Source organism: Chitinibacter sp. FCG-7 (genome assembly GCF_040047665.1).
GTDB lineage: Bacteria > Pseudomonadota > Gammaproteobacteria > Burkholderiales > Chitinibacteraceae > Chitinibacter > Chitinibacter mangrovi.
Map to the genome: position 1 here is coordinate 2975407 of NZ_CP157355.1, position 115343 is coordinate 3090749.

A 115343-nucleotide genomic window follows, 5' to 3' on the forward strand; every position below is an offset into this window, starting at 1 on the left:
CGGTGAGCTGGCCGGTTTTCCATTGCTCGATGTCGCGCTGCATGTTCACTTCTTGCGGCATCCAGTGGTTGGCACACTGGGCGAGGTATTTTTCCCAGGCCCATTTGTGCTTGAACGGCACCAGCTGGTTCACGTCGGTGGTGCCGTTGATCACGCGTTTGTCGTCGGCGGTGACGCGGGCAGGTACGGCGCTGGCTGCGGCAGTGCTGTGCTGTGGCACGGCTTGCGGTGCTGCTGGCGCTGGGCGGTTGATTACGTCTTCGTCAAAACTGAGCATGGTGGGTAGTCCTTTATTGGCTTTATTTAACACTGTTGTTACTGGCCCGCAGGCTGGCTGGCCAGCGGGCGAATTTGGATATTGCGGGTGTCGGTGACACCGCTACGCACGTGCAGATCGTAAAAATCGCGCGGCGTGTTCTGGCTCAGGCTCAGGTCGGGGCGCAGATTGATATTGACCTGCACTTGCCCCAGATAGACCACTTCGCCTGCGCCGAGCGTGAAGCTGCGCTGCAGTGGCAGATTGAAAAATTCCCGCTCGTCATACCAGCTATTGCTTTGGCGCTGCCAGGAGCCGCTAACGCGCTCGGCCTGATAGCGGCCTGCGGGCAGCTGCAACACCAATAAGCGACCTTCACTATTAGGGGTATTGCCCTCTGCGCGAATAGAATCGCTGGCTAGATGGCTATACCCGGTATATTTCTTGCCATCGCCTTGAATATGTAGCTGTAGCTGTACCGTATCTCTGATGTGCGGCGCTGCGCTGGCGGTGAGCGCGACAATGGCGATGCCCTGCCCGGCAGGCGGGCTCAGGCGGCCTTCGGCCAGCGGCGGCTTGACGCTGGCGCAAGCGCCAAGCAGCAATAGCGTGAACAGTGGGGCGAGCAAAGTAGCAAGGCGGCGTAGCATGATTTACTCCTGCGTGGCACTCACAAGCTGGCTGATTTGCGCTTGCCAATGCGCTTGTTGCTCGGCGCTCAGCCAGCTGGCGGTAAAGCTATTGCGGATCAGCTGGATAATTTCGTCCTGCGATAAATCCAGCGCGGCGCGACAGGCCAGCAGATTGGTATTCAGATAACCCCCAAAGTACGCCGGATCGTCCGAATTGACCATCGCGCACAGACCTGCGGCCAGGAGCTCGCGCAGATTGTGCTGCGCCAGATCGCTCACCACGCACAGCTTCAAATTCGACAGCGGGCAAACGGTAAGCGGAATTTGCTCGGCGGCGAGGCGCTGCACCAGCGCGGGGTCTTCGGTACAGCGCACACCGTGATCAATGCGGCGCGATTTGAGCAGATCAAGCGCTTCCCAGATATAGCTGGCCGGGCCTTCTTCGCCCGCGTGCGCCACGGCGGGCAAGCCCAGCTCGGCGCAACGCGCAAACAGCCGCGCAAACTTGCTCGGCGGGTGGCCCAGCTCGCTGGAATCCAGCCCCACGCCATCGATTTGATCGAGGTAGGGCTCGGCTTGCGCCAGCGTGGCAAAGCCGTCTTCTTCGGATAGATGGCGCAGGAAACACATGATCAGCTTGAACGAAATGCCTAGCTTGGCTTCGCCGTCGAGCAAAGCGCGGCGGATGCCAGAGAGCGGCACGGCAAAATCAATCCCGCGCGCGGTGTGCGTTTGCGGATCGAAAAAAATCTCGGTGTGAACGATGTTGTCGGCGTGGGCTTTTTCCAGATATGCCCAGGTCAGATCGTAAAAATCCTGCTCGGTGAGCAGCACCGACGCACCGGCGTAGTAGAGATCAAGAAAGGACTGCAAGCTGTCAAACTGATACGCCGCCCGTACCGCCGCCACATCGGCATACGGCAAAGCCACGCCATTGCGCTGCGCTAATGCAAACATCATCTCCGGCTCGAGCGAGCCTTCAATATGCAAATGCAGTTCTGCTTTGGGCAGGCGGGTAATCAGTACATCGAGCGGGTGTTGGGTCACAATCATTCCTTAAAAGTTCTCGCAAAAACACGCTGGCCGCGTGCTTTTGCATTCTGTATTTAATCGGGATCACCGATATTTAAAACGGCTCGCAAAACCGTCTTAAATATCGGCACCGCATGGCGGAGCCGGGGTATATTAATACAAGGCAATACAAATCTAACTTGGAGCCATATACCTATTCATCTGCAAGATGGCGGGTTACGGCCTTCGGCCTAACCCTCCCTACGGCAGCACCGCGATGATTGAGCTGGGGCTTAAATCCCCTGTCGCCCATCGCCGAGGGAGTGGAGCGAGACAAACAGCTTTAACGTTTGGCTCGCGACCGACCGAGGGTAGCCCGGAGGGCCGCAGGCGGGGGTCGCCTTTCTTTGGGTACTTTCTTTGGTGATGCAAAGAAAGTACCCCCCGCCGCGGGTAGCGGCACCTAAACGCAGGTGCCGCAGGCACTGCAATCTATAAAACCGCTTGCAAGCAAGCGGTTTGGCTGATTACTGGCACGCCTCGCAATCCGGATTATCAATCGAGCAGAACTTCGCATCGGTCGCTGGCGTGTTGTCAGCGGCAGCAGCGGCCACAATTGCGGCTTGTGCCTGCGCTGCGGCGTAGCCACCATCGACCGGTACGGCGTTCAGCTCACCACCACGGCCCGTTGATTTCTCGGCGGCTGTGGCTGCCAAGGTACGCAGGTAGTAGGTGGTTTTCAGGCCGCGCAACCAGGCGTGCTTGTACAGCTCATCCAGTTTCTTGCCCGATGCTCCGGCCATATAGATATTCAGCGATTGCGCCTGATCGATCCATTTCTGGCGACGGCTTGCCGCTTCAACCAGCCATTTCGGGTCCATCTCGAAGGCGGTGGCGTACAGGGCTTTCAGATCGGCCGGAATACGGTCGATGCGCTGTACCGAGCCATCGAAGTATTTCAGATCGGAAATCATCACTTCGTCCCACAGGCCACGCGCTTTCAGATCGCGCACCAGGTGCTCGTTGATCACGGTAAATTCGCCGGACAGATTCGATTTCACAAACAGATTCTGGTAGGTCGGCTCGATACACGCATCCACGCCAATGATGTTGGAGATGGTTGCCGTTGGTGCAATCGCCAGGCAGTTCGAGTTACGCATGCCGTAGGCGGCGATGCGGTCGCGCAACATCGTCCAATCAAGGCGCGAGCTGCGATCGACATCGAGGTAACCGCCGCGCTCTTCTTCCAAGAGGCGCAATGAGTCTTGCGGCAAAATACCACGATCCCACAAGCTGCCTTTGTAGCTGGCGTAAATGCCGCGCTCTTGCGCCAATTCGGTTGAAGCCCAGTAGGCGTGGTAGGCCACGGTTTCCATCGACACATCGGCAAATTCAACCGCAGCGTCTGAAGCGTACGGAATGCGCAATGCGTGCAAGCAATCCTGGAAGCCCATAATGCCCAAGCCCACCGGACGGTGTTTCAGGTTGGACGTGCGCGCTTTGCGAACTGGGTAGAAGTTAATGTCGATCACGTTATCGAGCATACGCATCGCCACTTTCACCGTGCGCGACAGTTTCTCGGCGTCCAGCTCGCCATTTTTCAAATGGTTGTACAGATTGATCGAGCCCAGATTACATACGGCGATTTCTTCGTCGTTGGTATTGAGCGTGATCTCGGTACATAGATTCGATGAGTGAACCACGCCAACGTGTTGCTGCGGGCTGCGGATATTGCATGGGTCTTTAAATGTGATCCATGGGTGGCCAGTTTCAAACAGCATCGTCAGCATTTTGCGCCACAGGCTCAGTGCGGGGATGGTTTTGGCCACGCGCATTTCGCCACGCGCCGCTTTGGCTTCGTAGTTGGTGTAGGCAATTTCAAAGGCTTTGCCCACTTTATCGTGCAGATCAGGTACTTCGGATGGGCTGAACAAAGTCCACTCGCCACCTTCCATTACGCGCTTCATAAACAGGTCAGGAATCCAGTTGGCCGAATTCATATCGTGCGTGCGGCGACGGTCATCACCGGTGTTTTTACGCAATTCAAGGAATTCTTCGATGTCGGCGTGCCAGGTTTCCAGATACGCGCACACCGCGCCTTTGCGTTTGCCACCTTGATTCACAGCTACGGCCGTGTCATTGACCACCTTCAGGAAAGGCACGACACCTTGTGATTTCCCATTGGTGCCCTTGATATGGCTGCCCATGGCGCGCACAGGCGTCCAGTCATTGCCCAGACCACCGGCAAATTTGGATAGCAGCGCGTTTTCTTTCAGCGCTTCAAAAATGCCATCCAGATCATCCGGTACGGTGGTCAGGTAGCAGCTCGACATCTGGCTGTGACGGGTGCCGGAGTTAAATAGCGTGGGTGTTGAGCTCATAAAGTCAAAGCTCGACAACACATTGTAAAACTCGATCGCACGCTCTTCGCGATTGGTTTCGTTCAGTGCCAGGCCCATGGCCACGCGCATGAAAAACACCTGCGGCAGCTCGATGCGGCGCTCGTTGATATGCAGGAAATAGCGGTCGTACAGCGTTTGCAGACCTAGGTAGCCAAACTGGTAATCACGGTTGTGATCCAGCGCAGCGGCCAGCTTGGTCAGATCGAACTGACCCAGTTTTTCGTCCAGCAGCTCGGCTTCGATGCCTTTTTTCACATAACGCGGGAAGTAGCTGGCGTAAATATCGGCCATCTCTTCGTGGCTGGTTTCTTCGCCCAGCACTTCGCGGCGCAGGCTATGCAGCACCAGACGGGCGGTCACCAGACCGTAGGCCGGATCGGTTTCCAGATAGGTCCGCGCGGCCAGTACAGCCGATTTGCGCAGCTCTTCGGCCGGTACGCCGTCGTAAACGTTTTTCAGCGTTTCGGCCAGAATCAGGTTCTGGTCAGTGTTTTGCTCCAGACCAGTACACGCCGAGGCAATCAGCGCTTTGAGCTTGGCCAGATCGAGCGGGCGGCTGCTGCCGTCTTCAAACAGCACATTGATCGGGTGTGGCTCGGCAGGCGCGGCATCATGGCGTGCCGCAGCGCGCTCACGCTGGCGCTCGCTGCGATACAGCACGTAGGCGCGAGCGACATCGTGTTCGCCAGAACGCATCAGCGCCAGCTCAACCTGATCCTGAATGTCTTCAATGTGAATCGCACCGCCATCGGGCTTGCGGCGCATCAGCGCGTTCACCACCGATTCGGTCAGGTTGATCACCTGCTCGCGCACCGCAGTGCTGGAAGCCGCATGGCTGCCTTGAACTGCAATAAACGCCTTGGTCACCGCTACCGAAATTTTGGATGGTTCAAACGGCACTACCGAGCCATCACGGCGAATTGTTTTGTAATTGGCGTAATGCGCAATATCGTGTGATGGCGTGTGGATTTCAGCGCTATCAGAGCGGCTAGTCTGGGTACTATCTAGCGTGGCGTACATGCACGGTCCCTCAAAGCTTTGTGTATAAGTTTGTGAATGGTTTGTGAAGAAACACTATATCTTGTGTCTCAACGAGTCAGTTGGCACAAATACTAGGGGAAAGTGGGGTACTGGTGCAACAGGCATTGCCTGTGCTAGCAGACGGACGGACAGGGCTGATGTCGCGTCCGCATGCAGAATTTGTCGGGCTATTGATGAAAATGACAGGATTGGAAGCGGAGGTTGGTCCGGCGCAGTTATCGGGTTTCATGTCGCAAAATGGCAACAACAGAAAGTGAATTAAGATTGTTTGTAAGTTTTGACAAGCCGACTCAAGCACTCAAGCCCAGATCCTGCACCGTCAGGTGCAGGCGCAGATCGAATTCGTATTGCAGGTAGTTCGGTTCCATATGTTGGCACAATTGATAAAAGGCCTTGTTATGGTCTTTTTCTTTGAGGTGTGCCAGCTCGTGGACGACGATCATTTTCAGAAATTCGGGCGGCGTGTTTTTGAATAGTGTGGCGATGCGGATTTCATTTTTGCTTTTTAACTTGCCGCCTTGCACGCGCGAGATTTGCGTGTGCAGCCCCAGCGCGTGATTGATCACGCTGATTTTGCTGTCAAACCCCACCTTGGCCAGCGCTGGCGCATTGCGGAAAAATTCGGACTTTAATTCGCTGACGTAGTCGTACAGCGCCTTGTCGGTTTGCACCTGATGGCGGGTCGGGTATTTTTTGGTTAGATGCGGCACGAGCCGGTTGGTAGTGATCAGTGCCTGCACCTGTTCGATCAGCGGCGCGGGGTAATGCGCGATGTATTTAAGCGAATTCATTCTTGATCAAGCTGTGATTTAAGTAGCAGTAAATCCTGCCAGGCTTTGGCCTTGTCGGGCATATTGCGCAACAGGTAGGCGGGGTGGTAGCTCACCACCACCGGCAATTTGCGATACTGGTGGATTTTGCCGCGCAGCGCCGAGATGGGCGCGTCGTCGTTCAGCAGGCTGCTAATGGCAAAGCGTCCGCTGGCAAACAGCACTTTGGGCGCGATCAGCTCGATCTGGCGTTGCAGGAAGGGCGCGCATTGCGCCACTTCATCGGGCTGCGGGTTGCGGTTGCCCGGCGGGCGGCATTTGAGCACATTGGCGATAAACACCTGCTCGCCGCGCTTGTGGCCGATGCTGGCGAGCATATTGTCGAGCAGCTTACCCGCCTTACCGACAAAGGGCTCGCCTTGCGCATCCTCGTCGGCACCCGGCGCTTCGCCGACCACCAGCAATGATGCAGCCGGATTGCCGACGCCAAATACGGCCTGCTTGCGCGTTTCGCACAGCTTGCACGCGGTGCAGCTGCTGACGGCTTGCTGCAGCTGATCCCAGTCCATTTGCATAATCTGCTGGCTGCGAGCGTCCTGCTCCGCTGGTGTGGTGCTCAGTGCTGGGGCTGGCTGGGCGGCGTTTTGCCGTGCAGCTGGGCTATTTCGCGCTTTGAGTACCTGATGAATGGCGGCTGCTTCCTGCGATGGGCCTTTGGCCGCTTTGCCCGCTTCCGGTGTGGCCGAGGCGCTGATGGTGGCTTCCATGCGCTGGTGTGCAGCTTGCGCGATGGGGCTAAAGTGCGCGTTCGCGTGGGCCACGCTGCCAGATGATGGGATGGCATTGGCGGTTGCGCCGACTGGCGCTGTTGCCTGAACGCTTGGCTGCGCGGGCAGCGATGGTTCGGCCAGCTGTTCATATTGCGCCAGTACCTCGTGGCGTACCCACACCGGATTGAGCCCCAGCTCGTTCAAGATCAGTGCCCGGCGGTTCATGCGCTGGCTCCGTTCAGGGTGGTGGCGCACAGACTTTTGGCGCACAGAATGGCATCTTCGCGGCTGAGCTGCGCGCTGTTCTCCTGCTTGATGTCACGTGGGGCGCAGGGGTAATAGTTCTTGCGGCGGCCGTTTTCGTGCCAGCCGTGCCGCTGATAAAAAGCGCGTGCGCCTTGATTGCTCTCGCGCACTTCCAGAAATAGCTGAGCGATGCCTTCGCTGGCTAATGTGGATTCGGTGTAGTGCAGCAATTGCGTACCCCAGCCTTGCCCCTGCCATTGCGGGGCAATGGCAATCAGCAGCAGCTCGGCTTCGTCCAGCGTGGCCATGCTCACGCTAAAACCGGCGAGCGTGTCGCCCATCCAGAGGCCCAGACAAGTGTGTTGCTCCAGCGAATCAAGCCATTGCTTGCCATTCCATGGGTGCGGGTTGGTGCTCTCGTCCAGATCGGCCAGCTCGGCCACATGCCGGGTTTCCAGTCGCGCAAAACGGGGCAGGGTGGCGCTGTGGGGCTGGGTGTCGATCTTGGGCAGGCTCATTTGGCGGCTCTTTCGTGCGTTTTCAGCGCTACTTTATCGCGCAGATACACCAGATTTGCTTCTTCGGCGGGCAAACCTTGGCCAGCAGCAAATCGCGGCAAGGCCAGCTGCAGCATCTCTCGCGCATGCGGCTGGCGCTCGGCGTCGATCTGGCTGAGCTGCGCGCCCAGCCGTGTTTGCAGTGCGTCGGTGTAGGCTTTAAAGCCGGTACCAATACCAAACCAGTCATTGCCTGCGGGCAGCGGCACATCTTCGGGGTTGCACACGCGTGCTTCATGGATGGTTTTCCACGCTGAGCCACTCTCGCGCTCGAACGCGGCGCAATACACCTGATTCATCCGGGCATCGATGCATACATAGGCACGTATTGCCCCAGAGGCCTCAGCCAGTGCTTCCAGTGTGGATATACCCACCACGGGGATATTTTGCGCATACGCCAGACCTTGCGTAATACCGCAGCCAATGCGCAAGCCGGTAAACGAGCCGGGGCCGCTGGGGTAGGCGATGCCGGCAATGTCGCTCATGGTGAGTTGATGCTCGCTCAACAGCGCGCGCAAATAGGGCAGCGTCAGCTCGGCGTGTTTTTGCCCCACCGGCCATTCGCGTGCCACGATGGAGTCGGCGCTGTGACCCGTGCACAGGGCCAGTGACAGCTGTTCGCTGGAAGTATCGATGGCTAAATAAGGCATGTGGACGGCAATCTGTACGCAAAACGCTATTCTAACACGCCCGGCAGGCGTGGCTTAGCGGCTTGCGCTGGCGAGATACTGACTGCGGATTTTCTCCAGCTCGCCGCTGTTTTTCAGCTGCTGGAATGCGTCTTTGAAGCGGTTGAACGTGTCAGGGTTGACCTTGGGGTTAAAGCCGTAATAGCAGCCGCCACCCTTGGCAATGGTCTGCACCGCGGTGAGCTGGCTAGCGTCCAGTTTAAGTTTGCGCGCGCTGTAGATATGCGGCAGCAGCATGCCGGCGGATAAATCAAAGCGCTTGGCGTACAGCATTTTGACCGTACGGATTTCCTCGGGCGAGCTGGTATCAACCCGGCTCATATCATAGCCCTGGCCTTGCAAAATTTGCGCCGCCGCAGCGCCGCGTGCAGCGCCGGAATAGTATTTTTCAGCTTCCTTGATGCTGCCAAGCTGAATATCGCTGCGCGATTTGAGCTTCATAAACACTACATCGCAATCATCGTAGGGGCCCACCCACAGATATTGGCTTTCGCGTTGCGGCGTGCGCACGATGGTGTAAATCAGGCTGGCCGGATTATTCTGGTTTTGTTGCACGGCACGCAGCCACGGCACGCTTTCGCGCCGGATGTTCAGCTGGCTCAGCACCATGATCCGATCCAGAATCTGGTTGGCCATGCCTTTGAATTGGCGATTTTCGGTGTAATTGTACGGCGCAAATTCTTCGGTATAGGCGTCAAGATCGGCGGCCTGCAGCGGCAGGGCGCACAAACCCAGAACAATCAGTGTGGCAATAGCGCGCATGGCTTGACCCCTTGATGAAATGGCCGCCGTGCTGCGGCAGCTGGCGTGCCCTTGCAGTGTAGTGGTTTTTTCCGGCCTGCTGCGGCCTGGCCGCACACTCTGTTGGCCGGATGGCACGAATGCCGTCTGCGCCATGAGGATTTGTGCGGCTTGATTTATGATGGGGCATGCAAAAAATACTCCTACTCTGCTGCCTGCTATACCAGAGCCCAGTATGGGCTGCCCATGCAATCACACTGGGCGATGCAGCCAAATACCCTGCCGGTTTTACCTCGTTTGCCTACGCTGACCCGCTGGCGGTGAAAGGCGGCGAGTTGACCTTGCCCAACCCGGATCGGCGTAGCAGTTTTGATTCATTCAACCCCTTCATCATCAAAGGCCTGCCCGCTGCGGGCTTGGGCGCGCTGATGTTTGAATCGCTGGGGGTGATGAGCATGGACGAGACCGCCACCATGTATGGGCTGCTTGCCAGTGATATTGCCGTGGCTGCGGATGGCAAATCGGTAACGTTTACGCTCAACCCCAAGGCCAAATTTAATAATGGCGATGCGGTGACGGCAGCGGACGTTAAGCACAGCTTTGACACGCTGCGCAGCAAGCTGGCCGCGCCACAATTTGCTTCGCAATTGAGCGATGTGAGCGGCATTGACGTGCTCGATGCGCGCACCGTGCGCTACCGCTTCAGCACGGCCAATCGAGAGCTGCCGCAAATTGTGGGCAGCCTGCCGGTGTTTTCGCGCAAGTGGGGCCAAGAGAAAAATGGCGTGACAAAGGCGCTGGACAAAATCGCGCTCGACGCGCCGATCACCAGTGGCCCTTACCGGATTGCCGACTACAAACTCGGCCGCAGTATCAGTTATCAGCGGCGCGCAGATTATTGGGGCGTGCAGCAGCCGACGCGGTTGGGGCAATATAATTTTGACCGCGTAACGTATCGCTACTATCAGGATGAAGTGGCGCGGCTGGAGGCCTTCAAAGCCGGTGAATTTGATTTCATCACCGAATACAGCGCGCGCAACTGGGCGCGCCAGTATCAGGGGCCGAAATTTCGCAGCGGCGACATCCTCAAGCGTGAGCTGCGCCACCATAACAGCAGCGGCATGCAAGGCTATGTATTGAATATCCGCAAGCCGCAATTTGCCGATATTCGCGTGCGGCAGGCCTTGGGGTTGGCGCTCGATTTTGAATGGCTCAACCGCCAATTGTTTTACAGCCAGTACGTGCGCCTCAATAGCTTTTACGCCAACGGCGAACTCGCCGCCAGTGGCAAGCCGTCTGAAGCCGAGCTGGCCTTATTAAAACCACTGGCTAAACACCTGCCCTCGGCCGTATTCGGCGAACTGCCCGCGCCACCGTCAACGAATCCACCCGGCTCACTGCGCGATAATCTGCGCCAAGCCCGCGAGCTGCTCAAACAGGCGGGCTGGGAATACCGCGACGGTGCGCTGCGTAATGCTAAGGGCGAAGCGTTTACTTTCGAGATTTTGGATGACGGCGGCGCGATGGCGCGCGTCTTCCCGCCGCTAGCACGCAATCTGGCCAAGCTCGGCATCACGGCCACGCTGCGCAATATCGACTTCGCCTTGTACCAGCGCAGGCTCGATGGCTTTGATTTTGACGTCACCGTACTGCGCTTCCCCGACGTGCAAAGCCCGGGGCAAGAGCTGCTCGATTATTACGGCAGCAAGGCGGCCGATGTGAAGGGCAGCAGCAATGTGATCGGCATTAAAAATCCGGCGATTGATGCGCTAATCAATCATGTGCTCACCGCACCGAATCGCGCCGCCCAAATCACCGCCGTCCACGCCCTCGATCGCGCCTTGCTGGCCGGGCACTACATCATCCCGCACTGGTACAGCGCCACGCATCGCGTGGCATGGCGGGATCGGTTTGCGATGCCGAAAACGATGCCGCGGTATTATCAGGCGGGGGATTGGATGTTGGCGACGTGGTGGGTGAAGTGATCCCGATGAAAATTATCAGCTGGAATTGCAATGGCGGCCTACGCAATAAAACCTATTTTCTTGATCAGTTTGATGCCGATATTTTGGTCGTTCAGGAGTGCGAAAATCCTGTGTACTCAACGCATGCGTTTCGCGACTGGGCTGGGCAATACTTATGGCATGGGGATAATAAGAATAAAGGAGTCGGCATTTTTGCCCGCAAAGGGCATCACATCGCGGCTTTGGATTGGTCGTCCGCCGAGTACGAAATTCGATCTCCATCGCCAGTGCAAAAGTCACTCAAGTGGCAGGCCAATCAATTAGAGTTGTTTTTACCTTGCCTGATTAATCAGGAACTCACTTTGATTGGCGCATGGACTAAACAGGCCAATTCGCCCAATTTTTGCTACATCGGCCAATTGTGGCTTTATTTGCAAATGCAGCGTGACAAAATTGCCGCGCGAGCCGATTCGCTGATTCTGTGTGGCGATCTAAATAGCAATCCGATTTGGGATGAAGCGGATCGTTTTTGGAATCACAGTGATGTCGTGGCTGAATTGCAGGCGCTGGGTTTGCAAAGTGCATACCATTGTTTGAAGGCTGAAGTGGCAGGGCAAGAAACAGATCCGACGTTTTATTTACATCGAAAAGAAAGCAAGGCTTATCACATTGATTATTTTTTTGTACCAGAGAGGATGTTGCCTACGTCGAAGCTAATGTTGTCATCGGTGACTGAAAGTTTGCACGTGAGCGATCATCGAGCGCTGATTTTGGATATTGGCAGCGCGTCGAATGAGACGATGGCGTTATCCGACGGGTTGTGAAGGTTTGAGCGGGATTGGCGGCTGTGCGCCGCGGCACTTACTTCTCTTGCTTCGCCAAGAGAAGTAAGCAAGAGAAGGCGACCCGGGCGAAAAGCGCTCCGCGCTGCCCTTGCCGCGTCGAGAGCCAAACAAAAGGCCGTTTGTCTCTCTCCTTGCTGCGGTTTTCGCTACACGGGAATTCAAGCCCAAGACCAAACATCAAGACCTATACCTGCCATGGTGTAGCTCTAAAGCTTATTTGTGTATTGTCTTTGGTTGATATACCCCTTCGTAAAGTGAGGACGGCTTGCCCGTGGAGACGCGCCAGTTTTTAGCCTGCAGCAGGCATTTAACGATAAGGTAAATCCAATGCTGGAAGCAGTATTTTCCTACTTCACCACGATGATCAAGCTAACCCAGGCCGGTGACTTGCAAGGCATTGCTTTTTGGGCGGTGATTTATTGTTGGGTGATTGGCTGGGCGACGGTGCTGATTTACTGGCGGGTGCGGCACTGGCCAACTGTCTGGGGGCATTTGCTCGATTGCTCGGTGCGACCGTTGGGCGGGCCCGAGCCGGTGTTGAGCGAGCAGAATTATATGGCCAAGGTGCTGTATCGCTATGCGGTCGCAGGGCATGAGTATCAAAGCCAACGAATTGCGCCGTGGCAGATCAGTGCCTCGCACAATTTGCGTGGCCTGCTGCATGGGCAATTGCGTGGCATCACGCAGCAGAGTGGTCGGGTGCGAGTGTATTACTCGCCAACCTGTCCTGAAAAAAGTTATCTGGTGCGCCCAGGTTGGCTCAGTTTGAGCATTGCGCATCTGATCTACATATTGCCGACATGGTGGTTCGTGATGCGCTTCTATCTGTGATAATCAGTTACGGTTTGCGTGAAGTGACTGGCGCTCCGAGTGCAGCCGGTGGTACTGCTTAGTCTTTGTTTATTAGTCTTTGTTTTATGTATTGAAGGCCATTAGATTACATGTCAAAAATCAGCCGAAATGACCCTTGTCCCTGTGGTAGTGGCAAAAAATACAAGCAATGTTGTTTAGCCAGGGAGCAGCAGAGCGGAGCTTTTGATCAGCTGGAGCGCGAATCTCGGCAAAAAAGCCTGCCGGGATTGATTGAGCAGGGTATTGCCTGCTATCACCATGGCGATGTAGCGCAATCGCGGCAGATTTTTGAGGCAGTGTTGCAGATCAATCCTGATGATCCCGATGCCTTGCATTTGCTAGGGGTGATCGCCAGAGATGAGGGGCAGTATCAGCAAGGCATTCTCCTTATCTCACGGGCGATTAAAGTGCTGCCCAAAGAAGCCAATTTTTATAACAATCTGGGCATTTGTTATCGTCAATCGGGTGATTTGGCCAAGGCTTGTGAGAGTTATGAAAAGGCGGTAGCGCTCAAGCCCGATCATGTGCAGGCGCTGAATAATTTGGGCAATCTGTACTCGGATCGCCGCATGTTTAGCAAGGCTAGGCAGAGCCTCAAGCGTGCGATTGCGTTGAATCCTGCATTTGCCGATGCGCACTTTAATCTGGGCTCGGTATTGCAAAGCGAAGAGGCATTGGAGGAGGCGCTGCAAAGTTATCAGCAGGCATTGGCGATCCGCCCCGATTATGTTGAGGCCCTGAGTAATTGCGGGATGGTGCTGCATCAACTTGATCGGGAAGATGAGGCCTTGGCTTGCTTTGAAATGGCCATCCGGTATCAAGCCGATTTTGCCCCAGCGTACGCCAATCTGGGTGCACTGGCGATGAAAAAAGACCTGAGCGCGGAGGCTTTGCCATTTTTATTGCACGCCAATCAGCTTGAGCCTGACAATCCGAACACTTTGAATAATCTGGCGCAGGCAGAAAAAAACCTGGGTCTGTTTGCCGATGCGGTAGAGCACTCGGCACAGGCTTTCAATCTTGCCCCCACAGCGCTGGCGGGGCTGGAGTCTGCAATCCGGCTGGCTATTCTTTGCTATTTGCAAGACGATAAAGCCGGAGCACGTCATTGGCTAATGCGGTCATCAGCGATTACCCGATCCGGTGATCGCCCGGCGCATGCCTACTGGACACTGATCGGCTTGTTGCTGTCCTGGCAGGAGCGTCACGCTGATCTGTACACATCACGCCCCAAGACCGATGAAGATGTGTTGTATGTAATTGGTGAAAGCCATGCTTTGTCGCTGCATGGCCTGCAATTTGCGTATCGTGGCCAAAACCGACGTGGACATACGCTGTGGGTTGAAGGATGCAAACAATGGCATCTGGGGCAGCTTGAAACGAATGGCTATCAACAGCAGTTTGAACGCTATTTGTCTGGTGTTGGCCCACAGCATGCCGTATTGGTCTGTGTTGGCGAAATTGATTGCCGAATCAATGAAGGTATTTTCAAAGTGTGGCAGGCCGACCCGAGCCGCAAGCTATCTGAGCTAATCGCCGAAACTGTGGGTGGTTTTGTTGCATACCTCACCCGATTGCAAACGCAATATCAGCGGCAGATCAGCATTTGCGGTGTTCCAGCTTCTAATAATATGCAGCTGGGCGAGCTTGATGTTGAAACACAGGCCAGCTTCTTGGGCATGATTCACCAATTCAATCAGCAGTTGCAAGCCGCAGCACAACAAGCAGGCTTGGGGTTTCTTGATGTGTTTGCGCTCACTGACATCTCAGCGACGGGCAAGGCTAATGGAGATTGGCACCTTGACAGGATACATTTGCGCCCGGACGCCTATGTCGAGGCTTTTGCCCAATATCACCGTCATCCAGGTTGACCGCGAAGTATTGTGATTAACGAACAATCAGCGGGCTCGTAATCAGCGCGCATTCAAATGCCTGAAACCAAGGAGCGATCAATTCAATGCTGCAATACATTCTCAAACGTCTGCTATTAATGCTCCCGACGCTCTTTGGCGTGCTGCTCGTCAGCTTTGTCGTCATCCAGTTTGTTCCCGGCGGGCCGGTCGAGCAGATGGTGTATCAGCTTAAAGGGCGCGGGGCTGCTGAATCTGCAGGGACTGCTAATGGTGCCTCGGCAGGTACTGGCGCGTACCAAGCTGCTCGGGGTTTGAGTGAGGAGCAGCTGGCGCAAATTAAGACCCAGTATGGTTTTGATAAACCCGCGCCCGAGCGTTTCTGGCTGATGCTCAAAAGCTATGCGAGCTTTGATCTGGGGGCAAGCTGGTTTCGCCATGCCAGCGTGACGCAATTGATTTGGGAAAAGCTGCCGGTGTCGATGAGCCTGGGGATTTCCAGCTTGCTGCTCACCTACCTGATTGCTGTGCCGCTGGGCGTGGCCAAAGCGGTGCGGCACGGTTCGCGTTTTGATGGCGCGACGACTTTGCTGTTGATGGTCGGCTATGCGATTCCGTCTTTCGTGCTCGGCGTTTTGCTGCTGGTGCTGTTTGGCGGCGGCTCGTTCTGGCAACTGTTTCCCTTGCGTGGGCTGATGAGTGACGATTGGGAGGCGCTGTCCATGCTGGGCAAGATGATGGATTTGCTCTGGCATCTGGCTTTGCCGGTTACGGCGATGGTGGTGGGGGGCTTTGCCAGCCTGACCATACTGACCAAAAACGCCTTTCTGGAGGAAATTCATAAGCAGTATGTGATAACAGCGCGCGCCAAGGGCGCTTCCGAGCGGCGGATTTTCTGGCGGCATATTTTGCGCAATGCATCATTGCCGCTGATGGTGGGCTTGCCGGGCGCGATAATCGGCGCGTTTTTCACCGGCAGCCTGCTGATTGAAACGCTGTTTTCGCTCGATGGTCTCGGGCTTTTGGCCTACGAGTCGGTGTTGCGCCGTGATTATCCGGTGGTGCTGGGTACTTTGTATTTCTTTACGCTGCTGGGGCTGATCGGGCGGCTGTTGTCTGACATAGGCTATGTGCTGCTTGATCCGCGCGTGCAGTTTGGCTCAGTTGGCGAAGCGGGAGGGGCGGCGTGATGGCAGATATTAAAACCACTGAGATTACCAACATCCCTAGCCGTGCAGAAATCCCCGATATTGCAGAAATCCCCCCTAGCCCCCCTTCGACGAAGGGGGGGACTCAGGCGCAGGGGTACTGGTCGCGGGCTTGGGCTCGATTCAAGGCGCAGCGCAGGGCGTATGTCTGCCTGTGGCTGTTTGCGATCTGCTTTGTGTTGAGTTTGGGTGCCGAGTTGCTGTCGAACGACAAGCCCTATGTGGCGCACTATCAGGGGCAGACTTATTTCCCGCTGTTCAAAGATTATCCCGAGACCACCTTTGGCGGCGATTTTCCAACGCCGACCGATTATCTCGACCCCTTTATCCAGCAGCAACTGGCGCAAGCGGGCAATTGGGCGATTTTTCCGCCTAATCGCTACGGGGTGAATACGCTCAATTACTTTGCCAGCCAGCCCAATCCCGCGCCGCCCTCCAGCGCGAACTGGCTGGGGACAGATGACAAAGGGCGCGATCTGCTGGCGCGGCTACTGTATGGCTTTCGCACCAGCGCGCTGTTTGCGCTGGCGCTGACAATCACTGGCTCGCTGCTGGGCATGCTGATCGGCGGTGTGCAGGGCTATTTTGGCGGACGGGTGGATTTATTCGGGCAGCGTATCTCCGAGATTTGGGCGTCTTTGCCCGAGCTGTATCTGCTGATTATTTTCACGGCGATTTTCGAGCCCAGCCTCACCTTGTTGCTGGTGTTGATGACTTTGTTTGGCTGGATGGGGCTGGCCGATTACACGCGGGCGGAGTTTTTGCGCAACCGGAGTATGGAGTACGTACTGGCCGCAAGGTCGATGGGGCTGAGCAACTGGCAAATTATTCGTCGCCATGTGTTGCCAAACAGCCTGACGCCGGTGCTGGCTTTCTTGCCATTCAGGATGGGCGCGGCGATTCTGGCGCTGACTAGTCTGGATTTTTTGGGCCTCGGTGTCGGCATGCAAACGGCGTCGCTGGGCGAGCTGCTCGCGCAAGGCAAGGCCAATCTGGATGCGTGGTGGATTTCGATTTCGACTTTTGCCGTGCTATTGGGCTTGATGCTGATGCTGGTGCTGATTGGCGAAGGGCTGAGAGCGGCGCTGGATCCACGAGCGAAGTAATTGTGGGTGGGTTAGCCCTTTAGGGCGTGCCCGATTAAGCCCCTTGGGGGGGTAACCCGCCGTGACGCAATATAGAGAAAAGCAGCATAACGGTGGGTTACGGCTTTGCCTAACCCACCCTACGAATGTCGTTTTTCACAGTCGAATCAATATATTTTTCCATATCAAAACAAAATCCGAATTTTATCGGATTACACTGGGTATATTGATGGGAGCTATATTAGTATTGACTTTTATGGCTATACCTTGCTCAGTATCTTGCGAATCGGCGTCGGAATTCCGGCTGCCAGCGCGTCTTTGATGCTAAACCACTGCGCCCCTGATTCCTGTGCGGCGATGCCCGCCATGGCGTACGCCGGTTGTGGCGTGATCGTGAGTTTGTAGTGCGTAAACACATGCACAAAGTCGGGCAGGGCGGGGTCTAGCTCGATGTTCAGGCCGAGTTTTTGCGCGACAAGATCGGTGGCGGTCAGTGTGCTCTCGACTTCCGGCAAACTCCATAGCCCGCCCCAGATGCCGCTCGGCGGGCGTTTTTCGAGCAGAATTTGCCCGGCATCGTTGCGGATAATCAGCATGACGGTGGATTTTTCGGGCACGGCGCGTTTGGGCTTGGGCGTTGGTAGCTCAGTCTGGCGATTACTCAGTCGTGCCTGGCAATCGGTATTCATTGGGCAGGTTAAGCAAGTGGGTTTTTTCGGCGTACAGACCGTCGCGCCCAAATCCATCAGCCCCTGCGTGTACGCTTCGATGCCGCCGGTTGGATCGGTCGGGGGGAGTAGCGCATTGGCCAAATCCCATAGCTTGTTTTCAACGGCTTTGACGCCCGGATAGCCTTCAATGCCCGCCCAGCGCGTTAGCACGCGTTTGACATTGCCGTCCAGAATCGCTGCGCGCGTGCCGTAGCTAAATGCCGTAATCGCCGCTGCGGTGCTGCGCCCGATCCCCGGCAGCTCGGCAACCAGTGCCGGATCGGCAGGAAATTGCCCATCGTACTGGCTCACCACCGCTTGCGCGCATTTGTGCAGATTGCGTGCGCGGGTGTAATAGCCCAGCCCGCTCCACAGCGCGAGCACATCGTCGAGCGGCGCGGCGGCCAGATCAAATATCGTCGGAAATTTGGTCAGAAAGCGCGGGTAGTAATCAAGCACCGTGGTGACCTGCGTTTGCTGCAGCATGATTTCGGATAGCCATACTTTATAGCCATCGGCGATTTGCCACGGCAGGCCGTGGCGGCCGTGCTGCTGCTGCCAGGCGATCAGTCTTGCGGAGAAAGTGCTCATTATCTAGTTGCTTTGGCAGGCTTGGCAGTGGGTTTAGCGGTGGATTTGGTCGTGGATTTTGTGCCGGGTTTCACGATGGGCTTGGGGCTTTTTTTTGGCGGCTTTGGCTGCACGGCGCTCGGCAGCTGCTTTTTGCTCGGCTTCGGCTTTTTTCGCTGCCGCCTGGCGCTCGGCCTCGCGCTCTTTGGCTTCCTGCTCGGCCTGCTGCTTGGCCAGGATTTGCTCTTTCAGGCTGGTGTAGTCGGCTTTGTATTCAGGCGCGTTCAGCGGGCCGCTAAACGAGATGGGCAGCGTGAGCCCTTTGAGCCCAGAGAGCTCGGGCACATTCGGGTTGGCGCTCGCTTTCATATTGTAATCAAGCCGCCCCTGACCCAGATCGATTTTGCCCGCCCCGGTGAGGCGCAAGACGCCAGCGCTGACGTCCAGGTCCTGATTGCTGGCAATGCCGTGTTTGAGCAGCCAGGTGGCGCGCAGCGCGGAGAACTGTGTGCGCGCGTCCTGATTGCTTTCCTGTCCGGTCTGGCCATTCATTAATTTGATTTGCTGGCTGGCGGTGCGCAGCAAGGCTGGAATATCAATGCCGCGAATTGCGCCTTTTTTCAGGCTGACCCGGATATTGCCGCCCGCAGTGTGGCGCAGATCGGATAGCTTGTTGCCCACTGCCGCCACGTCAATATTGATATCGCTGCGGCCTTCAAAACGGCTGGTGTCGAGCACGTCGGTGAGCAGGGTATTGATATTCATATTGCTCAGCGTCTGTTCCAGACGGAAATACGCCGGTTTTTTACGCGCGTCGATTTCGGCGCGGCCATTGAGCCGCCCTTCGTACAGCGTGGCTGAGAGCGGATCGAGCACCAGACGCTGATTGCGCGCAATCAGCTTCATCGCCAGATCGTCAATATGCATGTTTTGCAGAACCAGCTCACCAATCTTGATTGAACCAATCGCGTTCAGGTTTTCCAGCCACCAGAAATCCAGCGGTGCGGTGTGATTCACCGATTTTGCCCCCGCGCTGACCACCGGCAGATAGGGGGTTAAATCAAGTTTGGCCAGATCAAAGTTGATCCGAAATTGCGGTGCCAGAAAATTATCCAGATTAAATTGCGCCGTCAGTACCTCGCCATCGAGCTGCCCCTTGCTTTCCAGACTGAGGATTTCATTGCGCAAATCCAGATCACCGTGGCCGGTAAGGGCCAGGCTGATTGCGCCGCGTGGCAACTGGCGATTGGTGTAGCTGCCGGTCAGATTGTAATTGGCAATGCGCGCCAGATGCCCGCGATACAGCTCCAGCGGGCTTTGCAGCTGCACCGATAGATTTTGCTCCGGGCTATTGTATTTAACGTCAATCTGCGCCTGATCGGCGCGCAGAAAGCTGCCATGGGCGCCACCTAGGCTGGCCATGCTGGCTTTGGCCGAGAAGGTACTGCTTTTATCCTTCATGCCAATATTGAATTTAAGCCGGTTCAGGCTCAGCGCTGTTTCAGTAAAGCTGATTTCCGGCACGTCCAGCGTGCTGGTCCAGAGCTGGCCGGCCCGATTGGCCTGCGTGGTGATTTTCATATCACCGCCGCTCAGTCGTAGCGGCTGCCAGTGGTAATTCAGATTACCGGTGGCGCTTAAAGTGGCGTCGCTCACCTGCAGCTGCGGCGAGCTGGCGCCCACTTGCTGCAGATTGATGGCAATATCAGCCACGCGCAAAGTGCGCTCTTTTTCCAGGTAGCGCATCGCCGCCGAGCCGCTAAGCTGGCCTTGCCACTGTGCGGGGAAGTTTTTTTGCCCGATTGAAGCCTGGGCGTCGATGGTCAACTTGCCGTTTTTGGGGTTGGTCAGCTGGTCCAGCGTTAAATCCATCGCCGACAAATGCAGTGTTTCACCCAGAAACTCGTCTTTCCAGCTGAGATTGGCTTGCGAGAAACTCAGCCTGTCGAGAGCAAACTGGGTTTTTTCATTGTGCGGGCGCAGCAGGTCTTCAAAATTGTAAGTGCCATCCTGGTTGCGCACCACGCTGAGCTCAGGCTGTTTGATTTCAATCGCGTGAACCACCACGCGGCCACCCGTGAGCAAGGGCCAGAGGCGGAATACGATTTTTACCCGGTCGGCATGGGCAAAGACGGTGGGGCTTTGTGGTTCGGTCAGGGTGGCATCGTTGATCAGTATTGCCGGTTTGGGCAGCAGCACCAGATGGGCGGTGCCACGGATATTCATGGTACGTTGCGTATCGGCCTGTATCTGGCTGATGATCTGCTCGCGCAGGGTGTCGAACGATAGAAAATACGGCAAAACACCCAGCAAAGTGATTAGCGTAAAGAGAAGTAAAATGAAGATCCGTACCGGACGGGAATGTCGCCAATCCATAAATAACAGTCTGTACCTTGCGAATCGGTCGATTATCCACAAGAACGCGGTGAAACAAAAGCCGCGGATGAAATTTGTCAGCTTTTACCAGCGCGCTGGCAGTAAAATGGCGTGATGTTCCGGCCAAGGCCGTTAATTGCAAAAGTGCGAAAACAGCGATGACACATGAAACAGTAATTAAAGTACGCGGCTACCATCTGGATTTGTACGGGCATGTCAATAACGCTCGTTATCTGGAGTTTCTGGAGGAAGCCCGCTGGGCGATGATCGAAGACTGCGGCGGCGTCGAATGGTTTAGCGAGCGCCGTCTGGCGCTGGTGGTCAGCCGCATTGATATCCGCTACAAACGCGCCGCGACCATGGGCGATGTGCTGGTGATTCGCAGCACTTTAAGCCAGCTGCGCGAACGCGAAGGGCAAATTACGCAGGAAGTGGTGCGCCAGGATAATGGCAAGCTGGTCGCGCAAGCGGACGTGACTTTCGCCGCCATCCACCCCGAGCAGCCCGGCGCGCAGCTGATTGTCGGCGAGCTGGCCGAACGCTTTGCGTTGATGCGCTCGCCACTGGCCGCGCAGACAGGAGCCTGATGATGAGCTTATCCATGCATTCAATCCGGCATCCGCTGCGGGCGGTGCTGCTGTTATTGCTAGGCTTGCTGCTCTTGCTGGCGGGCTGCACCAGCATCCCTAGCAAAGTGGAAAAACCGAACATCACGCTGGCAGGCATTGCAGTGGCCAAGCTGGGTTTGCTGGAGCAGCAGTTTGTGCTCAGTTTGCGGGTCACTAATCCAAACGATTTTGATATTGCGCTCAATGGCTTGACGGTGAATGTTGAGTTGAACAAACAGGCTTTTGCGCAGGGCGTGAGCAATGAAAAAGTCACCTTGCCCCGGCTGGGCGAGAAAATCGTCAAACTGAAAGTTAGCACCAGTCTGGCTCAGGCTTTAAAGCAATTTTCGTCGCTGCAGGGCGGCGCAGTGCCATACCGGATTTATGGCAAGGTCTACGCGCCCTTATTACCTGCCGGCATGCCATTCGAGCGGCAGGGGCAATTAAGCGGTCTGGATGATCTACTTAAAAGCACTAAAGAGAAATTCTAGGGGTATATGCCTGTAGAATTTGTTAAATATGGGCTGCATTGATATACCTTGATTGAAATGGATGTATTCAGATTGTGCGTTGATGATTATAAGTGCCTACGGCACGATGGTTTTACAGTCGCAATCCGCGACGGGGACTTACTTTTCTTGGGATTTTATATATTCAGTACCCAAGAAAAGTAAGCAAAAGAAGGCGGCCCCGCCTGCGGCCCTCCGGGCTACCCTCGGTCGGTCGTGAGCCAAACGATAAAACTGTTTGTCTCGCTCCACTCCCTCGGCGATGGGCGACAGGGGGTTTTAAACCCCATCTCAATCATCGCGGCATACCATCAACGCATACTCCAAACATTAGCAATACAATCGGCTAGATTGACCGCCAAACCATCACACAGAAGACCAAGACAATGATACTGAACCAGCGTCAGCAAGAATTGCTTGAATGGGTGCAACGCGCCGGGCATGTGAGCGTCGATGAAATGGCGCATCATTTTGGCGTTGCGCCGCAAACCATTCGCCGCGACATCAACCAGCTGGCCGACGAGCGCAAATTGCATCGCGTTCACGGTGGCGCCAGCGCGCATTCCAGCGTGGAAAACGTCGAATATTCAACGCGCAAAGATATGCGCAGCGATGAAAAAGAGCGCATCGCCAAGCTCGTTGCCGAGCATATTCCCAACCATGCTTCGGTGTTCATGAATCTGGGCACCACCAGCGAAGCCGTCGCGCGCGCCTTGCACAATCACATTGGCCTGCGGGTGATTACCAATAATCCGCATATCGCGATGACGATGTGCCACTACCGCGATAGCGAAGTGGTGCTCGCGGGCGGCGTGATGCGGCCGAAAGATTACGGCATTTGCGGCGAGGCGACGATTGAGTTTATCCGCCAGTTTCGCGTCGATTACGCCGTGCTCGGTGTCGCGTGCATCGAAATGGACGGCACGCTGCGCGACTTTGAAATGCGCGAAACGCGCACCTCCGAGGCCATCATCGCGCAAGCGCGCAATGTGTTTCTGGTCGCCGACCATTCCAAATTCGGCCGCCCATCGCTGGTGCAAATGGGGCATTTGCGGCAAGTGACGGCGCTGTTTACTGATAGCGCCGTGCCGGAAGCCTTGCTGCCGGTGCTGCAGGAGGCAGGCACCGAGCTGTATATCGCCAGCGAATGATGTGTTGAGTATTGTGAGCATTCAGGTGTTGTGAGCATTCAAAAAGAGAGCACTTCGGTGCTCTCAGGCTGCAGACAAAGTGAGTGACGGCATTTTTCAAGTCTCGGCAAAGCCGAGCCTAGGCAATAACGCTGTGACTTCGCAGCCTTTATGTTTTATTCCCACCCCTCCCGTCCCCTCCTTGAGGGGAGCCTCGCTTCGCGAGCGGGGTTTGTCATCTATCTGAGAGCACTTCGGGGCTCTTTTTTTTTGCCTTCCGTTTTCAAAAACGAACAATTTGTTCGATTTGTGTTTTTAATTCGAAAAAATGCGCGCATAATGTTCGTATGTGAACGTTTTTTTGTGCGACTTGTTCGTTTTTGGGGTGCGAAAATGAATGCAGCAATACCAAGGCAGTTGTTGAATGCTTATCCCTATGCTCAGGTTGACGATGTTGCTGAGCGGCAGAAGCTGGTCATCGGCAACTGGAAAATGCATGGCAGTCTGGCGCTGTGCCGTGAGGCGATTCCACGGCTGGCGCGTTCAGTGAATCCAGAAGTGCAGCTGGTGCTGTGCCCGCCTGCGCCTTTTCTGGGTGAAGTGGCTCGCCTCGCGCAAGGCACCGCAGTGCAATACAGCGGGCAGGATGTGGCCGAGCAGCAAAGCGGCGCGCGCACTGGCGAATGGTCGGCGGGTATGCTGGCCGAGCTGGGCTGCCGTTATTCGCTGGTCGGGCATTCCGAGCGCCGCCAGCATCATTATGAAGACGATGCGCTTATTGCCGCCAAAGCCCGCTCTTGCCAGCAATCCGGCCTGATTCCGATTGTTTGCATTGGCGAAAGCCAGGCCGAGCGCGAACGCGGCGAAACTGCGCAGGTGCTGTACAACCAGCTCGACTGGCTGATGACGACACCCTTGTGGCGACAGGCGATTGTGGCGTACGAGCCACGCTGGGCGATAGGTAATAATCATCCGGCGACGCCTGAGCTGGCGCAACAAACGCACGCGCTGATCCGCGCCTATCTGGCGCAAACCGACGCTGTGGCGGCGGCAAAAATTCCGCTGCTCTACGGTGGTAGTGTCAAAGCCGATAACGCCGCCGGTTTTATGGCCATGCCTGATATTGATGGCGTGCTGGTGGGCGGCGCTTCGCTCGATACCGCGTCTTTTCTCGAAATTTATGCCAGCGCCGTGCTTTGTGGTTCCGAGCATCGTCCTGTTCAACAGTTGGCTCAACTGGCAAGAATGGTGGCCTAATTATGAAACTATCGTTAAACGAATTTATCTGGCAGCAACGCAGCGATGAGCGCTTGCAGCGCGTTGCGCCACTCTTGCTGGCGCTGGCGCAAAGCTGCCGCCTGATTGCGCAAGCCGTGCGCGATGCGGCGCTGAACAATGCCACCGGCGCGGCGGGTAGCAGCAATATTCAGGGCGAAGCGCAGCAAAAACTCGATGTCATTAGCAATGAGCTGATGATGGCCGAAACGCGCGAGCTGGTGCGTGCGCTGGCGTCCGAAGAAATGGACGATATCGTGCCGTGCAACCCCGATTCCGAACTGCTGCTGGTTTTTGATCCACTCGATGGCTCGAGCAATCTGGACGTGAATATTTCGGTTGGCAGTATTTTCTCGATTCTGGCCACGCCAAAAAACCCTGCGGGCGATATTTCTGCCGAAGCATTTCTACAAAATGGCCGGTCACAGTTGTGCGCAGGCTACGCCCTGTATGGCCCGGCGACGATGCTGGTGATCACCACCGGCAACGAGGTCAACGGTTTTACTTTTGACGAGCACAGCGGGCTGTTCATGCTGACGCATCCAAAACTGCGCATTGCCGCAGAAGCCAAAGAATTCGCCATCAATACGTCGAATGCCCGCCACTGGCCTGCACCCATCCAGCGCTATATCGCCGAATGCCAAGCGGGCAGCAGCGGCGTGCGCGGACGCGATTTCAATATGCGCTGGGTCGCGTCGATGGTGGCCGAAGTGCATCGCATTTTGCTGCGCGGTGGCGTGTTTTTATACCCGCAGGATGCTCGCACAAACGCTAAAAATGGCAAATTGCGCCTGCTCTACGAAGCCAGCCCGATGGCAATGCTCGTTGAAGCGGCCGGTGGTGCGGCGTCAACCGGATGCGAGCGGCTGCTGGATGTGCAGCCCGAACGCCTGCATCAGCGCGTGCCGGTGATACTCGGAGCCAAATCCGAGGTGGAGTTGATTGCGGGGTATTGCCGTGAAGATATTGATAGTAATTCCCTACAGAGCAATACCCAGCAATCAATACCGCTGAGTCGCCATCAGACTTTGTTCGAAACCCTGTTTAATTAAATTACCCAAGCCGCCCAGCCACCCAACCGGAGCAATGCCATGTCACTTGTTTCAATGCGCCAACTTCTCGATCACGCCGCCGAATATCAATACGGCCTGCCTGCGTTTAATGTGAACAATCTGGAGCAGGTGCGCGCGATTATGCTCGCTGCGGACCGCACCAATAGTCCGGTGATCATGCAGGCCTCGGCTGGTGCACGCAAATACGCCGGTTCGCAATTTTTGCGCCATTTGATACTGGCCGCGATTGAAGAATTTCCGCATATTCCGGTCGCGATGCATCAGGATCACGGCACCAGCCCGAAAATCTGCGAAGAGGCAATCCGGCTGGGTTTTTCATCGGTGATGATGGATGGCTCGCTGCTCGAAGATGGCAAAACCCCGGCCGATTATAATTACAACGTCAGCGTAACGCGGCAGGTGGTTGAGCTCGCGCATGCGCGCGGCGTATCGGTTGAAGGCGAGATTGGTTGCCTCGGCAGTCTGGAAACCGGCAAGGCTGGTGAAGAAGACGGCGTGGGCGCTGCAGGCACGCTCGACCACACGCAACTGCTGACCGATGTCGAAGAAGCCTACGCCTTTGTGATGGCGACAGGCGTTGATGCGCTGGCGATTGCCATTGGCACCAGCCACGGCGCGTACAAATTTTCTCGCCCGCCCAGTGGCGAAACGCTGGCGATTGAGCGCATCCGCGAAATTCACGAACGGCTGCCGAATGTACATCTGGTGATGCACGGCAGCTCGTCGGTGCCGCAGGAATGGCTGGAAATCATCAACGAGTACGGCGGCGACATTGCGCCAACGTGGGGAGTTCCGGTTGAGGAAATCGTACGCGGTATCCGCTATGGCGTGCGCAAAATCAATATCGACACCGATTTGCGCCTCGCCGCCACCGGCGCAATCCGCCGCTTTATGGCGCAAAACCCAGCCGAATTCGATCCGCGCAAATACTTGCAGGTTTCAACCGATGCGATGCGCGATATTTGCATCGCCCGCTACGAAGCTTTCGGCAGCGCAGGGCAGGCGGCCAAAATCAAACCGCTGGGGCTGGACGTGATGGCCGAACGCTACGCACGCAATCTGATTTCTCCTATCCCCAGCCGCCGTGGCGGCGTGGGCGCGGGAATCAGCGCCTTGAATATTAATCAAGCGCACGATCTGGACCGCTTTCTGCTAACGCGCGATTGCTACTAATCGGCTATTGATGGGTATATTGCTGCAGGTGATATTTATATTAGTTTTCAGTCATATACCCAGGCGAGAATCGCTAGGCAGCTTGCCGTGAGCCTGCTGCCAGACGCGGCGGAAATCGCGTGCCGAGCCAAAGCCTGCTTCCTGTGCGACTTCTTCAATCGTTAGCGCCGGATTGGCGAGTAATTGTTGCGCTAAAGCCAGCCGGATGCTCTGTTGATACTCGTGCGGTGTGAGTCCGGCATGCTGCTGAAATAGCCGGGTCAATGTGCGTGGCGTGCTGTGTACCGCCTTGGCCAGCTCGTCTAAAGTCCAGCGGTGTTTCATATTCTGGTGCTGCTGAGATGGCTGGGAAAGCAAGTCCTGCGCCTTATGCACCACAGGATGAATGTGGTTGCGGTGCGCCAGCCAGGCCGATAATTGCGGGTCTTGCCCGCTGCGCCGCAGCCAGACGACCATTTCGCGTGCAATCGCTTGCGCCAGACTAGGGCCAAATTCACGCGCCACCAGATGCAAGGCCAGATCAATACCGGCGGTAATTCCGGCGCTGGTGGCAATCGGGCCATCTTCGACAAACAGCCGGTTTTCTTCGATCAGCGCTGTGGGGGCCGTGTGCCGTAGGCGCTCGATCAGCTCGTGATGTGTGGTGCAACGCTTGCCATTGAGCAAACCCGCTTGCGCGGCGATCATCGTTCCAGAGCAAATACAGGCCAACTGATGACGCGCTGAGTCAAATTCACGCCGCAACCAGTCCACAATGGCTTGTGCTTCGGGGCGCTGCAGATTGTGTCTGGAATTTTGTACGCCAATCAGCATGACCAATGCCCCATCGGGAAGCGGCGCAGGTAAGGGCGCGAGCTGGTGCTGGCGCAGCCCGACTGATGAAGTCAGCTCGGGCACGGCGGCGGCCATGTGTAAATTCAGCCCCGCGCCATGCTCGCTGGCAATTTGAAATACTTCGGCTGGGCCCGCCAGATCGAGCAGCATAAACTGCGGGCAGAGGATGAAATAGACCTCACGCATGCTTTACCTGCCATGGCCAGCGCAAGCGTGCGCCAAAAATATTGAGCAATAATCCCAGCATCAAAATCAGCGCGCCCAGCCATTGCTGCACGCTCAGCTTTTCATGCAGAAACAGCGCCGCTGAGGCGAGCCCAAACCACGGCACCAGCAGGCTAAATGGCGCAACCAAATTAGCCGAATGCCGCTGCAGCAGATCATTCCAGATCGAGGTGGCCAATATTGTCGCAATCAAGGCCAGATATAGCACCGCCAGCACCGATTGCAATGATAGATGGCGAAGGGCAGCGCCCACTACGGCCGGGCCATCGACAAGCAGCGTTAACAGGCTGAAGATAGCCAGTGGGGGTAATGCTGCCCAGACAATAAGGCTACTGGGCTTGACGGCTATACCCTGCTTGGCAGTGTGGCGAATTAGAATATTTCCCAGCGCCCAGCCCGCCGCGCCGCACAGTGTGAGGCTAAATCCGAGCAGCGTCATCGTCTGGCCACTCAGACTTTGCCCGTGCGATAGGCCAATCAGCGTCAAGCCGCCTGCCGCCACCAGCAAACCCGCCAGCTGATACCAGCGCCAGCGTTCATTGAGCAGTAGCAGCGCGAAAATCAGCGTGAAAAACGCCTGTGATTGCAATACCACCGACGCGAGGCCTGCGGGCATGCCCAGTTTCATCGCGGTGAATAGGCAACCAAATTGCCCCACGCCCCAGACCACGCCATAGCCCAGCCAGTATTTTGCAGGAATCGCCGGGCGTGGAATAAAGAAAATCGCCGGCAGCGCCACCAGCAAAAAACGCAGCGCCCCCAGCAGCAGCGGCGGCAAACCCTGCAAGCCCCACTGGATCACGACAAAGTTAAAGCCCCAAGTGCTCACCACCACCAGCGCAAGCAATAAATCACGCCACGGCATGATTGGGTTCCTGCGGGCGGCGGCGCGGGCGCAGCACCAGCTCGCCCTGGCAATTGGGGCAGACATGGCGAAAAATCTGCGTGCTGCAAGTGGGGCAGAAAGTGCATTCAAACGAGCAGATATAGGCCTGCGAGCTAGCTGGCAGTGCGCGGCCGCAGCGTTCACAGTGAGGTTTCATTTCAAGCATATTGGCGCTCCTGCAGTGCAAATTGGCCCGACAATTCGGCCTCCAGCTCAGTAACCGTCACGATACGGGCAAAGCGCCCGGCCAGTACCAGCTCGGTGCGCGCTTTGATTTCGGCGGCGCTGTACATCCGGCCATTGGCGTGGGTCATCGCAAAGGTGAGCGTCGCCTCCGACACAAAATCAACGTCGAAACCCAGATCGGACGCCACGCGCGCCGTGGTCTCGCAACATTGCTCGGTGCGGATGCCGCTGATGATGAGTCGGCTAATCTGCCGTTCACGCAGCCAGTGTAGCAAGCCGGATTCGGTGAGCGCATTGTGGACGTGCTTTTCAAAGGTCGCGCTGGGTGTGTGCTGCAAAAAAGCCATCGGCTTGACCCAGCCGCTGTCGGCGTGAAAAGCCGCGTCTTGATCGACGTGCAGAATATTCACCACCGGAATCGCCCTGGACTGACAAATGCCAATCAGGCGATTGAGCTGGCGCTGAAACTGCGGCAGATCGTGCGTATTCCAATACGGAGCATGTTCAAACGATTGTTGTACATCAATGACTAATAGCGCTAAGGACATTTTTGGCGGCATCCTGTGAAAATGTATAGCCAGTATCTACCTTATTAAATATTGATTTAAGACCGGGTTAAGACATTATTCAGGACAAATATAGCCAAATTTATGCTGAAACGGTCATTTTGCACTGTTCAGCTGAGAGTCAGGCTGGGCGCACTATAATCAGCCTCAATCCCTATCCACTGCGGCGAGTCATATTATGAAAATCATCCGAAGTTTAATCATGCTGATTGCCTGCGCAGTCCTCGCGGGTTGTGCCGCAATGAATGAATCCGAATGCCGCGTGGGCGATTGGTATGGTGCAGGTTTGCGCGATGGTCAGCAGGGCGAGCAAAGCCGAATTGCCGAATACGCCGATGCCTGCGGCAAGCTGGGCATTGCACCGATACTGGCCGACTATCAGGCTGGTCGTCAGCAAGGTCTGCGTAGTTACTGCCAGCCGGAAAACGCCTATCTGCTGGGCCGTCGCGGTGCCAGCTATGGCAATGTCTGCGCCCCCGAATTGCAACGGGCATTTTTGCGCGAGTACGAACGTGGCTATCAACGCTACAGCCTGGAGCGCGATATCCAGACCCAGGAAAATAAAATCGCAGCGGCCAAGCGAGAGCGCAAAAAACTCGAAGAGCAAATTGCCAAATCCGAATCGACGGAAGAGCGCCGCAAATTGCTACGCCAGCTCAACCAGCTCGGGCACGAACAAAGCAGCGCCTATCGCGAGCTGAACCGCCTGCAATTGCAGCTGGCGGAATGAGCCAAATTAAGTAAGCAGATTGTTAATGGGCGGATCATTCGGTTTTCTTGCCTAATCCTCCGCCGTCGCAGAGCCCATTCCGCCCAAACCCGTTACAATACCACTCATCTAGTATTCTTAATTTGGTTGAACCCAAATGAGTGAAGTCACTGATAAGTTCGACTATCTTTGTGAGCTGGCTGAACAAGCCTACGGTGAGGAACGGGGTGTTTCTTACGAGTCAACCTTAGTTAATATCTTAGAGTTCGTGAGAAACAACCAAGCATCAAGGACTGAATTTGTTGAAAAATTCAAAGATTTACTTTTGTCCGGGAATGGACCAATTGAAGCCGTATCTTTTTGTTGTGGTTCAATGATTTCGGACACCAACTTAGGTGGTAATCTCGCCACCATTAACGAGGTGTTTCATGAGCAAAGTTCGCAGGACATTTACCCCGGAATTTAAAGCCGAAGCCGCCAGTCTGGTCGTCGATCAAGGCCACACGGTGTCACAAGCCAGTAAGGCGATGAACGTCGGCGAGAACATACTGCGTCGCTGGATTAAGCAGCTGAAACAGGAAAGACAGGGTATCACGCCGCAGGCCAAAGCACTCACGCCAGACCAACGTCGCATTCAGGAGCTCGAAGCGCGCATTGATCGGCTGGAACGGGAGAAAGCCCTGTTAAAAAAAGCCACAGCTCTCTTAATGGCGGACGAACTCAATCGTACGCGCTGGTAGACCAATTAAGTGAGCATGAACCCGTAGAAATGGTCTGCAGCACCTTCGGTATTTGCCGTTCCAGTTATTACCATTACCGGCATCGACGCCAGCATATTGATCGTGAACGAATCGAGTTGCGCGCCAAAGTACGCAATCTGTTTAAGCAAAGCCGAAATGCGGTAGGCAGCCGCAGTCTAGTCTGGATGCTGGCGGTACGAAGGCATTACGGCTGGCCGATATAAAGTGCGCCAGCTCATGCGAGAAGCCGATTTGCAGTGCAAACAGCCAGGCGCGCATCGCTACAAAGTCCACAAAGATGAACGTCCAGACATTCCGCACTTATTGCAGAGGGCGTTTAATCCGGAGCAACCGAATCAGGTCTGGTGTGGCGATGTCACCTATATTTGGGCGGGCAATCGTTGGATTTATCTGGCCGTGGTGCTGGATTTGTTTGCCCGTTGCGTGGTGGGCTGGGCGCTCAGTGAGCACCCGGATGCCGAGCTAGTCAGCCGTGCGTTAGATCATGCCTGGCAACAGCGTGGCCAGCCACTGGGGGTGATGTTTCACTCGGATCAGGGTAGCCAATATGGCAGTCGGTTGTTTAGGCAACGGATATGGCGCTACCGGATGCAGCAAAGCATGAGCCGGCGCGGGTGCTGTTGGGATAATGCGCCGATGGAGCGGCTATTTCGCAGTCTTAAAACAGAATGGATACCAAACCTGGGTATGAATCCGCAGAAGAAGCCAGGCGGGATATTGGCGTTTACCTGATGGCGTATTACAACTGGCAGCGGCCACACACCGCCAATGGAGGACTTGCCCCTGCCATCAAGGAAAAACAACTTAATTTACTGTCCGAGAATTGTTGACCACAACAAGGGCAGCCCAACCTCAAAGGCGCGGTGATTGCGGGTAGCAGCGATCCGGGCAAAAACACCCTGAGCACTACCGCACTGACCACTCGCGACCTAGACAACCATGCCAATTACTCCGCCAGCAGTCTCGGGCTGGGCAGTAGCCTTGGCGTCAAGGACCCGAATGCCAGCGAGAACACCGCGCTGCTCAAAGTCGAAAACGGCCTCAAAGCCAGCATGTCAGTAGCACCTATGCAAATGGCAATCCAATTTTTTGGTGAGAAATGATTTTTCCTGAGTATTGGTTTTGGAGGTGATTGTTGGTATCGGAAATAGGGTTGATACCAACAACAAAATTACAAAAATGGCGCGGACTAGGTGAGGTGCCGTTTGTCAGTTGTTGTTGTGAGCGAAGAAGTTAGATATGGTGCTTTTGAGTGGATTTGGCGAAAATATACCAACAATGGATATTGGATTTACTTAGATAGGTTTGGATCGCGTTTGATACAAAAAACCCCGAAAACCTAAGTTTTTCGGGGCTAATTGGACTTCTTCATTCTACTTTGTATAACAAAATGGTGCCCAAGAGAAGACTCGAACTTCCACACCCTTGCGGGCGCTAGGACCTGAACCTAGTGCGTCTACCAATTCCGCCACCTGGGCACGTCTGATGCTATGATGCTGATTGAAGAGTTGGTGCCCAAGAGAAGACTCGAACTTCCACACCCTTGCGGGCGCTAGGACCTGAACCTAGTGCGTCTACCAATTCCGCCACCTGGGCTCTTTCAATCACCACTTTTGCAACCTTGCCACTATTTCGTAGCGCCGTCGCATCAGAGAGGCGCTATAATATGCAATCAGGCGAAGACCGTCAATCCTTAAAATGAAAAAAACTGGCCCAATGGAAAAAAAACTGGAAAAAAATCCCGTCCCAAAGAAAAAACCGACCCGAAAAATTACCGGCTTGCGTGCCCAAGACCCCTATTTAGAGCGCGAAAAAGGGCGCTATGAGTTCCCTTTGCCCTCGCGTGAATTCATGCTGCAAATCCTTGCCGAGCGCGGTGCGCCGATGATGGCTGAGGAATTGGCCCAATTACTTGATATTCGTGAAGATGAAATGGTGGCGTTCGAGCGCCGCATGCAGGCGATGGGCCGCGAAGGGCAATTGCTGCTCAATCGCAAAGGCGCTTTGTGCTTGCCTGAAAAACTCGATCTGATTCCCGGCAAAGTGCAAGGCCATCCGGATGGTTTTGGCTTTTTGCTGCGCGATGATGGCGGCGATGATTTATTCCTTGGCCCCAAGGAAATGGACAAAGTCCTGCACGGCGACCGTGTGCTGGCGCGGCTGATCGGTGTTGATCGACGTGGTCGCCCTGAAGGCGCGATTGCCGAGGTGCTGGAGCATGTGAATCAGCGTCTGGTGGGGCGTCTGCATAATGAGCGCGGCGTATTTTTTGTGACTGCAGAAGACAAGCGCATTAGCCGCGATATTTTGCTCGAAGCCAAAAATACCGGTGGCGCTAAAGCTGGGCAGGTGGTGATGGTTGAATTGCTGGTACAGCCATCGCGCTATTCACAGCCAGTCGGCCGCGTGATCGAATTGCTCGGTAATTACGATGATCCGGGCATGGAAATCGAGATTGCGCTGCGCAAGCACAATCTGCCGCATGTGTTCTCACCTGAGGCGCAAGCGCAGGCTGATGCCACACCACAAAAAGTGAAGAAAAAAGACTGGAAGCCGGTACAGGGCGTTGAGCGCGTCGATTTGCGCGATTTGCCGCTGGTGACCATTGATGGCGAAACCGCGCGCGATTTTGATGACGCCGTTTTTGCCGAGAAGAAAGGCAAAGGTTGGCGACTGGTCGTGGCGATTGCCGACGTGAGCCATTATGTGACGCCGAATGATGCGCTCGATTTAACGGCCATTGAGCGCGGCAACTCGGTGTATTTCCCGCGTCGCGTGATCCCGATGCTGCCTGAAGCGCTGTCCAATGGCGTGTGCTCGCTCAATCCTGACGTTGAGCGGCTGTGCATGGTCTGCGATATGCGCGTGACGCAAACGGGTGAAATCAAGAAGTATCAATTCTATCCGGCTGTGATGCTGTCAAAGGCACGCCTGACCTATACCCGGGTGTGGGATATGCTGCAAAACCCCAAGGGTGAAGACGCACAGGCCAATACCCATCTCATGCCGCATTTAAAAACCCTGTATGCACTGTTCAAGGTCTTTGTTGCTGCCCGCCATGAACGTGGCGCGATTGATTTTGAAACGCAGGAAACCGAAATGCATTTTGATGACTTTGGCAAAATCAAAGCGATTGTTCCGGTAGTACGCAATGACGCGCATAAATTGATCGAGGAATGCATGCTGGCGGCCAATGTCTGCGCTGCTAATTTTCTGATTAAAAATGAGCATGCCGCTTTGTACCGCGTCCACGAAGGCCCCACGCCAGAGAAATTGAAAAATCTACGTGAATACTTGCGCACAATGGGGCTGAGTTTGGGCGGTGCGGAAGACCCGGGCGCGAAAGACTATGCAGTATTGCTTGAGAGCATTAAAGAGCGTCCTGACGCGCCTTTGCTGCAAACCATGCTGCTGCGCAGTCTGTCGCAAGCGGTGTACACACCCGATAACGAAGGCCATTTTGGCTTGAGTTATGAAGCGTATGCGCATTTCACGTCGCCAATTCGCCGGTATCCCGATTTGCTGGTTCATCGCGCGATCAAGGCGATTCTGGCGGGTAAAAAATACAAGCCAGCGACCAAGTGGGAGCAGCTCGGCGTGCAATGCTCGATGACCGAACGCCGCGCCGACGAAGCGAGCCGAGATGTGCAGAACTGGCTCAAGTGCTACTACATGCAGGACAAGATCGGCGAAGAGTTTATGGGCTCGGTGTCGGCAGTGACCGGCTTTGGCATGTTTGTATTGCTGGACGATCTGTACGTGGAAGGGCTGGTGCATGTTTCCGAGCTGGGCACTGACTATTTCCATTACGATGAAAAGCGCAAAGAGCTTAAAGGCGAGCGCAGTGGCCAGGTGTACCGGATTACTGATCGTGTGAAAGTACGCGTCGTTCGGGTTGATCTGGAAACCAGCAAAATCGACTTTGCGCTGGTTGATGATTTTGGTCGGCTGCTTGGCGCGAAAAGCGCAGCCGCAGATAAAAACACTGCTAAAACAGCCCCGGCAGCCCGTTCTGGCCGCACAAGTCGGGCCAGTGAGGCCAGACCTGCGGTAGGGACCGCGGCGAAACCTGCGGGTGCTAGCACTCGTTCCGCTAGTGCCAAGCCTGTGGTGGTCTTAAGCGACGAACCTAAACTTGTGCGCAAAAAGCCCGGCACCGCCACGCAGCGCCGCCGTGCGCAAGCCGCACAGAATGATGAGGGCGCACCGGCAGCGGGAACGCGCCGTCGCCGTCGTCGTTAGACAAGATGAGGGCGGTTGCGCTTTGCGTGATCGCCCCCATTTCAAGTTTGTTCAAATCTGTTCTGTTTGCAATCCATTGAAAAAATGAAACCTGAAGGAAACCGGATGTTTATTGTTGATCGTTCTGCTGCCATTATTCGCCCCAAGCAGCCTTTTCTGGATTGGCTCAATGCCTTGCCGGGTAACGATGTCACGCTCACGCTGGCGGAAATCCGCTCCGATTGCACGGTGATTCTGGTGCCAGAGGCGGCTGAACCGGAAGATTCGATTGCTTTTATTGACGATATTGCCGATAAATTATTTGATCAGGAATTGGCTTCCTGGGTGGCCGATGATGCTTTGTGGCCGCCGAAACGATCGTTAAAACTGTTCTGGGAATGGTTTGATGTCGAAGTGCATCTGGGCGTGATGGATGCGGTTTCGGATGATATTCACAATACGCCGACCGATCACAACTATCACTGATCACGAATCACCCACGCTGAATACAAGCTGAATAGTCGCCATTTTTGATGGCGACTTTTTTACGCTGCATCTATCGTGCTGCTGTGCTTAAATGAGCCTCATTCAGCCTGATGTCGGGCGTAACGCAAGGAATCATTTGATGAAAAGAAAAGCAATCTTGGTCGCTCTGCTGGCGATGCCGTGTCTGGCGCTGGCCGATACTGCGCCGCAATACAATGTGGTGAATCTGGACGCCAGTGTAAGCCGGCAAATTGACAATGATATGGCGCAGGCGACTTTGTTTGTAGAGCTAAGCGATAGTGATTCGAGCAAGCTGGCTGAAAAAATCAACCAGACCATTGCTGCGGCTCAAAAAACATTAAAGCAGTTTCCAACTGTGCAATCGGCTGGCACAGGCTATAGCAGCTATCCGGTTTACAGTAATAAAAACAATCAGTTGCAAGCCTGGCGCAGCCGTGGCGAGTTGCGGATTAATTCAAAAGATTTTGCCGCCTTGTCCCAATTGATTGCCCAGCTGCAAAAGCCTCAAAGCAATGGCATCGCGCTGCAATTGGCCGATATTCGCTATGAAGTCTCCGAGCAAAGCCGCAAGGCTGCTGAAGATGTGCTGATTGAAGAGGGCATCAAGGCTTTCCGTGCGCGGGCGAATATTATCCAGCGCAGCATGGGTGGTGCAGCGTGGAAAACCATGCAGATGAATGTGCAGACACAAGCCAATTATCCGCAGCCGCGCATGTATAAGGCTGCTCTGATGGCGGCCGAGGCTGCGCCCGCTCCGGTCGACGCTGGCGAAAGCCGCCTGGTGGTCAATGTCAATGGCAGCATTCAGGTCGGCAATTAATGCTGCCTGCGGTTCTGCAGATCAACCCCGCGTCGAAATGGCAGCGGGGTTTTTTGTGTCTAACGCACGCTCTGGCGCTGCTGAATGCCTGGTGGCTGGCCTGGCCATGGGCCTTGATGCTGAGCGCGCTGCTCTTGCTGTCTTTGCGTTTTTATTGGCTTAAAGCTCAAGTGGTTAACCAGATCCAGTGTTTGCCGGATGGATTGTTGGATGTTCACACTCGTGCAGGGCAGCGATACAGCATGCAACTACTGGCTTCCAGCGTATTGACTGCGCATGTGCTGGTGCTGCATTTGCGTGGCGATGGGCAGAAATTCCAGGTGGTGATTTGGCCAGATAGCGCGCCAGCCGAGGTGCTGCGCCAATGGCGCGTGTATCTGCGCTGGATCTGGCCAAATTTGCATCGCAAATAAGCGATGGAACCTCTGCACGAATCAAAATAGCAAAATCACCCCCTGATCAAATCAATGGCTTGCGCTTGAAAATCTACTCCGAGATCGATTCGTTCAGCGGTTTTTTTTGGGTATGTGTCTGTAGGCCTTTCTGTGTTTGGTCTGCAGGCATATACCTCTATTTTTTACTTTCCGGTTTCAGTAGAGTGGGTTTGGATTCCAGATCAATCCCGGGGTAATCGCGGCTGTAGTGCAGGCCGCGGCTTTCTTTGCGCGCCATCGCGCAGCGCACGATGAGTTCGGCGGTAATCACCAGATTGCGCAGCTCCAGCAAATCGTTGGAAACCCGGAAATTGCGGTAAAACTCGTGAATTTCACTCTTGAGTAGTTCAATGCGGTGCAGCGCACGCTCCAGCCGTTTATTGGTGCGCACAATCCCGACGTAGTCCCACATAAAGCGACGCAGCTCATCCCAGTTGTGCGAAATCACCACTTCCTCATCCGGGTCGGTCACGCGGCTTTCGTCCCATTCGGCGATGTCGGGCAGTGTTTGCGGTGCCTGCTGCAGAATATCGTGCGCGGCGGCTTTGCCCAGCACCATGCATTCAAGTAGCGAGTTGGACGCGAGGCGATTTGCGCCATGCAAACCGGTACACGCGACTTCGCCAACCGCGTAGAGACTGGCCAGATCGGTACGGCCATCCAGATCGGTGATCAGGCCGCCGCAAGTGTAGTGCGCCGCCGGTACCACCGGGATCGGCTCTTTGGTGATGTCGATGCCCAGCTCAAGGCAGCGCTGGTAGATATTCGGGAAATGCTCTTTCACAAAAGCGGCGGGTTTGTACGAAATATCAAGGTAGACGCAATCGTAACCGCCACGCTTCATTTCAAAGTCAATCGCGCGTGCAACGACATCGCGCGGGGCGAGTTCGGCACGTTCGTCATGGCTAGGCATAAAACGCGTACCATCGGGCAGGCGCAAAATACCGCCTTCGCCGCGCACCGCTTCGGTAATCAGGAAGGATTTGGCGTGAGGGTGATACAGGCAAGTCGGATGGAACTGGATAAATTCCATATTCGACACACGGCAACCGGCGCGCCAGCCCATCGCGATACCGTCGCCGGTCGCGACGTCGGGATTGGTGGTGTACAGATATACTTTGCCCGCACCGCCAGTGGCCAGCACGGTAAACGGCGCCAGAATGGTTTCAACCCGATCGGCGGTTTTGTCATACACATAAGCGCCAACACAACGGCTGCTCTCGCCGCTGCGCTCGGTGATCAAATCAACGGCGATGTGTTCTTCCAAAAGGGTGATGTTCGGGTGCGCCGCGACTTTGATCGCCAGCGTGTCAATCACCGCCGCGCCGGTCGCATCGGCCGCATGAATAATCCGCCGATGGCTGTGCCCGCCTTCACGGGTGAGGTGGTAGCCCTGATAGCTGGTGTCACCTGACTCATCTTTGGTGAAGGGCACGCCCATCTTGATCAGCCAGTCGATGGCGTCTTTGGAGTTTTCGATGATAAAGCGGGTGGCTTCGGTATCGCACAGCCCGGCCCCTGCTACGTGCGTGTCCTTAATATGCAGCTCGATACTGTCCGAGTCATCCAGTACGGCAGCAATGCCGCCTTGCGCCCAGCCGCTGCCGCCATCGCGCAGCTCGCGCTTGGTGATCAGGCCAACTTTTAATTTTTCTGCCAACTGCAAGGCGATGGTCATCCCGCCGAGCCCACTACCTAAAATCAGCACATCGAATTTGCGCATGCGAGTTAGTCCTTTAATTACCGCCGTGTTTCGCCCAGATGCCATATTATCAGAGCTGGCGCTTGCTGGTTGCCTGTAGCGGGTTTGGCGGAGTGGGCAAAGGGGCTTGTATTTTTGCCGAATGCCCCGATTTGATGTTCGTAAAATGCCATTCAACGATTTGATAGGAAGACAGGTTTGACACAGGTCACTGAGCGTGATTTAGACCAGGAGTTAGTGCGGCGAGCCCAAGCTGGTGATCAGCGTGCGTTCGAGTTGCTGGTGGTGAAATACCAGCGCCGGATTGCACGCCTGCTCTCGCGCATGATTCGTGATCCGGCCGAGCTGGAAGATGTGAGCCAGGAAGCCTTCATCAAGGCTTATCGGGCCTTGCCTTCGTTCCGTGGTGAAAGCGCTTTCTATACATGGCTCTACCGGATTGCCATCAATACGGCCAAAAACTACCTGTCATCGCTCGGCCGTCGCCCAATGATGGCGACCGAATACGAGGATGAAGACGGCGAAACGCTGGACGCGGTGGCCCAGGTGCCGGATTTTCACACGCCTGAAACTGAACTATCAAATCGGCAAATTGTCTCTACGGTAAATGAGGCCGTTGAGGCGCTTCCAGCTGATTTGCGCGAGGCAATTACCTTGCGGGAAATGGAGGGCCTCAGTTATGAAGACATCGCACTGGCGATGGACTGCCCGATTGGCACGGTACGCAGCCGGATTTTCCGGGCGCGCGAGGCGATTGCCAACCGCTTGCGGCCTTTACTCAGCGAAGTGGGTAAGGACAAACGATGGTAGCCAATGCTGCGGTGTCGAGTGAGGAAAGACAATGAACGAAAAAGTATCAGCTTTGATGGACAATGAGCTGCCTGCCGAGCAGTGGCCTGAAGTGCTTGATGCCTTAAAGCGCGAACCATTGCTGCAGCAGCAATGGCATGACTGGCATGTCAGTCGCGACGCCTTGCAGGGGCAAGCAGGCTGCTCGGCCGATTTTATGCGCAGATTCTCAGCTCGCTTGGCTGCCGAGCCAGTCGTGATTGCGCCACAGCGCAAGCAGGCTTTTGGAGCCAAGCGCTGGTTGGTACCGATGACGGCGGCGGCATCAGTCGCTTTTGTGGGGCTTGCGGTCTGGCAATTTAATTTTGTACCAAGCAGCTCAACGCAGCCTCAGCAGCTCGCTGCGGTGGTGACCCCGGCTGCACAGCATAAGCAGGTGGATGCCGCGGAAGTGAGGGCTTATCTGGCTGCGCATCGCGATGGCGTAGCCAATCCGATGGGCGCAGATCATCTGGCACGGGTTTCGTTTGAAGTGGGAGAGCAGCGCTAGATGTTGAAGGGATGTTCCGGCTCGTATTGGATGAGTGCCTGCGCGGCACTATTGATGGCGCTGCCCGCCAGCCACGCCGCTGAAATGCTCGACAAGGACGATGCCAGCAAATTGCTGGAGCGCACTGCGGCAGCGGCAAAAACTGCGACTTACGCGGGCACCTATGTTTACCAGCACGGCGAGGAAATATCGAGCTATCGAATGATTCATGTGCTTGATGGCAGCAATGACGCCGAGCGGCGCGAAACACTGGATGGCCCGCCGCGTGAATACTACCGGCATGGCAATCAGGTGAGTATCTATCCAGCCGATCCGCAGCAAAAAGCCCTTGATCGCCGTTACACCGCCAAACTCTTTCCCCGGCAATTGCCTGATCCGGCGAGTAAATTGCTCAGCGCCTACGGTGTCGTCAGATTGGGGCATGAGCGCGTGGCCGGACGCGATGCGACGGTGTACCAATTGCAGCCGCTTGATCAATACCGCTACCCGCACCGCTTCTGGGTTGATGAAGCATCCAGCCTGCTGCTGAAGTGGGTTGTAATGGGTATGCGCAAGGAAGCAACGCAAATATTTGCCTTCACGAATATACAGATGGGAGGTAATGTTGATCGCAAATTGCTTAAACCCACGCGCCAGCTGCAGGCTGTAGAGATTGAAGCGGGTAATGGCCTGGCGCAGATGCCGCAAGAGGCGCATTGGGACATCAAAGCCTTGCCAGCCGGTTTCAAGCTGCTCAAACAAACCAGCAAAACGCTGCCGGGCAAACACCGCTCGGTGATTCATCACCTCTACAGTGATGGGGCGGCGACCGTTTCGGTATTTATTGAGCCATTCCATCAGCGTCTGCCGCTGGGGCTGGCGCACCAAGGCGCGATGCATATGTATGTGCGCCAGAGTGGCACACATCTGGTCATGGCGCTGGGCGAGGTGCCGGGCGTGACGGTTGAAGCGTTCGCGAATGCGTATAATGCGCGCTGATTAATGACCGTAAATGATTTCTCATGATTGAAACGCAAGCCCAAGTGATTCGTACCGAAGGTACTTATGCCTGGATCCGGATCCGGCCGCATAGCCCGTGCGGCAATTGCGACCCTGAAACCGGTTGCAAATCGGTTGCGATCACCCGCATGTTCGGGCAGGCGCAGGATAGTTACCGCGTCAGCAACCCGATTGCGGCGCAAAACAATGATCTGGTCATGGTTGCGATTGCCGAAGACGCTTTGCTCAAAACAGCCCTGTGGGCTTATGGTCTGCCGATGTTGCTGCTATTGCTGGGGGCGGGCATTGCCAGTTACTGGTTTCAACACGATGAATTGGCGACTTTGCTTGGCGCCGGGCTGGGGCTTTTTATCGGCTTTCTGGTCTTGCGCCATCTGCCCGCCAGCAATGCCGCCGAGCCCACGATTATTGCCAAAGTGCAAACTGGACAGGTTGTTAAAACCTGTGAACTAAAACGTACTCATTGACCCAGAGGAAGGGACTATGCTGAATCGATTTTTGCTCACAACCATTTTGTTAGGTAGCACAGTGGCTGCAAGCGCCACTTCGGCCGCATTGCCTGATTTCACGACCGTGGTTGAAAAAGAAGGCAAAGCTGTCGTTAATATTTCAACGACTGCGTCGGTGCGCGACGATGATGCGGCTGCGCCAGGGATGGACGCCGATACGCTTGAATTACTGCGCCGCTTTGGTTTTCCCATGCCACCTGGCGCACGCGGCGGCCAGCCACGGCAACATCAGGCCCAGTCGCTAGGCTCCGGATTCATCATCGACAGCAATGGCTATATTCTGACCAACGCGCATGTGGTCGCTAAGGCGGACGAAATTACCGTCAAAATGGTCGACAAACGCACTTTCAAAGCCAAGGTGGTCGGCTCTGACGCGCGCACCGATGTGGCTTTGCTGAAAGTGGATGCCAGTAATCTGCCCAAGGTCGCTCTGGGTGATGTCAATAAGCTCAAGCAAGGCGAGTGGGTGTTGGCGATTGGCCAGCCTTTTGGTCTGGATAATACAGTCACCGCCGGTATTGTTTCTGCCAAGGGGCGCAGCCTGCCGGATGAGAATTTTGTCCCCTTCATCCAGACTGACGTGGCCATTAATCCCGGTAACTCTGGCGGCCCGCTATTTAATATGAATGGCGAGGTCGTCGGCATTAACTCGCAAATTTATAGCCGTTCGGGTGGTTATATGGGCTTATCGTTTTCGATACCGATTGATGTCGCCATGAAAGTGGCGGATGAGCTCAAATCAAGCGGCAAAGTGACGCGCGGGCGGATTGGTGTTTCGATTCAGGATGTCAGCGAAGATCTAGCGAAAAGCTTTGGTCTGAATAAAGCCAGTGGGGCGCTGTTAAGTTCGGTAGAAAAAGATGGCCCGGCTGATAAAGCTGGACTGAAAGCTGGCGATATCCTGCTGAAATTTAATGGCCAAAGTATTGCCAATTCGGGTGAACTGCCTCGCGTAGTGAGCGCGGCCAAGCCAGGCAGCAAGGCGACGGTGCAAGTGTGGCGTGATAAAGCGGCGCGAGAATTTCAGGTGACCGTGGGTCAGCTGGAGGAGAGCGACAAAAATACCGAAGGCCGTGAATACAAAGGCAGCAGTGATGACGCCGGCAAATTCGGTCTAGTGGTGCAGGAGTTGAACGCTCGTCAGCTCAAACAACTAGGTATTCCGTTCGGCTTGCTAGTGCGCGATGCAGACGCAGCAGCGGCTAAGGCCGGTTTGCAGGCCGGCGATGTGATTGTGGGGCTTGGCGGTCTGGATTTGAGCAGTATGGCGCAGCTAAGAAAAGCGCTAAACGATCTGAAAGCAGGTGAATCATTGCCATTGCGCGTGTTACGTAACGGCAATCCAGCTTTTATCGTGTTAAAGGCGCCCAGTAAATGATGCAATTGAAGTTATACGGCCGTGAGTATTGCAGTTTGTGCGTGGTGATGCGTGAGCAGTTGCTGGTGCAAGCTGCAGGCCGCTTTGAGCTGGAATGGATTGATATCGAAGATATTGACGCGCTGGAGGCCTTATACGGTGAGCTGGTGCCGGTGTTGACCGATGCTGGCGGCAAGGAAATCTGTCACTACCATCTGGATCTTGCAGCATTGGATGCTAGGCTGGCCGATTTAGGCTAAAATCGCGGATTAACGCAATTCTAGGGCACGCGTGGCGTGCCCCTTTTTTATCTTGAGTTGCCCTTGACAAGACTTGGCTGGACACATGGATCATATTCGTAATTTCTCAATTATTGCCCACATCGACCACGGTAAAAGTACGCTGGCGGATCGGTTTATCCAGTTTTGTGGCGGCTTGGAAATGCGTGAAATGAGCGAGCAGGTGCTCGACTCGATGGATATTGAAAAAGAACGCGGCATCACGATTAAAGCTCAGACTGCCGCGCTGCAATACAAAGCGCGTGATGGCAAGACTTACAATCTGAATCTGATCGACACGCCAGGACACGTTGACTTCAGCTATGAAGTGAGCCGCTCGCTGGCTGCATGCGAAGGTGCGTTGCTCGTCGTTGATGCGTCACAAGGCGTAGAAGCGCAGACCGTGGCGAACTGCTACACGGCGATCGAACAGGGTGTTGAAGTTCGCCCGGTGCTCAATAAAATCGACTTGCCAGCAGCCGACCCGGACCGGGTCGCGCAGGAAATCGAAGACATTATCGGCATTGAAGCGGGCGGTGCGGTTCATGCTTCTGCCAAGTCGGGTATAGGCATAGAAGACATTCTGGAAGAGGTTGTCAACAAGATACCCCCCCCAAAAGGCGATATAGACGCACCACTGAAAGCGCTGATTATCGACTCATGGTTTGATAATTACGTCGGCGTGATCATGCTGGTGCGCGTCGTTGATGGCGTGCTGCGCCCGAAAGACAAAGTGCTGTTCATGTCGTCCAAAGCCCAGCATTTGTGCGAACAGGTTGGTGTGTTCACGCCTAAATCGGTACAGCGAACCGAATTGAAAGCGGGCGAAGTAGGCTTTGTGATTGCCGGTATTAAAGAGCTGGCCAGCGCCAAAGTCGGCGATACGATCACGACGGTGAAAACACCAGCGGCCGAGCCATTGCCTGGTTTTAAAGACGTTAAATCGCAGGTCTTTGCTGGTCTGTATCCGGTTGAAAGCCACGATTACGAAAAACTGCGCGATAGCCTGGAAAAGCTGCAGCTGAACGACGCCTCGCTCAATTACGAGCCGGAAGTCTCAAGTGCGCTGGGCTTTGGTTTCCGTTGTGGTTTCTTGGGCCTCTTGCATCTGGAGATCGTGCAGGAACGTCTCGAGCGTGAATTTGATATGGATCTGATCACGACGGCGCCGACGGTGAAATACGAGCTGGTGCTGCGTGGTGGTGAAACAGTCCAGATTGAAAACCCGTCCAAACTGCCCGATCCAAGCAAATACGATGAAGTGCGCGAGCCGATTATCACGGCGACGATTCTGGTGCCGCAAGATTATGTCGGCCCGGTGATGACGCTGTGTAATCAAAAACGCGGCCAGCAAGTGAATATGCAGTATCTAGGTCGTCAGGTGATGCTGACTTATGATCTGCCGATGGCTGAAGTGGTGATGGATTTCTTCGATAAATTGAAATCGGTTTCGCGCGGCTATGCTTCGCTTGATTACGATTTCAAAGAATTCCGTGTTGGCGATCTGGTCAAACTGGATGTACTGGTTAATAGCGAACGCGTTGATGCCTTGAGCTTGATTGTTCACCGTTCAATGAGTCAATATCGTGGTCGGGAGCTAGTGGCTAAAATGCGCGAGCTGATTCCACGCCAGATGTTTGATATTGCCGTGCAAGCGGCGATTGGTAGTCAAATCGTGGCACGTGAGACCGTTAAAGCGGTACGTAAAGACGTTTTGGCCAAATGTTATGGTGGTGACGTTTCGCGTAAACGCAAACTGCTGGACAAACAGAAAGCCGGTAAAAAGCGCATGAAGCAAGTGGGTAATGTCGAGATTCCACAAGAAGCTTTCCTCGCCATTTTGCAAGTGTCAGACAAATAAGCACATTAGGGAAACAGCATGAACTGGTTGTTGATTGGCGTTGTGTTACTTATCCTGGGCCCGGTGCTGATTGGCGCAGGTGCCAAGCATGAACGCAAAGGGACAGAGCCGCCGCAATTGGTTCAATATGGCTATCTGTCTGTCGTTGTCGCGATCTTTATTCTGATGGTGCAATTTTTGTCCATCAGTACGGCGATGCTGCTCTTTGTCGTGATTACCGGGATTATCTGGGCGCTCGACAAATTCATGTGGCAAAAGAAACGCGGACAGAATCCAGTGGCTGACTGGGTTGAGTATGGCCGCGGTTTTTTTCCTGTGATTCTGATTGTCTTTGTCTTGCGTTCTTTTTTGATCGAACCTTTTCAGATTCCGTCGTCTTCAATGCGCCCTGGCTTGATCGTCGGTGATTTTATTCTGGTCAATAAATTTGCTTATGGCTTGCGCTTGCCAGTGAGCAATTCGGTCGTGATACCCGTTGGTGCACCAAAGCATGGCGATGTCATGGTATTTAATTACCCGGTAAATCCTGCAATCAACTACATCAAACGTGTTGTTGCCTTGCCGGGTGATACAGTTGAATACCGCAATAAAAAGCTGAGTGTCAATGGCCAGCCAGTCAACACCCAGCCTGATGGCGAGCACAGCTATATCGAGCAAGGGGTTTATGAAGTTCGCAATCAGCAATTTATTGAAAAGATGGGCGAGCATCAGTTTAAGACACTCAATATGGCCGATACACCAACTCTTAGTCTTTCCGAAGTGGCAGACTTTCCTGGCCGTGAAAATTGTCGCTATGATGATACTGGCTTTATCTGCAAAGTACCGGCAAACCAGTATTTTGCAATGGGCGACAATCGTGATCACAGTGCCGATAGTCGCTACTGGGGTTTTGTTGACGATAAATATGTCGTTGGTAAAGCATTCTTGATCTGGATGAACTTCAAATATCTTGACCGGATTGGTTCGGCAATCAAATAAACACACAAACTATCTACAGGGGTGAATGATGAAAAAACAAGCCGGAATGTCATTTTTTGGTTTTATCATTGTGGCGATATTGGTGGGTCTTACTGCAATTACCGCACTGACAGTGCTTCCTGCATACATTGAATATTTTAGTATCAAGCAGGCTGTTGCCACTGTGGTCAATCAAAATAGCGGTGCAACCCCAGCAGTGATTCGCGAGTCATATTCTAAGCATGCCATCATTAGTGACATCAAATCGGTTACGCCACAAGACCTTTTGGTTAGTCAAGCTGGCGGTATTACTACAGTACGCGTTGACTATGAAAAAGTTGTCCCGCTAGTTGGTAATATTAGTTTCCTACTGCAATTTGAAGTCGAAAGTAGCTCAGGGGCATCAAATTAATGAAGTAGTAAGATGCTGGTGGCGTAGTGAAATACTGTATCGCTTCCTGGAGAAATTGTTGTTCAGCTACTTATTGTGCATTACTTTTTGAATTAGGAATTTATTTTGTCAGTAGTGTTACCTGCCGAGCGCTTGCAAAAGGCGCTCGGTTATATTTTTTCTGAGCCCAAGCTTTTAAAGCAGGCATTAACCCATCGCTCTTTTTCTTCAACGCATAATGAGCGATTGGAATTTGTCGGTGATGGAATTTTGAATGCACTCGTGGCGCGGCGGCTCTATCAAGTCTTTCCGCAATTTAGCGAGGGCGACTTGTCCCGTTTGCGCGCACATTTTGTTCGCCAGGACTCGTTGGCTGTGATTGCTACCGAATTGCAGCTAGGCGACTACTTGGCCTTGGGTGAAGGTGAGCTAAAAAGCGGTGGGCATCGCCGCCCCAGTATTTTGGCTGATGCGCTAGAGGCGGTTTTAGGCGCCATCTGGCTGGATGGCGGGTTTGACGAGGCAGCCAAAGTGGTTGAAAAACTGTTTGCGGCCAGAATTGCCGAAGTCAATCCGCTGGATGCCATGAAAGATGCCAAGACCTCCTTGCAGGAGTGGCTACAGGCTCGCAAACTGGCCCTGCCGCAGTACGAAGTTTTGCGCCAGATCGGTGAATCACCAGACCAGATTTTTGAAGTTTCATGCACCTGTGTTGAGCTTAAAGTCGCAACCAAAGCAGAGGGTACAAGCCGCCGCGCAGCTGAACAGGAAGCTGCAGGTCGCTTATTGCATCAATTACGCCTTCAACACCCCGGCAAAAAGGTAGTCAGAAAATGAATGAAGAACTCTTGAATGCACCGAGTGCAGATGGCTATCGCTGTGGTTTTGTTGCGATTGTAGGCCAACCCAATGTTGGTAAGTCCACGATGATGAATCATCTGATTGGTCAAAAGCTGAGTATTACTTCGCGCAAAGCGCAAACCACGCGTCACCGCATTACCGGTGTCCTCACTTCGGATACCGCACAGTTTGTCTTTGTCGATACGCCGGGTTTTCAAACCAAATACCGCAATGCGCTTAATCAGGCGATGAACCGTAGTGTAACGACGACACTGGCTGATGTTGATGCAATTTTGTTTGTCGTTGAAGCCGGACGCTTTGGCCCGGCTGACGAAGCAGTGCTGAAACTGCTGCCGCGTGATCGGCCAGTGATTCTGGTCATTAATAAAGTCGATTTGCTCGATAATGTCGGCACGATGTTGCCTTTTATTGAGAAAGTATCAGGCCAATTCAATTTCGCCGCGATTGTGCCGATTTCGGCGCAAAAATCACAAAAACTCGACGTGCTGCTTGAAGCGGTTGAGCCACTGCTGCCTGAATCAGTGCCACTATTTGCGCCGGATCATTTGACTGATCGCAATGAGCGGTTCTTGGCTTCCGAAATCATTCGCGAGAAAATTTTCCGCATGATGGGCGAAGAATTGCCCTATGTGATGGCCGTTGAAATCGAAAAATTCGAAGAAGAAACGATGGCCAATGGCAAGGAATTGCGCCGGATTTATGCTGCGATTCTGGTCGAGCGCGAAAATCAGAAAGCCATTTTGATCGGTAAAAAAGGCGAAAAGCTGAAAAAAATCGCGACGGATGCCCGGCTGGACATGGAAACCATGTTTGATGCCAAAGTGTTTCTTGAAGTCTTTGTCAAAGTGAAAAGCGGCTGGGCGGATGACACGCGTCTGATTCGCCAGTTTGGCTACGAGTAATTACTTATGGCGCGCGGTGCAGCAAAAAATCGGATCAACGATCATCCGGCCTTTGTGCTGCACCAGTATGCTTACCGTGAAACCAGTCGCTTGCTCGATGTATTTACCCGAGATTATGGTCGGCAAACGATTTATGCGCGCGGCGTGCAGCGCCCAGGCTCTCAGGTTCGCAGTGTCTTGCTCAGCTTTCAGCCCTTACTGCTTTCATGGTTTGGAGCGGGTGAGGTCAAAACGCTGCATGCAGCCAACTGGCAACCCGGTCTGCCACAACTCAGCGGCTTGCCATTATTGTGTGCCTTTTATATTAATGAGCTATTGCAAAACCTGTTGATCAAGGACGAGCCACACCCTGATCTGTTTGTCGCCTATTTTGATGCCATGAAAGCGTTGGCACTGTGTTCAGCCGATGCACGCGAGGTTGAACCCATTTTGCGCCTGTTTGAAAAAGCCCTGCTGCTGGAGCTGGGGCTGGGCCTGGATTGGCAATCTGAAGCCGGTGGTTTGGCCGCGATTAATCCCATGCTGCGCTACCAGTTTGTCGCTCAACATGGTTTTGTACCTAGCGAGGCAATTGATGCTTGCAGTGGGCATCTGATTTTGCAGTTTGCTGGCAATGATATGCGTGATGAGGCTTTGTGGCCGTGGGCTAAAACCTGGATGCGTCAATCTCTGGCCTTGTTGTTAGGAGATCGAGTGTTATATACCCGGCAGTTATTGCTCGATTTGCAGCGTATATAGGGTATGTTGCTGTAAGCATTCTCTGTGTTGGTCTGCCGATGGATACTCTGGCTGAGTATGTAAAGTCGTTGAATATGCTTTATCTATCGTTTTATTTGTTTCAATCGTATTGCACTTGTTTGGCCTTGAGTTGATACAATCTCAACCCTCAGTACATCGCTGGCATTATTACATGATGCTTAGGTAAGGCAATAAAAGCTTATGCAGCCCGCCGATTTGGCGCTATCTTAAAAGCAGGCTGCGGATATTTCTCCTTGGCATAATTCGGGGGTGGCATATGATCAGTATTTCGCACGAAACGGGCTATATTCATGTTGTGATCTTTGGGCAATTTACTTTGCAAGATTACAAAGAGTTCGAAGATAACGTATTGTACGACATCAGCTTTCATGGCCCGACCCGACTGCTGTTTGATCTAAGCGAGATGACGGGTTACACCCTCGACATGGCCTTGGAAGAAATAGATTTTACCCGCAAACACAAGCAGGACTTTGCTCAGGTGGCGGTTGTCAGCGATGATCAGTGGGTAGTCTGGTCGGTCTGGATCAACCGGGCGATTGCCGATGCAAATATCATGGTTTTTGAATCGGTGGCCGATGCGTTACTGTGGTTTGCAGAAACCGAAGTTGTACCTACATAATCGAATGAATTGCTTATTCACACTAGGCTGGACTGCGCATGCTTGATCGTTTCTCTGCTCTATTTTCAAAAGATAAATCGCCTTTGGCCAGCCTGAAAGCGGCAACCCAATGGTGTAAAAATCTTGATCTGGCTGACCCGGCAACGCGTAGTGCCAAAGTGCACGGAATCGTGACTGATTTCATTGCGGGCAACCAGAATGCATCATTCGAGAGCCTGCAAGCGCTAATGCTGATTGATGAGCATGTCCAAGAAGCATTTGATGCGGTGTGTTACCAATACGTGTCCAATCCGCGCATGTCCAAAGAGATAGAGCAAAAGCTCTGGAAGGACATCGTTGCCTACGCACACGATATGGTCGACGCTTACCAGCGTTTTGTGCAGGCAGAGTCGAATGAAGCCCTGCAAAAGCAGTTCGCTCCGTTGATGCCGATGGTTTTGGCGCGCAGCTTGCGTTATTTGGCTATTCAAGCCAAATGGCATTACTTCCGTTTTGAAAAAGTCCCGCCAAAAATCTGGACAGTCGCGCATCAGCTGTATCGTTTATCTGAAATCGGTGGCTTTGATAGCAATCCATTCTCGATTTATCCCCAGGCATCAACCGAGATTTCATCCTGCGCCGATGAATATATCCAGATGCTGATGCTCAATACGCTGGCGAATAACAATCTGTCTGTTCGCCAGATTGACCTAGTGGATTCGTGGCTGGAGAAATGGTCCAAGCTGATCCAGATTTCCCGCAAATACATGGACGACAGGCATCATTTCTGTGTGAATTTGCAAGAGTCCCAGGGCGCACAAAAAATCAATACTGACTTGATGGGTGAACCCTATCGCTACTGGAGCCTGAATGAAATTGTGAATCAGGTACAGGAGATTCTTGGCCGATTGCTTACAGGCGCAAGCTATGCCTCGCTTGACCTTGGTCCCGATGCCCGTGGACCTGCTGTGACCGAGTTGCTTAAGCATCTGGACGTGTTCTGGACCATGAGCATGCGCAATAGCCAGGTCAAACGTAGCGAAAGAACCAAAGTCACTAAAGCGGTTGACGTCATTTATGGTCTGGACCGCATTTGCGGGTATATCAAGGAAGATAACGACAAATTCATGCGCCAGGGGCGTGATGTCAAAGATCAGATTGATTACGATGAAATCATGGATATGCGTCTCTATGGTTTTGTTTCATCACGAACCAAGCAGAAAAGTACCGTTTCCAACCCTTATGTGGTCAATAAAAAGCTGAATGACTGGCATACGTGGGCCATTGATAATGAAAGCAACGGCGGCTATGGGGCTGTGCTGCGCTTTTCGGAAAATGAATGGATACGTCCCAATTTATTGCTTGGCTTGCGGTTAAATGCTGGCGATAACTGGCAAATCGGGGTGTTGCGCCGTATCGCCAGAATTAGTGATGATGAAATCTCTGCTGGCATTCAGGTGTTGACGACTACACCGGTGATGGTCGGCATGCATTCGGAGCAAAATGACCGGCTCGAAAACATGACGGTGACCGAGCTGGGCTTTACTGGTGGTTTGGAGTTGCCCAATGTGCGCACCGCGCTCTATGTGCCACACCAGATCGAAGGCAAAAGCGTGAATACCCTGATTATGCATTCTGCTGATTATGGGCTGGACAAGATTTATCAGGTCAGAGCGCGCGATAAGCGTTTTTCTGTCAGTTTGGGTCTCGTGCTGGAAAAAGGCATTGACTGGATTTGGGTATCGGTTAATGTTTTAAGGCAGGAAAACTAAACATAGACTCGGACATGACATAAAAAACGGCGCTTTAAGCGCCGTTTTTTATGTCTCATGCTGATACAACTATCAGGCCAGATTTTTCTGGATAAATTGGCCAATCCATTGAATTTCAGGCAGGCAAACTGAATGCTGGATGGGGTAAGTCTGCCAACTCACATTAACGCCAAGCTGGCTAGCATAATCTTTTGCTTTTTCACCCAATGTAATTCCAACAACCGGATCGTGGCTTCCATGTGCGGCCAGCAGTGGCGTATTCATATTGCCATGAATAGTTTCACGGCTAATGAGCTCTTCCGCTGGTAAATAGGTCGATAAACACACAATACCCGCCAATGCTTCCGGGTGAGTTAAGCCGGCAGTATAGGCAATTGCGCCGCCTTGGGAAAAGCCTGCCAGAATGATACGGTGGGTGGGTATACCTTTTGCATTCTGGTCAGCGATTAAATCGCGAACAGATTGCACACTGGTTTTTACGCCTTCAATATCGGCCTGACGGCTGATCTGATCAAAGTGCACGATGTCGTACCAGGCGCGCATGACATAGCCGTTATTGCACGTAATCGGCATCTGCGGTGCATGCGGGAAGACAAAGCGCACCGCCAGATCTGCAGGCAAGCCCAGTTCGGGCACGATGGGGGCAAAATCATGACCATCGGCGCCCAAACCATGCAGCCAGATCACCGCAGCGCTAGGATTGTCACCAGTTTCGATTTCAACACAAGGTAGTAGATTGCTCATCTTTAATCTCTATTGATTGGGCGAATTACTGCGGGGCGCGAATTGCGGCTTTCGGGCGAAATGCCGCCACGACTGCATTATGCGTTTCGACGTAAGGGCCTTCTAGTAGCTGAATGCAATACGGCACCGAAGCAAAAATGCCGTGTACCAGCACTTTGCCATCCGCGTCTTTCACGCCTTCCAGTGTTTCTTTGATTGATTTGGGCTGGCCGGGCAGGTTTAAAATCAGGCTGCTGCCGCGAATCACACCCACTTGGCGCGATAAAATCGCCGTCGGTACATAGTGCAGGCTAATCTGGCGCATTTGCTCGCCAAAGCCGGGCATCTCGCGATCAGCAATCGCCAAGGTTGCATCAGGCGTGACGTCACGCTTGGCCGGGCCCGTCCCCCCGGTGGTGAGTACCAGATGGCATTGCTCTACATCGACCAATTCAATCAGCGTGGCTTCAATGATTGGCTGCTCGTCGGCAATCAGGCGGCTAACGATTTCAATGGGGCTGGCTAGCGCAAGGCTTAGCCATTCTTGCAGTGCTGGAATGCCTTTGTCTTCGTATACACCGCTGCTGGCGCGATCGGAAATCGACACCAGACCAATTTTCAACACATCATTCATTGGATTTAAAGCTCACATTGATCGAGTCTGGGCTGCTTTCAACATTGAGCTGTGCATAGTGCTCAACTTGCCACTGTGCCAAACCGCTGTCATCGTGTCCGCCTGCGCTGGTCACTAGGCAAACCGCTGCGCCTGCGGCATGGGCCGAGCGTATGCCCGCGCTGGCGTCTTCAAACGCCAGACATTGATCAGCGCTCAAACCCAGCTTGGCGGCCCCCATCTGGAATGGGGCAGGGTGGGGCTTGCCGTCTTTGACATCGTCAGCGCCCACAATATGTTGTGGCAATGGCAGGCCAGCAAAAGCCAATTTAGCCAGAGCCAGATCGCGGGGGGCTGACGTCACCACTGCCCATTGGTGGGGTGCCAGGCTACTTAGCAATTCATGCGCGCCAGCAATTGCGACAATGCCTTCCAGCATCAGCGCTTCTTCGGCCAGCAGTAATTCAACTTCGCTTTGCGCATCCAGATGGGGGGCCACAATCTGGATGGTTTCAATGCCACGACGGCCATGCATCACGGCCTGGATGTCGGCAAAGTCCAGTTTGTGCCGTAAGGCCCAGTTGCGCCATAACAGCTCGATACATGATCGTGAATCAACCAAAGTACCATCCATGTCAAACAACAGGCCCTTTACGGCAATGCTCATTCTTCGTCTTCCTCTGTGTTGTCGCTCAAACTCGGCAGTGCCGGCTCTTTAATGTGCGATTTGATCAATTGGAATAATTCACGGAACGCTTTGGGCGGCGTATGTTTGCCACTTTCCTGCGCCTGGCGCTCTTTGATCGCGTTGCGAATCAGCTGGCGCAAATGCTGAATATCTACTTCGGGGAAATCCGCAATAAATTGCTCGACCGCTTTGCTGTCGACCAATAATTTCTCGCGCAGGCGTTCCACCTGATGCAGCCAGGCGGTGTGTTTATCCGAGTCGCCATTGAGCGCATCTAAAAATGCATAAATCGGCGCAGCATCAACATCGCGCATCAATTTACCGATGTATTGTTTATGACGAGCCGTTGCGCCATTGGCGGTAATCCGTCGGCCTTCGTTCAGGGCATCGACGAGTTTTTCGGGCAAATTGAGCGGTGCCAGTTGTTTGGCGCTGTAAGTCATCAGCGTAGCGCCCAGCTCCTGCAATGCAATCGCTTCGCGCTTTAATTGGGATTTACTGACGCCTTCAATTTCATCGTCGTGTTGTGGTTTGGCCATATAGGGTATCTAACGCCGGTGCAAAAGCAGTATGATAACAAACTTGGGCTTAAGCTTGCTGCCCGCCGCTGCAATTAGCGTGTCAATACAAGCAATTACTTTTCCAATTTATCCAACGGAACATAAATACGTGTCTGAATTCAGTTTTAGCGAAAGCACTTTGCGTCAATTGGCCAGTCAGGTGTTAGATATTGCCAAGCAGCAAGGCGCCACCGCCTGCGATGTGGAAGTTTCCGAAGGCTCTGGACAAAACGTTTCGGTACGACTGGATGAAGTCGAAACCATTGAATACAACCAGGATAAAGGCGTTAGTGTCACCGTTTATCTGGGGCAACAAAAAGGCCACGCTAGCAGCAGCGATTTCTCGCCGCAAGCGCTCTCTGACACCGTGAAAGCGGCGTTGGCGATTGCCAAATACACCGCTGCGGATGAATTTGCCGGGCAAGCTGATCCCAAACGCCTGTGTACCGTGTTCCCCGATCTGGATTTGTATCATCCGTGGGATTTGTCGGTGGAAAACGCGATTGAACTGGCGCGTCAGTGTGAGCAGGCGGCTTTGGCCGTGGATGAGCGGATTGATAATTCCGATGGCGCAACGGTATCAACGTCGGCCTCGCGCTGGGTGTATGGCAATTCGCAAGGTTTTATCGGCGCAGGCACCAGCACGCGCTATAGCGTATCGGCCGCGGTGATCGCCGAAGACGATAGCGGCATGCAGCGTGATTACTGGTATACCGCCGCGCGCGCCGCCAGCGATCTGGAAGCCGCTGCTGCCGTGGGACGCAAAGCGGGGGAGCGCACCGTGCGCCGCCTTGGCGCGCGCCGCCTGAAAACCGGTGAATATCCGGTGTTGTTTGAAGCCAGTGTTGCCAGCTCGCTGATTGGGCATTGGGTGAGCGCGGTATCGGGCAGCAGCTTGTACCGCAAATCGAGTTTCCTCGTTGATAGTTTGGGTCAACCGGTGTTTGCGCCGTGTGTGACGATTACCGAAGATCCATTCACGCCGCGCGGATTTGCCAGCGGTGCGTTTGACGCCGAAGGCGTGGCAACGTCGGCGCGTACCGTGGTTGATCGTGGTGTTCAGCAGGGGTATTTCCTTGGAAGCTATTCTGCACGCAAGCTAGGGATGGATACCACCGGTAATGCTGGCGGCCCGCATAATCTATTTGTCGCGCCGACTGATGTTGCATCGAGCTTGCTGGCCAAAATGGGTACGGGTTTGCTGGTCACTGAATTGCTCGGCCACGGCATCAATATGGTAACGGGCGACTATTCGCGTGGTGCGGCTGGTTTCTGGGTGGAAAACGGCGTGATTCAATATCCGGTTGAAGAAATCACCATCGCCGGCAATTTGCGTGAGATGTACCAGCGCATTGTAGCGGTCGGCGATGATGCGCTCGCGTCAAGCAGCCGCAAAGTTGGCGCGATCTTGATCGAGCGCATGACCGTCGCTGGCGATTAACAGGCACTTAATCGATGACTCCACCACTTGATAAACCCGATTACTGGTCGCAGGCCACGCAGGAATTGGCGGTGGCCGATGCAGTGATGGCGCAACTGATCGCGCAATACCCGGATGTCAGCTTACGCACGCGCGGCGATGCGTTTCATACGCTGGCGCGCTCGGTTGTTGGCCAGCAAATTTCGGTCAAAGCCGCCGATTCGGTCTGGAATCGGCTGGCGCTCTTTCTGGGTGACGTCACGAGTCATGCAGTGCTGGCTGCTACTGTGGAAGAGCTGCGTGCTTGTGGTCTTTCGCAACGCAAAGTGGAGTACCTCAGCGATTTGGCGCGCCATCATGTTGAAGGCCGGCTTGACCCCAGCGCCTGGCATGATTGGGATGACGAAGCGGTGATCAAAGAGCTGGTGTCAATCCGCGGCATCGGCCGCTGGACTGCCGAGATGTTCCTGATTTTTTATCTTGCGCGCCCGAATGTACTGCCGCTCGATGATATCGGCCTGATTCGCGGCATCGCCGAGCATTATCACGATGGCGAGCGTAAGCCTCGCGCCGAGCTAAAACAGCTCGCCGAGCTGTGGCAGCCATGGTGCTCGGTGGCGACGTGGTATCTTTGGCGTAGCCTTGATCCTGTTCCCGTTGAATATTAAATAAAAAGCCGTCAATAAATATGACGGCTTTTTTAATACTTCAGACCACTTTTTGAATTAAGCAATGGTTTTGAGCTTGCCACGGAAATCAGCGATAGTTTTATAGCCTTTATCGTCCATAATCGCAGCCAATTCGTCGAGCACGCGTGGGAAAATCCCCGGGCCTTCTTCGTACAAACTGGTGCCAATTTGCACCAGCGTCGCGCCAGCCAGTAGATGCAGGAAGGCTTCGGTGCCCGATTTCACACCGCCGCAGCCGATGATGGTTTTTTCCGAGCAACGGCGATAGAACGCATTCACATTGGCCAGCGCGGTGGGCAAGACATAATCGCCGCCCAAACCGCCAAAGCCGTCTTTGGGTTTGATCAGCGTGGTTTCACTCTCCAGATCGATCACTAGCGCGTTGCCAATCGAGTTAATGCAGGTGACAAATGCCACTAATGGATAGCGGTTGAGAATTTCAGCTGCCTCGTCAAAGTGCGCCATATCAAAATACGGTGGCAATTTGACGCCGAATGGCCGCTGATAGCCCGATGACACTTCGGCCAGCAAGGTATCCATGGCGTCAAAATCGTAGCCAATTTGCGATTTGCCCGGCACATTAGGGCAGGACAAATTCACTTCCAGAATCGCGGGTGTAACGGCATCTTTCAGGCTGTCGACCATGGTGAGATTGTCGTCCAGCGTCAGGCCGGAAATCGACACAAACAGGGGCTTGTTTTCGTGGTCGTGCCGCTGGGCATAGCGCAGATAATAGGCAAACCCTTCGTTGGGTAAGCCCATTGAATTGATGCTGCAGACCTTATTTTCCTTTGGCCCGCCATGCCCAAAGACGCGATAGCGCGGTTCCGGGTTGCCATCACGCGGGTGCAGCGTGCAGCTTTTGCTCACCATCGCGCCTGCGGCGGATTCGGCAAGCGCTTCAAGTTGCGATGCCACGCTGCACCAGACCCCGGATGCATTCATCAAGGGGTTTTTGACTGGCAATTCCAGAAATTGTGTGGTCAAGTCCGCCATGACCTTCTCCTTAAACTCACGATTAGTGTCGATTGTAGGCAATCGTGCCGCACTGCAATGTGAGTCAGGTCAAACAATTGGGCAAAAGACTTCAATTGGACAGGATGCAGATCAATCCCGAGCTGGTACGAGCAGTTACAATAGGCCTATTCACTATGAGTTGGCCGCGAAGCGTTGATGTATCGTTTGTAAATTGTCTGCAAATTGGTTACGGATGGTTTGCATTTTTATTTGTTGCTAAGCGGGCCAACTGCGCTATTGCCGAGGATGGATTGATGACGACCCCGATTTCAGAATTTCCGTTTAGCCTGTTAGCCGACGAGCTGCAGCGCGTACGAGCTAATACCCCACTGGTGCATGTGCTCACCAATGAGGTAGTGCAATGCTTTACAGCCAATACCCTGCTGGCGCTTGGTGCATCCCCCGCGATGGTGGTGGCCAAGGAGGAAGTGGCCGGTTTTGCCGCCTTGGCCGATGCGCTGCTGATTAATGTGGGTACGCTGTATGCCGAACGCCTGGAGGCTATGAAGTTGGCCATTGCCGCGGCCAATGCAGCAGGCACGCCTTGGGTGCTCGATCCGGTGGCGGTGGGCGTGTTGAGCTATCGCACCGAGGCCGCCAAGGCGATGCTGGCACTCAAACCGGCGGCGATTCGTGGCAATGGCTCGGAAATTATGGCGCTGGCTGCTGGCATGGGCTTGGCGCAAAACAGTCATGTTGGCAAAGGCGTCGATAGCACCGCCAGCTCCAATGCGGCACTTGGCGCAGCACAAGTGCTGGCCAAGGCCACTGGCGCGATTGTGGCGGTGACGGGCGCGATTGATTACATCACCGATGGTGAGCAAACCTGGTCGGTTGAGTTAGGCCACCCGCTGATGACCAAGGTGGTTGGCACTGGTTGTGCCTTGTCAGCCGTGGTGGCGGCCTTTGTGGCGGATGCGCCCAATCGGCTGGATGCCGTGGCTGCGGCTTGCGCGCTGATGGCGCTGGCGGGCGAGCGCGCCGTTGAATGCGCCGATGGCCCGGGGACGTTTGTGGCGCCGTTCTTGGATGCGCTGCATATTATTCACCCGAATCAATTGCGGCAGGTGGGCGTATGAGTGCTGAGGTGAGCAAAGCCAAAATTGATGTCAGCCTGTATCTGGTGCTTGATCCCGACTTGTGCGGTGGCATGACGGCCATGGTGGAAACGGCCAAAATCGCCGCGCAAAATGGCGCCACGGTGGTGCAACTGCGCGCGCCCAATTGGAAAAAAGGCCTGTGGCTGCAATGTGCCCAGCAACTCAAAGCGGTGCTTGCGCCATTGAATGTGCCGCTGATTATCAACGATCACGTTGATATTGCGCTGGCGGTCGATGCCGATGGCGTGCACGTTGGGCAAAGTGATATTCCGGTGCAAGTGGTGCGCCAGCTGATTGGCCCGAATAAAATTGTGGGCTTATCGACCAATAATCTGGCCAATGTCGAGCAACTGCTCACGCCAGAGATTGCCAATTGCATTGATTACATCGGCGTTGGCCCGGTTTATCCAACGAGTACCAAAAAAGACGCCTCGCCGGTGATTAGCACCGCTGAAATGGCGGCGATGTTTGCCTGCACCGGATCGCTACCCGCAGTAGCGATTGGCGGCATTGGCCGCGGCAAAATCGCGCCGCTAATAGCCGCAGGGGCCGATGGCGTAGCGGTGGTGTCGGCAATTTGCGGGCAGGCCGATGTGGCGCTGGCGACTCGCAATCTGGGCGCTGAATTAAAAGCTGCACGCGAACAATGATCAATTAACTGCGAATTGAACTTCAGGAAATCAAAGATGACTTCAAGTAACACCGAAACTATTCGCCATGCCTTAACGATTGCCGGCTCAGACTCGGGCGGTGGCGCCGGGATTCAGGCTGATTTGAAAACCTTTTCGGCCTTAGGTTCGTATGGCATGAGCGTGCTCACCGCGCTGACCGCGCAAAATACTCAAGGTGTTAGCGCGGTGCATCCGGTGCCGCCAGAGTTCATTACCGCCCAGTGCGATGCCGTATTTAGCGATATTCGCGTCGATGCGGTCAAAATGGGCATGCTGGCCAATGCAGACATTATTTCTGCCGTGGCCGCCAGTCTGCGCAAATACCAGCCTAAGTATATCGTACTAGATACCGTAATGATTGCCAAAGGCGGACATACCCTGCTGGACCCCGCTGCGGTCAATGCACTGCGTGACGAATTATTGCCGCTGGCGAGTATTATCACGCCCAATTTGCCCGAGGCCGCCGCTTTGCTTGGTGTATCTGAAGCGACTACGGAAGAGCAAATGCGCGAACAAGGCCGCGCCTTGCTCGCCGCCGGTGCGCAAGCGGTGCTGATGAAAGGGGGGCATTTGGGCGGCGAACAGTGCCCGGATTGGCTGATTACCGCCGATGCCGAAGTGAATTTCCCCGCCGCACGCATCGCAACCCGCCATACCCACGGCACCGGTTGCACCTTGTCTGCGGCCTTAGCCGCTTTGCGCCCCCAACGTTCCGACTGGGTTGAAACGGTGCGCGATGCCAAAGCCTGGCTGCTGACGGCGATTGCGAATGCCGAGCGCTTGGACGTCGGCCACGGCATCGGGCCGGTGCATCATTTTCATGAATGGTGGTGATTTTTGCAGCTCTGAGCCGAGAAGACGCGTGTAGAAAACCAGATCGACTTATTTTGTTTTTTTACCCGCTGCTTCATCCCACTGCTTGAGTACGCTCATCTTCTCGGCAATCTTGATTTCTAGACCCCTAGGCACTGGCTGGTACCAACCAGGTTCTGCTATGCCATCTGGAAAGTAAGTTTCACCTGCTGCATAGGCATTGGGTTCATTGTGAGCATACCTGTAGTCATGCCCATACCCCAGCTCCTTCATTAATTTTGTTGGCGCATTCCGAAGATGAACAGGCACTTCTCGACTCTTATCTTGTTTGACAAACGCACTTGCCTGCTTGTAGGCCATGTAGCCTGCATTGCTCTTGGCGGCAATCGCCAAATAAATCACCGCTTGCCCCAGTGCCAATTCACCCTCTGGACTTCCCAGTCGCTCAAAAGTTGTGGCGGCATCATTGGCGATCTGCATGGCTCTCGGGTCAGCTAAGCCTATATCCTCCCAAGCCATCCTGATGATTCTTCGGGATAGATACTGTGGATCGGCACCGCCATCTAACATTCTAGTTAGCCAATATAAAGCCGCGTCAGGATTGGAGCCTCTGACTGATTTATGAAGGGCTGAAATTTGGTCATAGAAATTGTCCCCGCCCTTGTCAAATCGCCTTGAATTCAGGCTCAATGCGTTTCCAATAAACTCTGCATCAATCACTTCTATGCCGGTAGCGTTTGCTGCCGTTGCGCATTGCTCCAGCAGGTTCAGAAATCTTCTGGCATCACCATCGGCATATCCAATAATGGTGTTTACAGCCCGCTCTTCAAACTTCAAGTGCCCCAGAGCCTGTTCTTGAACTCTTTTTAACAGCAGTCTTAACTCATCTTCTGATAAAGACTTCAGCACATAAACTTGAGCTCTGGACAGCAAAGCGGAATTTACTTCAAAAGAGGGGTTTTCAGTCGTAGCTCCTATGAAAGTGACCAAACCACTTTCTGCATAGGGGAGCAGAGCATCCTGCTGAGACTTATTGAATCTGTGAATTTCATCGACAAAGAGAATTGTCTTGCGATCTCTATCCAGGTTGTGCCGGGCTTGCTCCATTGCCGCTCTGATGTCTTTTACGCCAGAGAAGACCGCAGACAATGCAATGAATTCACAGTTAAAGTAGTTGGCAGTTAATCGTGCCAAAGTGGTTTTCCCAACGCCTGGCGGGCCCCAGAAAATCATGGAATGGGGTTTGCCTGACTGAAAAGCTAACCTTAATGGTTTACCTTCATGTAGAAGGTGTGATTGGCCGATAACCTCATCTAAGGTTTTTGGTCTGAGTGCTTCAGCTAGTGGCGCAACTGGCTGTTGTTCGAACAAATCATCCATACTTCACCCCAATTGAACCGCTGGAAAGAGCAAGAAATTGCCTGATGTCTTGTAGGCCAATAATTTGGTTTTTGTTGCGAAGACCGATGAGATCCAGAGAAAATATCATTCACGGATAACGTCAACGCCCTGTGGTGGGGTGAAGTTGAAAGCCTGGGCTGACATGGGCTGATTTTGCTGCATTTTACTGAATTGAATACTAGTCGTCTGATTGAATTGATCGTCCAGCTCCATCCGGTCCAGTTGTCCTTTGAGTAGCCCTATCCGGATTTGTGCAAAGCTGGCATCTTTGTTTTTTGGGGTGAGAGCAACCCAGCTTATGCCATTTTTGCTCGGCAAGGTTTGTAGGTTAAAGCTCTGACTCAGGTTATTGTTGCCGGTCAGGATGGCTGCCGGGCTGGCATCGAGTGCTTTGCTGGCCGGTTTGATGGTTACTTGCGCCAGATCGAGATCATAAAGCCAGACTTGCTGACCATTGCTGATGATTTCCTGATTGTAGGGCTGTGCGTAAGTCCATTTGAACTTACCAGGGCGCAGCAGAAAAAATTGGCCACGGGAGTTTTCAACTTTGCCCGATTTTTGGCGGACTGACTGATTGAAGTTGGCGCTGAGACTTTTGGTGTTGCCCAAAAAAAACTGCAGCTCGTTGATGGCCGCATTGCTGGCAACAGCAAATTGCACCAATCCTGCACTGGCAAAAGCGAACACAATCTTGTGGGTCTTGAGTTTAAGCATTGGCTGTATCGCTGATCGTCTGAATGTCTTGGAGGCTAGCATGAAAAAAGCCCCGCAAGCGGGGCTTTGATAGCGGTATGCTAAAAATTACTTAGCTGGAACTGTTTCAACAACAACGCCAGTTACTTCAACTTCTACGCGACGATCCGGAGCCAGGCACTCAACCAGTTTCGCACGAGTTTTTTTGCTGTCCTTGATGTTGTTGCAAGTGTCGCCAGTAACTGGATTTGCTTCGCCGCGGCCTTCAGCAGTAATCAATGCTGCAGCATCAGGAGCTTGAGCAACCAAGTATTCGCGAACTGTGTTAGCGCGACGCTCTGACAGAGCTTGGTTGTACGTTTCAGAACCAATGCGGTCGGTGTAGCCGATCACAACTGCTGAGCCTTCAGAAGGTTTCAGTGTTTTCAATTCAACAACCAAAGCGTCCAGTGCGTCTTTACCGGCGGGTTTCAGTGTTGCTTTGTTGAAGTCAAACAGAGCATCCGATTTCAGCGTGAATTGTTTTTTGTTAACGACTGCAGGTTTTGGCGCAACAACGACAGGTTTTGGCGTTACAACTGGCGCTACAACCGGTTCAACATAGCCTGGGCAGCCTTTTACAACCTTGTCAGCACTCCAAGAACCTGTTTGCCAGCATTCGCCAATACCATTTTTAACAACGCCTTCCGGATTTGCCTCTGACACATTGGTGGTGTTTGTTACATATGCATCAGTAGCAGCTTGAACGCCGAAAGAGGCCAGAGCTGCAACAACTGCGAGAGAAGCGATAGATTGCTTGATCATGAGAGTTCTCCGTTAATAAACTTCAAATTTAAAATCAGTCATGACGTTCCGAATCAAAATGTCATAGCGTCATCATGCTTTAGATTGCTTGCCTAAATTTAGCAGTACTTGCTTTTATATTCAAATTGAATAATTACCGTAAGTAGTATCAAGTATTGCCATTTACATTGCTGCAAATATATGACAGAAGCAATTTCTAATTTACCTATATTCTAGGAGCATTGTGCTTGAGAGGGCAACCTCATTTCTGTAAACAAATGCACATTCTGCTTACAGTTTGAGCTGGCATTGGTGCAAAAGTGCGGCTGTGCTAGAATCGTGAGCTGCTCTAAGTGGTATTTTTCCATCCGATTTTGGATTGTATGCGATAGCGACTTGCCCTTTTGGGCAACGCAACTCGACAGTCTGATACAAACTTAAAGAAAACGCCAAACGCATGTCCGAACAATTTAGCTTTGCCAAAGAAACCATTCCTGTAAGCCTTGAAGAGGAAATGCGCCACTCCTACCTCGATTACGCCATGAGCGTGATTGTGGGTCGTGCGCTTCCCGATGTCCGTGACGGCCTGAAACCTGTGCATCGTCGTATTCTCTTTGCGATGCACGAGAGCAGCAATGTCTGGAATCGCCCCTATGTGAAGTGCGCGCGCGTGATTGGTGATGTGCTGGGTAAATACCACCCGCATGGTGACTCGGCGGCTTATGAAGCTTTGGTGCGGATGGCGCAAGATTTTTCGCTGCGTTACACGTTGATTGACGGTCAAGGTAACTTCGGTTCGATTGACGGGGACCGCGCTGCGGCTTATCGGTATACCGAGTGTCGTCTGGAAAAAGTATCGAGCGAGCTGTTGGCTGATATCGACAAGGAAACCGTCGATTTCACGCCGAACTACGACGAGAAAGAACTTGAGCCAACGGTTCTACCAACCCGAATTCCAAATCTTTTAATTAACGGCTCTTCTGGTATTGCGGTGGGGATGGCGACCAATATTCCGCCGCACAATATCACCGAGGTGATTGACGCGAGCTTAGCGCTGTTGGCCAATCCTGAGCTGAGTATTGATGAACTGATCGACATCATCCCTGCGCCTGATTTTCCTACTGCCGGTATTATTTACGGTGTGCACGGCGTACGCGAAGGCTACCGCACCGGTCGCGGCCGCGTGGTGATGCGCTCGCGCACCCACATTGAAGACTGCGGTAAAAATGGTGATCGCCAGGCGATTATTGTTGATGAGCTGCCATATCAAGTGAATAAAGCGCGCCTGCTTGAGCGTATTGCCGAGCTGGTACGTGAGAAAACGCTGGAAGGCATTTCTGATCTGCGCGATGAATCGGATAAATCCGGCATGCGCGTGGTGATTGAGCTTAAACGCGGTGAAATGACCGACGTGGTGCTTAACAACCTGTTTAAACATACGCAATTACAGGATAGCTTTGGTATCAATATGGTGGCCTTGGTCGATGGCCAGCCACGCCTGTTGAATCTGAAACAAGTTCTTGAATGTTTCCTGAAGCACCGTCGCGAAGTGGTAACGCGCCGTACTGTGTTTGAATTGCGCAAAGCGCGCGAGCGCGGCCATGTACTGGAAGGCTTGGCAGTAGCCTTGTCGAACGTCGATGAGATGATCGCGCTGATTAAAGCGGCCGCTACGCCGCCCGAAGCCAAAATTGCACTGATGAGCCGCGAGTGGCGCTCTGAGCTGGTCGAAGACATGCTGTCGCGCACCGATATTAATGCGTCGCGCCCGGATGGCCTTGGTGAAGAGTTTGGTCTGACGGGAACTGGCTATCGCTTGTCCGATGTGCAAGCGCAAGAAATCTTGCAAATGCGCCTGCAGCGCCTCACAGGTCTGGAGCAAGACAAGATCGTCGGCGAATACAAAGAAGTCATGGATAAAATCCTCGACTTGCTCGATATCCTGGCGCGTGCCGAGCGTGTGACCGAAATTATTCACAATGAATTGAGCGAAGTAAAAGCCAACTACGGCGATGTGCGCCGCTCTGAAATCGTCGCGCATGGCGAAGATATTTGTCTGGAAGATCTGATTACACCGCAAGATATGGTCGTGACGCTGACGCATGGCGGCTATATGAAAACTACGCCAGTGGAAGAATATCGCGCGCAAAAACGCGGCGGTCGCGGTAAACAAGCTGCGGCGACCAAAGACGATGACTTTATCGACAGTCTGTTTATTGCTAATACCCACGATTACATCCTGTGCTTTAGCTCGCGTGGTCGAGTTTACTGGCTGAAAGTCTACGAATTGCCACAAGGTGGTCGTACCAGCCGCGGTAAGCCGATTATTAATCTGCTGCCGCTGGAAGAGGGCGAAAAGATCAACGCCATCTTGCCGATTAAAGACTTTAGCGAAGACAAATACGTCTTTATGGCCACTGCCGATGGTACGGTGAAGAAAACGCCGCTGACTGATTTCTCTCGCCCGATGAAGCGCGGCATTATCGCGATCAATCTGGAGGAAGGTAATTATCTGGTTGGCGTTGCGCTGACGCGTGGTGCGGGCGGTGCGGTGCTCGATGATGAGGCCGCCGACGAAGACATCATGATCGATGACGAGAGCGCAGAAGAGGCTGGCGATGCAGTTGGCATCGACGACGATCAAGTGATGTTGTTCTCTGATGCGGGTAAATCGGTGCGCTTTAGGCAGAGTAAAGTGCGCCCAATGGGTCGTAACTCGAAAGGTGTGCGTGGCATGAAACTGGGCGAAGATCAGAAAGTGATCTCGCTGCTGGTGGCCAATTCTGATACCCAAATGGTCTTGACTGCCAGCAATGGTGGTTACGGCAAACGTACACCAGTGGGTGATTTCCGCCTCTCAGGTCGCGGCACGCAAGGTGTGATCGCGATGGATCTGACTGATAAAACCGGTCTGAAACTGGTTGCGGCGAGCTTGGTTGAAGACACCGACGACGTGATGTTGATTACTACTGGCGGCGTGCTGATCCGCACCAAAGTCTCGCAAATCCGCGAAACCGGCCGCTCGGCGCAAGGCGTGCGCTTGATTAATCTGGACGACGGCGAGCAATTGTCGGGTCTGGAAAAAGTCTGCGAGCCTGATGACGAAGAAGAGGGTATCGACGTAGAGGCCTCAACCAGCGATGCTGCTGCCACAGATACCCCAGCTGCAGATACCCCAGCTGCTGATGGCGCTGAATAAACTTCACAGATGTAAATGATCACGAAAGAGGGATTTGCGATGAATAGCTTATGGTTACCCGTGGCAAATCCCGATTTTTTTGCCCAAGTCGGGCCGTGGTTTATGGCTTTACCGCACTGCAAAACGCTGGGGCTGGAATTGGTCGCAGCGGAAAAGGGCAAAGTCACGATCAAACTGCCCTTCAAACCCGAACTCATCGGCAACCCTGAAACCCGTGTATTGCACGGCGGCGTGGTGACTTCATTAATCGATACTTCATCGGGCGTGGCGCTGTATACCTTGCTACACGTACCTGAAGCCGCCGCCACACTCGATTTGCGCATCGATTATTTGCGTCCCGCCAAGCCCGATTTGCCACTGTATTGCACGGCTGAATGCTATCGTTTGACCGATTCAATTGCCTTTACGCGCGCCACTGCATACCAAGAAGATCCAGCCAAGCCTGTGGCGCATTCCGTTGCAACATTTGCCCGTACGTCTCCAACCGACAAAAGTGAAGCCTAATGGAACAATCTACTTCTGAATTGTGCTCAGGTATATCGTCGTGTGCCATGCTGGAAAAGGCTTTGGAGCAAATACCCTACGCTAAATTGCTAGGCGTTCAGGTGCGCGAACAAGATGAACAGCCGCTGTTTTTCCTGCCATATGCCGAAAAAAATATCGGCAATATTCTATTGCCCGCCATTCATGGTGGCGTGATTGGTGGCTTTCTGGAAAACGCGGCCGTGCTGCACCTGATGTGGGCGCGCGAATCGGCTGGTATTCCGCGCATTGTTGATTTTTCGATTGATTATCTGCGCTCGGCCCGTGCGCTTGATTTGTACGGACGCTGCGAAATCGTGCGCCAAGGCAAGCGCGTTGCCAATGTGCTGATGACCGCCTGGCAAGATGATCCGGCCAAACCTGTGGCGATGGCGCGCGCGCATTTTTTACTCGCTTAAATGCATTGATCGTCGCTAGCTACTGGCGGTCGATTGATAAGTACTCACTGTTCAAGAGATTGGCTTTATGACTCAAGTATTTAATTTTTCCTCTGGCCCTGCGGTATTGCCTCCCGAAGTTTTGCGCCAAGTGCAGGCTGAATTGCTCGATTGGCATGGCTCGGGCATGAGCGTGATGGAAATGAGCCATCGTGGCCCTGAGTTTGGTCAGATTCTGGCCGAGGCAGAAGCCGATTTACGTACTTTGCTGGGCATTCCTGCCAATTACAAAGTGCTATTCCTGCAAGGGGGGGCGCATCTGCAATTTGCCATGTTGCCGTTTAACTTTGCTGCGGCCGAGAGTACCGTTGATTTTGTGAATACCGGCCATTGGTCGAAAGTGGCGATCAAAGAAGTCAGCCGCTACGCCAAGGTCAATATCGCTGCGAGCAGTGAAGATAAAAACTTCAGCTATGTGCCCGACGAAGCAACTTGGCAACGTAGCAAAGACGCTGCATTTTTGCACTATTGCAGTAATGAAACCATCGGCGGCGTTGAATTTAATTTCATCCCCAAATCGAACGGTGTGCCGCTGATTTGCGATATGTCATCGAATATTTTGTCGCGCCCAGTCGATGTCAGCCAGTTCGGCATGATTTATGCCGGCGCACAAAAAAATATGGGCCCATCGGGTGTAGCGGTGAGTATTGTCCGCGAAGACTTGCTGGGCAAGGCGCGCAGCGACACACCCACGATGCTGAACTACAAAACCTTTGCGGATAACGGCTCGATGTACAACACGCCACCGTCGTTCGGTATTTATGTTGCTGGTCTGGTTTACAAGCATGTGTTGGCGCAAGGCGGCTTGGCGGCGATGGAAGCCAAAAATATCGAAAAAGCCAATGTGCTGTACGCTGCGATTGATGCATCGAACGGTTTTTATAACTGCCCAACGGCACTGGCCGATCGCTCGCGGATGAATATTCCATTTACTTTGGCTGATAGCCAACTGGATGCCAAATTCCTTGCTGGCGCGGAAGAGCGTCATTTATTGCAACTGAAAGGCCACCGCTCAGTCGGTGGGATGCGCGCTTCGATTTACAACGCGATGCCGCTGGCGGGCTGCCAGGCCTTGGCGGCGTATATGGCTGAGTTTGCACAACAACACGGCTGATTAAACACAAGGAATCGACCATGGCTGGACAAGGTTCTGGCGGCAACGTGATCGCCGCACTGTGCAGTTTCTTTATTCCCGGCTTGGGCCAATTGCTGCAAGGGCGCTTGCTGAAAGCAGCGCTGATGTTTGTGCTGGCGGGCGTGTTGTGGGTGATCTTTATGGGTTGGATTATTCATCTGTGGTCGATTCTGGATGCAGCAAAATTTAATCCGAGTAAGAATTAATGTCTGACAAACAATTGCAATTAATACAACAGCATCGCGAAGCCATTGATGCGCTCGACGCGCAAATTTTGCAGCTGATCAACGAGCGAGCCCAGCATGCGCATCAGATTGGTGTGATTAAAGGCAGTGGTGTGGTGTATCGCCCTGAGCGCGAAGCGCAAGTGCTGACGCGGATTAAAGAAATCAACCAAGGCCCGCTGTCGGGCGAAGCGGTGGCGCGCCTGTTCCGCGAAATCATGTCGGCGTGTCTGGCGCTGGAAAAACCGCTGACCATCGCGTATCTGGGGCCAGAGGGTACGTTCACGCAAGCTGCGGCGATCAAGCATTTTGGCCATGCGGCCAATACTTTGCCTTGTGCGTCGATTGATGAGGTGTTTCGTGTCGTTGAAGCGGGCAGTGCCGATTACGCCGTTGCTCCAGTTGAAAACTCAACTGAAGGCGCGGTAGGGCGCACTTTGGATTTGATGGTCGGCAGTTCGCTCAAAATCTGCGGCGAAGTGGTACTGCGCATTCACCATCATTTGCTGCGCGCGACTGACAGCATTACTGGCATCGAGCGTGTTTATGCTCACGCGCAAGCCTTGGCGCAATGTCACGAATGGCTTAATCAGAATTTGCCCGCGCACGTAGAGCGTATTTCGGTCTCAAGCAATGCCGAAGCAGCGCGGATGGCTAGCCTTGACCCAACATGCGCAGCGATTGCGGGTGATGCGGCGGCTGAAAAATACGTACTTAATAAGCTCGCGCAAAACATTGAGGACGAACCGAATAACACCACGCGTTTTCTGGTGTTGGGTGCGCAATCATCGGCGCGTTCAGGTAAAGATAAAACCTCACTGGTGATTTCGGCGCCTAATCGCGCGGGTGCATTGCATGCAGTTGCAGAACCGCTGGCGCGCAATGGCGTATCAATGACCAAATTCGAGTCGCGGCCAAGCCGGACCGGTCTGTGGGAGTATGTGTTCTTTGCCGATGTGGAAGCCTATATCGACGATGAAAATATGCAAACGGCGTTGGCGGAATTGCAAAAAGTGGCGGCGTTTGTGAAGGTACTCGGCTCCTATCCTCAAGCTGTCATCTAACGAATGTATTTTAAAAATGCTGCGCGTCCCGTGATAGCTGATCGGGCGGTACTCGCAATCCTCATGTACTGCAGTACATTCCGGTTGCTGCGTTCCGGCCTCACAGATCTGACGGGCGCTCGCTATTTTTAAAACACACTCGTGCGTCATAGCTTGAGTGGCTAATGGTGGGCAATGCCCCAATTCAAAGGAAGCCTATGAAAGCCGTAACCGTATTTTGTGGTGCCCGCATGGGTGCGCGTGAGATTTATCGTGAAGCCGCGCAAACCTTGGGCAAAGAAATCGCCGAGCGCGGGATGACTTTGGTGTATGGCGGTGGTCATGTGGGGCTGATGGGCGCGGTGGCCGAAGCGGCGCTGCAAGCCGGGGGTCAAGTGATCGGCGTGATTCCGGAGTTTATGGTTGAGCGCGAATTGGGTTATGGCGCGTGCACGACGTTGGAAGTCGTCGATTCAATGCATACACGCAAAGCTCGGATGGCTGAGTTGACTGATGGTTTTATCGCGATGCCTGGTGGTTTTGGTACATTTGATGAGCTATTTGAGATTTTAACCTGGGCGCAAATTGGTTTGCATGCCAAGCCGATTGGGCTCTTGAACGTGAATGATTATTTTGTGCCGCTGCGCGCCATGGTCGCACATGCGGTGAATGAAGGTTTTGTCGGCGAGCGCGATGCGGCGCGGCTGTTGATGGCCAATGACAGCACTGCATTGCTCGACATTTTGCAGGGCGAACCCAGCCAAAGCGCAGGTGAATGGTGGAAAACTTAGGTTTAGCAGTACCTGGTGATGCCAAACGGGCGGCGGAGTTGATTTATCAATCCGACGCCCCTTTTTACGACTACTGGTTTGCACTGCCGCGCGAGCTGACGCTGATCAATCTGGCGCGGCTGTGGCACGAGCCGAATGGCAGTTACAGTTATCGCAATGCGCAGGTGTTACGCAATGCGCAGGAAGAGATTATTGCGCTGGTTTTTCATTACCCTGCCGGGTATGGTGCGCAACTGCAGATTGACGATAGCATAGAGCTACATACCCTGGCACTTGATCTGGATATATTGCGAACACGCCAACGTGATCTGGATTTTTTGTTCCCGCATGTGCCCAATGACGCCTGGTATTTGCGCACGATTGCCGTGCACGAAGAGCACCGCAGCCAAGGCCTCGGAGCGCGCATGCTCAGCCAGGTTATTTTTGCTGCGCGCCAAGCGGGGTTTGATCAACTGCACGTCGATGTCGATAGCGGCAATCCCGGCGCGGTGCAGTTTTATCGCCGCCATGGTTTTGAAGTGCTGGTTGAATCCAAAGTGCGCACCCTGACGCAATTCTCACTGCCTGCCAGCCTGCGGATGGTGAAGTCGCTGTAATAGCAAAAATTTGATTGTTTTGAACGTTTGAAAAGGAAAGTCGATGTCACTTGCTTCACTGGCCCCTGAATACATTCGCGCCATTGCGCCTTATCAACCGGGAAAACCGGTTTCCGAGCTGGCGCGTGAAATGAATCTTGATCCAGCCAAAATCGTCAAACTGGCATCGAATGAAAACCCGCTCGGCATGGGGCCCAAAGCGCGTGCGGCGGTGGAGCGCGAACTGGCAGAATTGGCGCGTTACCCCGATGGGAACGGTTTCGATTTAAAAGCCAAAATCGCCGAGCGTTTCGCCGTTAATCTCGATCAAATCGTGCTGGGTAATGGCTCAAACGATATTCTGGAACTCATCGCCCATGCGTTTTTGAAAGAGGGCGATTCAGCGGTGTTTTCTGAATACGCCTTCGCCGTTTACCCGCTGGCCACGCAAGCCGTCGGTGCGACCAATATCTGTGTGAAAGCAGTCGATTACGGCCACGATCTGGACGCAATGCGCGCAGCGATTTGCCCTGATACCAAAATCGTCTGGATCGCCAACCCGAATAATCCCACCGGCACGCTGGCACGCCCCGGTGATCTGATCGAGTTTCTGGAGCTGTGCCCAAAAAATGTGCTGGTGGTGCTCGATGAAGCCTATACCGAGTTTCTGCCACGCGAAAAACGCAGCGATTCAATTGGCTGGTTGAAACAATTTGCCAACCTGATCGTCGTGCGCACGTTCAGCAAGGCTTATGGTCTGGCTGGCCTGCGCGTTGGCTTTGCACTCGCAAATCCGGAAGTGGCGGATATCTTAAATCGCATTCGCCAGCCGTTTAATGTCAACAGCCTTGCGCAAGCGGCCGCCGTGGCCGCGCTGGATGATCTGGAATTCTTGAAACAATCGGTTGAAGTGAACGCTGCTGGCATGAAGCAGATTACCGAGGTGCTGCAAGAGCTGGGTTTGAGCTTTATTGAGAGCTACGGCAATTTTGTGACCTTCCACTGCGGCGATGCAGCGATGCTCAATCAATATATGCTTGAACGCGGCGTGATTGTGCGCCCGCTGGCTGGCTACAAAATGCCAAACAGCCTACGGGTGTCGATTGGCTTGCCTGAAGAAAATGCACGCTTTATTGCAGTGCTGCGCGAGGCGATGGAGGGCTGATGTGGTCGCTGGCGAGTGTTTGCGAAGCTGATTTTGAGGAGTTACTCGCCATTCGCATTGCCGCGATGCGTGAAAGTCTGGAGCGTATCGGCCGCTATGATCCCGAGCGCGCGCGTCAACGTCTGCGCGCCAACTTTGCGCCTACCGCGAGCCAGAAAATCGTCGTCGCCAATCAAGTGGTCGGCTTTTACGCGTTGCGTGAAGAGGAGCGGGCCTATGCTCTGGATCATTTGTATCTGCTGCCGCAGTGGCAAGGGCAGGGCATCGGTAGTGCCGTGCTAACGTACATCCAGCAGCAATGTAGTAGTAGCAGTAAGTCCATCCGGCTGGGCGCACTGCGTGGCAGCGACTCGAATCGTTTTTATCTGCGGCATGGTTTTATCGCAGTTGCGGAGTCGGAGTGGGATATTGATTATGTCTATGGGGGTATATTGCTGTAGACGTTGACTGGCTTTGCCTTTAGGCTGATACATGGCGCTGTATTTTGCTAACCCAGATCAGCACACGATCGCTTATAATAGCGGCAATTCACCGCACTAGATGAAAAGGATATTGAGATGGTAGATCGTAATTACGTATCGGATTACACCAAATTCATGGAAAAATTCTTGCAGGAAAACCCTGAAGTGGCCAAAGGCCAGGTTGAAGGCCGCGGTTTGCTGTGGGATAAAGAGCCGATCAATCTGGACGAGCGAGCTCGTAACGAGCAGTCTGCTTTGAAAAAATAAGTATTAACGCTCCCATAAAAAAACGCCATCTCGAAGATGGCGTTTTTTTATGGGACAACATAATCCCAGCGGCGCGTTTCAAAGTGGTAGTAGTGAAATGCATACATTTGTTTCGAGTCGAGGTACCACAGCGTAGCTTGGCCGTTTTGTAACTTATACCCGATGCGCGGCTCAGATCTGGCCGCGTCTAGGCCGATTTCTTTAAGTGAGTCAGGATAGCGCTTCTGCTGCATGTTAAAGGCCGTAATTTTTGCAGCGATGGCGTTAAGTTGCTTTCGATCTTGCTGCCAGCGATATTCATGAATTGCAAAGATAAGCGCAAAGCTGGCAACCCAGCAGAGTAATCGTATGCGAACTTCATGCCAGTTGTTCTGACCTGTGGCGCATTTGACTAACTCGATGAAATAAGCAATCGCCAAAAATGGCAAAATAAACCAAGCGAGCATCAAGGCTTGTCGCTGGTGAGCAAGTGAGATTAAGCTGATGCACCCAATAAAAGGGGCATATTTTCGAATCAAAGAGTCAAAACTCATTTTGCGCTCAGCAGTAAAAAAGGAGGCCGAAGCCTCCTTTTTGGATCAGTCATGAATCTGATTGTTTCGGTGGATTATTTAGGTGCTACGCCGCCCACCACTTCCAGCGTTTCCCACTTGCCACCTTTTACTGTGTAAAGCGCGATGGCACCGTTTTTGATGTCGCCTTTCTCATCGAAAGTGATTGCGCCGGTTGCGCCTTGGTAGTCGGTTTTCGCCAGTTCAGGGATGTATTTGGCTGGGTCAGAAGAGCCCGCTTTTTGCATTGCCGCGACCATTACTTTGACTGCGTCGTAGCAATAGGGTGCGTAAAGCTGAACTTCAGTTCCAAATTTGGCTTTGAATTTATCCAGGAAAGCCTGACCGCCGGCCATTTTGTCTTTTGGCATGCCTGGTGATGAAGAAATCATGCCTTCAGCGTCGCTACCCGCCAGTTTGATAAATTCTGGCGTTTGCGTGCCGTCACCGCCCATCACTTTGGCGTTGATGCCCAGTTTCTTGGCTTGTTTTTTCAACGGTGCAGCTTGTGCATCCATACCGCCGTAGAAAATCAGATCAGGCTTGCTGCCTTTGATGGTGGTCAGAATGGCGTTAAAGTCAGTTTCCTGATTGGTCGTAAATTCGCGGCGAACCACTTCAGCGCCAGCGGCTTTAGCGGCTTTTTCAAACTCATCCGCCAGGCCTTGGCCGTAAGCGGTACGGTCGTCGATGATCGCGACTTTTTTCGCGCCCAGTTTCACGGCATATTCGCCCAATACTTTACCTTGCTGCGCATCGTTAGCCATCACGCGGAAAGCAGTTTTAAAGCCTTGTGCAGTGTACGTTACGGCAGTGGCTGATGGAGAAATCTGTGCGATGCCTGCATCAGAGTAGATTTTAGACGCTGGAATTGTGGTGCCAGAATTGAGGTGACCAATCACGCCAGCCACTTTCTGATCGACAAAACGCTGTGCAACCGTAGTAGCGGTTTTCGGATCGGCTTGATCGTCTTCCGACACCATTTCCAGTTTCATTTTTTTGCCGCCGATATCAACGCCACCGGCTTCGTTGATTTCGTCGATGGCCATTTTTACGCCATTTTCATTGTCTTTACCCAGGTGGGCGATATTGCCAGTCAGCGGAGCTGCGTGGCCGATTTTAATTACATCACCAGCGGGTGCCGCATCTACCGCAGCGGCAGGCGCAGCACTAGCTTGTTCGGTTGTGGCAGCGGGTTCTTGTTTGCCACAAGCAGTCATGGCCAGAATGGCCGCAGCGATCAGGCTGTAACGAGCGATAGTCATTCGATATTTCCCCAGTGTGTATTTAAATAGTGGTGAGGCGTTTTTGTTTGAAACGGCAACTTCCAATGAGCGGCGTTCAAGCAGCTGTTTCATTAGAAGTGACAAATATCCGCTCTGCAATGTGGGCTGATGAATAAGGATTATCCTGTAGCTGCACCGCAACAGTTTTATGCTTTTTGAAGGGTGACAGTTGGCCGGGTGTGGTAATTGGCAGGCCAGAGCGCATTCTGCCTGTGTTGTTGCGCTGCAAAAGAGGGTTTGAGTGACGCTGGTCATCCTCTGGCGGGAGTGGCCTGCACCGCCGGAGAACTGTGCAAATTGCACAACACATCAGCGATATCAGCAAAGGTAGATATTAAAAAAGGGAGCCTGCGGCTCCCTTTGGTGGTTCATGCTTGGATCAGAATCGACTGGCTTATTTGGCGCCGCCGACCATTTCCGCCAGTTCCCACTGGCCATTTTTCACGGTGTAAACGCCTACTGCCGCGTTTTTCACATCGCCTTTGTCGTCAAAAGCGATCGGGCCGGTCAGGCCTTGGTGTTCGATTTTAGCCAGCACGGGCAGGTATTTGGCCGGGTCAGCCGAGCCAGCCTGTTTCATGGCTGCCAGCATCAGCTTGGTGGCATCGTAGCTGTACGGTGCATAGACTTGGACTTCTACGCCGAATTTGGCTTTGAACTTGTCTTTGAATTCCTTGCCGCCTGGCATTTGATCAACCGACTGGCCTGCAGACGAGCCAAAAGTGCCTTCCGCATCAGTGCCAGCTAGCTTGAGGAATTCGGGTGATTTTGTACCATCAGCGCCCATCACAATGGCAGTGAGACCGAGTTTTTTGCTTTGTTTTTTCAATGGTGCCGATTGTGCATCCATGCCGCCGTAGAAAATCAGATCGGGTTTCACGCTCTTGATATTGGTCAGGATGGCGTTGAAGTCGGTTTCCTGATTGGTGGTAAATTCGCGTTTTACGATTTCAGCGCCTGCAGCTTTGGCGGCTTTTTCAAACTCATCGGCCAAACCTTGGCCGTAGGCGGTACGGTCATCCACAATGGCGACTTTTTTCGCGTTCAATTTGCCCACGGCGTACTGCGCCAGCACCAGACCTTGCTGACCATCATTGGCGGTCAGGCGGAATGTGGTTTTAAAGCCCTGTGCGGTGTAGGCCAGTGCGGTGGCAGAAGGAGAAATCTGCGGAATACCTGCGTCGGAGTAGATTTTTGACGCCGGAATGCTGGTGCCTGAAGTCAAATGGCCAATGACACCGGCGATTTTCTGATCCACAAAGCGCTGGGCAACCGTCGTGGCATTTTTCGGGTCGGCTTGGTCATCTTCCGATACCAGCGCTACTTTCTTTTTCGCGCCATCTACGTCCAGACCGCCTTCGGCATTGATTTCTTCAATCGCCATTTGTGCGCCGTATTCAACATCCTTGCCCAAATGCGCGATATTGCCGGTCAATGGCGCAGCCAGACCGATTTTAACCGTGTCGCCGCTGGCGCTGGCCGTTTCTGCGGCCGGAGCGCTGGCTTCAGTGCCGGCAGGAGCTTGTTGTTTACACGCAGACAGGCCAACAATAGCCGCTGCAATCAGGGTGTACGATGCCAATTTCATGATGTGCGTTTCCGAAGAATGATCAGGAGGAAAAAGCCGACAATCAGGCGCAAACCGACACCTGACGCGTGCTTGTCATCTTGAAGCAGGGCATGCCTGATGAATACTGGGGCTATCCTGTATCGGTCGGAAAATGGGCAAACTGTACTGCTTGGCGTTCAGCGATTGAGGTGTTCAGACGCTCAGATCAAGCTGCTGTACGCTGCCCACCCGGCCATTTTCATGCAGATAGACGCCCGAGCTGCGAATCTGGCCGTAATTCTGGTTTTGGCTATTGTTGAGGTCAAAATCGCCGCGCGCATAGCCCAAGTAAATGGCGCCGATTTTCATCTCCAGCAGCGTTTTGAGTTGATCCTGCCCGCTGGCGTCTTTTAGCCACAGTTTCAGGTCGGCGTAGACCGGGTCGGCTTCATCTATCCAGCCGTTAGTGTCTTGATCGTACTGCGCCAGGTCGGCAAAGCCATTGCCGCTTTGTGCGCCAAACAGCTCTTTGCCGTGGTTGATTTTGCCGTCGCGATTGTGATCCAGTGCGAGGTAAGCGCTGCCACGGTTGAGCTGGTGGATTTGCTCGCTTTTGCCATCCGAATCAATATCAAAGCTGAAGGTTTTATCCGATAGCGTGACCACTGGTGCGTCGTAGTTGAGCACTAGCGGGTCTTTTTTCGGGCGTGCGGCGCTGCCGGTGGCGATGCTTAGATCAACATTCTGGCTAAAACTGCGGCTGAGGCTCAATTCGGCCTCAAAGCTGATCTCGCGCCCGTCGGCGGTTTTGATGGTGCCACTGGTGGCAAAGCGGGTTTGCTCGCTTTCATACTCACTGGCGTGGTATTCGATTTGCCAGCCATCCTCCAATTGAACTGGCTGGGTACTTGCCTGGGTATTGCTCTGTGAAGATTGCTCTGATTGATCTGTACGCTGATACCCTAGTTTTATTTCGCGTCCCAGCATGGCTTCGATCAGGCTTTTGATTAGTTTGATTCTGGGGTCGTTCTCGATTGCTTCCTGCTGCTCGTCCAGCATGCGGGCGGCGCTGGATATTTCTACCGATTCGTCTGCCGCCGGTGGAATCGGGCGCGGGGCTTCATAGCGTACCGACAGGCTTTCGGTCTGTTCGCGGCGAAAATTGCGCTGGGCGCTCAGGGTGAGATCAGATTCGCTAATACGCATGATGCACCTCGGCTGGTGGGCATGCGACGGCGGCGCTCGCGCATGCAAAGCATGCTGAACTTATCGGCGTGAATGACCGCTTTTACAGGTGCCCCAGCTCGGCCAGCGATACGACCTGATGGGCGGCAACGATAAAATGGTCGAGCAATTTAATATCGAGTAACTCCAGCCCGTGTTGCAGCTGGCGGGTCAGCAAAATATCGGCGCTGGAGGGCTCGGCGCTGCCGCTGGGGTGATTGTGCGCGACGATAATGGCGGCGGCATTGTGCGCAATCGCGTGTTTGGCTAGCTCGCGCGGGTAAACGCGCGTCTCGTTTAACGTGCCTTTGAATAAGGTTTCGGCGGCGATCAACCGGTAGCCGGTGTCGAGATACAGCGCGTGAAATTCTTCATGGCGAATGCCGCGCAAACGCAAGCGCAAGAAATCCCGCACCGCGGTGGGGTTTTCAAATGAATCGCGTGCTTTCAGTTGCTCGGCCAGCGCGCGGCGGCTCATTTCCAGTACCGCTTGTAGCTGCGCATATTTGGCCGCGCCTATGCCGCTAATGGCGTCAAAATCGCGCAGGTTGGCGGCAAATAGTGCTTCGAGCGAGCCGAAATGCCCGAGCAATTCACGCGCCAGATCGACTGCCGATTTGCCGGGCAGACCAACACGCAGAAAAATTGCCAGCAATTCGGCATCCGAGAGCGACACTGCGCCATGGGCGAGTAATTTCTCGCGCGGGCGCTCGTCGGCAGGCCAATCAGTAATCGACATATAAGGTTCTGTTAACGTTAGTTTTACGAATCGCGTTTGTGCTGGTTTTGGCCTGAAACAAGGCGTGAAACCTGACGCATAGCCATTCTATGTGAAGGTTTTGCAACGCAGTTTCAGGCCAAAAACAGCCAAACCCGGAGGGCTGGGCGCTTTTTGTGACGACTCTGCGTTATTGACTGCTTACATAGAATGACTATGCAGCGCAGTCAATGCCTTGATTCGTCAAAAAAATCGCTCCAGCGCGACCGTAAAACTAACGTCAACAGAACCTAGTTCTTTTTCTGTAAACTACGGCCATTCTTTCTAGCAGAGGCGCGCAAGCTGTGAGCGCAATTAATCAGAAAAAAATCGTGCTGGGCATTACCGGCGGTGTGGCGGCGTATAAATCGGCCGAATTAACCCGGCTGCTGGTCAAGGCCGGTTACGACGTGCATGTGGTGATGAGCGAGGCGGCGACACATTTTGTCGGCACGGTGACGTTTCAGGCGCTGAGCGGCAATATCGTTTACACCGATCAGTGGGATGCGCGGCGGCCCAATAATATGCCGCATATCGATTTAACACGCGGCGCGGCCGCGGTGCTGGTGGCGCCCGCATCGGCCGATTTTCTGGCCAAAGTGGCACATGGGCAGTGCGATGATCTGCTCTCGACGCTGGTGGCGGCGCGCGATTGCCCGCTGTATGTAGCGCCAGCAATGAATCGCCAGATGTGGGAAAACCCGCCCAATCAGCGCAATATCGCGCAATTGCAAGCCGATGGCGTGAGCATTTTTGGCCCCGGCAATGGCGAGCAGGCCTGTGGTGAAGTGGGCGATGGGCGCATGCTCGAAGCGGCAGACATTTTCGATCACCTTGAAGCAGCTTTGCAGCCCAAGGTATTGAAAGGCCGTCGCGTGCTGATTACGGCAGGCCCGACTTTCGAGCGTATCGACGCGGTGCGCGGGATTACCAATACCAGCAGCGGCAAAATGGGCTACGCGATTGCACGCGCGGCGTATGAAGCCGGTGCCGAGGTGGTGTTGGTGTCGGGCGAAACCGCCTTGCCGACGCCGATTGGCGCGCGCCGCATCAATGTGCAATCAGCGCAGCAAATGCTGGCGGCGGTTGAAGCCGAAGTGGCTGCCAGCGATATTTTCATCGGCGTGGCGGCGGTGGCTGATTACTATGTGCTTAATCCATCTGAGCAGAAAATCAAAAAAGACGCGCATATTCTGACGCTGGAATTAGCGCCCAACCCCGATATTCTGGCTGGCGTATCATCGCGCCCGAATCCGCCATTCTGTGTCGGCTTTGCTGCCGAGTCGGAGAACCTGCTCGAATACGCCGAAGCCAAACGCCTGCGCAAAAAGCTGCCGCTGCTGGTGGCCAATCTGGTGCAAAACGCCTTTGGCGCGGACACCAATGAAGTGGTGCTGCTTGACGATCACGGCGAAACGCGGCTGCACAGCGCGCCGAAAATCGATATTGCGCGCAAACTGATGGCGCATATTGCCCGGCTTTATCCTAGCGTGAAGAAAGATTGATGGCGTGATAGCTAAGGGGTATTGCCCTGAAAGGCAGTCCCGATATTACCTACAGAGATATACCCATAAAGGAAATGATATGAGCAAGAAAACCATGGATGTAAAAATCCTCGATGCCCGCCTGAAAGATAATCTGCCAGCCTATGCCACGCCCGGTGCGGCGGGGCTGGACTTGCGTGCGTGTCTGGATGCGCCAATCGAGCTGGCACCCGGTGCCACGACGCTGGTGCCCACCGGCATGGCGATTCATCTGGAAGATCCGACACTGGCGGCGATGATCCTGCCGCGCTCGGGTCTGGGCCACAAGCACGGCATCGTACTGGGTAACCTGGTTGGCCTGATCGATTCGGATTATCAGGGCCAGCTGTTTGTGTCGGTATGGAATCGCGGCAATGCCAGCTTTACGATTCAACCGCTGGAACGCATTGCACAACTGGTGATCGTGCCGGTGGTGCAGGTGGCGTTTAATATTGTGGATGAATTTGCCGAGTCGGATCGCGGCGAAGGCGGTTTTGGTAGCACCGGCAAGCACTAAGCTGCAAAGGGGCTGTTTAGCCCCTTTGAACTTAAGCTGTTCTGGCTTTCAGCCCCGGCACATGTTCGGGGTGATCGCAAATCAGCCCCGCCAGCGGCCAGGTCAGTGCGGTGGCATATTCGTCGGCGTGCTGCAGGCCGTACACCCAGCACGGCACTTGTTGGCGCGTCAGCTCAGCAATTTGCTCGCCCGAGGCGATCTCGTAATCAAACACCAGACCCACCCCGACCGGGCGCGGTACGGTGGCCAGCATGGTGTACAGATTGATTGTGCGCACCGGTGAGTTGGCCAGTAGCAACGCGCAGGGCAGCTGGGTATCGCGTGCGATAGTCAAAATCAGCTGATGATGGAAGGAGCTGATCAGCCCTTTAAATGGCTGTGCTTGCGCTTCCAGTACCGCGCGGGTCGCATCCAAGCAGTCCGCCGATTTGAGTTCCAGATTCCAGAATGCTGTGGGAAAGGCCGCCAGTGCTTCGCTTAGCGTCGGAACCGGATAGCCTTGTATGTCGCACAGCTGGGCGTGCGTTAGTGCTTTGACCAATTGTCCATCGGCCGCACAACGATCGTGAAACAGAATGGCCACGCCATCACGATCACAACGGATATCGGTTTCAAAACCCACCATCCCTGCGGCCCAGGCCTCGCCAAAAGCTGCAAGTGTGTTTTCGGGGTGATTGCGGGTCCAGCCGCGGTGTGCAATGTAATGCATGTTGGGTACACTCGAATTCGATGGCGCATTGCCAGATTAAACTTGTTATTAACTGCCTTGAGCAGGAATCAAATTGATGATCACTCGCCAAATTATGGTGTCTTTCCTATTGAGCCTGAGCGTGCTGGGCGCCAGTGTAGCATCGTCTGCCGCTGTGCAGACGTCTGCATCGTCGGCCGCTGCCACAGTGGCGGCGCGCCCGGCAGGCGATCAAGCCCGGCCACGCATCGGGCTGGTGCTGGGTGGGGGCGGGGCACGTGGCTTTGCCCATATCGGCGTGCTCAAGGTGTTGGAAGAAAACCGGATTCCTGTCGATTGCGTTGTGGGCACTAGTATTGGCTCGCTGGTGGGGGCGGCTTATGCCGCGGGGCGTAGCAGTGAAGAGATGACGCAGCGGATTCAGGCCGCCAACTGGGACGATCTGCTCTCATCCAGCCTGCCGCGCCAGATTAATTCCTACCGCAAAAAAAATGACGATGCACTGGGCCTGATCGGTCTGGAGCTTGGCCTGGGTGATGATTTGAGTATCAAGCTGCCCAATGCGGCAATCAGCACGCAGAAAATCGAATTTTTCCTGCGTGAGCTGACTTATGCGGGGACAGTCCGGCATTTTGACGATCTGCCAGTGCAGTACCGTGCCGTGGCGACCGATCTGGTGACAGGCCAGATGGTGGTGTTTGAGGATGGCGATATTGTGACCGCCATGCGCGCCAGTATGGCAGTGCCTGGCGTATTTCCGGCGGTGAATAGCAAGGATTACGTCCTGGTTGATGGTGGCCTGGTGCGCAATATGCCGATTGATGTGGCGCGGCAAACCTGCGCAGACGTGGTGATTGCGATTGATGTGGGTGCCGAGCCGCTCAAGCGTGAGGAGCTAAATAGTATTTTCTCGGTGGCCGATCAGTACACCCGGCTGATGATGGTGCAAAACGTCAAACCGCAGCTTGATTCGCTGACGGCCGATGATGTACTGATTTCGCCGCAGCTGGGCTCCATGTCGTCCAGTGATTTCAAAAAATCGGCCGAAATGATCAAGGCCGGCGAGCTGGCCGCGCTGGTCGCTTTGCCGCAGCTGCAGCGTTACGCAGTGTCTGCCGGGCAGTTTGCCAGCTGGTCACAAAACCGGCTTGGGCGGCATCTGCAAAGCCGCGCGATTGCCAGTGTAGAAGTGAAAAACCCGAATCAGGTGAACCCGGCGGTGCTTGAAAATGCGCTGGAAGTCAAAACCGGCGAGCCGCTGGATTTGCCCGAGTTTCATAAAAATCTGGCCACGGTGTATGCGCGCGGGGACTTTAGCCAGCTCGATTACGAGCTGCACCGCAAAGGAGGAGATGATGAGCTGCATATCCTGCCGATTGAGAAATCCTGGGGGCCCAATTATCTGAATTTCGGCATCGGAGTGGGTACCGATTTTCGCGGCTCAACGCCATGGACGATTAGCGCAATGTACCGGCGCACCTGGATCAATTCGCTGGGCGCGGAATGGAAAACGCTGGCGCGGGTAGGGACGACCGAAGAAATCCGCAGCGAGTTTTACCAGCCCTTGCATCTGGATGGGCTGGCTTTTATTGCGCCGTATGTTAGCTACAAAACCGAGCCTTTGTCGCTGTGGCTGGATGGCAAGCAATTTGGTGATTATGAATACCGGCGACTTACGGCGGGGGTTGATTTAGGTTCGACGCTGACCAAGTATGGTGAGGCACGTCTGGGGCCGGTGCTCAATTTGTACAAGCTTAAGGAAAATATCGGCATTCCGCTATTTGATGGTGGTTCGGCCAGAGATCTGGGCGTACATGCCAGCCTGTTTTATGACCAGCTGGATAATTATTTCTTTCCTAGCGATGGCGAGTATCTCAATCTGAATGCCTATCTGTCGGTGAAAAACGGCAGCGACATCAATCATTATTTCCGCCTCGGCGGCGAATTCAGAACCGCACGCAAGCTGGCCTCGGGGGCTGGCGTTCTCACTGTGCGTGCGCAGGAACAAGTCGGCGAGGCACCCGATTTTGTCGATATTCGCTGGCTGGGTGGCTTTCTGAATATGTCGAGCTACCGCTATCAGGAGCTGCTGGCCAACCGTTTTCTGTATGCCTCCTTGCAGTATTACCAGCCAACCAGCCTGTTGCCCAAAAGCTACTGGGGGCTGGCGCTGGAAGGCGCGCACCTGTTTGAGCAGCTCAATGCCTACGACGAAAAGCGCTGGCGCTCATCCGCCGCGGCCTATCTGGCATACGATAGCTTTCTGGGGCCGATTTATCTGGGTATGGCCTATGGCGATAACGCGATGTGGAGCGCCTACTTTATGCTGGGTAAGCAGTTTTAAGGCGTGAGAAGATCAATGCATAGATTGCATTTTTGCCACTTGCCCCCATATGGCAGGACATTAATGCAAAGCTGTAGCGCGTTACCTGGCTGATAGGGTCGCCGCACAGTCAACGAAGTGATCATATGAAATTATTCGACCGATTGCTGGGGCGAGCGCCTGCAGCAGCAAGCACAGGAAACGAGACCGTGAGTGAGACCCAATTGGATGCCATCCGCCAGACACTGGCTACTTTGATCGATCCGGATACGGGCAAGGATTATCTGTCGAGCAAAAACATCAAAAATTTGCGCCAGGAGCAGGGGCGGGTCGAGCTTGATCTGGTGCTGGGTTATCCCGCGCAAAGCCAGTTTGCCGCCCGCGAGCAGCAGCTGGTGCAAGCGCTGCAGGTGCTTGATGGCGTTGAAGAAGTGAAGGTCAATGTCAGTAGCCAGATTGTGGCGCACTCGGTCGCCCGTGGTATGCCGCTGCAAAAGGGCATCAAGAATATTATTGCCGTTGCGTCGGGCAAGGGCGGGGTGGGCAAGTCAACTACATCAGCCAATCTGGCGCTGGCGCTGGCCGCTGAAGGTGCAAAAGTCGGTTTGCTCGATGCCGATATTTACGGCCCTAGCCAGCCGACGATGATGGGAGTGGCGGATGAGCGCCCCGAGTCCATCGACAATAAATACATTAAACCGATTGAAAAATACGGTGTGCTCAATATGTCGATCGGCTTTCTGATCGACCCGGAACAGCCCATGGTCTGGCGCGGCCCGATGGTGACGCAAGCTTTGACCCAGTTGCTGAACGATACGCTGTGGGGCGAGCTCGATTATCTGGTGATCGATCTGCCGCCGGGTACGGGCGACATCCAGCTCACTTTGTCACAGAAAGTGCCCGTCACCGGCGCGGTGATTGTGACGACGCCACAGGATATTGCTTTGCTTGACGCGCGCAAAGGACTGAAAATGTTTGAAAAGGTTGGCGTGCCGATTTTGGGAATTGTCGAAAACATGAGCATGCATGTCTGCAGTAATTGCGGTCATATCGAGCCGATTTTTGGCGAAGGTGGCGGCGAGAAAATGGGCGCTGAATATGGCACCGAGCTGATCGGCAAGCTGCCGCTGGATTTGTCGATCCGGCTAAATGCGGATGCTGGCCAGCCGAGTGTGGTTGCCGAGCCCGATGGCGAAATTGCCGCCATTTACAAGGCGATAGCGCGCAAGGTAGCGGTGAAAGTGGCGGCCAAATCGCAGGATTTCAGCAATAAATTCCCGAAAATCGTCATTCAGAATACATAATTTCTGCTCCAGTAAGGCGCTCGGTGGGCAACAAGGCCCGCAAGTCTGGTATCCTTGTGGGGAGCGCCTTGGGTAGCAAGGCCGTAAAAGAACAACTCAAGCTGCATTGAGTCATAAGACGAGTAGAGATTAAACACGATGACCGACACGCAACTAGGTGCGCTAATCATCGCCGGCGCATTTGTTGGCGCGGTATTTGCCTACAACCAGTGGCAGGAATACCGGTACAAAAAACAGGCCAATAAAGCCTTCGCGAACAATCGGCGCAATCAGGACGATGTGCTGATCAATACCCCGAAAAATCTGGTTCGCAAGGGTGATCCGCAACGACTGGAGCCGGTGCTCGATACGCCAGCCCTGCCGCAGGACGAGCGTGAAGCCGAGCCGCTCCAGCCGCCAGTTCTGAGCGAGCCCGAATACGATGTACCGAAGTACACCCCCACACCCGTGCGCTATGACGAAGACATGCCGGACGATGTGCCGGATTTGCCGCCATCATACCGCCCAACGTATGTGTCACCAGCCCAGTCAGTAGAAGCACCTGCGGCTTATACCCCTGAGGTGGCTGCGCCAGTGAGCGACTTTACTGCCGCCCCAGCCAGTGCGCCTGTGCGCAGCTTTGATGATGCCGAAGAAGATGTGCTGGTCACCAGCCTGATCGACCCGGCGCTGGATTTTATTGCCGAAGTTCACGCCGGTCAGGCCATCGCTGCTGCCGATGTGCCGCCGTTTCCGGCGACCAAACGCGTGCAGATAATTGGTTTGAATCAGCTCGATCAATGGGAAACCGTTAATTCAACCAGCCGCAATCGCTATCTGGAGCTGCGGGTGGGCATGCAGCTGGCTGATCGCCAGGGCGCGCTAACGCAGGAGTCGCTCAACGCCTTCTGTATGGGGGTGCAGCAATTTGCCGATGAGCACGAAGCGGTTGTTACATTCCCGCAACGCTCGGCCAAGCTGGCTGCTGCACGCGAGCTTGATGATTTCTGTGCCTCGGTCGATGTGCTGATTGGCTTGAATATTCCGGCGGGGGCGCGGCCGATTCCGATGGAAAAAGTGCGCCTGCACGCCGAAAACGCCGGTATGGTGCGCGCCAATGATGGCACTTTCCAGTATCGCAGCGATTCGGGTAAAACCCTGTTTGTGCTGGCCAATCAGGATCAAACGCCACTGATGGCCACCTCGAAAGGCCTGACCTTGCTATTTGACGTGCCGCGCGTGGCGGGCGGGATTGCCGTCTTTGATTACCTGACCGAATTTGCCCAAAGTCTGTCGCAAGCGCTGGCGCTGGAGCTGGTTGATGACAATGGCAAGCCGCTGAACGCCAAAAGCCTGGCCAATATCCGTCGTCAGCTGGCCGAGCTGTACGCCAGCATGGACGATCGCGGTATTGCGCCCGGTTCAGTGGCCGCGCTGCGCTTGTTTGCCTGATTGGAGCAACGATAGTTACGGGTGTTTAACAACGCCGCTTCTTTGAAGCGGCGTTTGTATTTGTAGAATTTATAGAAAGTTTGTGGAAAAAGTGATGACCGATTTAGCTTTGCAAGCCGCCACATTGCGCGAACAACTCAATCGCTATGCGCATGAATACTATGTGCTCGATGCGTCCAGTGTGCCCGATGCCGAGTACGATCGCCTGTTTCGCGAGCTGCAGGCCATCGAGCAGGCGGATCCTGAGCTGTTAAGTCCGGATTCGCCCACCTTGCGCGTAGGTGGTAAACCGCTGCCGCAGTTTGCGCCAGTGACGCATGTGGTGCCGATGTTGTCGATTCGCACCGAGACGGATGTGAGCGAGCAGGGGGCTTTGGCATTTGATGCCAGCGTGCGCAAAGAGCTGGGTTTGTCTGCCGCCGATCCGGCGATTGAGTACGCTGCCGAGCTGAAATTTGATGGCTTGGCAATTAATCTACGCTATGAAAATGGCGTGCTGGTGCAGGCCGCAACGCGGGGCGATGGTGCAACAGGCGAAGATGTAACGCAGAATATCCGCACCATTGGGCAGATTCCGTTGCGCCTGCGTTCTGCTGTTGAATATATTCATGCCCCTGCTTTAGTTCCCCCCTTCAACGAAGGGGGGCTAGGGGGGATTTCTGCGCCATTGGCAGAATTTCCCGCTGTGCTCGAAGTGCGTGGCGAAGTGTATATGCGGCGTGATGATTTCGAGGCGCTCAATGCGCGCCAGATCAGTCAAGGTGAAAAAACCTTCGTTAATCCGCGCAACACCGCCGCCGGTGCGGTGCGCCAGCTGGATCCGAATATCGCCGCGCAGCGTCCGCTGTCTTTCTATGGGTATGGTCTTGGCGAGGTTGCTGGATGGGATGCGCAGCCCGATACCCATTCGGGTATTCTCGATGCACTGGCACAATTTGGTTTTCCGGTTTGCGATGTGCGTGCGGTGTTGAAAGGTGGTGCGGGTTTAGCCGAGTTCCATGCCAAGGTGGCCGCGCTGCGCGAGACGCTGCCGTTTGATATTGATGGCGTGGTTTATAAGGTCAATTCGCTGGCGCTTCAGTCCGAGCTAGGGTTCAGAACGCGCGAGCCGCGCTGGGCGGTGGCGCATAAATACCCGGCGCAAGAGGCACTGACCGTGGTTGAGGCAATTGACATTCAGGTCGGGCGTACCGGCTCGCTCACGCCAGTCGCACGACTTGCGCCGGTCTTCGTCGGTGGCGTCACGGTCACCAATGCCACCCTGCACAATCAGGATGAAATAGATCGCAAAGATGTTCGCGTCGGCGATACCGTCGTTGTTCGTCGTGCAGGCGATGTGATTCCCGAAGTGGTTTCGGTGGTGCTCGAGCGCCGCCCGATGCAGGCCGTTCCCGGGGGTGATCTGTTCTCGCCAGCGCAGACGCCGCAATATCCGGCGTACCGGATTCTGGAGTTGCACCCGGTTTGCCCGGTATGCGGATCAAAAACCGTGCGCGAGCCCGATGAGGCACGCGTGCGCTGCACTGGCGGGCTGTTCTGCTCGGCGCAGCGCAAAGAAGCGCTGAAGCACTTTGCTGGCCGCCGCATGATGGACATCGACGGGCTGGGGGAGCGCCATATCGACGAGCTGGTCGAGCATGATTTTGTGCGTAATCCGGCCGATTTATACCGCCTGACACTGGCTGATTTTCTGGAAATGAAGCGCCTTGCTGATGAAAGAGATGGCACGGTGCCGGAAACGGTCAAAGCCGGGCAGGTGACGACGAAATGGGCCGAAAACCTGCTGGCCGCGATTGAAGCGAGCCGCAAACCGCCGCTAGCGAGGCTGATCTTTGCACTGGGTATCCGCCATGTTGGCGAATCGACCGCCAAAACATTGGCCGATTACCTGGGCAGCCTGGCCAAAATCCAGCAAGCACCTGCGGCAATATTGCGGCTGTTGCCCGATATTGGGGCGACAGTTGCCGTTGCAATTGCCGATTTTTTTGCTGAGGAGCACAACCGCACGGTGATTGCCCAATTGCTGAGCTGTGGTGTCGAGCCGCAAGGCGAGCACGCGCCGCATCCGGCGCTGCGCGAGCGCCTGAGCCTGCCTGCTATTCTGGCGGCGCTCGACATCCCCAAGCTCACGCTGACACGGGCCACGCAGCTGTGTACCAGCCTGGACAAACTGGCCGATGTGCATGAGTTTAGTCTGGGTCGTCTGCAGGACGCTGGCTTGCCGCTGGAGGTGGCGCAATCGCTGCACGGCTGGCTGGCCGCCAACCCCGGCGTGCTGGCGCAGCTTGACCAGTTGCGTCTGGATTGGCTGGCACAAATCCCGGCTGACAGCGCCGCCGAGCAGGGCGTTTTTGCTGGGAAAACGCTGGTGCTGACCGGCACGCTGCCCACGCTGGGGCGGGACGAAGCCAAAGCACTGATTGAAGCGGCGGGGGGAAAAGTTTCCGGTAGTGTCTCGAAAAAAACCAACTTTGTGGTTGCAGGTGAGGCGGCGGGTAGCAAGCTAGATAAAGCGCAAGAGCTGGGCATTGCGGTGCTGGATGAGGCGCAGTTGCTCGCTTTGCTGGGCTAAGGCCATTTGGTGCTTGCTGTGGTCTGTGCTGTGAGCTTGGTCACGGCGATCATTTGCACGAGTAACCATGGTGGCTAGATTTATTGGAGTGGGTATAGGTCTGTAGCTGTTTTTTCACTTGCTTTGCAGGGATATACCTTGCCAAGTATGTCGGAGTTTTGTTTGTCTAGATAAGGCTTTGGGGTTGTTTAAAATTTTAAACAATTAAATTATATTTTTGCGATTGACTTGTGTGTCCAATTAATTGAACATGCTGCGTATGCAAAAATCTGAAGCACTGCGTCTTTTTGGTAGCCAAACCCGCCTAGCCGATGCGCTTGGGTTGGGGCGTTCTGCCGTTTCCCAATGGCCCGAGATACTCAACCTCAAACAGGCCGATCAGGTAATGGGCGCAGCCTTGCGTCTGGGTTTACTCGACAATACCCTCTCTCTTCAAGGAAATACCATGCAAAAAATCCGTAAAGCCGTGTTCCCCGTTGCAGGGATGGGAACGCGTTTTCTGCCCGCGACCAAAGCCAGCCCGAAAGAAATGATGTCCGTGGTGGACAAGCCGCTGATCCAGTACGCCGTTGAAGAAGCGCTGGCGGCGGGCATTACCGAGATGATTTTTATCACTGGCCGCCATAAGCGCAGCATTGAAGATCACTTTGATAAGGCCGGCGAGCTGGAGGCCGATCTGGAAGCCAAGCAGAAAACCAAGCTACTGGAGGTCTTGCGCGGCATTATTCCCAAATCGGTGACCTGCATTTACATCCGCCAGCCCGAAGCGCTGGGTCTGGGTCATGCGGTGCTGTGCGCCAAGCCTGTGGTGGGCGATGAGCCATTTGCGGTCATTCTGGCCGATGACCTGATCGACGGCGATGGTGTGTCGGAAATGAAGCGCATGGTTGACGTGTTTGGCGACACACACTGCTCGGTACTGGGGGTAGAAGAAGTCGCCCATGAAGAAACCGGCAGCTATGGTATTGTAGAAGTGAGTGAAAACGCGGGCCGCCTGCGCGTGGGTAATATTGTCGAGAAACCAAAGCCGGAGGAAGCCCCATCCAATCTGGCCGTGGTCGGTCGCTACATCCTGACGCCACGCGTTTTCCATCACCTGCAAAACGTCCAGCCGGGTAAAGGCGGCGAGATTCAGCTGACCGATGGCATTTTTGCCCTGATGCAAGAACAACACATTTTGGCGCACAAGCTGCAAGGCACGCGCTACGACTGCGGTAGCAAAATCGGCTTTCTGAAAGCCACCGTCGAGCTGGGCCTGAAACACCACGAAGTCGGCCCGGATTTCACCGCCTACATGAAAGAGTTTTGCAAGGCATTCTAATGAAATGAAAAAAGACCACCGAAAGATGGTCTTTTGTTTGGGTGTGACTTGGATTTGATCAGGCTTTGTCGTAGAGCTTGGCACCGCCTTTGATAAATTCAATTGATTTGGTTTCCATGCCTTTGGCCAAGGCCGCTTCCGCATCAATGCCTTGCTGTTCGGCAAATTCGCGCACATCCTGTGTGATTTTCATCGAGCAGAAGTGCGGGCCGCACATTGAGCAGAAGTGCGCCACTTTAGCGCTGTCTTTTGGCAGCGTTTCGTCGTGGAATTCACGTGCGCGGTCTGGATCAAGGCCGATATTGAATTGATCTTCCCAGCGGAATTCAAAACGCGCTTTCGACAGGGCATTGTCACGAATTTGCGCACCCGGATGACCTTTGGCCAAGTCGGCCGCGTGGGCTGCCAGTTTGTACGTGATGATGCCTTCTTTCACGTCGGCTTTGTTCGGCAAGCCCAAGTGCTCTTTCGGTGTGACATAGCACAGCATCGCGGTGCCGTACCAGCCGATTTGCGCCGCGCCAATCGCCGAAGTGATGTGGTCGTAACCGGGCGCGATGTCGGTCGTCAATGGTCCGAGCGTGTAGAACGGCGCTTCATGGCACCATTCCAACTCTTTATCCATATTCTCTTTGATCAATTGCATTGGCACGTGGCCCGGGCCTTCGATCATGACTTGTACGTCGTGTTTCCACGCGATTTGCGTCAATTCACCAAGCGTTTTGAGTTCGCCCAATTGCGCTTCGTCATTTGCATCCCACACCGAGCCAGGACGCAGACCATCGCCGAGTGAGAACGCGACGTCGTAGGCTTTCATGATTTCGCAGATTTCTTCAAAATGCGTGTACAAGAAGTTTTCTTTGTGATGCGCCAGGCACCATTTGGCCATAATCGAGCCGCCGCGCGACACGATACCAGTCATGCGGTTGGCCGTCATCGGCACATAGCGCAGCAAGACGCCAGCGTGAATCGTGAAGTAGTCAACGCCTTGCTCGGCTTGCTCGATTAGCGTGTCTTTGAAAATTTCCCAGGTCAGATCTTCGGCTTTGCCGTTAACTTTTTCCAAAGCTTGGTAAATAGGTACAGTGCCGATTGGGACTGGCGAATTGCGCAAAATCCATTCGCGCGTTTCGTGGATGTTTTTACCGGTCGACAAATCCATAATCGTGTCGGCGCCCCAGCGGATGCCCCAAGTCATTTTGTCGACTTCTTCGGTGATGCTTGACGTTACTGCCGAGTTGCCGATGTTGCCGTTGATTTTCACCAGGAAATTGCGGCCAATGATCATTGGCTCGGACTCGGGGTGGTTGATGTTGTTTGGAATGATCGCGCGACCGGCGGCGATTTCATCGCGCACGAATTCGGGTGTGATTTTCTCTGGAATATTCGCGCCATAATTTTGGCCCGGATGCTGGAACAGCATCATTTTGGCGAGCTTTTTGCCTTTCTCGCCCAGCGCCAGCAGGCTTTCAGTGTATTTTTCGCGCTGCAGATTTTCGCGAATCGCCACGTATTCCATTTCCGGCGTCACGATGCCTTGGCGGGCGTAATGCATTTGCGACACATTTTTGCCCGCTTTGGCTTTGCGCGGTTTGCGTTGCAATTCAAAACGCAAATCATCCAGGCTCTTGTCGGCTTCGCGGGCTCGACCGTATTCACTGGTCATGCCATCTAATTGCTCGGTGTCATCGCGCTCGGCAATCCATGCCGCGCGGATCGGAGCCAAGCCCTTACGCACGTCGATGGTTGCGTTCGGATCGGTGTACGCGCCCGAACAGTCATAGACGTAGATTGGTGGATTTTGCTCGCCACCAAACATGGTGGGGGTGTCGGCTTGGCTGATTTCACGCATCGGCACCTGGATGTCGGGGCGTGAGCCTTCGACATAAACTTTGCGAGAGTTGGGTAGCGGCTGGATGGCAGCAGAATCAACCACGGCTTCGGTGGCTAGAAATTCGACTTTGGCGTTCATTTTAGGGTCTCCAATGGTATTTACGCATTCGGTTTGCAGTGGGGATATATTAAGTAGATATATGCCACTGGAATATCGGATCGAAATACGGACGAGGGGAGACAGAGTGGGGGATGAAACGCACTCGCTTCCCTTCGCCGGTATTAACCGGATCAGGTTCCAAGGGTGTTTCTCATCCGGCTAAAACAACGTAGCCAGAACCCCTAGCGATATGAATGAATGTGAAATTAAAAGAGTTGTGGGATAATTGCAAGATATATTCGATTAACACAGGCCAAGAACGGCCAAGCTTTGAGGTGACGCAAACATGGATTGGGAAAAAGCACGTTATTTACTGGTAGAACAACAAATCCGCCCATGGAATGTATTGGACTCCAAAGTTCTTGAGCGCGTTCTCAATACCCGCCGTGAAGACTTTGTACCTGCCGACAAAAAAGAGTTGGCTTTTGTTGATGTAGAGTTGCCGCTGGGTAATGGTCAATTGATGCTGGCTCCGAAAGTGGAAGCTCGTTTGCTGCAGGAAGTGGCACTGAAAGAAACTGATAAAGTGCTGATCGTTGGTGCTGGCACTGCTTACCTGACTGCACTGGCGGCTGGCCTCTGTGCGCAGGTAGTTGTCATCGAGGCAGACACCAAGCAAGCCGAGTTGACCAATGCCGCGCTCAAGGCTGCAGGGATCAAAAATGTAAGCATCGAAGTAGGGGCAACCCTGACTAGCAAGCAGGGCCCATTTGATGTAATTATTGCTGCGGCTTCATTTGAAGAAGTGCCTGCAGATCTGATGCAGCAATTGTCGGCTGAAGGCCGCCTGATCGCCATTTTGGGGCAAGAACCAATAATGCATGCCACGGTATTTGTCCAGGGTAAAACTGCAGTCAATCCCAAGCAGGTTTTTGATTACAATCTACCCCGTTTCAGTGTGAGCACACTGCAATTTGCCTTTTAATTGCTCACTCTTTGAGCATGCTCGTGGCATTATCAGGCAGACTTGATGTTTATCATCCAAAACCCGCGCTTTTGCGGGTTTTTGCCTTTAATCGAGTATGAATTTGATACAGATTAGGTAGAATGTGCGGCTTGTATTTGCGATATGTAAGTTAATTATCAAGCTGCATCTTGTTTGAGCTGTCGGGCTTGAAATGATTTGAGAATTTGAATTGGGCTGTGTTGTCCGCATGAGGTTATCGCCGTCAAAATTTAGCTGCTCTTGTGCGTAATGCAAGAGCGGGCTCCACGGTGAAGTAGCGTAGCGGATTTGCATGGTTACATATTGATTGGATGCGTTATAAATGACAATTTTAGTTACAGGCGGCGCTGGATTTATCGGCGGCAATTTTGTGTTGGACTGGCTGGCGGGTACGGATGAAGCCGTGGTCAATGTCGATAAACTGACGTATGCCGGTAACCTCGATACCCTGCAAGGGCTGCAGGGCGATACCCGGCATGTTTTTGTGCGTGCCGATATTGGTGATCGCGACGTGATGGGCCGTTTGCTGGCTGAGCACAAACCACGCGCGGTGATCAATTTTGCGGCCGAATCGCATGTCGATCGCTCGATTCATGGCCCCGGTGATTTTATCCAGACTAATGTGGTCGGTACTTTCAATCTACTCGAAAGCGTGCGCGCTTATTGGAATGAGCTGCCAGCCGATGACAAAGCAGCTTTCCGCTTTTTGCACGTGTCTACCGATGAAGTGTACGGCACGTTGGAGGCCGATGACCCGCCGTTTTCTGAAACCAACACCTACGAGCCCAATAGCCCGTATTCGGCATCGAAAGCGGCTTCAGATCACCTCGTCCGCGCCTGGCACCATACCTACGGCCTGCCAGTATTGACAACCAATTGCTCAAATAACTACGGCCCATATCATTTTCCCGAGAAGCTGATTCCGCTAGTGATTTTGAATGCGCTCAATGGCAAGCCATTGCCAATTTATGGCGACGGCCAGCAGATTCGTGATTGGCTGTATGTGAAAGACCATTGCTCGGCAATCCGCCGCGTATTGGAAGCGGGCAAAGTAGGTGAAACGTATAACGTCGGTGGCTGGAATGAAAAAGCCAATCTGGACGTGGTGAAGACCATTTGCAGCCTGCTCGATCAATTGCAGCCGCGCACTGATGGCCAAGGCTACGCTGAGCAAATTACTTATGTAACCGATCGCCCGGGCCATGATCGCCGCTACGCGATTGATGCGCGCAAGCTTGAACGGGAATTGGGCTGGAAACCGGCCGAAACCTTCGAATCGGGCATCCGTAAAACGGTGGAATGGTATTTGGCCAATCAAGGCTGGGTGCAAAACGTCACCAGCGGTGCATACCGTGAGTGGGTATCAACCCAGTACGGAGTCTAATCATGGCCTCTCAGGCAATACCCAAGATATTGGTGACGGGTAAAAATGGGCAAGTTGGGTTTGAATTGCAACGCAGCCTTGCGGTACTGGGCGAGGTGATTGCGGTTGATCGCGAAGAATGTGATCTGAGTAATCCAGAGGCCATTCGTGAGCTCGTGCAGCGCGTTCGCCCCGACATCATTGTTAACCCTGCCGCGCATACTGCGGTCGATAAAGCCGAATCCGAAGTTGAGCTCGCCACGGCGCTGAACGCGACTGCACCACTGGTGTTCGCCGAAGAAGCAGCTAAAATCGGCGCTTTGCTGGTTCATTATTCGACGGATTATGTGTTTGATGGTTGCAAAGACGGCTGGTACAGCGAAACCGACACGCCCAATCCGCAGTCGGTCTACGGCAAAACCAAGCTGGCTGGCGAGCTGGCAGTTGCGGCCGCCAACCCGCGCCATCTGATTTTCCGTACCAGCTGGGTCTTTGGCGCGCATGGCAGCAATTTTCTGAAAACCATGCTGCGGCTGATGCAACAGCGTAACGCACTCAACGTGGTGGCCGATCAGTTTGGCGCGCCAACCTCAGCCAGCCTGCTGGCCGATGTGACGGCGCAAATTATTGCGCAGTATCTACGTTGTGCCAACCAAGCCGGATTTGCCTACGGCACTTACCACCTGGTTGCCGGCGGAGAAACCAGCTGGCATGGGTATGCTTCGCTAGTTAATGATATAGCTGCCCTGCAGGGCTATACCCTCAAGATCGCTCGTCATGATATTAAAGCGATTCCGAGTAGCGACTACCCAGTACCCGCGCCACGCCCTGCTAATTCGCGCTTAGATACGCAAAAAATCCAGACGGCATTTGGCTTGAGCTTGCCGATGTGGCAAGCAGGCGTGCATCAGGTGATGACCTTGCTCAAGCAAGGATAAATGCGCTGCCGCAACTTCAATTTCAGGACACACACAATGGCCAATCGTAAAGGCATTATTCTCGCGGGTGGATCGGGCACACGCCTATACCCCGCTACGATCGCAGTTTCGAAACAACTCCTGCCGATCTACGACAAACCGATGATCTACTACCCGCTGAGCACCCTGCTGCTCGCGGGGATTCGCGATATCCTGATCATCTCAACTCCGCAAGACACGCCGCGTTTCGAGCAATTGCTCGGCGACGGCAGCCAGTGGGGGATCAAGCTGCAATACGCCGTGCAACCGAGCCCGGATGGCCTGGCGCAGGCATTTATCATCGGCGAAGACTTCATCGGTCAGGACAATGTAGCGCTGGTGCTGGGGGATAATATTTTCTACGGGCATGAATTTGCCGGATTGCTCAAAGAAGCCGCTGCCAAAGAGCAGGGGGCCAGCGTATTTGCCTACCATGTGCATGATCCTGAGCGCTATGGTGTGGTTGACTTTGATGCGAGTGGCAAAGCTTTGTCGATCGAAGAAAAACCGCTTAAACCCAAATCGAATTATGCTGTGACCGGCCTGTATTTCTACGACAACAGCGTCGTTCAGATTGCTAAAAATATCAAACCATCACCGCGTGGCGAGCTGGAAATCACCGATGTGAACGGTGTGTATCTCGCCCAGGGGCAGCTGGATGTACAAACCATGGGCCGTGGCTATGCCTGGCTCGATACCGGCACTCATGAATCCATGCTGGAAGCCAGCCAGTTTATCCAGACGATTGAAGCGCGCCAAGGGCTGAAAGTCTGCTGTCCGGAAGAAATTGCCTATCGCCAGGGCTGGATTGGCGCTGCGCAAGTAGAGCAATTGGCGCAACCGCTGAAGAAAAATGCCTACGGCCAATATTTGCTGCGCATGATTCAGGAAAAGGTGTTTTAAGAATGAATGTGATTGATACCGCCATCCCCGACGTAAAAATCATCGAGCCTAAAGTGTTTGGCGATGAACGTGGCTTTTTTTACGAGAGTTTTAACCACGCCAAGTTTGAAGAAGCGATTGGTCGTAAAGTTGAATTTGTACAAGACAACCACAGCAAATCGGTCAAAGGTGTTTTGCGCGGCCTGCACTATCAGATCCAACACCCGCAAGGCAAACTGGTGCGCTGTACGCGCGGCGAAGTATTCGATGTAGCGGTGGATTTGCGCAAGTCTTCAGCCACATTTGGCCAGTGGGTGGGGGTGACGCTCAGTGAGGAAAACAAACGCCAGCTCTGGGTTCCGGAAGGGTTTGCACATGGCTTTGTTGTGGTGAGCGAAGTAGCCGAATTTCTGTATAAAACGACAGATTACTGGTTTCCGGAGCATGAACGCAGTCTGCTGTGGAATGACCAGGATCTGGCTATTGCCTGGCCTGAGCTAGCTGCAGCGCCTAGCTTGTCAGCCAAAGACCAGGTTGGTGTTGCATTTAAATCGGCCGATACCTTTGAGTAGAACCATGAGCATGATGTCTTGCGGGCAGACCGATTGCTGCGGCTGCTAATATGCTTTTCGCTGATTATGGTGTAAGGAGTTTGGCTTGAATACGTGTCGTGTCGCAGTGTTGATGGCGACGTGTAATGGCATAACCTATGTCAAAGCCCAGATTGACTCGATTTTGCAGCAGGAGCATCTGTCCGTTACCTTATTCATCAGTGATGATGAATCAACCGATGGTACTTGGGAATATTTACAGTCCTGCAACCATGAGCAGATTGTTGTCTTGAGCCGCACAGGTGGATTTGGCACCGCTGCGGCTAATTTCTTTCGTTTGATCCGCGATGTGCCGTTGGCCGGTTTTGACTATGTCGCCCTGGCTGATCAGGATGATCTTTGGTTCCCCGGCAAACTAAAGCGCGCCACTGCCACGCTAGAGCGTCTTGGTGCCGATATCTATTCAGGTAATGTCGTGGCATTTTGGCCCGATGGGCGAAAAATGCTGATCAACAAGGCGCAGCCTCAAAGACAGTGGGACCATCTGTTTGAGGCTGCCGGACCTGGTTGCACCTATGTGCTGCAGATCAAAGTAGCATGTCAGTTGCAGGCTTTTTTGCACGTCGAGCAAGTAGCTTCGACAAATATTGTCTTGCATGACTGGCTGATTTACGCCTGGGCTCGCAATCTGGGTTTGTTGTGGCATATCGATCAAGAACCCATGATGCACTATCGTCAGCATGCCAATAATGTCGTCGGAATTAATCAGGGAATTCGTGCCGCGATCAAGCGAATAGGCAAGTTGCGCGATGGCTGGTATCTGAGGCAAATTCGATGTATTGCCGATATGATCGGGTTAGCTGGCGCGCCACCTGTTCATTGGCTTAATCAGATTGGTTTTTTCAATAAGTTACGGCTAATCATGGCCGTTACCGATTGCCGACGGCGCTTTCGGGATAGACTCGGGTTTATTTTATTTATCGTGCTACTTCGCTGATATGTCAGATAAATTTTTAGTGACCGGTGCGACCGGATTTGTCGGTCAGGGCCTTATTGCCATGCTCAAACGCCAGGGCGCGCCATATTGTGCTGTTGCAAGGCGAACTGCCGCTGATACTGCCATTATCCCTTCCATCGATGGGAAAACCGACTGGCAAGCATTGCTGCCGGGGATTGGCATCGTTGTTCATACTGCTGCGCGTGTTCATCTGCTTGCTGATGACACTGCAAATCCACTGGCCGAGTTTAGAAAAGTGAATGTTGAAGGGACTTTGAATCTGGCTCGACAAGCGGCACAGGCTGGAGTACGTCGCTTTATCTTTATCAGCTCGATCAAGGTACATGGCGAAAAAAATCACCATGGTCTACCGTTTAGCGCCGATGACCAGCCCAGACCAGAAGATGCTTATGCCATTTCAAAATATGAAGCAGAGCAAGGTTTGCTTGAATTGGCCAGAACAAGCGGAATGCAGGTGGTGATCATTCGCCCGCCGCTCGTCTATGGTATTGGAGTTAAGGCCAATTTTGATCTGTTAATGAAGGCGATTATCCGTGGTATACCGCTGCCACTGGGCGCTATCAGCAACCGACGCAGTTTTGTCGCGCTGGACAATCTGCTTGATTTGATTTGGACCTGCGCGCATCATCCTGCGGCAGCAAATCAGGTTTTTCTGGTCAGTGATGGCGATGATCTCTCTACGCCAGAATTGATCAGCCGTCTGGCATTTGCTTTGAAAGTGCCTGCCCGATTGATTTCTGTGCCAGTGAGTTTATTCAGGAGCCTGGCTTATTTGCTGGGCAAAAAGAAGATGTCCAGCCGTTTGTGCGACTCTCTGCTGCTTGATATCGATAAAACTTGCCGGATATTGCAGTGGTATCCTCCGGTTACGATGGCGCAGGCGTTGGAAGAAACAGCCAAATTTTATCAATCACAGCGGTGAGTGGCGGCATGAACACCATTTGGATTACACAATGAAGCGCTTACTGGACATTGCGTTTGCAACCGTTTTACTCGCCCTGTTTGTACTGCCGATCATTGTGATTGCCATCTGGGTAAAAGCCAGCTCCTCGGGCCCGGTATTGTATTGGTCAGATCGTGTTGGTATGGGAAATCGTCTTTTTCGGATGCCCAAGTTTCGGACCATGCTCACTGATACCCCTGTTCTGGCCACCCATCTGCTCGATAATCCGGATCGTTATCTGACGCCAATTGGTAACTTTTTGCGCAAATCTAGTCTGGATGAATTACCGCAATTATGGTGCATATTAATTGGGCAGATGAGTTTTGTTGGCCCCAGACCGGCATTATTCAATCAAATCGATCTGATTGAGTTGCGAACATCATCGGGCGTTCATCAACTTTTGCCAGGTTTGACCGGATGGGCACAGATTAATGGCCGTGATGAGTTGCCAATCCCTAAGAAAGTCCAATTCGATGTAGAATACCTGCAAAGAAAGTCGCTCTGGTTTGATATTAAAATTCTGTTTATGACCCTGTTTAAAGTGCTTCGGCGGGAAGGCGTTTCACACTGATTTTATGTGCTGCAGGAAATTGCCGCTTTTGCTCGATTTCATTGCTTTAGCAGAGTCACCTTGTTGTTATTGCAAAAGTTTTTTGATCAATTTGCCCTGTGTAATTGCCGGACTAATACTGGATTAACGTGTTTGATATGTTAATGAAAGCAGTAGCATTGCCCCGCATCATCAAAAGCCTGATTATTCTCGCTGCAGACTTTGTACTTTTACCTTTGGCATTATGGGCTGCCATCTCCTTGCGCTTGGACAATTGGGCTTATCCACTGCAGTATGACTGGTGGGTATTTTTGCTCCCTTCAATTATTGCAGCGCCACTTTTTATCCGTTTTGGCCTGTATCGCGCAGTGATCCGCTATATCGAGGATCGGGCTGTGATCACGATTCTGACTGCAGTCACCTTGGCGACGCTGTTTTTTGTCGCCGCGTTGCAGCTATTTCAGATTACCGGCGTGCCGCGTGGCTCATTGCTCATTTACTGGCTGCTGGCTCTGATCATTATCATTTCTAGCCGCTTTGCTGCCCGCTCCATTTTGCGCAAATTCGCGCCCTTTGCTTCCGAACGAAAGCGGGTTTTGATTTATGGTGCTGGCAATGCAGGCCGTCAGCTTGCCGTGGCTTTACGTGCAGGGCATGAATACGAGCCGATAGGTTTTGTTGACGATGCGGTTGAGCAGCAAGGCTTGCAAATTGGCGGCTTGAAAGTGTTTAGCAATGAGCAAATGCTGCAACAAATCGAGTACCAGGAGGTATCACAGGTTTTGCTGGCGATTCCCTCTGCGTCGCGTTCGCGACAAATCGAGTTGGTTAATCAGCTGGAACCACTCGCGGTAGAGGTGCGGATATTGCCGAGTATGGCTGATCTGGTGAATACCGAAATCCGGCCGATCGAAGCCCGGCAGGTGGGAGTGGACGAGCTCTTGGGTAGAGAGCCGGTGCCGCCTAATAAAGAGTTGTTGCGTCGAAATATTAGCGGCAAAGTGGTGATGGTCACTGGTGCAGGTGGCTCGATTGGTGCCGAGTTGTGTCGGCAGATCATTAAAAATCAGCCCAGTGCGCTGGTACTGTACGAATTGTCCGAATTTGCACTGTATTCAATTGAGCAGGAATTAATTCACACCATACGTGACCAGGGTTTGGACATTTCGCTGCATCCGGTACTGGGCTCGGTACAGAACGAGATGCGTTTAACGGCGATTATGTCGCGCTATGAGGTGAATTCGGTTTATCACGCCGCAGCCTACAAACACGTTCCACTGGTTGAATTTAATGTCACCGAAGGCATTTTGAATAACACTTTTGGCACTTATGCGGCTGCAGCCGCAGCGATCGAGGCCGGCGTTGAATTGTTTGTACTGATTTCCACCGACAAAGCCGTGCGGCCGACCAATGTCATGGGGGCGAGCAAGCGGATGTCAGAGCTGATTTTGCAAGCCTTTGCCTTGATGCAAAAGTCCTCAACCCGCTTCTGTATGGTCAGATTTGGCAATGTGCTTGGCTCCAGTGGCTCGGTGGTGCCGGTGTTTCGCAAGCAGATTGCGGCAGGTGGCCCGGTGAAAGTGACTCATCCAGAAATCAACCGCTTTTTTATGACCATTCCGGAAGCTTCGCAGCTGGTGATTCAGGCGGGGGCGATGGGTGGTAATGGCGAGGTGTTTGTGCTGGATATGGGCAAACCCGTGCGCATTGTCGATTTGGCGCGCCGCATGATTCACCTGAGCGGTTTTAAGGTCAAAGATGATACGACGCCGCATGGCGATATCGCCATCGAGTTTTCCGGCCTGCGTCCCGGTGAGAAGCTCTATGAAGAATTGCTGATTGGCGACAATGTCAGCGGCACCGAGCATCCGCGGATTATGAAAGCCAATGAAGGCTGTTTAAGTCCGGATGAACTGGCTCAGGTGATGGCCGATCTGGGCGCGGCCTGTGCGGCGAATGATTCGCGGCGGATTATCGAAATCCTGCAAGAGTGCGTTGCGGGCTTTAAGCCTGATCAGGATGTGCGTGATCATTTGTATGAATTTGAGGATTAATGTTTGGTGGGTATTGCTCTGTAGAGCAATTGCAGTATGACCTACAGGGTAATACCCATTCTCGTTTTATAATCTGCACAGATTAAACCAGTACCACATCAAACTGCTCTTGCGAGTACGCGCTTTCCACCTGCAGATAAATCGGTTTGCCGATGAAATCAACCAACTGCGCCAGATTGGCCGATTCTTCGTCCAAGAACATATCAATCACGGCTTGTGAGGCCAGAATGCGGTACTGGCTGGCGTTAAACTGCTTCGCTTCGCGTAATATCTCGCGCAAAATTTCATAGCAAATCGTTTGCGGGGTTTTCACTTCGCCGCGTCCCTGGCAAGTGGGGCAGGGCTCGCACAGGATGTGCGCCAGTGATTCGCGCGTGCGTTTGCGCGTAATTTCAATCAGCCCCAGGCTGGTGAAGCCGCTGACGGTGATTTTGGTGCGATCACGTGCCAGTGCTTTTTTCAGCTCGGTAATCACGGCGTTTTTGTGTTCTTCATTATCCATGTCGATAAAATCAACAATGATAATGCCGCCCAGATTGCGCAGGCGCAGCTGACGCGCGATTACCTGCGTCGCTTCCAGATTGGTTTTGAAAATCGTGTCGTCAAACGAGCGCGTGCCAACAAAGCCACCGGTGTTGACATCCACCGTCGTCATCGCTTCGGTCTGATCGATAATCAGATAGCCGCCAAACTTGAGGTTGACACGTCGGCTCAGCGCGCGCTCGATCTCGGCTTCAACACCATACAGCTCGAACAGCGGCCGCTCGCCCGCGTAATGCTGGATTTTAGGCAGCACGTCGGCGACAAAGCGTGCGGCGAATTCGCTCATGCGACCAAAATTTTCCCGGCTATCGACGTGGACGGTTTCGATTTCTTCGGTGACCATATCGCGCAGGACGCGCAATTGCAGCGATAAATCCTGAAATAGCAGCGATTTGGCCGGCTTGGTTTGTGCGCTTTGTTTGATATCGGCCCAGATCAAATTGAGGTAATCAATATCGGCGCGCAGCTCGTCATCGGACGCATGATCTGCATTGGTGCGAATAATGTAGCCGCAATGATCCCCGGGCAAGAGCGTTTCCATGCGTTTACGCAGTTGATCGCGCTCGGCGTCGTCACCGATGCGTTGCGAAATGCCGATGTGATTGTCTTGCGGCAAAAAGACCAGAAAACGGCCCGCGATGCTGATCTGGGTCGACAGGCGCGCGCCTTTGGTGCCGATCGGATCTTTGATGACTTGCACCATCACCGCCTGACCTTCGTGCAGAATGCGCTCGATCCGCTGCACTTCATTTGGATTTTGCCGCTGTTGGATAACGTCGGCAATATGCAGAAAAGCCGCGCGCTCCAGCCCGATTTCGATAAAGGCGCTTTGCATGCCGGGCAAGACGCGCTTGACCATGCCCAGATAGATATTGCCGACCAGGCCCCGGTGTGCGGTGCGCTCAATATGGATGTCCTGCACCACGGCGTCTTCAATCGTTGCGACGCGGGTTTCTTGCGGGGTGATATTGACGAGAATCTGTTCTTTCATAGGGCTTGTTAAATCCGCTGCGTACCGGGGTTGATCAGAAGTAAAGCCAGGTCGGTGAATTCGTTCCAGACATCGCCATCGCCAATGCCCTTGATCAGGCCATCGATCCGGCGGGCGAGCTGCAGGGCGGCTTTCAGGCGTTTGGCATTGACGCGGCTGGCCGCCGCTTCGATAAAGCGCTGCTTATTGCCCCAGATGCGCAAATCTTTGGTCAGCTGCGCTGCGGCAACGCCGCGCGAGCGCCCCTGGGCAAATTTGTACAGTGTTCGTGTTTCTTCGGCGAGCGCCCAGAGCACCAGCACTGGCGATTCGCCCTCGGCGCGCAGCCCGGCCAGCATATGGCAGACGCGGCTGGCGTCGCCGCTGAGCACCGCTTCGCCGAGGTTGAAAACGTCGTATCGTGCCACATTGGCCACCGCAGCTTCCAGCTCGGCCAGCGTCAAGACGCCTTTGGGGTGCAGCAGGGCGAGTTTCTGGATTTCCTGATGTGCCGCGAGCAGATTGCCTTCGACGCGGTCGACCAGCCAGGTCATCGCGTCGTCAGCCAGGCTTTGCCCTTGCAGGCTAAGGCGCTGATTAATCCATTGTGGTAGGGCGCTGCGCTCGATCAGCTTGGCTTCGATCACTTCGCCCGCTTTCGCCAGCGCCTGCATCCATTTGCTATTGAGTGCAGTTTTGTCCAGCTTGGGTAGCGTGATAATGGTGAGTATATCGCTGGGAAGGTTGCTGGCAAAGCTCTCCAGCGCTTTACCCCCCTCAGTGCCGGGCTTGCCATTGGGAATGCGCAATTCCAGCAAGCGCAGTTCGGCAAAAAGCGACATGGTCGCGCCGCTGGCTTGCAGCTGCGACCATTGAAAATGGGCGGCGTTCTCCACCGTGAGTACTTCGCGTTCGCTATAGCCTGCCTGACGCGCCGCATCGCGGATGTGTTGCGCCGCTTCCAGCGCCAGCAGCGCCTCGTCACCGTGGATGACATACAGCGGAGCCAGCCCGCGCTGCAGCGCCCGGGGGAGTTCGTCAGGGCGCATTATTGGCCTGTCGCGTTGCTACTGTTTGCTGCAGACGCGTTGCCCGCATTTTTGGCCGCAGCATTAATCCGGCGGATAATCTGCCCGGCTGCATCGCGCTGCATTTCGCGAATCAGGCTTGCTTCTTCGGCTTCCTTGGACAATACGCTGTTCTCATCCCAGGAAATATTGCGCTGTAAGGAGATTGCGTTGTCGTCGATCAGCGTTTCGCCCACTTTGCTGGCGCTAAAGTGCAGGCGGTAATACAACCGATATTCGGCGACCTGACCGCTGCTATTGACGCTCAGTACCTGCTTATCCATGCCTTCGGACAGGATCTGGATGGTGATTTCAGGCGTTGGCGAATTCAGGTCGATTTTCATTAAACCGAGCTGGCGGCTTAAATCCTGAAAGGCGCCGCCATTACCGATCAGCTTGGCGCTGGCAAAGGGCAGCGTTGAGTTTGGACCCTGACCGCGCAGATGAAAGCCGCACGCCATCAGGCTCAGGCTGAGTAGGGCGGCTAGCAGGGTGCGAAGGTGCAAAGGCATGAAAACTCCTTGTATTTAAACTTGTCGATGACTTGATTGTGTATGCAGTTTTCAATCAAGTCCTGCTGCAATTTTCAAATGCAGTTCTGATCCAATTTCACAGATGCAATGCCAATACAGTCGCCGGTTTGGGTAAGTGTCTTGCTTTGAAGCTGCCCAGCGGTCAATGTTTCGGCTGGTGTCGCTAAAACCGGCCGCTGGGCGTACGATTTGCCCGCTGTTGCGCTGCCTGCGGCCGTGCGCGTGAAGCGCCAGACCACAGGTCAACCACGGTACTACCGGTTTAGGCGACGATATTGACCAGACGTCCCGGTACAATAATCACTTTCTTCGGCGCGCCTTCCAGATGTTTTTTCACGCCTTCGTCGGCGAGCGCAGCCGCTTCAATCGCTTCTTTGCTCGCATCTTTGGCGACATGAATTTCACCGCGCAGCTTGCCGTTGATTTGCACCATCAGCTTGACTTCGTCCTGCACCAGCGCATCGCTTTCCGGCTCTGGCCACGCCGCCGTGGCAATGCCAGCACCATAATTCAGCTCGTTCCACAGCGTGTGCGCGATATGCGGTGCCGCTGGGTAAATGGCGCGCAGCAAGATGCCGAAGCACTCGCGAATCACCGCGCTGTTCTCGCCCTTGTAGCCTTCCAACGCATTGAGCAACTTCATCACACCGGACACGACCGTGTTGTATTGCAGACGTTCGTAGTCGAGGTTGATTTGCTTGAGTGTGTTGTGTACTTCAAAGCGCAGCGCTTTGTCGTCTTTGCTCAATTCAATACCGTCAAGGGTATTGCTCGCGGCCTTAATGGCATCAAGGTTTTTGAAGCCATACGTCCATAGGCGACGCAGATAGCGATATGCGCCTTCAACGCCGGAGTCAGACCAAGCTGCACTTTGCTCTGGTGGGCCAGCAAACATCGTGAACAGCCGCGCAGTATCGGCGCCAAATTTTTCGATAATGTCTTTGGGCTCAACCACGTTGTTTTTCGATTTCGACATCTTCTCGATGCCGCCCATGATCACGGGCTGGCCGTCTTCAACCGCAATCGCCGCAATTGGGCGACCTTTTTCGTCGTGCTGCACCTGTACTTCGGCTGGATAGAACCAACGCTTTTTGCCACTTGCGTCTTCGCGGTAGTAGCAATCGCGCAGCAACATGCCTTGGGTGAACAGATTTTTGAACGGCTCGCCAAAATTGATCAGGCCTGCGTCGCGCATCGCCTTGGTCCAGAAACGCGCGTACAGCAAGTGCAAGACCGCGTGCTCGATCCCGCCGATGTATTGATCCATGCCGCCAGCTACATTGTTTGCGGCGCCCATCCAGTAAGCCGTGCCGTCGCCCACCATCGCGTCGCTGTTTTTCGGGTCGCAATAGCGCATGAAATACCAGCTCGAATCGACGAAGGTATCCATTGTGTCGGTTTCGCGTTTCGCTGGCGCGCCGCATTTCGGGCAGTCAACGTTCAGGAAATCTTCGCGATGTTTCAGTGGATTGCCTGAGCCGTCTGGAATGCAGTCGGTTGGCAGCACGACCGGCAGTTGATCGTACGGAACCGGTACATCGCCGCAGCAATCGCAATGGATGATTGGGATTGGTGTGCCCCAGTAGCGTTGGCGGGAAATACCCCAGTCGCGCAGACGCCAGGTGGTTTTTTTCTCGCCGGCATCTTTGGCTGCCAAATCAGCGGCAACTGCATCGATTGCTTCACGTTGTTTCAGGCCGTTATATTTGCCTGAGTTGAAGCAGATACCAGGTTCTGCTAACTCGGAGCTCCAAGTTTCTAGAATTTCTTCGGTTTCTGGATTGATTACTACTGTAGCAATTTGTTCTGTGCCATTGGCGCTAACTCGGTTCTGAGGAATAGCCAATGTGTTAGTTATTGGAGCAATTACACGTTTGATCGGCAAATTGTATTTTTTGGCAAAAGCAAAATCGCGCTCGTCGTGCGCTGGTACGGCCATGACTGCACCATCGCCGTAACCCATCAGTACATAGTTACCGATCCAGACTTCAACTTGCGCGCCAGTCAGCGGGTGCGTCACGAACAGGCCGGTCGATACCCCCACTTTCTCTTGGGTGGCGAGTTCGGCTTCAGTCGTGCCGCCTTTTTTGCATTCTTCAATGAAAGCAGCGAGTTCTGGGTTCAATTCTGCCGCGCGCGTCGCCAGCGGGTGCTCAGCCGCCACGGCACAGAAAGTCACGCCCATAATCGTGTCGGCGCGCGTCGTGAACACGTACAACTTGCCGTCTTGTACCAAGTTGCCGTCGGCGTCTTTGATGTCGTGATTAAACGCAAAGCGCACGCCTTCGGATTTACCGATCCAGTTACGCTGCATGGCGCGTACCATGTCTGGCCAGCCTTCCAGCGTGTCGATGTCGTTCAGCAGCTCATCCGCGTATTTGGTGATCGCGAAGTAGTAGCCGGGAATCTCGCGCTTTTCGACGATCGCGCCCGAACGCCAGCCGCGGCCATCCACCACTTGTTCATTCGCCAAAACAGTTTGATCAACCGGATCCCAGTTCACGATCTGGGTTTTTTTGTACGCAGTGCCGTTTTCCAGCATTTTCAAGAAGAACCACTGGTTCCACTTGTAGTAATCCGGATCGCACGTGGCGATTTCGCGTGACCAGTCAAACGCCAGGCCCAGCGGCTTCATTTGCGACTTCATGTCGTCGATATTGGCGTAAGTCCATTCGGCCGGTGATTTTTTGTAGGCAATCGCCGCGTTTTCGGCCGGCAGGCCAAAGGCATCCCAACCCATTGGCATCAGTACATTAAAGCCCTTCATCCGCAGATGACGCGCCAGCATGTCATTGATCGTGTAATTGCGCACGTGACCCATGTGCAGCTTGCCCGATGGATAAGGCAGCATCGAGCAGGCATAGTATTTCGGTTTGCTGGTGTCTTCAGTGACTTCAAATGCGCGCGTTTCATCCCAATGGCTTTGGGCGGCGGCTTCGACGGAGAGCGGTGAGTACTGTTCTTGCATGGTCGGCGGCGTTGTCGAAAATATCAAAACGGCGATTATACCTGAGCCGGACTCGCTTGACGTTTGCTTTGCCACCGTGCGGGCGCGATTTTTGCACCGGCCTTGTGTCGAGCTTGCTGTGAGCTAGTGATATGGCTTTGCGCTTGAATTGGCAGCTGGTACAGGGCTTGAAATTCTTTTATTACTTGGCTTGTAAATTATTGCGGCGGATATCTAAACTGAAGTCCCGATAAAAGTGCTCAATCACTCGTGCAGGAGGCTTCAAGATGCTTCATCCCCGGCAAACTGGTTTTACCCTGGTCGAGATGGCTATTGTCTTGGTCATTATCGGCCTGATCCTTGGCGCAGCTTTTAAAGGCAAGGATTTGATTGACGGCGCTAAAGTAAAAAATATGGCCGCGCAAGTGAATAAAATGCAGGCCGCATTCAACGTCTATTACGAAAAATATGGCGCTTATCCGGGTGATGGCTGCGCCGCGCTGGTGACCACGCAAACGCTGTGTACCGGGGCAAAAAATGGCAGCCTGGGCTTGCTGGAAAATAATAGTGCACCGATCTTGCTGGTCAATACCGGGATTCTGAGTGCAGCCGATATGCAAAGTGTGTTTGGCGTGCCCTGGGTGATTACTGAAGGTGCGGCAATCACCAACTATACGACTGCGCATCACTATATGACGCCGGGCACGCAAACCAGTGCCGGTGTCACGACGCAACAGGAAGTGGATGTGCGTTTTGTCTGCGCGCTGGATCGGGCGATTGATGATGGCGTGCCGACCACGGGCAATGTGCGCAGCTCGGCGGCCAATGCCGCCACGCAGGCCGGAGCTGCGGCGTACACCAATGACGGTGGCGATTGCTGGGCGCTGGCTGGGAATGGTTCGGTGGGGATTAGGGTGCTGCCGTGATGGCTGATTTAGCCGGGATTTGATTTAAGCGTTTCACGGATCAGGCCCAGCGTTACCGCGCGTTGGCGTGATAACGACGCCGTATTGATTTCTTCCAGCAATTGATAAAGATTGGGTAGATCGCGACTGGCGTGCTGCAGCAGGTATTCGGCCAGCTCGCGATGTAACTCGAAGCCCAGATGGCGGGCGCGGCGCAACAGCGCGGCGATTTTATCGTCATCGGATAATGATTTGAGCTGATAAACCAGCCCCCAGCCTAGCCGGGTGCGCAAATCGTCGCGCAGGGCAAGCAGCATCGGTGGCAGATTGCCGCTGGCCAGAATCCGCCCGCCGCCTTCGCGCAAGGTGTTGTAGTGGTCAAAAAGTGTAATTTGCTGCTCGGCATCCAGATATTCCACATTGTCGACTAGCAGTGCGGCATTGCCTTCGATCTGCTGCGGCAGCATGCTCTGGCGCGCGTTGATGTAGTAACTGGGTAGTGCGTCTTCCAGTCTAGCTTCGCTGGCGCTGAGCAGGTGGCTTTTGCCCGCACCGCTTTCACCCCAGATATATAAGGCCCGCACTTCTCCCTGCGCCCATTCGCCTAGCTGGAAAAGGAGTTCGGCATTATCCCCGCGCACAAAATCATCAAAAGTGCGCGGCGCCGGGGGCAGAAAATCTAGGATCAGTTGCTTCATTGATGCGTGGGCATATGATTAAAAATGCAGTTCAAGTCTGAAAGTGCCGTAGAGAGAATACAAGGTGATATTTTAATAAACCTGCATTTTCAGTGTGATAAAAGCTGAAACTGGGGTCAACAGACGCAGCTAAATGCGATAAAATGCGCACTTTAGCAGATCTGGCGCTGCATTTTAACTCACAGCGCCGCCCACTACGAGACCATTCCCATGAGCCAACACAAGCAAAGTCTAAGTTACCGTGATGCCGGTGTAGATATCGACGCAGGTGACCAGCTTGTTGAAAATATCAAACCTTTTGCCAAGCGTACAATGCGCCCCGAGGTGCTCGGCGGTATTGGTGGTTTTGGTGCGCTGGTTGAAATCAGCAAAAAATTCAAAGAGCCCGTGCTGGTTTCCGGCACCGACGGGGTTGGCACCAAGCTGAAACTGGCTTTCGAACTCAATCGCCATGATACCGTGGGTATCGACCTGGTGGGCATGAGCGTCAACGATATTCTGGTGCAAGGCGCCGAGCCGCTGTTCTTCCTGGATTACTTTGCCTGCGGCAAGCTCGATGTGGAAAGCGCCACCGAAGTGATTAAAGGCATTGCTTATGGCTGTGAACAAGCCGGTTGTGCGCTGACTGGCGGCGAAACCGCTGAAATGCCGGGCATGTATCCGGTTGGCGAATACGATCTGGCTGGTTTTGCAGTGGGCGTGGTGGAAAAATCGAAAGTGATCACGGGCCAGGACATCAAAGCCGGTGACGTCGTGCTGGGCCTGGCATCGAACGGTGCGCATTCCAATGGTTACTCGCTGATCCGTAAAATCCTGAATCTGGATCACGTTGATTACAATTCCGAATTCGACGGCGGCCGCTCATTGGCCGATGTGGTCATGGCGCCAACGCGCATCTACGTCAAACCGCTGCTGAAACTGATCGACACCCTGACTGTTAAAGGCATGGCACACATTACCGGTGGCGGTATTACTGAAAACGTGCCACGCGTTTTGCCGGACAATGTCGTCGCGCAAATCGACGCAGCCAGCTGGACAATGCCCAAGCTCTTCACCTGGCTGCAAGAGCAAGGCAATGTGGCGCAACAGGAAATGTACAAAACCTTTAACTGCGGCATCGGCATGGTCGTGATTGTGGCCGCCGAAGACGCTGCAGCCGCGACAGCCTTGCTGACTCAGGAAGGCGAAACCGTGTACCAGCTGGGCGTGGTGCGTGAGCGTGTTGGCGACGAGCACCAGACTCAAGTTGTCTGATTGATGCTGGTCTGACAAAGGCGAGGTCGTTGACCTCGCTCAGGCTGTTGACAGAAGTGGGAAATAACGATTTTCAAGTCTCGGCAAAGCCGAACCTAATCAATAGCGGCTTGAATCTGCAGCCTTTATGTTTTATACCCACCCCTCCCGTCCCCTCATTGAGGGGAATCTCGCTTCGCGAGTGGAGTTGGTCATTCATTCGGGCGAGGTCGTTGACCTCGCTTTTTGTTTTTATAATGCAGTAATTGTTTTGTTTGGGTATTGCCCTGCAGCTTTTATTTAGATTGAGCTACAGGCGTATACCTATGGATGACGCATGAAAAATCTTGTAATTCTGATTTCTGGTCGTGGTAGCAATATGCAGGCCATTGTGAACGCACAGATTGCTGGAGCGCATATTGCCGCTGTGATTTCCAATCGCCCTGATGCGGCGGGTCTGGCTTGGGCGGCTGAGCGCGGTATTCAAACTGCCGTGCTCGATCACAAACAATTTGCCGACCGGGAGCGCTTTGATCAGGCTTTGGCCGAGTTAATCGATGGCTACGCGCCCGATCTGGTGGTGCTGGCCGGATTTATGCGCATTCTCACCGCCGCTTTTGTGCAGCGCTATGAAAACCGGCTGATCAATATGCATCCATCGCTATTGCCTGCCTTTACCGGTTTGCACACGCATCAGCGCGCGATCGATGAGGGTGTCAAGCTGGCCGGTTGCACCGTGCATTTTGTCACCGCCGAACTCGATCACGGCCCGATGATTGCGCAGGCCGCGGTGCCGGTGCTGGATAACGATAGCGCCGACACGCTGGCGGCCAGAATTCTGGTGCAAGAGCATCAGCTGTACCCGCAGGCGGTGGCCTGGTTTGTGGCCGACCAGCTGCAGGTGGTCGATGGCAAAGTGAAAAATGCCGCCGCAGCCAATCCTGAGGTCTTTTTGCGAGCTCCTAGCACCGCATCATGAACAAATATGCCTGGTGGGCTCTGGCCTTGTCGCTGACACTGCATCTGGTTTCGGTGCTGGCCGAGCCGATGCTCAACTGGCTGAGCTATCGCCAGATTGCGGATCCCGTGCTGAAAAAAACGGCGCGACAATTGGCTAGCCAGTCGCTGGATCATCTGGATACGCCAGATCCGTTGTCCAAGGTGAAAGCCGTCGAGCAGCAAATGGTTTTGTTGCAGCCCGTCGCCGTGCGCCAATCTGAGCCTGCCACAACTGATCACACTGCATCAAGGGCCCGGCAGCGCAAGCTGGCGGCCGAAGCGGCTTCGCAAGTTACGCAAGAGAATGCTTCAGTGAATACGGCGAGTGTAGCGGCGTCCATCGCTTCGTCGGTCACCGCAGAAGGGCTGGCCGCTAGCGAATCTGCAGCTTTGGCGGCGGCTAATATGCTGCAGTCGGCAGACATGCAAACGACTGCCGCGAGTCAGGCCAGCACCGTGAAGCTTTTGTCTGGTGCAGATAAAGCGTCTGGAGCGCAGCGGGCGTCAGCGACGCTGGCAAAGCGGGCTGATCCGGGCAAAACAGACCCGATCAAGATCGATCGTGAAGCGGCCAAGCGCTTTCCGCGTGAAGTCAAAATCGAATATCGCTACCTGGGTTTCCCGGCGTATTTGCACTGGAAACTGGAAGCAGGGCGCTATGATTTGCAGTTGGATGTGCCAATTCCCGGCCATGCTCGCCGTTTTATCAGCCGTGGCAAAATTGACAAGCATGGCGTGATGCCCGAGCAGTTTGTCGAGTATCGCAAGCAGTTTGCTACGCCCAAATTTGATGTGCGTTTTGACTGGGAGAAGGCCGAAGTGACGCTCAGTGAAGGCGAAAATCATAAGGTGGAGCCTTTTGCCGCGGGTGATCAGGATCTGATGTCGGCCGCCTTGCATCTGGCTCTGATGGGCGGCAGCCAGCCCAAATACGAAATGGCGCTGTTTTCCGGGCGCAAGCGCTATCCCGAGGTGCAGTTTGAACTCAAGGGCGAAGCGCAGCTCACAATCGGCGGTAAGGAAATTCCTGCGCTGCTAATGAGCTCACGCACTGGCGAGCGTCAGGTTGATTTCTGGCTCGCGCCCGATTGGCATAATTTGCCGGTGCGCATGGTGCTCAATTTTGGCAAGGATGGCACTTATGATTTATCCGCCTACAATTTGACACTGGACGGTAAAAAAGTGCTGGAATGGGTCAACCCGAATGCACACAGCCAGCGACGGCCTTGATGAATAGATTTTAAATAGGGTTTGCATGCAAACCGACCCGAAGCTGCCGGCCATCACGCCGGCGCATGAGCTGCCTACAGGCGGCCTGATTGAAAAAAGAGAGTATTTATGACACCAAAGCAATTATCTGCCACGCTTGATATTTTGAATTCGGCGCTGGGTTTTAACGCCCCTGCAGATGCCGTGGTCTCGCGCCATTTTCGCGAAAACAAGGATTTAGGGCATAAAGATAGGGCTGTCATTGCGGAAACCGTATTTAGCATGCTGCGCCATTTGCCGCAGCTCGAATGGCTGGCAGGCAGTAGCGAGGCGCGCCTGGCCAGTACGCGTGAATTGCTGCTGGCTTACTTTACCCGGATCAAGCATCTGAATGTGCGCGAGCTGCCAGCGGTATTTACCGATGAAGACAAAGAGCGTGCCGGTGCGATGAAGGGTATGGCGCTACGTGACGCGCCACTCAACGTGCGTGCGGCTATACCCCAATGGCTGGTTGATGCTATGCTGGCCGAAGGTCAGACGGAAGAGCAGATTCTGGCTATGGGCCTGGCCATGTTGCAGCCTGCGCCACTGGATGTGCGCGTCAATAGCATTAAGGCCAAGCGCGAAGCCGTTGCCGCCGAGCTGAAAGCCGCAGGCGATATCAACACCACGCCAACGCCATATTCACCTTGGGGTTTGCGTGTGGAAGGCAAGCCCGCAATCAACAAATACAAGTGCTTTATCGAAGGCCGTGTTGAAGTGCAGGATGAAGGCAGCCAGCTACTCGGTTTGTTATCGGGCGTGAAACGTGGCCAGATGGTGACGGATTTCTGCGCCGGTGCTGGCGGTAAGACTTTATTGCTCGGTGCGATGATGCAAAATACTGGCCGTTTGTATGCCTTTGATGTATCGGAAAAACGGCTGGCCAACTTAAAACCGCGTCTGGCGCGCTCTGGCCTATCGAATGTGAATCCACAGCTGATTGCGTCGGAAACCGATCAGAAGATCAAGCGTCTGGCTGGCAAAATGGACGTCGTGCTGGTTGATTCGCCGTGTTCCGGCATGGGTACGCTGCGCCGTAATCCAGACCTGAAAATGCGCCAGTCGGCGAGCAGTGTGGCTGAGTTGAATGAGAAACAGCGCGCTATTCTGAAGTCAGCAGCGCGTCTGGTGAAAAATGGTGGCCGCCTTGTGTATGCTACTTGCAGCTTCTTGCACAGTGAAAATCAGGCCATTGTGCGTGAGTTTCTGGCGACGCATCCTGATTTTCAGCTGCTCGACGCACGCGAACTGCTGGCCAAAGAGCGCGTTGAGATTGCCTTGAGCGATGAGTTCCTGCAATTGACGCCGCAGCAGCATCAGACCGATGCTTTCTTTGCTGCGGTGCTGCAGCGTGTTTCGGTCGAAAAAGCCAAAGCACAGGAAGAATCGGCCATGTTGTCGGCTGAGGATGAGGTGGCTGAGTAATACATGCAGATTGGATTAAATAAAAAAAACCCGCTTTAAGCGGGTTTTTTTTATTGGTCGATGGTGTCGGCAGAAGGTGATGCCTACTTCACAACACGCAGTTGCGGGCGTCCGTTTGGGCGTGGTGGCGGATCTTGCGGCGGCTCATCGTGAGGGCTGGATTCCGGTGCTGATTCCGGTTCACCAGCAGCCTCGTTGCCCTCGTATTCAAAGCCCATGCCTTCACCATTTTCGCGCGAGAAAATTGAAATCACAGCACCCACCGGGATTTCAATATCGCGCGATATGCCATTAAAGCGCGCTGAGAAGCTGATAAAGTCATTGGCAATGGTCAGATTGCGGCAAGCGTTGTAACTCACATTGAGCACAATCTCACCATTTTTGACGTATTCCATAGGCACTTGCATTTTGCCGCGTACGGCGACAACCAAGTATGGCGTGAAACCTTGGTCGGAGCACCATTCATGAATGGCGCGTAGTAAATACGGTTTGGTCGATACAGTGTGCATGGTCGGCCCCGCAAAAGAAGAAAGTATTTTGCAATTGTAGCAGGCTTACATTGCTTCGGTGTAAATCAAGCATGCAGCAAAAAGCCCCGCGTACGGGGCTTTGAATTATTTGCGCATGGCTTTTTCGTTGGCGGTCAACGATTCAATAAAGGCTTCGCGGCTAAAAATACGTTCTGCATATTTCATCACTGGTACCAGACCTTTGGTCACTTCAATGCCGTAGTGCTCAAAACGCCACAGCAATGGGGCAATTGCCACGTCAAGCATCGAGAACTCTTCGCCCAGAATGAATTTCTGCTTGGTGAAGATCGGGGCGATTTGTGTCAGATTGTCGCGGATTGCCGCACGGGCAGCTTCCAGCTGGGCTTTTTTGGAGCTGCTATCTTCCAGTGTTCTGAGATGGATAAACAACTCGCGCTCCAGATTGAACAGCATCAGGCGGGCACGGGCGCGCATGACTGGATCAGCTGGCATCAATTGCGGGTGTGGGAAACGCTCGTCAATATATTCATTGATGATGTTTGATTCATACAGTTGCAAATCACGTTCAACCAGTACGGGCACTTCGTTGTACGGATTCATGATCGCCAGATCTTCTGGTTTGCTATGAATATCCACATCGAGAATTTCAAAGTCCATGCCTTTTTCAAATAGCACAATGCGGCAGCGGTGGCTGAATGGGCAGGAAGTACCAGAGTACAACTTCATCATGGCGTGTATGTCCTTTGTGAGTAGCAAGGCGCAATTGTAATGATATTGCGCTGCAATAGCTACGAAAACACCGATAAGCTGATGATTATTAAGTGAAAAGTCGCAAATTTGGCTCTGTGTGCTTATTACCTGCTTGGATTTGATTTTTGTTGGGGGTATTGGCTGGAAAGCCTTGCTGTATATTAATTGAGATGATATACCCGTAAAAAAGGGCGGAAAATCCGCCCTTTTGATTCGTTACTGAAGCTGCAAATTAATGCACATCGCGCCAGTATTCTTTTTTCAGCAAGTAGGTGATTGGGATCAGGAACAAAATCAGGAACAGCAGCACGCCGTAACCGATCTGCTCGCGCTTCACCTGAGTCGGCTCAGCCATATATGAAAGGTAGTTGACCAGATCACCAATACGTTGATCGTATTCGTGATTATCAAACTGACCATTTTCGCCGCCACGGGTTAATGTACCAGGCTTAACCAGTTTCAACGTTTTCTTGGCGTGCTCACCTTCGCCTTCAACGTGCAGAATCTGCTCGCCTTGCAATTCCCACAGAACGTGCGGCATGCCGACTTTATCAAACACCAGATTGTTCCAGCCAGTAGGGCGGGTCTCATCACGGTAGAAAGTGCGCAGATAGGTATAAAGCCAGTCGGTGCCGCGTGAACGGGCGATTAGGCTCAGATCGGGTGGTGTCGCACCAAACCAGTTCTTACCATCTTTAGCGGCCATCGCCACTTTCATTTGCTCACCCACTTTGTCAGTGGTGAACATCAGGTTGTTTTTGATCTGATCTTCGGTCAGGCCAATATCCTGCAAGCGGTTATAGCGCATCACCGCTGCACCGTGGCAAGACAGACAGTAATTCACAAAGGTCTGTGCACCGCGTTGCAGGCTTTCTGCATTGCTTGGGTCGATCGGCGCTTTGTCCAGCGGTACACCTGCACCGGCAGCCAGTACATGGGTAGACAATGCCAGACTGGCAACGGTGAGGAGGCTAGCGAGTGTTTTTTTCATGGCTGTCTCCTTAGATGAATGTGCCGAACAGATAAGCGCCAACCACCGCGATGGCGACGTAAACAATGAACATCATCTGCTGTTTGCCGGTCGAGAAAGTCACACGCTCAGGTATTGGCGCGCAAGGCTTCTCGTTCTTGGTATAGAACGGCATACCCAGGAAGAAGGCAAAGTAAACAATACTCAATACTTGTGAAACCACTGTACGGAAATCCGTTGCTGGTTTCGCACCCAAGATGCCCAGACCGATAAACGAAATCAAGAACAATACCAGCATGACTTTGAAGCTAGTCGGACGGTAGCGAATTGATTTGATTGGGGAGCGATCGAGCCATGGCAGGAAGGCCAGAATCACTACCCCTGCACCCATGCCCAGTACACCCCAAACTTGCGTACCCAAGAAAGACGGGATTGCGCGCAAGATGGCGTAGAACGGCGTGAAATACCATA

General features: G+C 53.8%; 109 protein-coding genes, 2 tRNA genes, 2 pseudogenes and 1 riboswitch (2 of these 114 only partly in view). Of the genes and pseudogenes, 71 read left to right on the top strand and 42 right to left on the bottom strand.

Going from position 1 to position 115343, the window contains the following annotated elements; translation table 11 throughout:
- The 9 genes from ABHF33_RS14030 to ABHF33_RS14070 all read right to left on the bottom strand — a co-directional run.
- Positions 1–277: the start of a ribonucleotide-diphosphate reductase subunit beta gene (locus ABHF33_RS14030; protein WP_348944524.1), read on the bottom strand. Its footprint begins 833 nt before the window's first position; 277 of the gene's 1110 nt are visible here — the first part of the coding sequence; the start codon lies at positions 275–277; its stop codon lies beyond the left edge, outside the window.
- A gap of 38 nt (positions 278–315) precedes the next feature.
- Positions 316–906, bottom strand: a complete 591-nt coding sequence (locus tag ABHF33_RS14035) for a hypothetical protein (protein ID WP_348944525.1) — start codon at positions 904–906, stop codon at positions 316–318.
- Between the two features lie 3 nt (positions 907–909).
- Positions 910–1935, bottom strand: coding sequence for an adenosine deaminase (locus tag ABHF33_RS14040; RefSeq protein WP_348944526.1), 1026 nt, complete (start codon positions 1933–1935; stop codon positions 910–912).
- A gap of 491 nt (positions 1936–2426) precedes the next feature.
- On the bottom strand, positions 2427–5321 hold the full coding sequence (locus ABHF33_RS14045) for a ribonucleoside-diphosphate reductase subunit alpha (RefSeq protein ID WP_348944527.1): 2895 nt from the start codon (positions 5319–5321) through the stop codon (positions 2427–2429).
- 311 nt (positions 5322–5632) lie between these two features.
- Complete coding sequence (locus ABHF33_RS14050; RefSeq protein WP_348944528.1) at positions 5633–6133, bottom strand: M48 metallopeptidase family protein; 501 nt, start codon at positions 6131–6133, stop codon at positions 5633–5635.
- On the bottom strand, positions 6130–7107 hold the full coding sequence (locus ABHF33_RS14055) for a uracil-DNA glycosylase (RefSeq protein ID WP_348944529.1): 978 nt from the start codon (positions 7105–7107) through the stop codon (positions 6130–6132). Before ABHF33_RS14055 ends, ABHF33_RS14050 begins: the two co-directional genes overlap by 4 nt.
- Entirely contained in the window at positions 7104–7646 is a 543-nt protein-coding gene (rimI, locus tag ABHF33_RS14060) for a ribosomal protein S18-alanine N-acetyltransferase (RefSeq protein WP_348944530.1), read from the bottom strand. Before rimI ends, ABHF33_RS14055 begins: the two co-directional genes overlap by 4 nt.
- Entirely contained in the window at positions 7643–8335 is a 693-nt protein-coding gene (gene tsaB / locus ABHF33_RS14065; RefSeq protein WP_348944531.1) for a tRNA (adenosine(37)-N6)-threonylcarbamoyltransferase complex dimerization subunit type 1 TsaB, read from the bottom strand. Before tsaB ends, rimI begins: the two co-directional genes overlap by 4 nt.
- A gap of 54 nt (positions 8336–8389) precedes the next feature.
- A complete protein-coding gene (locus tag ABHF33_RS14070; protein WP_348944532.1) occupies positions 8390–9136 on the bottom strand; it encodes a substrate-binding periplasmic protein in 747 nt (248 codons plus the stop codon).
- Between the two features lie 167 nt (positions 9137–9303).
- On the opposite strand from ABHF33_RS14070, the gene ABHF33_RS14075 reads away from it, so the two are divergent.
- From ABHF33_RS14075 to ABHF33_RS14100, 6 genes are all read left to right on the top strand, one after another.
- Positions 9304–11100: an extracellular solute-binding protein gene (locus tag ABHF33_RS14075; RefSeq protein WP_348944533.1), complete on the top strand. Its 1797-nt coding sequence runs from the start codon at positions 9304–9306 to the stop codon at positions 11098–11100.
- Positions 11101–11105: 5 nt separating this feature from the next.
- Complete coding sequence (locus ABHF33_RS14080; RefSeq protein ID WP_348944534.1) at positions 11106–11903, top strand: endonuclease/exonuclease/phosphatase family protein; 798 nt, start codon at positions 11106–11108, stop codon at positions 11901–11903.
- A 348-nt stretch (positions 11904–12251) separates the two neighbouring features.
- Positions 12252–12755 carry a DUF3592 domain-containing protein gene (locus ABHF33_RS14085; RefSeq protein ID WP_348944535.1) on the top strand — a complete coding sequence of 168 codons (504 nt, stop codon included), beginning with the start codon at positions 12252–12254 and terminating at the stop codon, positions 12753–12755.
- A gap of 110 nt (positions 12756–12865) precedes the next feature.
- Positions 12866–14647 carry a tetratricopeptide repeat protein gene (locus tag ABHF33_RS14090; RefSeq protein WP_348944536.1) on the top strand — a complete coding sequence of 594 codons (1782 nt, stop codon included), beginning with the start codon at positions 12866–12868 and terminating at the stop codon, positions 14645–14647.
- 86 nt (positions 14648–14733) lie between these two features.
- A complete protein-coding gene (locus ABHF33_RS14095; protein ID WP_348944537.1) occupies positions 14734–15816 on the top strand; it encodes an ABC transporter permease subunit in 1083 nt (360 codons plus the stop codon).
- Positions 15816–16940, top strand: coding sequence for an ABC transporter permease (locus tag ABHF33_RS14100; protein WP_348944538.1), 1125 nt, complete (start codon positions 15816–15818; stop codon positions 16938–16940). The genes ABHF33_RS14095 and ABHF33_RS14100 overlap by 1 nt, the downstream gene beginning before the upstream one ends.
- 239 nt (positions 16941–17179) lie before the next feature.
- Here ABHF33_RS14100 and mutY read toward each other — a convergent pair whose 3' ends face one another.
- Positions 17180–18220 (bottom strand): A/G-specific adenine glycosylase, encoded by a 1041-nt coding sequence (gene mutY / locus ABHF33_RS14105; RefSeq protein WP_348944539.1) that lies wholly within the window; start codon positions 18218–18220, stop codon positions 17180–17182.
- Between the two features lie 33 nt (positions 18221–18253).
- Positions 18254–20575, bottom strand: a complete 2322-nt coding sequence (locus ABHF33_RS14110) for an AsmA family protein (RefSeq protein ID WP_348944540.1) — start codon at positions 20573–20575, stop codon at positions 18254–18256.
- Positions 20576–20649: 74 nt separating this feature from the next.
- On the opposite strand from ABHF33_RS14110, the gene ABHF33_RS14115 reads away from it, so the two are divergent.
- The 6 genes and pseudogenes from ABHF33_RS14115 to fba form a co-directional block, all read left to right on the top strand.
- Entirely contained in the window at positions 20650–21162 is a 513-nt protein-coding gene (locus tag ABHF33_RS14115; protein WP_348944541.1) for an acyl-CoA thioesterase, read from the top strand.
- On the top strand, positions 21162–21674 hold the full coding sequence (locus tag ABHF33_RS14120; RefSeq protein ID WP_348944542.1) for an LEA type 2 family protein: 513 nt from the start codon (positions 21162–21164) through the stop codon (positions 21672–21674). The genes ABHF33_RS14115 and ABHF33_RS14120 overlap by 1 nt, the downstream gene beginning before the upstream one ends.
- A gap of 404 nt (positions 21675–22078) precedes the next feature.
- Positions 22079–22843 carry a DeoR/GlpR family DNA-binding transcription regulator gene (locus ABHF33_RS14125; RefSeq protein WP_348944543.1) on the top strand — a complete coding sequence of 255 codons (765 nt, stop codon included), beginning with the start codon at positions 22079–22081 and terminating at the stop codon, positions 22841–22843.
- Between the two features lie 372 nt (positions 22844–23215).
- Positions 23216–24079, top strand: a complete 864-nt coding sequence (tpiA, locus tag ABHF33_RS14130; RefSeq protein WP_348944544.1) for a triose-phosphate isomerase — start codon at positions 23216–23218, stop codon at positions 24077–24079.
- A gap of 2 nt (positions 24080–24081) precedes the next feature.
- Entirely contained in the window at positions 24082–25149 is a 1068-nt protein-coding gene (locus tag ABHF33_RS14135; protein ID WP_348944545.1) for a class 1 fructose-bisphosphatase, read from the top strand.
- A 39-nt stretch (positions 25150–25188) separates the two neighbouring features.
- Positions 25189–26244: pseudogene (gene fba, locus ABHF33_RS14140) on the top strand (class II fructose-bisphosphate aldolase); the annotation flags it as partial.
- Positions 26245–26394: 150 nt separating this feature from the next.
- On the opposite strand, the gene ABHF33_RS14145 reads toward fba, so the two are convergent.
- Genes ABHF33_RS14145 through ABHF33_RS14160 form a run of 4 tightly spaced genes read right to left on the bottom strand, consistent with a single transcriptional unit; the run spans position 26395 to position 29022 of the window.
- On the bottom strand, positions 26395–27363 hold the full coding sequence (locus ABHF33_RS14145; RefSeq protein WP_348944546.1) for a GlxA family transcriptional regulator: 969 nt from the start codon (positions 27361–27363) through the stop codon (positions 26395–26397).
- The gene (locus ABHF33_RS14150) at positions 27356–28267 is read right to left on the bottom strand and encodes an EamA family transporter (RefSeq protein ID WP_348944547.1); all 912 of its coding nucleotides are present in this window, start codon (positions 28265–28267) and stop codon (positions 27356–27358) included. Before ABHF33_RS14150 ends, ABHF33_RS14145 begins: the two co-directional genes overlap by 8 nt.
- Positions 28254–28454, bottom strand: a complete 201-nt coding sequence (locus tag ABHF33_RS14155; protein WP_348944548.1) for a DUF1272 domain-containing protein — start codon at positions 28452–28454, stop codon at positions 28254–28256. Before ABHF33_RS14155 ends, ABHF33_RS14150 begins: the two co-directional genes overlap by 14 nt.
- Positions 28447–29022: a cysteine hydrolase family protein gene (locus ABHF33_RS14160; protein ID WP_348944549.1), complete on the bottom strand. Its 576-nt coding sequence runs from the start codon at positions 29020–29022 to the stop codon at positions 28447–28449. The genes ABHF33_RS14155 and ABHF33_RS14160 overlap by 8 nt, the downstream gene beginning before the upstream one ends.
- A gap of 196 nt (positions 29023–29218) precedes the next feature.
- Here ABHF33_RS14160 and ABHF33_RS14165 point away from each other — a divergent pair, with 196 nt between their 5' ends.
- The 4 genes and pseudogenes from ABHF33_RS14165 (at position 29219) to ABHF33_RS14180 (ending at position 31613) form a co-directional block, all read left to right on the top strand.
- Complete coding sequence (locus ABHF33_RS14165; protein WP_348944550.1) at positions 29219–29770, top strand: DUF2799 domain-containing protein; 552 nt, start codon at positions 29219–29221, stop codon at positions 29768–29770.
- Positions 29771–29906: 136 nt separating this feature from the next.
- Complete coding sequence (locus tag ABHF33_RS14170) at positions 29907–30215, top strand: hypothetical protein (protein ID WP_348944551.1); 309 nt, start codon at positions 29907–29909, stop codon at positions 30213–30215.
- Positions 30178–31340, top strand: a pseudogene (locus ABHF33_RS14175) (IS3 family transposase). Before ABHF33_RS14170 ends, ABHF33_RS14175 begins: the two are co-directional and overlap by 38 nt.
- A 33-nt stretch (positions 31341–31373) precedes the next feature.
- Complete coding sequence (locus ABHF33_RS14180) at positions 31374–31613, top strand: hypothetical protein (RefSeq protein WP_348944552.1); 240 nt, start codon at positions 31374–31376, stop codon at positions 31611–31613.
- A 288-nt stretch (positions 31614–31901) separates the two neighbouring features.
- On the opposite strand, the gene ABHF33_RS14185 is transcribed toward ABHF33_RS14180, so the two are convergent.
- Together ABHF33_RS14185 and ABHF33_RS14190 are read right to left on the bottom strand one after the other, a co-directional pair.
- A tRNA-Leu gene (locus ABHF33_RS14185) sits at positions 31902–31988 on the bottom strand.
- A 31-nt stretch (positions 31989–32019) separates the two neighbouring features.
- Positions 32020–32106, bottom strand: a tRNA-Leu gene (locus tag ABHF33_RS14190).
- A gap of 120 nt (positions 32107–32226) precedes the next feature.
- Between ABHF33_RS14190 and rnr the strand changes: the two genes are divergently transcribed.
- From rnr to ABHF33_RS14210, 4 genes are all read left to right on the top strand, one after another.
- Positions 32227–34752: a ribonuclease R gene (rnr, locus tag ABHF33_RS14195; RefSeq protein WP_432803986.1), complete on the top strand. Its 2526-nt coding sequence runs from the start codon at positions 32227–32229 to the stop codon at positions 34750–34752.
- 105 nt (positions 34753–34857) lie between these two features.
- Positions 34858–35217 (top strand): hypothetical protein, encoded by a 360-nt coding sequence (locus ABHF33_RS14200; protein WP_348944554.1) that lies wholly within the window; start codon positions 34858–34860, stop codon positions 35215–35217.
- A 139-nt stretch (positions 35218–35356) separates the two neighbouring features.
- Positions 35357–36058 carry an SIMPL domain-containing protein gene (locus ABHF33_RS14205; RefSeq protein ID WP_348944555.1) on the top strand — a complete coding sequence of 234 codons (702 nt, stop codon included), beginning with the start codon at positions 35357–35359 and terminating at the stop codon, positions 36056–36058.
- Positions 36058–36471: a protein YgfX gene (locus ABHF33_RS14210; protein ID WP_348944556.1), complete on the top strand. Its 414-nt coding sequence runs from the start codon at positions 36058–36060 to the stop codon at positions 36469–36471. Before ABHF33_RS14205 ends, ABHF33_RS14210 begins: the two co-directional genes overlap by 1 nt.
- Positions 36472–36628: 157 nt before the next feature.
- On the opposite strand, the gene nadB is transcribed toward ABHF33_RS14210, so the two are convergent.
- Entirely contained in the window at positions 36629–38215 is a 1587-nt protein-coding gene (gene nadB / locus ABHF33_RS14215) for an L-aspartate oxidase (RefSeq protein ID WP_348944557.1), read from the bottom strand.
- A 177-nt stretch (positions 38216–38392) separates the two neighbouring features.
- Between nadB and rpoE the strand changes: the two genes are divergently transcribed.
- The 14 genes from rpoE to ABHF33_RS14285 all read left to right on the top strand — a co-directional run bounded on the left by rpoE (position 38393) and on the right by ABHF33_RS14285 (position 50777).
- Positions 38393–39004, top strand: coding sequence for an RNA polymerase sigma factor RpoE (gene rpoE / locus ABHF33_RS14220; protein ID WP_348944558.1), 612 nt, complete (start codon positions 38393–38395; stop codon positions 39002–39004).
- A gap of 31 nt (positions 39005–39035) precedes the next feature.
- Positions 39036–39533, top strand: a complete 498-nt coding sequence (locus tag ABHF33_RS14225) for a sigma-E factor negative regulatory protein (RefSeq protein ID WP_348944559.1) — start codon at positions 39036–39038, stop codon at positions 39531–39533.
- Between the two features lie 30 nt (positions 39534–39563).
- Complete coding sequence (locus ABHF33_RS14230) at positions 39564–40511, top strand: MucB/RseB C-terminal domain-containing protein (RefSeq protein WP_348944560.1); 948 nt, start codon at positions 39564–39566, stop codon at positions 40509–40511.
- Between the two features lie 23 nt (positions 40512–40534).
- On the top strand, positions 40535–40999 hold the full coding sequence (locus ABHF33_RS14235; RefSeq protein WP_348944561.1) for a SoxR reducing system RseC family protein: 465 nt from the start codon (positions 40535–40537) through the stop codon (positions 40997–40999).
- A gap of 16 nt (positions 41000–41015) precedes the next feature.
- Positions 41016–42419 (top strand): DegQ family serine endoprotease, encoded by a 1404-nt coding sequence (locus ABHF33_RS14240; protein WP_348944562.1) that lies wholly within the window; start codon positions 41016–41018, stop codon positions 42417–42419.
- Positions 42416–42658: a glutaredoxin family protein gene (locus ABHF33_RS14245; protein WP_348944563.1), complete on the top strand. Its 243-nt coding sequence runs from the start codon at positions 42416–42418 to the stop codon at positions 42656–42658. The genes ABHF33_RS14240 and ABHF33_RS14245 overlap by 4 nt, the downstream gene beginning before the upstream one ends.
- 85 nt (positions 42659–42743) lie before the next feature.
- Positions 42744–44537: a translation elongation factor 4 gene (gene lepA / locus ABHF33_RS14250; protein WP_348944564.1), complete on the top strand. Its 1794-nt coding sequence runs from the start codon at positions 42744–42746 to the stop codon at positions 44535–44537.
- 18 nt (positions 44538–44555) lie between these two features.
- Positions 44556–45515: a signal peptidase I gene (gene lepB / locus ABHF33_RS14255; protein WP_348944565.1), complete on the top strand. Its 960-nt coding sequence runs from the start codon at positions 44556–44558 to the stop codon at positions 45513–45515.
- A gap of 25 nt (positions 45516–45540) precedes the next feature.
- On the top strand, positions 45541–45906 hold the full coding sequence (locus ABHF33_RS14260; RefSeq protein ID WP_348944566.1) for a DUF4845 domain-containing protein: 366 nt from the start codon (positions 45541–45543) through the stop codon (positions 45904–45906).
- Between the two features lie 105 nt (positions 45907–46011).
- Complete coding sequence (gene rnc / locus ABHF33_RS14265; protein WP_348944567.1) at positions 46012–46722, top strand: ribonuclease III; 711 nt, start codon at positions 46012–46014, stop codon at positions 46720–46722.
- Positions 46719–47648: a GTPase Era gene (gene era / locus ABHF33_RS14270; protein ID WP_348944568.1), complete on the top strand. Its 930-nt coding sequence runs from the start codon at positions 46719–46721 to the stop codon at positions 47646–47648. The genes rnc and era overlap by 4 nt, the downstream gene beginning before the upstream one ends.
- 6 nt (positions 47649–47654) lie before the next feature.
- A complete protein-coding gene (recO, locus tag ABHF33_RS14275; RefSeq protein ID WP_348944569.1) occupies positions 47655–48386 on the top strand; it encodes a DNA repair protein RecO in 732 nt (243 codons plus the stop codon).
- A gap of 277 nt (positions 48387–48663) precedes the next feature.
- Positions 48664–49026 (top strand): STAS/SEC14 domain-containing protein, encoded by a 363-nt coding sequence (locus ABHF33_RS14280; RefSeq protein WP_348944570.1) that lies wholly within the window; start codon positions 48664–48666, stop codon positions 49024–49026.
- A 38-nt stretch (positions 49027–49064) separates the two neighbouring features.
- Positions 49065–50777: a hypothetical protein gene (locus ABHF33_RS14285; protein ID WP_348944571.1), complete on the top strand. Its 1713-nt coding sequence runs from the start codon at positions 49065–49067 to the stop codon at positions 50775–50777.
- Between the two features lie 72 nt (positions 50778–50849).
- Here the strand turns inward: ABHF33_RS14285 and ABHF33_RS14290 are convergent, their stop codons facing one another.
- From ABHF33_RS14290 to yjgA, 4 genes are read right to left on the bottom strand one after another with little or no spacing between them, the layout of a single operon-like run.
- Entirely contained in the window at positions 50850–51521 is a 672-nt protein-coding gene (locus tag ABHF33_RS14290) for an alpha/beta hydrolase (protein WP_348944572.1), read from the bottom strand.
- Positions 51522–51546: 25 nt separating this feature from the next.
- Complete coding sequence (mog, locus tag ABHF33_RS14295; protein WP_348944573.1) at positions 51547–52134, bottom strand: molybdopterin adenylyltransferase; 588 nt, start codon at positions 52132–52134, stop codon at positions 51547–51549.
- Complete coding sequence (locus ABHF33_RS14300; protein WP_348944574.1) at positions 52127–52780, bottom strand: HAD-IA family hydrolase; 654 nt, start codon at positions 52778–52780, stop codon at positions 52127–52129. The genes mog and ABHF33_RS14300 overlap by 8 nt, the downstream gene beginning before the upstream one ends.
- Positions 52777–53340, bottom strand: coding sequence for a ribosome biogenesis factor YjgA (gene yjgA, locus ABHF33_RS14305; protein WP_348944575.1), 564 nt, complete (start codon positions 53338–53340; stop codon positions 52777–52779). Before yjgA ends, ABHF33_RS14300 begins: the two co-directional genes overlap by 4 nt.
- Positions 53341–53470: 130 nt before the next feature.
- On the opposite strand from yjgA, the gene pmbA reads away from it, so the two are divergent.
- A complete protein-coding gene (pmbA, locus tag ABHF33_RS14310; protein ID WP_348944576.1) occupies positions 53471–54802 on the top strand; it encodes a metalloprotease PmbA in 1332 nt (443 codons plus the stop codon).
- Between the two features lie 14 nt (positions 54803–54816).
- Positions 54817–55449 carry a DNA-3-methyladenine glycosylase family protein gene (locus ABHF33_RS14315; protein WP_348944577.1) on the top strand — a complete coding sequence of 211 codons (633 nt, stop codon included), beginning with the start codon at positions 54817–54819 and terminating at the stop codon, positions 55447–55449.
- A gap of 57 nt (positions 55450–55506) precedes the next feature.
- Here the strand turns inward: ABHF33_RS14315 and ABHF33_RS14320 are convergent, their stop codons facing one another.
- Positions 55507–56466, bottom strand: a complete 960-nt coding sequence (locus ABHF33_RS14320) for a dihydroorotate oxidase (protein ID WP_348944578.1) — start codon at positions 56464–56466, stop codon at positions 55507–55509.
- A gap of 275 nt (positions 56467–56741) precedes the next feature.
- On the opposite strand from ABHF33_RS14320, the gene thiM reads away from it, so the two are divergent.
- Genes thiM through thiD form a run of 3 tightly spaced genes read left to right on the top strand, consistent with a single transcriptional unit; the run spans position 56742 to position 59092 of the window.
- On the top strand, positions 56742–57566 hold the full coding sequence (thiM, locus tag ABHF33_RS14325; RefSeq protein ID WP_348944579.1) for a hydroxyethylthiazole kinase: 825 nt from the start codon (positions 56742–56744) through the stop codon (positions 57564–57566).
- Between the two features lie 8 nt (positions 57567–57574).
- Positions 57575–58237, top strand: a complete 663-nt coding sequence (thiE, locus tag ABHF33_RS14330; protein WP_348944580.1) for a thiamine phosphate synthase — start codon at positions 57575–57577, stop codon at positions 58235–58237.
- A 36-nt stretch (positions 58238–58273) separates the two neighbouring features.
- Positions 58274–59092: a bifunctional hydroxymethylpyrimidine kinase/phosphomethylpyrimidine kinase gene (gene thiD, locus ABHF33_RS14335; RefSeq protein WP_348944581.1), complete on the top strand. Its 819-nt coding sequence runs from the start codon at positions 58274–58276 to the stop codon at positions 59090–59092.
- 48 nt (positions 59093–59140) lie between these two features.
- Here the strand turns inward: thiD and ABHF33_RS14340 are convergent, their stop codons facing one another.
- The 3 genes from ABHF33_RS14340 to ABHF33_RS14350 form a co-directional block, all read right to left on the bottom strand.
- Positions 59141–60451: a replication-associated recombination protein A gene (locus ABHF33_RS14340; protein ID WP_348944582.1), complete on the bottom strand. Its 1311-nt coding sequence runs from the start codon at positions 60449–60451 to the stop codon at positions 59141–59143.
- Between the two features lie 105 nt (positions 60452–60556).
- Positions 60557–61186, bottom strand: a complete 630-nt coding sequence (gene lolA / locus ABHF33_RS14345; RefSeq protein WP_348944583.1) for an outer membrane lipoprotein chaperone LolA — start codon at positions 61184–61186, stop codon at positions 60557–60559.
- An 87-nt stretch (positions 61187–61273) separates the two neighbouring features.
- Positions 61274–61969 carry an OmpA family protein gene (locus tag ABHF33_RS14350; RefSeq protein ID WP_348944584.1) on the bottom strand — a complete coding sequence of 232 codons (696 nt, stop codon included), beginning with the start codon at positions 61967–61969 and terminating at the stop codon, positions 61274–61276.
- Positions 61970–62405: 436 nt separating this feature from the next.
- Between ABHF33_RS14350 and gyrA the strand changes: the two genes are divergently transcribed.
- From gyrA to ABHF33_RS14405, 11 genes are all read left to right on the top strand, one after another.
- Positions 62406–65147 (top strand): DNA gyrase subunit A, encoded by a 2742-nt coding sequence (gyrA, locus tag ABHF33_RS14355; RefSeq protein ID WP_348944585.1) that lies wholly within the window; start codon positions 62406–62408, stop codon positions 65145–65147.
- A gap of 39 nt (positions 65148–65186) precedes the next feature.
- Entirely contained in the window at positions 65187–65651 is a 465-nt protein-coding gene (locus ABHF33_RS14360) for a PaaI family thioesterase (protein WP_348944586.1), read from the top strand.
- Positions 65651–66088, top strand: coding sequence for a PaaI family thioesterase (locus ABHF33_RS14365; protein WP_348944587.1), 438 nt, complete (start codon positions 65651–65653; stop codon positions 66086–66088). Before ABHF33_RS14360 ends, ABHF33_RS14365 begins: the two co-directional genes overlap by 1 nt.
- A 67-nt stretch (positions 66089–66155) precedes the next feature.
- The gene (serC, locus tag ABHF33_RS14370) at positions 66156–67241 is read left to right on the top strand and encodes a 3-phosphoserine/phosphohydroxythreonine transaminase (RefSeq protein ID WP_348944588.1); all 1086 of its coding nucleotides are present in this window, start codon (positions 66156–66158) and stop codon (positions 67239–67241) included.
- A gap of 20 nt (positions 67242–67261) precedes the next feature.
- Positions 67262–67468 carry a hypothetical protein gene (locus ABHF33_RS14375; RefSeq protein WP_348944589.1) on the top strand — a complete coding sequence of 69 codons (207 nt, stop codon included), beginning with the start codon at positions 67262–67264 and terminating at the stop codon, positions 67466–67468.
- Positions 67468–68550 (top strand): prephenate dehydratase, encoded by a 1083-nt coding sequence (pheA, locus tag ABHF33_RS14380; protein WP_348944590.1) that lies wholly within the window; start codon positions 67468–67470, stop codon positions 68548–68550. Before ABHF33_RS14375 ends, pheA begins: the two co-directional genes overlap by 1 nt.
- 197 nt (positions 68551–68747) lie before the next feature.
- Positions 68748–69320: a TIGR00730 family Rossman fold protein gene (locus ABHF33_RS14385; protein ID WP_348944591.1), complete on the top strand. Its 573-nt coding sequence runs from the start codon at positions 68748–68750 to the stop codon at positions 69318–69320.
- Entirely contained in the window at positions 69305–69916 is a 612-nt protein-coding gene (locus ABHF33_RS14390) for a GNAT family N-acetyltransferase (RefSeq protein ID WP_348944592.1), read from the top strand. Before ABHF33_RS14385 ends, ABHF33_RS14390 begins: the two co-directional genes overlap by 16 nt.
- 43 nt (positions 69917–69959) lie before the next feature.
- Entirely contained in the window at positions 69960–71060 is a 1101-nt protein-coding gene (gene hisC / locus ABHF33_RS14395) for a histidinol-phosphate transaminase (protein ID WP_348944593.1), read from the top strand.
- Complete coding sequence (locus tag ABHF33_RS14400) at positions 71060–71500, top strand: GNAT family N-acetyltransferase (RefSeq protein WP_348944594.1); 441 nt, start codon at positions 71060–71062, stop codon at positions 71498–71500. Before hisC ends, ABHF33_RS14400 begins: the two co-directional genes overlap by 1 nt.
- A gap of 117 nt (positions 71501–71617) precedes the next feature.
- Complete coding sequence (locus ABHF33_RS14405) at positions 71618–71788, top strand: DUF3460 family protein (protein WP_348944595.1); 171 nt, start codon at positions 71618–71620, stop codon at positions 71786–71788.
- 47 nt (positions 71789–71835) lie between these two features.
- Here ABHF33_RS14405 and ABHF33_RS14410 read toward each other — a convergent pair whose 3' ends face one another.
- The 5 genes from ABHF33_RS14410 to radC form a co-directional block, all read right to left on the bottom strand.
- Positions 71836–72321 (bottom strand): hypothetical protein, encoded by a 486-nt coding sequence (locus ABHF33_RS14410; protein ID WP_348944596.1) that lies wholly within the window; start codon positions 72319–72321, stop codon positions 71836–71838.
- A gap of 74 nt (positions 72322–72395) precedes the next feature.
- A complete protein-coding gene (locus ABHF33_RS14415) occupies positions 72396–73604 on the bottom strand; it encodes a branched-chain amino acid ABC transporter substrate-binding protein (RefSeq protein ID WP_348944597.1) in 1209 nt (402 codons plus the stop codon).
- Between the two features lie 415 nt (positions 73605–74019).
- A complete protein-coding gene (locus tag ABHF33_RS14420) occupies positions 74020–75213 on the bottom strand; it encodes a branched-chain amino acid ABC transporter substrate-binding protein (protein ID WP_348944598.1) in 1194 nt (397 codons plus the stop codon).
- Positions 75214–75387: 174 nt separating this feature from the next.
- Positions 75388–76380, bottom strand: coding sequence for a hypothetical protein (locus tag ABHF33_RS14425; RefSeq protein ID WP_348944599.1), 993 nt, complete (start codon positions 76378–76380; stop codon positions 75388–75390).
- A gap of 82 nt (positions 76381–76462) precedes the next feature.
- Positions 76463–77137, bottom strand: coding sequence for a RadC family protein (radC, locus tag ABHF33_RS14430; protein ID WP_348944600.1), 675 nt, complete (start codon positions 77135–77137; stop codon positions 76463–76465).
- Between the two features lie 332 nt (positions 77138–77469).
- Here radC and coaBC point away from each other — a divergent pair, with 332 nt between their 5' ends.
- Both coaBC and dut read left to right on the top strand, forming a co-directional pair.
- Complete coding sequence (gene coaBC, locus ABHF33_RS14435; RefSeq protein WP_432803987.1) at positions 77470–78660, top strand: bifunctional phosphopantothenoylcysteine decarboxylase/phosphopantothenate--cysteine ligase CoaBC; 1191 nt, start codon at positions 77470–77472, stop codon at positions 78658–78660.
- Positions 78661–78739: 79 nt separating this feature from the next.
- Positions 78740–79195 carry a dUTP diphosphatase gene (gene dut / locus ABHF33_RS14440; RefSeq protein WP_198314638.1) on the top strand — a complete coding sequence of 152 codons (456 nt, stop codon included), beginning with the start codon at positions 78740–78742 and terminating at the stop codon, positions 79193–79195.
- A gap of 31 nt (positions 79196–79226) precedes the next feature.
- On the opposite strand, the gene ABHF33_RS14445 is transcribed toward dut, so the two are convergent.
- The gene (locus ABHF33_RS14445; RefSeq protein ID WP_348944602.1) at positions 79227–79904 is read right to left on the bottom strand and encodes a glycerophosphodiester phosphodiesterase; all 678 of its coding nucleotides are present in this window, start codon (positions 79902–79904) and stop codon (positions 79227–79229) included.
- A 76-nt stretch (positions 79905–79980) separates the two neighbouring features.
- Between ABHF33_RS14445 and ABHF33_RS14450 the strand changes: the two genes are divergently transcribed.
- From ABHF33_RS14450 to galU, 5 genes are all read left to right on the top strand, one after another.
- Entirely contained in the window at positions 79981–82227 is a 2247-nt protein-coding gene (locus tag ABHF33_RS14450) for a patatin-like phospholipase family protein (protein ID WP_348944603.1), read from the top strand.
- Between the two features lie 188 nt (positions 82228–82415).
- Entirely contained in the window at positions 82416–83510 is a 1095-nt protein-coding gene (gene apbC / locus ABHF33_RS14455; protein ID WP_232522610.1) for an iron-sulfur cluster carrier protein ApbC, read from the top strand.
- A gap of 138 nt (positions 83511–83648) precedes the next feature.
- Complete coding sequence (locus ABHF33_RS14460) at positions 83649–84941, top strand: cell division protein ZipA C-terminal FtsZ-binding domain-containing protein (RefSeq protein ID WP_348944604.1); 1293 nt, start codon at positions 83649–83651, stop codon at positions 84939–84941.
- Between the two features lie 94 nt (positions 84942–85035).
- A complete protein-coding gene (ligA, locus tag ABHF33_RS14465) occupies positions 85036–87513 on the top strand; it encodes an NAD-dependent DNA ligase LigA (RefSeq protein WP_348944605.1) in 2478 nt (825 codons plus the stop codon).
- A gap of 445 nt (positions 87514–87958) precedes the next feature.
- On the top strand, positions 87959–88834 hold the full coding sequence (galU, locus tag ABHF33_RS14470) for a UTP--glucose-1-phosphate uridylyltransferase GalU (protein WP_348946639.1): 876 nt from the start codon (positions 87959–87961) through the stop codon (positions 88832–88834).
- Between the two features lie 58 nt (positions 88835–88892).
- On the opposite strand, the gene thiC is transcribed toward galU, so the two are convergent.
- Positions 88893–90806 carry a phosphomethylpyrimidine synthase ThiC gene (gene thiC / locus ABHF33_RS14475; protein WP_348944606.1) on the bottom strand — a complete coding sequence of 638 codons (1914 nt, stop codon included), beginning with the start codon at positions 90804–90806 and terminating at the stop codon, positions 88893–88895.
- Positions 90807–90918: 112 nt separating this feature from the next.
- A riboswitch (TPP riboswitch) is annotated at positions 90919–91021 on the bottom strand.
- Between the two features lie 92 nt (positions 91022–91113).
- On the opposite strand from thiC, the gene ABHF33_RS14480 reads away from it, so the two are divergent.
- From ABHF33_RS14480 to ABHF33_RS14520, 9 genes are all read left to right on the top strand, one after another.
- Positions 91114–91752, top strand: a complete 639-nt coding sequence (locus tag ABHF33_RS14480) for a protein-L-isoaspartate O-methyltransferase family protein (protein ID WP_348944607.1) — start codon at positions 91114–91116, stop codon at positions 91750–91752.
- Between the two features lie 343 nt (positions 91753–92095).
- Positions 92096–93157 (top strand): dTDP-glucose 4,6-dehydratase, encoded by a 1062-nt coding sequence (gene rfbB / locus ABHF33_RS14485; protein ID WP_348944608.1) that lies wholly within the window; start codon positions 92096–92098, stop codon positions 93155–93157.
- Between the two features lie 2 nt (positions 93158–93159).
- Positions 93160–94074, top strand: a complete 915-nt coding sequence (rfbD, locus tag ABHF33_RS14490; RefSeq protein ID WP_348944609.1) for a dTDP-4-dehydrorhamnose reductase — start codon at positions 93160–93162, stop codon at positions 94072–94074.
- A 36-nt stretch (positions 94075–94110) separates the two neighbouring features.
- Positions 94111–94995, top strand: coding sequence for a glucose-1-phosphate thymidylyltransferase RfbA (rfbA, locus tag ABHF33_RS14495; protein WP_348944610.1), 885 nt, complete (start codon positions 94111–94113; stop codon positions 94993–94995).
- 2 nt (positions 94996–94997) lie between these two features.
- Positions 94998–95546: a dTDP-4-dehydrorhamnose 3,5-epimerase gene (gene rfbC, locus ABHF33_RS14500; RefSeq protein ID WP_348944611.1), complete on the top strand. Its 549-nt coding sequence runs from the start codon at positions 94998–95000 to the stop codon at positions 95544–95546.
- Between the two features lie 112 nt (positions 95547–95658).
- On the top strand, positions 95659–96522 hold the full coding sequence (locus ABHF33_RS14505; RefSeq protein ID WP_348946640.1) for a glycosyltransferase: 864 nt from the start codon (positions 95659–95661) through the stop codon (positions 96520–96522).
- Between the two features lies 1 nt (position 96523).
- Positions 96524–97465 (top strand): UDP-glucose 4-epimerase family protein, encoded by a 942-nt coding sequence (locus ABHF33_RS14510; protein WP_348944612.1) that lies wholly within the window; start codon positions 96524–96526, stop codon positions 97463–97465.
- A 31-nt stretch (positions 97466–97496) separates the two neighbouring features.
- A complete protein-coding gene (locus ABHF33_RS14515; protein WP_348944613.1) occupies positions 97497–98057 on the top strand; it encodes a sugar transferase in 561 nt (186 codons plus the stop codon).
- 143 nt (positions 98058–98200) lie between these two features.
- Positions 98201–100090 carry a nucleoside-diphosphate sugar epimerase/dehydratase gene (locus ABHF33_RS14520; protein ID WP_348944614.1) on the top strand — a complete coding sequence of 630 codons (1890 nt, stop codon included), beginning with the start codon at positions 98201–98203 and terminating at the stop codon, positions 100088–100090.
- 82 nt (positions 100091–100172) lie between these two features.
- Here the strand turns inward: ABHF33_RS14520 and rng are convergent, their stop codons facing one another.
- The 4 genes from rng to leuS all read right to left on the bottom strand — a co-directional run bounded on the left by rng (position 100173) and on the right by leuS (position 106171).
- Positions 100173–101624, bottom strand: a complete 1452-nt coding sequence (rng, locus tag ABHF33_RS14525) for a ribonuclease G (protein ID WP_348944615.1) — start codon at positions 101622–101624, stop codon at positions 100173–100175.
- 8 nt (positions 101625–101632) lie between these two features.
- Positions 101633–102652: a DNA polymerase III subunit delta gene (gene holA, locus ABHF33_RS14530; RefSeq protein WP_348944616.1), complete on the bottom strand. Its 1020-nt coding sequence runs from the start codon at positions 102650–102652 to the stop codon at positions 101633–101635.
- Positions 102652–103182 carry an LPS assembly lipoprotein LptE gene (gene lptE / locus ABHF33_RS14535; RefSeq protein ID WP_348944617.1) on the bottom strand — a complete coding sequence of 177 codons (531 nt, stop codon included), beginning with the start codon at positions 103180–103182 and terminating at the stop codon, positions 102652–102654. Before lptE ends, holA begins: the two co-directional genes overlap by 1 nt.
- 283 nt (positions 103183–103465) lie before the next feature.
- Entirely contained in the window at positions 103466–106171 is a 2706-nt protein-coding gene (leuS, locus tag ABHF33_RS14540; RefSeq protein WP_348944618.1) for a leucine--tRNA ligase, read from the bottom strand.
- A gap of 266 nt (positions 106172–106437) precedes the next feature.
- Between leuS and ABHF33_RS14545 the strand changes: the two genes are divergently transcribed.
- The gene (locus tag ABHF33_RS14545; protein WP_348944619.1) at positions 106438–107076 is read left to right on the top strand and encodes a type II secretion system protein; all 639 of its coding nucleotides are present in this window, start codon (positions 106438–106440) and stop codon (positions 107074–107076) included.
- 8 nt (positions 107077–107084) lie between these two features.
- Here ABHF33_RS14545 and hda read toward each other — a convergent pair whose 3' ends face one another.
- The gene (hda, locus tag ABHF33_RS14550) at positions 107085–107753 is read right to left on the bottom strand and encodes a DnaA regulatory inactivator Hda (protein WP_348944620.1); all 669 of its coding nucleotides are present in this window, start codon (positions 107751–107753) and stop codon (positions 107085–107087) included.
- Positions 107754–107963: 210 nt separating this feature from the next.
- Between hda and purM the strand changes: the two genes are divergently transcribed.
- The 4 genes from purM (at position 107964) to ABHF33_RS14570 (ending at position 112661) form a co-directional block, all read left to right on the top strand.
- On the top strand, positions 107964–109007 hold the full coding sequence (purM, locus tag ABHF33_RS14555; RefSeq protein ID WP_348944621.1) for a phosphoribosylformylglycinamidine cyclo-ligase: 1044 nt from the start codon (positions 107964–107966) through the stop codon (positions 109005–109007).
- 316 nt (positions 109008–109323) lie between these two features.
- On the top strand, positions 109324–109965 hold the full coding sequence (gene purN, locus ABHF33_RS14560; RefSeq protein WP_348944622.1) for a phosphoribosylglycinamide formyltransferase: 642 nt from the start codon (positions 109324–109326) through the stop codon (positions 109963–109965).
- Positions 109962–111215 (top strand): DUF3108 domain-containing protein, encoded by a 1254-nt coding sequence (locus tag ABHF33_RS14565; protein WP_348944623.1) that lies wholly within the window; start codon positions 109962–109964, stop codon positions 111213–111215. The genes purN and ABHF33_RS14565 overlap by 4 nt, the downstream gene beginning before the upstream one ends.
- A gap of 108 nt (positions 111216–111323) precedes the next feature.
- Positions 111324–112661, top strand: coding sequence for an RsmB/NOP family class I SAM-dependent RNA methyltransferase (locus ABHF33_RS14570; protein WP_348944624.1), 1338 nt, complete (start codon positions 111324–111326; stop codon positions 112659–112661).
- A gap of 83 nt (positions 112662–112744) precedes the next feature.
- Here ABHF33_RS14570 and ABHF33_RS14575 read toward each other — a convergent pair whose 3' ends face one another.
- The 4 genes from ABHF33_RS14575 to ABHF33_RS14590 form a co-directional block, all read right to left on the bottom strand.
- The gene (locus tag ABHF33_RS14575; RefSeq protein WP_348944625.1) at positions 112745–113170 is read right to left on the bottom strand and encodes a ClpXP protease specificity-enhancing factor; all 426 of its coding nucleotides are present in this window, start codon (positions 113168–113170) and stop codon (positions 112745–112747) included.
- A 105-nt stretch (positions 113171–113275) separates the two neighbouring features.
- Positions 113276–113881, bottom strand: a complete 606-nt coding sequence (locus ABHF33_RS14580; RefSeq protein WP_348944626.1) for a glutathione S-transferase N-terminal domain-containing protein — start codon at positions 113879–113881, stop codon at positions 113276–113278.
- 253 nt (positions 113882–114134) lie between these two features.
- Positions 114135–114893 carry a cytochrome c1 gene (locus ABHF33_RS14585; RefSeq protein ID WP_348944627.1) on the bottom strand — a complete coding sequence of 253 codons (759 nt, stop codon included), beginning with the start codon at positions 114891–114893 and terminating at the stop codon, positions 114135–114137.
- Between the two features lie 10 nt (positions 114894–114903).
- On the bottom strand, positions 114904–115343 hold the 3' portion of the coding sequence (locus ABHF33_RS14590; RefSeq protein ID WP_348944628.1) for a cytochrome b. Its footprint extends 919 nt past the window's final position; only the last 440 of its 1359 coding nucleotides appear in the window; its start codon lies beyond the right edge, outside the window; its stop codon occupies positions 114904–114906.

Coding starts and splice junctions, on each gene's coding strand:
- ABHF33_RS14035 (WP_348944525.1), bottom strand. CDS start 906: ATGCTACGCCGCCTTGCTACTTTGCTCGCCCCACTGTTCACGCTATTG.
- ABHF33_RS14045 (WP_348944527.1), bottom strand. CDS start 5,321: ATGTACGCCACGCTAGATAGTACCCAGACTAGCCGCTCTGATAGCGCT.
- ABHF33_RS14050 (WP_348944528.1), bottom strand. CDS start 6,133: ATGAATTCGCTTAAATACATCGCGCATTACCCCGCGCCGCTGATCGAA.
- ABHF33_RS14055 (WP_348944529.1), bottom strand. CDS start 7,107: ATGAACCGCCGGGCACTGATCTTGAACGAGCTGGGGCTCAATCCGGTG.
- rimI (WP_348944530.1), bottom strand. CDS start 7,646: ATGAGCCTGCCCAAGATCGACACCCAGCCCCACAGCGCCACCCTGCCC.
- tsaB (WP_348944531.1), bottom strand. CDS start 8,335: ATGCCTTATTTAGCCATCGATACTTCCAGCGAACAGCTGTCACTGGCC.
- ABHF33_RS14070 (WP_348944532.1), bottom strand. CDS start 9,136: ATGCGCGCTATTGCCACACTGATTGTTCTGGGTTTGTGCGCCCTGCCG.
- ABHF33_RS14075 (WP_348944533.1), top strand. CDS start 9,304: ATGCAAAAAATACTCCTACTCTGCTGCCTGCTATACCAGAGCCCAGTA.
- ABHF33_RS14080 (WP_348944534.1), top strand. CDS start 11,106: ATGAAAATTATCAGCTGGAATTGCAATGGCGGCCTACGCAATAAAACC.
- ABHF33_RS14085 (WP_348944535.1), top strand. CDS start 12,252: ATGCTGGAAGCAGTATTTTCCTACTTCACCACGATGATCAAGCTAACC.
- ABHF33_RS14090 (WP_348944536.1), top strand. CDS start 12,866: ATGTCAAAAATCAGCCGAAATGACCCTTGTCCCTGTGGTAGTGGCAAA.
- ABHF33_RS14095 (WP_348944537.1), top strand. CDS start 14,734: ATGCTGCAATACATTCTCAAACGTCTGCTATTAATGCTCCCGACGCTC.
- ABHF33_RS14100 (WP_348944538.1), top strand. CDS start 15,816: ATGGCAGATATTAAAACCACTGAGATTACCAACATCCCTAGCCGTGCA.
- mutY (WP_348944539.1), bottom strand. CDS start 18,220: ATGAGCACTTTCTCCGCAAGACTGATCGCCTGGCAGCAGCAGCACGGC.
- ABHF33_RS14110 (WP_348944540.1), bottom strand. CDS start 20,575: ATGGATTGGCGACATTCCCGTCCGGTACGGATCTTCATTTTACTTCTC.
- ABHF33_RS14120 (WP_348944542.1), top strand. CDS start 21,162: ATGATGAGCTTATCCATGCATTCAATCCGGCATCCGCTGCGGGCGGTG.
- ABHF33_RS14125 (WP_348944543.1), top strand. CDS start 22,079: ATGATACTGAACCAGCGTCAGCAAGAATTGCTTGAATGGGTGCAACGC.
- tpiA (WP_348944544.1), top strand. CDS start 23,216: ATGAATGCAGCAATACCAAGGCAGTTGTTGAATGCTTATCCCTATGCT.
- ABHF33_RS14135 (WP_348944545.1), top strand. CDS start 24,082: ATGAAACTATCGTTAAACGAATTTATCTGGCAGCAACGCAGCGATGAG.
- ABHF33_RS14145 (WP_348944546.1), bottom strand. CDS start 27,363: ATGCGTGAGGTCTATTTCATCCTCTGCCCGCAGTTTATGCTGCTCGAT.
- ABHF33_RS14150 (WP_348944547.1), bottom strand. CDS start 28,267: ATGCCGTGGCGTGATTTATTGCTTGCGCTGGTGGTGGTGAGCACTTGG.
- ABHF33_RS14155 (WP_348944548.1), bottom strand. CDS start 28,454: ATGCTTGAAATGAAACCTCACTGTGAACGCTGCGGCCGCGCACTGCCA.
- ABHF33_RS14160 (WP_348944549.1), bottom strand. CDS start 29,022: ATGTCCTTAGCGCTATTAGTCATTGATGTACAACAATCGTTTGAACAT.
- ABHF33_RS14165 (WP_348944550.1), top strand. CDS start 29,219: ATGAAAATCATCCGAAGTTTAATCATGCTGATTGCCTGCGCAGTCCTC.
- ABHF33_RS14170 (WP_348944551.1), top strand. CDS start 29,907: ATGAGTGAAGTCACTGATAAGTTCGACTATCTTTGTGAGCTGGCTGAA.
- rnr (WP_432803986.1), top strand. CDS start 32,227: ATGGAAAAAAAACTGGAAAAAAATCCCGTCCCAAAGAAAAAACCGACC.
- ABHF33_RS14200 (WP_348944554.1), top strand. CDS start 34,858: ATGTTTATTGTTGATCGTTCTGCTGCCATTATTCGCCCCAAGCAGCCT.
- ABHF33_RS14205 (WP_348944555.1), top strand. CDS start 35,357: ATGAAAAGAAAAGCAATCTTGGTCGCTCTGCTGGCGATGCCGTGTCTG.
- ABHF33_RS14210 (WP_348944556.1), top strand. CDS start 36,058: ATGCTGCCTGCGGTTCTGCAGATCAACCCCGCGTCGAAATGGCAGCGG.
- nadB (WP_348944557.1), bottom strand. CDS start 38,215: ATGCGCAAATTCGATGTGCTGATTTTAGGTAGTGGGCTCGGCGGGATG.
- ABHF33_RS14225 (WP_348944559.1), top strand. CDS start 39,036: ATGAACGAAAAAGTATCAGCTTTGATGGACAATGAGCTGCCTGCCGAG.
- ABHF33_RS14230 (WP_348944560.1), top strand. CDS start 39,564: ATGAGTGCCTGCGCGGCACTATTGATGGCGCTGCCCGCCAGCCACGCC.
- ABHF33_RS14235 (WP_348944561.1), top strand. CDS start 40,535: ATGATTGAAACGCAAGCCCAAGTGATTCGTACCGAAGGTACTTATGCC.
- ABHF33_RS14240 (WP_348944562.1), top strand. CDS start 41,016: ATGCTGAATCGATTTTTGCTCACAACCATTTTGTTAGGTAGCACAGTG.
- ABHF33_RS14245 (WP_348944563.1), top strand. CDS start 42,416: ATGATGCAATTGAAGTTATACGGCCGTGAGTATTGCAGTTTGTGCGTG.
- lepA (WP_348944564.1), top strand. CDS start 42,744: ATGGATCATATTCGTAATTTCTCAATTATTGCCCACATCGACCACGGT.
- lepB (WP_348944565.1), top strand. CDS start 44,556: ATGAACTGGTTGTTGATTGGCGTTGTGTTACTTATCCTGGGCCCGGTG.
- ABHF33_RS14260 (WP_348944566.1), top strand. CDS start 45,541: ATGATGAAAAAACAAGCCGGAATGTCATTTTTTGGTTTTATCATTGTG.
- era (WP_348944568.1), top strand. CDS start 46,719: ATGAATGAAGAACTCTTGAATGCACCGAGTGCAGATGGCTATCGCTGT.
- recO (WP_348944569.1), top strand. CDS start 47,655: ATGGCGCGCGGTGCAGCAAAAAATCGGATCAACGATCATCCGGCCTTT.
- ABHF33_RS14280 (WP_348944570.1), top strand. CDS start 48,664: ATGATCAGTATTTCGCACGAAACGGGCTATATTCATGTTGTGATCTTT.
- ABHF33_RS14285 (WP_348944571.1), top strand. CDS start 49,065: ATGCTTGATCGTTTCTCTGCTCTATTTTCAAAAGATAAATCGCCTTTG.
- ABHF33_RS14290 (WP_348944572.1), bottom strand. CDS start 51,521: ATGAGCAATCTACTACCTTGTGTTGAAATCGAAACTGGTGACAATCCT.
- mog (WP_348944573.1), bottom strand. CDS start 52,134: ATGAATGATGTGTTGAAAATTGGTCTGGTGTCGATTTCCGATCGCGCC.
- ABHF33_RS14300 (WP_348944574.1), bottom strand. CDS start 52,780: ATGAGCATTGCCGTAAAGGGCCTGTTGTTTGACATGGATGGTACTTTG.
- yjgA (WP_348944575.1), bottom strand. CDS start 53,340: ATGGCCAAACCACAACACGACGATGAAATTGAAGGCGTCAGTAAATCC.
- ABHF33_RS14315 (WP_348944577.1), top strand. CDS start 54,817: ATGACTCCACCACTTGATAAACCCGATTACTGGTCGCAGGCCACGCAG.
- ABHF33_RS14320 (WP_348944578.1), bottom strand. CDS start 56,466: ATGGCGGACTTGACCACACAATTTCTGGAATTGCCAGTCAAAAACCCC.
- thiM (WP_348944579.1), top strand. CDS start 56,742: ATGACGACCCCGATTTCAGAATTTCCGTTTAGCCTGTTAGCCGACGAG.
- thiD (WP_348944581.1), top strand. CDS start 58,274: ATGACTTCAAGTAACACCGAAACTATTCGCCATGCCTTAACGATTGCC.
- ABHF33_RS14340 (WP_348944582.1), bottom strand. CDS start 60,451: ATGGATGATTTGTTCGAACAACAGCCAGTTGCGCCACTAGCTGAAGCA.
- lolA (WP_348944583.1), bottom strand. CDS start 61,186: ATGCTTAAACTCAAGACCCACAAGATTGTGTTCGCTTTTGCCAGTGCA.
- ABHF33_RS14350 (WP_348944584.1), bottom strand. CDS start 61,969: ATGATCAAGCAATCTATCGCTTCTCTCGCAGTTGTTGCAGCTCTGGCC.
- gyrA (WP_348944585.1), top strand. CDS start 62,406: ATGTCCGAACAATTTAGCTTTGCCAAAGAAACCATTCCTGTAAGCCTT.
- ABHF33_RS14360 (WP_348944586.1), top strand. CDS start 65,187: ATGAATAGCTTATGGTTACCCGTGGCAAATCCCGATTTTTTTGCCCAA.
- ABHF33_RS14365 (WP_348944587.1), top strand. CDS start 65,651: ATGGAACAATCTACTTCTGAATTGTGCTCAGGTATATCGTCGTGTGCC.
- serC (WP_348944588.1), top strand. CDS start 66,156: ATGACTCAAGTATTTAATTTTTCCTCTGGCCCTGCGGTATTGCCTCCC.
- ABHF33_RS14375 (WP_348944589.1), top strand. CDS start 67,262: ATGGCTGGACAAGGTTCTGGCGGCAACGTGATCGCCGCACTGTGCAGT.
- pheA (WP_348944590.1), top strand. CDS start 67,468: ATGTCTGACAAACAATTGCAATTAATACAACAGCATCGCGAAGCCATT.
- ABHF33_RS14385 (WP_348944591.1), top strand. CDS start 68,748: ATGAAAGCCGTAACCGTATTTTGTGGTGCCCGCATGGGTGCGCGTGAG.
- ABHF33_RS14390 (WP_348944592.1), top strand. CDS start 69,305: ATGGTGGAAAACTTAGGTTTAGCAGTACCTGGTGATGCCAAACGGGCG.
- hisC (WP_348944593.1), top strand. CDS start 69,960: ATGTCACTTGCTTCACTGGCCCCTGAATACATTCGCGCCATTGCGCCT.
- ABHF33_RS14400 (WP_348944594.1), top strand. CDS start 71,060: ATGTGGTCGCTGGCGAGTGTTTGCGAAGCTGATTTTGAGGAGTTACTC.
- ABHF33_RS14405 (WP_348944595.1), top strand. CDS start 71,618: ATGGTAGATCGTAATTACGTATCGGATTACACCAAATTCATGGAAAAA.
- ABHF33_RS14410 (WP_348944596.1), bottom strand. CDS start 72,321: ATGAGTTTTGACTCTTTGATTCGAAAATATGCCCCTTTTATTGGGTGC.
- ABHF33_RS14415 (WP_348944597.1), bottom strand. CDS start 73,604: ATGACTATCGCTCGTTACAGCCTGATCGCTGCGGCCATTCTGGCCATG.
- ABHF33_RS14420 (WP_348944598.1), bottom strand. CDS start 75,213: ATGAAATTGGCATCGTACACCCTGATTGCAGCGGCTATTGTTGGCCTG.
- ABHF33_RS14425 (WP_348944599.1), bottom strand. CDS start 76,380: ATGCGTATTAGCGAATCTGATCTCACCCTGAGCGCCCAGCGCAATTTT.
- radC (WP_348944600.1), bottom strand. CDS start 77,137: ATGTCGATTACTGATTGGCCTGCCGACGAGCGCCCGCGCGAGAAATTA.
- dut (WP_198314638.1), top strand. CDS start 78,740: ATGAGCAAGAAAACCATGGATGTAAAAATCCTCGATGCCCGCCTGAAA.
- ABHF33_RS14445 (WP_348944602.1), bottom strand. CDS start 79,904: ATGCATTACATTGCACACCGCGGCTGGACCCGCAATCACCCCGAAAAC.
- ABHF33_RS14450 (WP_348944603.1), top strand. CDS start 79,981: ATGATCACTCGCCAAATTATGGTGTCTTTCCTATTGAGCCTGAGCGTG.
- ABHF33_RS14460 (WP_348944604.1), top strand. CDS start 83,649: ATGACCGACACGCAACTAGGTGCGCTAATCATCGCCGGCGCATTTGTT.
- ligA (WP_348944605.1), top strand. CDS start 85,036: ATGACCGATTTAGCTTTGCAAGCCGCCACATTGCGCGAACAACTCAAT.
- galU (WP_348946639.1), top strand. CDS start 87,959: ATGCAAAAAATCCGTAAAGCCGTGTTCCCCGTTGCAGGGATGGGAACG.
- thiC (WP_348944606.1), bottom strand. CDS start 90,806: ATGAACGCCAAAGTCGAATTTCTAGCCACCGAAGCCGTGGTTGATTCT.
- ABHF33_RS14480 (WP_348944607.1), top strand. CDS start 91,114: ATGGATTGGGAAAAAGCACGTTATTTACTGGTAGAACAACAAATCCGC.
- rfbB (WP_348944608.1), top strand. CDS start 92,096: ATGACAATTTTAGTTACAGGCGGCGCTGGATTTATCGGCGGCAATTTT.
- rfbD (WP_348944609.1), top strand. CDS start 93,160: ATGGCCTCTCAGGCAATACCCAAGATATTGGTGACGGGTAAAAATGGG.
- rfbA (WP_348944610.1), top strand. CDS start 94,111: ATGGCCAATCGTAAAGGCATTATTCTCGCGGGTGGATCGGGCACACGC.
- rfbC (WP_348944611.1), top strand. CDS start 94,998: ATGAATGTGATTGATACCGCCATCCCCGACGTAAAAATCATCGAGCCT.
- ABHF33_RS14505 (WP_348946640.1), top strand. CDS start 95,659: ATGGCGACGTGTAATGGCATAACCTATGTCAAAGCCCAGATTGACTCG.
- ABHF33_RS14510 (WP_348944612.1), top strand. CDS start 96,524: ATGTCAGATAAATTTTTAGTGACCGGTGCGACCGGATTTGTCGGTCAG.
- ABHF33_RS14515 (WP_348944613.1), top strand. CDS start 97,497: ATGAAGCGCTTACTGGACATTGCGTTTGCAACCGTTTTACTCGCCCTG.
- ABHF33_RS14520 (WP_348944614.1), top strand. CDS start 98,201: ATGAAAGCAGTAGCATTGCCCCGCATCATCAAAAGCCTGATTATTCTC.
- rng (WP_348944615.1), bottom strand. CDS start 101,624: ATGAAAGAACAGATTCTCGTCAATATCACCCCGCAAGAAACCCGCGTC.
- holA (WP_348944616.1), bottom strand. CDS start 102,652: ATGCGCCCTGACGAACTCCCCCGGGCGCTGCAGCGCGGGCTGGCTCCG.
- lptE (WP_348944617.1), bottom strand. CDS start 103,182: ATGCCTTTGCACCTTCGCACCCTGCTAGCCGCCCTACTCAGCCTGAGC.
- leuS (WP_348944618.1), bottom strand. CDS start 106,171: ATGCAAGAACAGTACTCACCGCTCTCCGTCGAAGCCGCCGCCCAAAGC.
- ABHF33_RS14545 (WP_348944619.1), top strand. CDS start 106,438: ATGCTTCATCCCCGGCAAACTGGTTTTACCCTGGTCGAGATGGCTATT.
- hda (WP_348944620.1), bottom strand. CDS start 107,753: ATGAAGCAACTGATCCTAGATTTTCTGCCCCCGGCGCCGCGCACTTTT.
- purM (WP_348944621.1), top strand. CDS start 107,964: ATGAGCCAACACAAGCAAAGTCTAAGTTACCGTGATGCCGGTGTAGAT.
- purN (WP_348944622.1), top strand. CDS start 109,324: ATGAAAAATCTTGTAATTCTGATTTCTGGTCGTGGTAGCAATATGCAG.
- ABHF33_RS14565 (WP_348944623.1), top strand. CDS start 109,962: ATGAACAAATATGCCTGGTGGGCTCTGGCCTTGTCGCTGACACTGCAT.
- ABHF33_RS14570 (WP_348944624.1), top strand. CDS start 111,324: ATGACACCAAAGCAATTATCTGCCACGCTTGATATTTTGAATTCGGCG.
- ABHF33_RS14575 (WP_348944625.1), bottom strand. CDS start 113,170: ATGCACACTGTATCGACCAAACCGTATTTACTACGCGCCATTCATGAA.
- ABHF33_RS14580 (WP_348944626.1), bottom strand. CDS start 113,881: ATGATGAAGTTGTACTCTGGTACTTCCTGCCCATTCAGCCACCGCTGC.
- ABHF33_RS14585 (WP_348944627.1), bottom strand. CDS start 114,893: ATGAAAAAAACACTCGCTAGCCTCCTCACCGTTGCCAGTCTGGCATTG.